The 115,343-nt window shown below is 36.2% G+C and carries 100 protein-coding genes and 1 pseudogene (1 of these 101 running past the window's edge); 59 read left to right on the top strand and 42 right to left on the bottom strand.

From position 1 onward, the window contains the following. The 4 genes from D0817_RS22085 to D0817_RS22070 all read right to left on the bottom strand — a co-directional run. On the bottom strand, positions 1-211 hold the 5' portion of the coding sequence (locus tag D0817_RS22085) for a hypothetical protein (protein WP_127340517.1). 284 nt of this gene lie to the left of the window's left edge; 211 of the gene's 495 nt are visible here — the first part of the coding sequence; it begins with the start codon at positions 209-211; the stop codon falls past the left edge of the window. A gap of 27 nt (positions 212-238) precedes the next feature. Then, positions 239-583 (bottom strand): HopJ type III effector protein, encoded by a 345-nt coding sequence (locus tag D0817_RS22080; protein WP_127340516.1) that lies wholly within the window; start codon positions 581-583, stop codon positions 239-241. 170 nt (positions 584-753) lie between these two features. Continuing rightward, positions 754-1,491 carry a 16S rRNA (cytidine(1402)-2'-O)-methyltransferase gene (rsmI, locus tag D0817_RS22075; RefSeq protein WP_127340515.1) on the bottom strand — a complete coding sequence of 246 codons (738 nt, stop codon included), beginning with the start codon at positions 1,489-1,491 and terminating at the stop codon, positions 754-756. A 123-nt stretch (positions 1,492-1,614) separates the two neighbouring features. Beyond that, complete coding sequence (locus D0817_RS22070) at positions 1,615-2,637, bottom strand: DUF8457 domain-containing protein (protein ID WP_127340514.1); 1,023 nt, start codon at positions 2,635-2,637, stop codon at positions 1,615-1,617. A gap of 244 nt (positions 2,638-2,881) precedes the next feature. Between D0817_RS22070 and D0817_RS22065 the strand changes: the two genes are divergently transcribed. After that, positions 2,882-3,472 (top strand): thymidine kinase, encoded by a 591-nt coding sequence (locus tag D0817_RS22065; protein ID WP_042565610.1) that lies wholly within the window; start codon positions 2,882-2,884, stop codon positions 3,470-3,472. Positions 3,473-3,517: 45 nt separating this feature from the next. Then, positions 3,518-3,955, top strand: a complete 438-nt coding sequence (locus D0817_RS22060) for a DUF8479 domain-containing protein (RefSeq protein WP_127340513.1) — start codon at positions 3,518-3,520, stop codon at positions 3,953-3,955. 236 nt (positions 3,956-4,191) lie between these two features. Here D0817_RS22060 and rpoN read toward each other — a convergent pair whose 3' ends face one another. The 3 genes from rpoN to D0817_RS22045 form a co-directional block, all read right to left on the bottom strand. Beyond that, positions 4,192-5,652 carry an RNA polymerase factor sigma-54 gene (gene rpoN, locus D0817_RS22055; protein ID WP_127340512.1) on the bottom strand — a complete coding sequence of 487 codons (1,461 nt, stop codon included), beginning with the start codon at positions 5,650-5,652 and terminating at the stop codon, positions 4,192-4,194. Between the two features lie 96 nt (positions 5,653-5,748). Further along, complete coding sequence (gene asnS, locus D0817_RS22050; protein ID WP_127340511.1) at positions 5,749-7,194, bottom strand: asparagine--tRNA ligase; 1,446 nt, start codon at positions 7,192-7,194, stop codon at positions 5,749-5,751. 334 nt (positions 7,195-7,528) lie between these two features. Then, positions 7,529-9,895: an efflux RND transporter permease subunit gene (locus tag D0817_RS22045; protein WP_127340510.1), complete on the bottom strand. Its 2,367-nt coding sequence runs from the start codon at positions 9,893-9,895 to the stop codon at positions 7,529-7,531. Between the two features lie 183 nt (positions 9,896-10,078). Between D0817_RS22045 and D0817_RS22040 the strand changes: the two genes are divergently transcribed. From D0817_RS22040 to D0817_RS22025, 4 genes are all read left to right on the top strand, one after another. Further along, positions 10,079-10,408, top strand: coding sequence for a DMT family transporter (locus D0817_RS22040; RefSeq protein ID WP_127340509.1), 330 nt, complete (start codon positions 10,079-10,081; stop codon positions 10,406-10,408). 334 nt (positions 10,409-10,742) lie between these two features. Continuing rightward, on the top strand, positions 10,743-11,504 hold the full coding sequence (locus D0817_RS22035) for a histidine kinase (protein ID WP_127340508.1): 762 nt from the start codon (positions 10,743-10,745) through the stop codon (positions 11,502-11,504). Beyond that, on the top strand, positions 11,467-12,186 hold the full coding sequence (locus D0817_RS22030) for a LytR/AlgR family response regulator transcription factor (protein WP_127340507.1): 720 nt from the start codon (positions 11,467-11,469) through the stop codon (positions 12,184-12,186). Before D0817_RS22035 ends, D0817_RS22030 begins: the two co-directional genes overlap by 38 nt. Before the next feature lie 339 nt (positions 12,187-12,525). After that, positions 12,526-14,796 (top strand): cation:proton antiporter, encoded by a 2,271-nt coding sequence (locus D0817_RS22025; protein WP_127340506.1) that lies wholly within the window; start codon positions 12,526-12,528, stop codon positions 14,794-14,796. Positions 14,797-15,001: 205 nt separating this feature from the next. Here D0817_RS22025 and D0817_RS22020 read toward each other — a convergent pair whose 3' ends face one another. The 3 genes from D0817_RS22020 to pyrH form a co-directional block, all read right to left on the bottom strand. Further along, positions 15,002-17,497: a DUF5686 family protein gene (locus D0817_RS22020; RefSeq protein WP_127340505.1), complete on the bottom strand. Its 2,496-nt coding sequence runs from the start codon at positions 17,495-17,497 to the stop codon at positions 15,002-15,004. Positions 17,498-17,615: 118 nt separating this feature from the next. Then, positions 17,616-18,179 (bottom strand): ribosome recycling factor, encoded by a 564-nt coding sequence (frr, locus tag D0817_RS22015; protein ID WP_127340504.1) that lies wholly within the window; start codon positions 18,177-18,179, stop codon positions 17,616-17,618. A 144-nt stretch (positions 18,180-18,323) separates the two neighbouring features. Next, on the bottom strand, positions 18,324-19,031 hold the full coding sequence (gene pyrH, locus D0817_RS22010; protein WP_127340530.1) for a UMP kinase: 708 nt from the start codon (positions 19,029-19,031) through the stop codon (positions 18,324-18,326). 192 nt (positions 19,032-19,223) lie between these two features. On the opposite strand from pyrH, the gene D0817_RS22005 reads away from it, so the two are divergent. Next, complete coding sequence (locus tag D0817_RS22005) at positions 19,224-19,841, top strand: thioredoxin family protein (protein ID WP_127340503.1); 618 nt, start codon at positions 19,224-19,226, stop codon at positions 19,839-19,841. A gap of 479 nt (positions 19,842-20,320) precedes the next feature. Here D0817_RS22005 and truB read toward each other — a convergent pair whose 3' ends face one another. The 4 genes from truB to D0817_RS21985 form a co-directional block, all read right to left on the bottom strand. Continuing rightward, positions 20,321-21,010 (bottom strand): tRNA pseudouridine(55) synthase TruB, encoded by a 690-nt coding sequence (gene truB, locus D0817_RS22000; protein WP_127340502.1) that lies wholly within the window; start codon positions 21,008-21,010, stop codon positions 20,321-20,323. Beyond that, positions 21,010-21,807, bottom strand: a complete 798-nt coding sequence (locus tag D0817_RS21995) for an undecaprenyl-diphosphate phosphatase (RefSeq protein ID WP_127340501.1) — start codon at positions 21,805-21,807, stop codon at positions 21,010-21,012. The genes truB and D0817_RS21995 overlap by 1 nt, the downstream gene beginning before the upstream one ends. Before the next feature lie 99 nt (positions 21,808-21,906). Continuing rightward, on the bottom strand, positions 21,907-22,155 hold the full coding sequence (locus tag D0817_RS21990) for a DUF3098 domain-containing protein (RefSeq protein WP_127340500.1): 249 nt from the start codon (positions 22,153-22,155) through the stop codon (positions 21,907-21,909). Between the two features lie 82 nt (positions 22,156-22,237). Continuing rightward, positions 22,238-23,113: a cell division protein FtsX gene (locus tag D0817_RS21985; protein WP_127340499.1), complete on the bottom strand. Its 876-nt coding sequence runs from the start codon at positions 23,111-23,113 to the stop codon at positions 22,238-22,240. Between the two features lie 582 nt (positions 23,114-23,695). Between D0817_RS21985 and leuS the strand changes: the two genes are divergently transcribed. The 5 genes from leuS (at position 23,696) to D0817_RS21960 (ending at position 29,637) form a co-directional block, all read left to right on the top strand. Continuing rightward, positions 23,696-26,614: a leucine--tRNA ligase gene (gene leuS / locus D0817_RS21980; protein WP_127340498.1), complete on the top strand. Its 2,919-nt coding sequence runs from the start codon at positions 23,696-23,698 to the stop codon at positions 26,612-26,614. 273 nt (positions 26,615-26,887) lie between these two features. Beyond that, on the top strand, positions 26,888-27,739 hold the full coding sequence (locus D0817_RS21975) for an alpha/beta fold hydrolase (protein WP_127340497.1): 852 nt from the start codon (positions 26,888-26,890) through the stop codon (positions 27,737-27,739). Then, positions 27,739-28,209 carry an RNA polymerase sigma factor gene (locus tag D0817_RS21970; RefSeq protein ID WP_127340496.1) on the top strand — a complete coding sequence of 157 codons (471 nt, stop codon included), beginning with the start codon at positions 27,739-27,741 and terminating at the stop codon, positions 28,207-28,209. Before D0817_RS21975 ends, D0817_RS21970 begins: the two co-directional genes overlap by 1 nt. Further along, positions 28,199-28,789: a hypothetical protein gene (locus D0817_RS21965; protein ID WP_127340495.1), complete on the top strand. Its 591-nt coding sequence runs from the start codon at positions 28,199-28,201 to the stop codon at positions 28,787-28,789. The genes D0817_RS21970 and D0817_RS21965 overlap by 11 nt, the downstream gene beginning before the upstream one ends. A gap of 161 nt (positions 28,790-28,950) precedes the next feature. Next, the gene (locus D0817_RS21960) at positions 28,951-29,637 is read left to right on the top strand and encodes a zinc metallopeptidase (RefSeq protein ID WP_167470966.1); all 687 of its coding nucleotides are present in this window, start codon (positions 28,951-28,953) and stop codon (positions 29,635-29,637) included. 137 nt (positions 29,638-29,774) lie between these two features. Here D0817_RS21960 and D0817_RS21955 read toward each other — a convergent pair whose 3' ends face one another. From D0817_RS21955 to D0817_RS21945, 3 genes are all read right to left on the bottom strand, one after another. After that, positions 29,775-30,245, bottom strand: coding sequence for an Lrp/AsnC family transcriptional regulator (locus D0817_RS21955; protein WP_007811264.1), 471 nt, complete (start codon positions 30,243-30,245; stop codon positions 29,775-29,777). Positions 30,246-30,390: 145 nt separating this feature from the next. Continuing rightward, a complete protein-coding gene (locus tag D0817_RS21950) occupies positions 30,391-31,140 on the bottom strand; it encodes a uroporphyrinogen-III synthase (RefSeq protein WP_127340493.1) in 750 nt (249 codons plus the stop codon). Positions 31,141-31,154: 14 nt separating this feature from the next. After that, a complete protein-coding gene (locus tag D0817_RS21945) occupies positions 31,155-31,823 on the bottom strand; it encodes a DUF4271 domain-containing protein (protein WP_127340492.1) in 669 nt (222 codons plus the stop codon). A gap of 106 nt (positions 31,824-31,929) precedes the next feature. Here D0817_RS21945 and D0817_RS21940 point away from each other — a divergent pair, with 106 nt between their 5' ends. Genes D0817_RS21940 through D0817_RS21930 form a run of 3 tightly spaced genes read left to right on the top strand, consistent with a single transcriptional unit; the run spans position 31,930 to position 34,473 of the window. Continuing rightward, on the top strand, positions 31,930-32,655 hold the full coding sequence (locus D0817_RS21940) for a polyprenol monophosphomannose synthase (RefSeq protein ID WP_127340491.1): 726 nt from the start codon (positions 31,930-31,932) through the stop codon (positions 32,653-32,655). An 11-nt stretch (positions 32,656-32,666) separates the two neighbouring features. After that, positions 32,667-34,007: a dihydroorotase gene (locus D0817_RS21935; RefSeq protein ID WP_127340490.1), complete on the top strand. Its 1,341-nt coding sequence runs from the start codon at positions 32,667-32,669 to the stop codon at positions 34,005-34,007. A gap of 10 nt (positions 34,008-34,017) precedes the next feature. Continuing rightward, entirely contained in the window at positions 34,018-34,473 is a 456-nt protein-coding gene (locus D0817_RS21930; protein WP_127340489.1) for a DUF4296 domain-containing protein, read from the top strand. Positions 34,474-34,475: 2 nt separating this feature from the next. Here D0817_RS21930 and D0817_RS21925 read toward each other — a convergent pair whose 3' ends face one another. Next, the gene (locus tag D0817_RS21925; RefSeq protein WP_127340488.1) at positions 34,476-35,477 is read right to left on the bottom strand and encodes an NAD-dependent epimerase/dehydratase family protein; all 1,002 of its coding nucleotides are present in this window, start codon (positions 35,475-35,477) and stop codon (positions 34,476-34,478) included. Between the two features lie 143 nt (positions 35,478-35,620). Continuing rightward, complete coding sequence (locus tag D0817_RS21920; RefSeq protein WP_127340487.1) at positions 35,621-36,868, bottom strand: porin family protein; 1,248 nt, start codon at positions 36,866-36,868, stop codon at positions 35,621-35,623. 259 nt (positions 36,869-37,127) lie between these two features. Here D0817_RS21920 and tyrS point away from each other — a divergent pair, with 259 nt between their 5' ends. From tyrS to D0817_RS21905, 3 genes are all read left to right on the top strand, one after another. Then, on the top strand, positions 37,128-38,423 hold the full coding sequence (gene tyrS / locus D0817_RS21915) for a tyrosine--tRNA ligase (RefSeq protein WP_127340486.1): 1,296 nt from the start codon (positions 37,128-37,130) through the stop codon (positions 38,421-38,423). Between the two features lie 100 nt (positions 38,424-38,523). Beyond that, positions 38,524-38,871: a hypothetical protein gene (locus D0817_RS21910; protein ID WP_127340485.1), complete on the top strand. Its 348-nt coding sequence runs from the start codon at positions 38,524-38,526 to the stop codon at positions 38,869-38,871. Between the two features lie 205 nt (positions 38,872-39,076). Further along, positions 39,077-39,424: a hypothetical protein gene (locus tag D0817_RS21905; protein ID WP_127340484.1), complete on the top strand. Its 348-nt coding sequence runs from the start codon at positions 39,077-39,079 to the stop codon at positions 39,422-39,424. Positions 39,425-39,484: 60 nt separating this feature from the next. On the opposite strand, the gene D0817_RS21900 is transcribed toward D0817_RS21905, so the two are convergent. The 4 genes from D0817_RS21900 to D0817_RS21885 all read right to left on the bottom strand — a co-directional run bounded on the left by D0817_RS21900 (position 39,485) and on the right by D0817_RS21885 (position 45,259). Further along, the gene (locus tag D0817_RS21900; protein ID WP_127340483.1) at positions 39,485-40,465 is read right to left on the bottom strand and encodes a LuxE/PaaK family acyltransferase; all 981 of its coding nucleotides are present in this window, start codon (positions 40,463-40,465) and stop codon (positions 39,485-39,487) included. 155 nt (positions 40,466-40,620) lie between these two features. Beyond that, a complete protein-coding gene (locus tag D0817_RS21895) occupies positions 40,621-40,959 on the bottom strand; it encodes a T9SS type A sorting domain-containing protein (protein WP_127340482.1) in 339 nt (112 codons plus the stop codon). 107 nt (positions 40,960-41,066) lie between these two features. Beyond that, the gene (locus tag D0817_RS21890; RefSeq protein ID WP_238160926.1) at positions 41,067-42,305 is read right to left on the bottom strand and encodes a beta-helix domain-containing protein; all 1,239 of its coding nucleotides are present in this window, start codon (positions 42,303-42,305) and stop codon (positions 41,067-41,069) included. Positions 42,306-42,451: 146 nt separating this feature from the next. Beyond that, a complete protein-coding gene (locus D0817_RS21885; protein WP_127340481.1) occupies positions 42,452-45,259 on the bottom strand; it encodes a TonB-dependent receptor in 2,808 nt (935 codons plus the stop codon). 229 nt (positions 45,260-45,488) lie between these two features. Between D0817_RS21885 and D0817_RS21880 the strand changes: the two genes are divergently transcribed. The 3 genes from D0817_RS21880 to D0817_RS21870 all read left to right on the top strand — a co-directional run bounded on the left by D0817_RS21880 (position 45,489) and on the right by D0817_RS21870 (position 48,946). Continuing rightward, on the top strand, positions 45,489-46,172 hold the full coding sequence (locus D0817_RS21880; protein WP_026983516.1) for a response regulator transcription factor: 684 nt from the start codon (positions 45,489-45,491) through the stop codon (positions 46,170-46,172). A gap of 229 nt (positions 46,173-46,401) precedes the next feature. Next, the gene (locus tag D0817_RS21875; protein ID WP_127340480.1) at positions 46,402-47,487 is read left to right on the top strand and encodes a sensor histidine kinase; all 1,086 of its coding nucleotides are present in this window, start codon (positions 46,402-46,404) and stop codon (positions 47,485-47,487) included. Between the two features lie 163 nt (positions 47,488-47,650). Beyond that, positions 47,651-48,946 carry a porin gene (locus D0817_RS21870; RefSeq protein WP_127340479.1) on the top strand — a complete coding sequence of 432 codons (1,296 nt, stop codon included), beginning with the start codon at positions 47,651-47,653 and terminating at the stop codon, positions 48,944-48,946. Here D0817_RS21870 and D0817_RS21865 read toward each other — a convergent pair. From D0817_RS21865 to D0817_RS25600, 4 genes are all read right to left on the bottom strand, one after another. Beyond that, a complete protein-coding gene (locus D0817_RS21865; RefSeq protein ID WP_127340478.1) occupies positions 48,943-50,019 on the bottom strand; it encodes a glycosyltransferase in 1,077 nt (358 codons plus the stop codon). The genes D0817_RS21870 and D0817_RS21865 overlap by 4 nt on opposite strands. A 244-nt stretch (positions 50,020-50,263) precedes the next feature. Next, complete coding sequence (locus tag D0817_RS21860; protein WP_127340477.1) at positions 50,264-50,812, bottom strand: hypothetical protein; 549 nt, start codon at positions 50,810-50,812, stop codon at positions 50,264-50,266. A gap of 64 nt (positions 50,813-50,876) precedes the next feature. Further along, positions 50,877-54,305, bottom strand: a complete 3,429-nt coding sequence (locus D0817_RS21855) for a DUF8818 domain-containing protein (protein WP_127340476.1) — start codon at positions 54,303-54,305, stop codon at positions 50,877-50,879. Positions 54,306-54,692: 387 nt separating this feature from the next. Next, positions 54,693-55,124: a hypothetical protein gene (locus D0817_RS25600; protein WP_153188217.1), complete on the bottom strand. Its 432-nt coding sequence runs from the start codon at positions 55,122-55,124 to the stop codon at positions 54,693-54,695. 389 nt (positions 55,125-55,513) lie between these two features. On the opposite strand from D0817_RS25600, the gene D0817_RS21850 reads away from it, so the two are divergent. Then, the gene (locus D0817_RS21850; RefSeq protein WP_161568455.1) at positions 55,514-55,870 is read left to right on the top strand and encodes a helix-turn-helix domain-containing protein; all 357 of its coding nucleotides are present in this window, start codon (positions 55,514-55,516) and stop codon (positions 55,868-55,870) included. An 81-nt stretch (positions 55,871-55,951) separates the two neighbouring features. Here the strand turns inward: D0817_RS21850 and D0817_RS21845 are convergent, their stop codons facing one another. Both D0817_RS21845 and D0817_RS21840 read right to left on the bottom strand, forming a co-directional pair. Continuing rightward, positions 55,952-57,211 carry an aspartate kinase gene (locus D0817_RS21845; protein WP_127340474.1) on the bottom strand — a complete coding sequence of 420 codons (1,260 nt, stop codon included), beginning with the start codon at positions 57,209-57,211 and terminating at the stop codon, positions 55,952-55,954. 252 nt (positions 57,212-57,463) lie between these two features. Next, on the bottom strand, positions 57,464-57,934 hold the full coding sequence (locus D0817_RS21840) for a GNAT family N-acetyltransferase (protein WP_127340473.1): 471 nt from the start codon (positions 57,932-57,934) through the stop codon (positions 57,464-57,466). Positions 57,935-58,105: 171 nt separating this feature from the next. On the opposite strand from D0817_RS21840, the gene fbp reads away from it, so the two are divergent. Continuing rightward, a complete protein-coding gene (gene fbp, locus D0817_RS21835) occupies positions 58,106-59,113 on the top strand; it encodes a class 1 fructose-bisphosphatase (protein ID WP_127340472.1) in 1,008 nt (335 codons plus the stop codon). Positions 59,114-59,290: 177 nt separating this feature from the next. Here fbp and D0817_RS21830 read toward each other — a convergent pair whose 3' ends face one another. Further along, positions 59,291-59,722 carry a tellurite resistance TerB family protein gene (locus D0817_RS21830; protein WP_127340471.1) on the bottom strand — a complete coding sequence of 144 codons (432 nt, stop codon included), beginning with the start codon at positions 59,720-59,722 and terminating at the stop codon, positions 59,291-59,293. Positions 59,723-59,891: 169 nt separating this feature from the next. Between D0817_RS21830 and D0817_RS21825 the strand changes: the two genes are divergently transcribed. The 5 genes from D0817_RS21825 to D0817_RS21805 all read left to right on the top strand — a co-directional run bounded on the left by D0817_RS21825 (position 59,892) and on the right by D0817_RS21805 (position 63,286). Further along, a complete protein-coding gene (locus D0817_RS21825) occupies positions 59,892-60,485 on the top strand; it encodes a HupE/UreJ family protein (RefSeq protein ID WP_127340470.1) in 594 nt (197 codons plus the stop codon). 5 nt (positions 60,486-60,490) lie between these two features. After that, positions 60,491-60,922 (top strand): deoxycytidylate deaminase, encoded by a 432-nt coding sequence (locus D0817_RS21820; protein ID WP_127340469.1) that lies wholly within the window; start codon positions 60,491-60,493, stop codon positions 60,920-60,922. Further along, positions 60,923-62,500, top strand: a complete 1,578-nt coding sequence (locus tag D0817_RS21815; RefSeq protein WP_127340468.1) for a S41 family peptidase — start codon at positions 60,923-60,925, stop codon at positions 62,498-62,500. Between the two features lie 17 nt (positions 62,501-62,517). Next, positions 62,518-62,883, top strand: a complete 366-nt coding sequence (locus D0817_RS21810; protein WP_127340467.1) for a nuclear transport factor 2 family protein — start codon at positions 62,518-62,520, stop codon at positions 62,881-62,883. Between the two features lie 91 nt (positions 62,884-62,974). After that, a complete protein-coding gene (locus D0817_RS21805; protein WP_127340466.1) occupies positions 62,975-63,286 on the top strand; it encodes a hypothetical protein in 312 nt (103 codons plus the stop codon). 103 nt (positions 63,287-63,389) lie between these two features. On the opposite strand, the gene D0817_RS21800 is transcribed toward D0817_RS21805, so the two are convergent. The 3 genes from D0817_RS21800 to D0817_RS21790 form a co-directional block, all read right to left on the bottom strand. Then, positions 63,390-63,995 (bottom strand): FAD-dependent oxidoreductase, encoded by a 606-nt coding sequence (locus D0817_RS21800; protein WP_127340465.1) that lies wholly within the window; start codon positions 63,993-63,995, stop codon positions 63,390-63,392. A gap of 1 nt (position 63,996) precedes the next feature. Continuing rightward, a complete protein-coding gene (locus tag D0817_RS21795) occupies positions 63,997-64,197 on the bottom strand; it encodes a hypothetical protein (protein WP_127340464.1) in 201 nt (66 codons plus the stop codon). A gap of 106 nt (positions 64,198-64,303) precedes the next feature. Continuing rightward, entirely contained in the window at positions 64,304-64,882 is a 579-nt protein-coding gene (locus tag D0817_RS21790) for a MarC family protein (RefSeq protein ID WP_127340463.1), read from the bottom strand. 376 nt (positions 64,883-65,258) lie between these two features. Here D0817_RS21790 and D0817_RS21785 point away from each other — a divergent pair, with 376 nt between their 5' ends. From D0817_RS21785 to D0817_RS21690, 19 genes are all read left to right on the top strand, one after another. Next, positions 65,259-65,828: a DUF3109 family protein gene (locus tag D0817_RS21785; protein ID WP_055093679.1), complete on the top strand. Its 570-nt coding sequence runs from the start codon at positions 65,259-65,261 to the stop codon at positions 65,826-65,828. A gap of 335 nt (positions 65,829-66,163) precedes the next feature. Then, positions 66,164-67,153, top strand: a complete 990-nt coding sequence (locus tag D0817_RS21780) for a ribonucleotide-diphosphate reductase subunit beta (protein WP_127340462.1) — start codon at positions 66,164-66,166, stop codon at positions 67,151-67,153. A gap of 266 nt (positions 67,154-67,419) precedes the next feature. Then, positions 67,420-69,822 (top strand): ribonucleoside-diphosphate reductase subunit alpha, encoded by a 2,403-nt coding sequence (locus tag D0817_RS21775; protein WP_127340461.1) that lies wholly within the window; start codon positions 67,420-67,422, stop codon positions 69,820-69,822. A 196-nt stretch (positions 69,823-70,018) separates the two neighbouring features. Beyond that, the gene (locus D0817_RS21770; RefSeq protein WP_127340460.1) at positions 70,019-70,225 is read left to right on the top strand and encodes an addiction module protein; all 207 of its coding nucleotides are present in this window, start codon (positions 70,019-70,021) and stop codon (positions 70,223-70,225) included. A gap of 662 nt (positions 70,226-70,887) precedes the next feature. Next, positions 70,888-71,715 carry a prephenate dehydratase gene (locus tag D0817_RS21760; protein WP_127340459.1) on the top strand — a complete coding sequence of 276 codons (828 nt, stop codon included), beginning with the start codon at positions 70,888-70,890 and terminating at the stop codon, positions 71,713-71,715. Positions 71,716-71,906: 191 nt separating this feature from the next. Next, positions 71,907-73,052 carry a pyridoxal phosphate-dependent aminotransferase gene (locus D0817_RS21755; RefSeq protein ID WP_127340458.1) on the top strand — a complete coding sequence of 382 codons (1,146 nt, stop codon included), beginning with the start codon at positions 71,907-71,909 and terminating at the stop codon, positions 73,050-73,052. A gap of 250 nt (positions 73,053-73,302) precedes the next feature. After that, on the top strand, positions 73,303-74,160 hold the full coding sequence (locus D0817_RS21750; protein ID WP_127340457.1) for a prephenate dehydrogenase: 858 nt from the start codon (positions 73,303-73,305) through the stop codon (positions 74,158-74,160). A gap of 13 nt (positions 74,161-74,173) precedes the next feature. Next, complete coding sequence (locus D0817_RS21745) at positions 74,174-75,256, top strand: bifunctional 3-deoxy-7-phosphoheptulonate synthase/chorismate mutase type II (protein WP_127340456.1); 1,083 nt, start codon at positions 74,174-74,176, stop codon at positions 75,254-75,256. Between the two features lie 414 nt (positions 75,257-75,670). Beyond that, a complete protein-coding gene (locus tag D0817_RS21740) occupies positions 75,671-78,973 on the top strand; it encodes a DUF2135 domain-containing protein (protein ID WP_127340455.1) in 3,303 nt (1,100 codons plus the stop codon). A 141-nt stretch (positions 78,974-79,114) separates the two neighbouring features. After that, the gene (rsgA, locus tag D0817_RS21735) at positions 79,115-80,092 is read left to right on the top strand and encodes a ribosome small subunit-dependent GTPase A (protein WP_127340454.1); all 978 of its coding nucleotides are present in this window, start codon (positions 79,115-79,117) and stop codon (positions 80,090-80,092) included. 145 nt (positions 80,093-80,237) lie between these two features. Then, positions 80,238-80,690, top strand: a complete 453-nt coding sequence (gene dtd / locus D0817_RS21730) for a D-aminoacyl-tRNA deacylase (protein ID WP_127340453.1) — start codon at positions 80,238-80,240, stop codon at positions 80,688-80,690. Between the two features lie 63 nt (positions 80,691-80,753). Next, on the top strand, positions 80,754-82,661 hold the full coding sequence (locus D0817_RS21725) for a DUF3858 domain-containing protein (RefSeq protein WP_127340452.1): 1,908 nt from the start codon (positions 80,754-80,756) through the stop codon (positions 82,659-82,661). 8 nt (positions 82,662-82,669) lie between these two features. Next, a complete protein-coding gene (locus D0817_RS21720; RefSeq protein WP_127340451.1) occupies positions 82,670-84,685 on the top strand; it encodes a DUF3858 domain-containing protein in 2,016 nt (671 codons plus the stop codon). Continuing rightward, positions 84,685-86,676 (top strand): DUF3858 domain-containing protein, encoded by a 1,992-nt coding sequence (locus D0817_RS21715; protein WP_127340450.1) that lies wholly within the window; start codon positions 84,685-84,687, stop codon positions 86,674-86,676. The genes D0817_RS21720 and D0817_RS21715 overlap by 1 nt, the downstream gene beginning before the upstream one ends. A 2-nt stretch (positions 86,677-86,678) precedes the next feature. Beyond that, a complete protein-coding gene (locus D0817_RS21710) occupies positions 86,679-87,005 on the top strand; it encodes a nucleotide pyrophosphohydrolase (protein ID WP_127340449.1) in 327 nt (108 codons plus the stop codon). Between the two features lie 134 nt (positions 87,006-87,139). Next, on the top strand, positions 87,140-88,363 hold the full coding sequence (gene aroA / locus D0817_RS21705; RefSeq protein ID WP_127340448.1) for a 3-phosphoshikimate 1-carboxyvinyltransferase: 1,224 nt from the start codon (positions 87,140-87,142) through the stop codon (positions 88,361-88,363). Positions 88,364-88,749: 386 nt separating this feature from the next. Further along, positions 88,750-89,799, top strand: coding sequence for a tRNA preQ1(34) S-adenosylmethionine ribosyltransferase-isomerase QueA (gene queA, locus D0817_RS21700; protein WP_127340447.1), 1,050 nt, complete (start codon positions 88,750-88,752; stop codon positions 89,797-89,799). Positions 89,800-90,085: 286 nt separating this feature from the next. Beyond that, a complete protein-coding gene (gene kynU / locus D0817_RS21695) occupies positions 90,086-91,363 on the top strand; it encodes a kynureninase (RefSeq protein WP_127340446.1) in 1,278 nt (425 codons plus the stop codon). 97 nt (positions 91,364-91,460) lie between these two features. Continuing rightward, positions 91,461-91,892 carry a YMGG-like glycine zipper-containing protein gene (locus tag D0817_RS21690; RefSeq protein WP_127340445.1) on the top strand — a complete coding sequence of 144 codons (432 nt, stop codon included), beginning with the start codon at positions 91,461-91,463 and terminating at the stop codon, positions 91,890-91,892. A 62-nt stretch (positions 91,893-91,954) separates the two neighbouring features. Here the strand turns inward: D0817_RS21690 and D0817_RS21685 are convergent. Continuing rightward, positions 91,955-93,760 (bottom strand): annotated as a pseudogene (locus D0817_RS21685) (hypothetical protein). A gap of 85 nt (positions 93,761-93,845) precedes the next feature. Then, positions 93,846-95,402, bottom strand: coding sequence for a hypothetical protein (locus D0817_RS21680; protein WP_127340444.1), 1,557 nt, complete (start codon positions 95,400-95,402; stop codon positions 93,846-93,848). A 113-nt stretch (positions 95,403-95,515) separates the two neighbouring features. Between D0817_RS21680 and D0817_RS21675 the strand changes: the two genes are divergently transcribed. After that, positions 95,516-97,903, top strand: coding sequence for a penicillin acylase family protein (locus tag D0817_RS21675; protein ID WP_127340443.1), 2,388 nt, complete (start codon positions 95,516-95,518; stop codon positions 97,901-97,903). A 105-nt stretch (positions 97,904-98,008) separates the two neighbouring features. On the opposite strand, the gene D0817_RS21670 is transcribed toward D0817_RS21675, so the two are convergent. The 4 genes from D0817_RS21670 to D0817_RS21655 all read right to left on the bottom strand — a co-directional run bounded on the left by D0817_RS21670 (position 98,009) and on the right by D0817_RS21655 (position 101,462). Beyond that, positions 98,009-98,461, bottom strand: coding sequence for a hypothetical protein (locus D0817_RS21670; RefSeq protein ID WP_127340442.1), 453 nt, complete (start codon positions 98,459-98,461; stop codon positions 98,009-98,011). 222 nt (positions 98,462-98,683) lie between these two features. Beyond that, entirely contained in the window at positions 98,684-99,100 is a 417-nt protein-coding gene (locus tag D0817_RS21665; RefSeq protein WP_127340441.1) for a DUF6157 family protein, read from the bottom strand. 117 nt (positions 99,101-99,217) lie between these two features. Beyond that, positions 99,218-100,687 (bottom strand): serine hydrolase domain-containing protein, encoded by a 1,470-nt coding sequence (locus D0817_RS21660; protein ID WP_127340440.1) that lies wholly within the window; start codon positions 100,685-100,687, stop codon positions 99,218-99,220. 181 nt (positions 100,688-100,868) lie between these two features. Then, positions 100,869-101,462, bottom strand: a complete 594-nt coding sequence (locus D0817_RS21655; RefSeq protein ID WP_127340439.1) for a GNAT family N-acetyltransferase — start codon at positions 101,460-101,462, stop codon at positions 100,869-100,871. A gap of 462 nt (positions 101,463-101,924) precedes the next feature. Between D0817_RS21655 and D0817_RS21650 the strand changes: the two genes are divergently transcribed. Then, the gene (locus tag D0817_RS21650; protein WP_127340438.1) at positions 101,925-103,268 is read left to right on the top strand and encodes an FAD-dependent oxidoreductase; all 1,344 of its coding nucleotides are present in this window, start codon (positions 101,925-101,927) and stop codon (positions 103,266-103,268) included. 97 nt (positions 103,269-103,365) lie between these two features. Here D0817_RS21650 and D0817_RS21645 read toward each other — a convergent pair whose 3' ends face one another. Beyond that, positions 103,366-104,883 carry a helicase HerA-like domain-containing protein gene (locus D0817_RS21645; RefSeq protein ID WP_127340437.1) on the bottom strand — a complete coding sequence of 506 codons (1,518 nt, stop codon included), beginning with the start codon at positions 104,881-104,883 and terminating at the stop codon, positions 103,366-103,368. 379 nt (positions 104,884-105,262) lie between these two features. Here D0817_RS21645 and D0817_RS21640 point away from each other — a divergent pair, with 379 nt between their 5' ends. The 8 genes from D0817_RS21640 (at position 105,263) to D0817_RS21605 (ending at position 111,770) form a co-directional block, all read left to right on the top strand. Next, a complete protein-coding gene (locus D0817_RS21640; RefSeq protein WP_042563690.1) occupies positions 105,263-106,087 on the top strand; it encodes a MotA/TolQ/ExbB proton channel family protein in 825 nt (274 codons plus the stop codon). Positions 106,088-106,143: 56 nt separating this feature from the next. After that, entirely contained in the window at positions 106,144-106,770 is a 627-nt protein-coding gene (locus D0817_RS21635) for an ExbD/TolR family protein (RefSeq protein ID WP_127340436.1), read from the top strand. Positions 106,771-106,789: 19 nt separating this feature from the next. Continuing rightward, positions 106,790-107,347, top strand: coding sequence for an ExbD/TolR family protein (locus tag D0817_RS21630; RefSeq protein WP_127340435.1), 558 nt, complete (start codon positions 106,790-106,792; stop codon positions 107,345-107,347). Between the two features lie 40 nt (positions 107,348-107,387). Next, complete coding sequence (locus D0817_RS21625) at positions 107,388-108,188, top strand: energy transducer TonB (protein WP_127340434.1); 801 nt, start codon at positions 107,388-107,390, stop codon at positions 108,186-108,188. Then, positions 108,188-108,418, top strand: coding sequence for a hypothetical protein (locus D0817_RS21620; RefSeq protein ID WP_089480182.1), 231 nt, complete (start codon positions 108,188-108,190; stop codon positions 108,416-108,418). Before D0817_RS21625 ends, D0817_RS21620 begins: the two co-directional genes overlap by 1 nt. Before the next feature lie 2 nt (positions 108,419-108,420). Next, the gene (locus tag D0817_RS21615; protein WP_127340433.1) at positions 108,421-109,344 is read left to right on the top strand and encodes a PstS family phosphate ABC transporter substrate-binding protein; all 924 of its coding nucleotides are present in this window, start codon (positions 108,421-108,423) and stop codon (positions 109,342-109,344) included. Between the two features lie 16 nt (positions 109,345-109,360). Beyond that, a complete protein-coding gene (locus tag D0817_RS21610; RefSeq protein WP_127340432.1) occupies positions 109,361-111,031 on the top strand; it encodes a tetratricopeptide repeat protein in 1,671 nt (556 codons plus the stop codon). A 106-nt stretch (positions 111,032-111,137) separates the two neighbouring features. Further along, positions 111,138-111,770 carry a 7-carboxy-7-deazaguanine synthase QueE gene (locus D0817_RS21605; protein ID WP_127340431.1) on the top strand — a complete coding sequence of 211 codons (633 nt, stop codon included), beginning with the start codon at positions 111,138-111,140 and terminating at the stop codon, positions 111,768-111,770. An 85-nt stretch (positions 111,771-111,855) separates the two neighbouring features. Here D0817_RS21605 and D0817_RS21600 read toward each other — a convergent pair whose 3' ends face one another. Beyond that, a complete protein-coding gene (locus D0817_RS21600; protein ID WP_127340430.1) occupies positions 111,856-112,401 on the bottom strand; it encodes a YfiT family bacillithiol transferase in 546 nt (181 codons plus the stop codon). A gap of 16 nt (positions 112,402-112,417) precedes the next feature. Further along, positions 112,418-113,125 carry a class I SAM-dependent methyltransferase gene (locus tag D0817_RS21595; protein WP_127340429.1) on the bottom strand — a complete coding sequence of 236 codons (708 nt, stop codon included), beginning with the start codon at positions 113,123-113,125 and terminating at the stop codon, positions 112,418-112,420. 74 nt (positions 113,126-113,199) lie between these two features. Between D0817_RS21595 and D0817_RS21590 the strand changes: the two genes are divergently transcribed. Both D0817_RS21590 and D0817_RS21585 read left to right on the top strand, forming a co-directional pair. Next, entirely contained in the window at positions 113,200-113,694 is a 495-nt protein-coding gene (locus tag D0817_RS21590; RefSeq protein WP_127340428.1) for a YkgJ family cysteine cluster protein, read from the top strand. Positions 113,695-113,813: 119 nt separating this feature from the next. After that, positions 113,814-115,049 carry an ABC transporter permease gene (locus D0817_RS21585; protein ID WP_127340427.1) on the top strand — a complete coding sequence of 412 codons (1,236 nt, stop codon included), beginning with the start codon at positions 113,814-113,816 and terminating at the stop codon, positions 115,047-115,049. The last annotated feature ends 294 nt before the right edge of the window (positions 115,050-115,343 follow it).

Here is a 115,343-nt window from a genome sequence, read left to right as displayed (position 1 = left end):
AGTGATGACTGTTTTTTCGATTCGTATAGCAAAAGAATTTTTTTCCTTCAATGGATAATAAATAATTACTGTATCTTTTTTTGAATCGCTTTCTTTGAAAAAAATCAAAGACTAAATAAATAAAAATTATAGGGAGAAATAATAGAGATAAAGGAATTGCAACTATAATTAGAAATAGTATAACCGGGATTTCTTCTAATCTTTCTTTCATTAGTAACTTTTAAAAGGTATTAGCATTTTATTTTAACTCCAAAGCATTCCCTTCAAACTGAATTCCGTCCCAGCCTGTGTTGATGAAATTCCGAATGTTTTGATGATTTGTCCCGTTTGGGTCTCCTAAAACTTCATCAAAATAATAAGCTCCGAAACAGGCTAAGGTTTCGTCTTTGGTTAAGTTTTGCAATTGAGCAAAAGCAAATACTTTACATGAACCTGAGTTTTCTCCCGCAGCATTGTGCTGTGTTCCGTTTTGAAAAGCGGTTGGAATAAAGTTGTAATTTTCTTCGACAGTTGCAATGGTTTCAGTAAAAGCAATTGCAGCAGGCGTTTGTTTTAATTTTTCTAAAAAGGCTTGTATTGTCATAATTGTCAGGCTTTATATTTTTTTTGCCACTGATTAAAGGATTTACGATGATTTTCTAATAGTTTTTTGCCACGAATTTCACAAATTTACAATAATTAAATTCGCGATAATTGGTGTAATTCGTGGCAGACTATTTTTTATTAATTTGTAAAATTTGTGGCATCAATAATTTAATCTTCTTCTTCTTCTTCTTCTTTTTCATCCTTAGAAAACTTACTTTTCTTAGGTTCTTTTGTTATGGTTTTTCCGGCAACCACTACGACAATTTCACCGCGCGGGGCTGTTTTTTCAAAGTGGGTTAAAACTTCTTTGGCGGTTCCGCGTACATTTTCTTCGTGTAATTTTGATAATTCCCTGCAAACACAAATCTGTCTGTCCTCGCCGAAATACGTCACAAATTCGACCAAAGTTTTTAGCAATTTATGTGGTGAAACATACAGGATCATCGTTCTGGTTTCTTCGGCAAGTGCTAAAAATCGGGTTTGACGCCCTTTTTTCTCCGGTAGGAAACCTTCAAAAATAAACCGGTCATTAGGCAGTCCGCTGTTGACCAAAGCAGGAACAAATGCGGTTGCACCTGGTAAACATTCCACTTCGATTTTATTTTCAACACACGCACGCGTCAGTAAAAAGCCGGGATCTGAAATGGCAGGTGTTCCGGCATCAGAAATTAGTGCGATGGTTTCGCCGGCTTTTAAACGGGCAATCAGATTTTCGGTCGTTTTGTGCTCATTGTGCATGTGATGGCTATACATGTGTGTGCCAATTTCAAAATGCTTTAAGAGCTTGCCACTCGTTCGGGTATCTTCGGCTAGAATCAAATCGACTTCTTTCAGGATGCGGATGGCACGAAAAGTCATGTCTTCAAGATTGCCGATTGGTGTTGGAACGATATATAATTTTGACATATTTTTTTTATATTATAAAAGGAATTTCACAAATTCAGGTTGCTGCTGTTTTGGAAAGTTCACAACGAATAAATTCGTGACCCGGGCGACAGCGAACAGACGAATTAAATCTGTGTTTTACTTTTATGAGAATTTCTTTTCTACGATTTCCAGAAAACGTTGTGCGTAATCGTCTTTTCCTTCCCAATTGTTGTAATCGGGTTTTACCATGTTGTCGATAAAATCAATAGCTTCATGGTAGGAATCAAAAGTCAGTAACTGATTTAAAACGCGGCTGTAATCTTCGGTACTGTTTCCGAAAAGGTTTTTGGTAAAGGCGATCCTGTCATTCAAATCGATATGAAAACCTTTTCCCAGTTTTTCGTTTAATGGAACTGCTTTCGGTTTTGCCGTTTCCACAATAGCTGTTTTTGCTTCGGCTTCCTTAAATTCGTTTTTTGCCGGAGGCGGAGTGGACATATTTTCAAAACTGTCTACTTTTACAAATTGGGCATCAGCGTAATTAACACCCAGTATATCTTCAAACGAAATGTGAACCGCATCTGATTTGGCAGGAGCTTCAGCTTTCGGTTCTTCTTCTTTTTCTTCTATTTTTTCTTCTGTTTCCAATTCAAACGAGGGTTTGAAATCCGGAATTGGTTTTAAATCGTTTACGGTTCTAAAAGAGAGCTCTTCAGTTGTTTCAGGTTTTTTTTCGTCTTCAGTTACCGGCTCTTCAATTGCTGCGGCAGGTTCTTCAACAGATTCTTCAACAGGTTCTTCAACAGTTTCGACAACTGGTTCCGGAAGTATTTCTTCGGCAGTTTCTGAAACTATTTCTTCTTTTATTTCTTCAATAACCTCAGGTTCCGGTGTTATTTCAGTTGCCGTTTCTGCAACAGGAGCAGGGATTTCTTCTTCCGCTTTACTGGTAGCCGGAATAGTTATTTCTTCTTTTTCAAAAACAGTTTCTATCGTGGATTCGATTTCACTGCGGCCAATTGTTGGTTTTAAAGTGTCGAAATTTTCATCCACAAATTTCAAAACGGCCAGTTTCTCATATAATTTCTGTGTTTCAAGATACAATTGATTGATATCGGATTTATTTTTTAATTTTAAAATTCGATGTGCAATGCTGATTAAATCGGCTTCCAATTTTTTTTTCATAACTGTTGAAATTATAGTGAATACGGTACTTTAGGATATTTTGTAATTTTTTTGAATGTCTTTAATTTCTAAAGGAAATTTGCCGGTTATTATTTTTATTTCTGTTAATAACGGTTGGCGAATCTTCGATTTCGATAAAATTTTTCTACTTTTGAAAAAATGTAAAACATCAAATTTTTACGTTAATTTATTACCAGTACAAAGTAATAAAAACTATTCATTTTTAAAGGCAGAAAAATACAAAATGTTTCTCGAAAATACAGTAAATCACAAAGAACAGTTTGGTTGGATTGAAGTTATTTGTGGATCAATGTTTTCGGGTAAAACCGAGGAGTTAATCCGCAGATTAAAACGTGCTCAATTTGCCAAACAAAAAGTCGAAATTTTTAAGCCCGCTATTGATACCCGCTATCATGACGAAATGGTGGTATCTCACGATGCCAACGAAATTCGCTCCACTCCGGTGCCTGCCGCTGCCAATATTGCTATTTTGGCACAAGGCTGCGATGTAATTGGGATTGATGAAGCACAGTTTTTTGATGATGAAATTGTTACTGTTTGTAATGATTTGGCCAATCAGGGAATTCGGGTAATTGTAGCCGGACTGGATATGGATTTTAAAGGAAATCCCTTCGGGCCGATGCCGGCACTTATGGCCACTGCAGAATATGTGACCAAAGTTCATGCAGTTTGCACCAGAACCGGAAACTTAGCCAATTACAGTTTCAGGAAAACCGATAATGATAAATTGGTTATGCTGGGAGAAACAGAAGAATATGAGCCGCTTAGCCGTGCAGCGTATTATAATGCCATGAAAAAAAATCAGGAAAAATAGATTTGTCTTTTGATTTTCTAAACAATATTTAAGCTAAAATAAAAAATGCAGGAAAAAGAAAATAAAAGAAAACAGAATATAAGGTTATTGGTTGCAATCGGAATTGCATTGATTTTGGTGGTTTTAGGTCAGTTTTATTTCTACAAAAGCACCGATGCTTTAAATAATGAAATAACAGAATTGGTATTAAAGTACAATAAAAATTGCCCTTTGATAATTCAGGAAGGTATTCGTCTGGACAGTGTAAGTTTGCCGGAAAAGAAAGCAGCCCAGTATAATTTAACTTTGCTGAATATAGAAAAGAAAACGGCAGATGTAAATGTCATAAAAAAAGAAATTGAAAAGAGTCTGGTAAGCACAGCCAAAGCAAATCCGGGTCTTCAGGCCTTTAGGGACAACGATTTTGCCTTGTTTTACAGTTACAGTGATAAAAATAAAGTGTTTCTGTTTAAAATTACAATAGCACCGGGCCAGTATAAGTAATTGAAAATCGTATCTTCTTAAAATATAAACCCGACAGTTTTTTGAAACCTGTCGGGTTTGTTATTTTTGAAAACTACTGTCACCCTGAGCGAAGTCGAAGGCTCGGTTAATAGAAAAAGGCTTCGACTCCGCTCAGCCGGACAACATTGGTAGTTTTTTTTTAGACTTTGAATAATAAAACAAAACCCGACAGGTTTTAAAACCTGTCGGGTTTTTGTAAAAGTTAAGAGAGAGATCTAAATCTTTTTCCTCATTCGTGCTACCGGAATGTCAAGCTGTTCGCGGTATTTGGCGATTGTTCTTCTGGCAATCGGATAGCCTTTTTCTTTTAGGATATCAGCCAGCTGATCGTCCGGAAGTGGTTTCTTTTTGTCTTCTTCTTCAATCGTATTCTGAAGTATTTTTTTGATCTCTAAAGTCGAAACATCTTCACCCTGATCATTTTTCATGGCTTCGGAGAAAAATTCCTTGATTAGTTTTGTTCCGTAGGGTGTTTCTACAAACTTGCTGTTGGCCACGCGGGAAATCGTCGAAATATCCAGTCCAACCATATCGGCAATGTCTTTTAGGATCATTGGTTTTAGCTTCGTTTCGTCGCCATCCAGGAAATATTCTTCCTGATAATGCATAATCGCATTCATGGTCACAAAAAGCGTTTCCTGGCGCTGTCTTATCGCGTCGATAAACCATTTGGCAGAATCAAGTTTTTGTTTGATAAACTGAACGGCATCTTTTTGGGCAGTCGATTTATCACGGGAATCTTTATACGTCTGCATCATTTCCTGATAATCTTTGGAAACGTGCAGGGAAGGGGCATTTCTTCCGTTTAAGGTCAGTTCCAGCTCACCGTCTGTAATTCGGATCGCAAAATCCGGAACGACATTCTCTGTCACTTTATTGTTTCCGGTATAAGATCCTCCCGGTTTCGGATTTAGCCTTTCAATTTCGTGAATCGCCTTTTTAAGCTGTTCGTTGGAAACACTATATTTCTGTAATAATTTATCGTAATGTTTTTTGGTGAAAGCATCAAACTGATTTTCGATAATGTCAATCGCCAAATCCACATATTCGGTTGGTGTTTTGTGCTTTAACTGCAGTAATAAGCATTCCTGTAAATCACGCGCCCCGACTCCCGAAGGCTCCAGCTCGTGAATCACATGCAGCATTTTTTCAACCATTGCTTCATCGGTGTAGATGCCCTGCGTAAAAGCCATATCGTCTACAATGTCCGCCACACTTCTGCGGATATATCCCATATCATCGATACTTCCTACCAGGAATTCAGCGATTTCGCGCTCTTCATCATTCAGAATAAAAGTATTCAGCTGATTGATTAAATCCTGATGAAAACTGATTGGAGAAGCAAAAGGCGTTTCGCGTTCTTCTTCGTCCCCGTAATTGTTGACCTGCGTTTTGTAATCCGGAGTATCGTCGTCGCTTAGATATTCGTCTATGTTAATATCGTCTGCTTCAATTCGGTCGGATTCGGCATCGTCATAATCGTCGTATTCTTCATTCGCAAATTCATCGGCTTCGTATTCGTCTTCTTTTCCCGCTTCTAAGGCCGGATTTTCGTTCATTTCTTCTAATAAACGTTGTTCAAAAGCTTGCGTAGGCAATTGAATTAACTTCATCAGCTGAATTTGCTGCGGAGATAATTTTTGGGATAATTTTAAATTTAAAAATTGCTTTAGCATTGATATTTGTTAAAAGTTTCAAGTTTCAAGTTTCAGGTTTGCTGAACGTCCAACAACCTGAAACTTGAAACCTGAAACAAATTTTATAACTTTTTTTTAAAACTCTGCATTCCCCGGAGTTCTCGGGAAAGGAATTACGTCTCTGATGTTTGTCATTCCTGTTACAAACAATACCAGACGCTCAAATCCAAGTCCGAAACCTGCGTGGGTTGCCGATCCGAATCTTCTGGTGTCTAAATACCAGGATAATTCTTCTTCGTCAATTTCCAGGGCTTTCATTTTTTCAATTAAAACATCGTAACGCTCTTCTCTTTCAGAACCACCTACGATTTCCCCAATTCCCGGGAAAAGGATATCCATGGCACGAACTGTTTCTCTTCCGGGTTCCGTGTTGTCGTTCAGACGCATGTAAAACGCTTTGATGTTGGCCGGGTAATCGTATAAAATTACCGGACATTTAAAATGTTTTTCCACCAGGAAACGTTCGTGTTCTGACTGTAAGTCTGCGCCCCATTCGTTAATAATATAGTTGAATTTTTTCTTTTTGTTTGGCGTAGACTCTCTCAAAATGTCAATAGCTTCGGTGTAAGAAACACGTTTGAAGTTGTTTTCCAAAACAAAGTTCAGTTTTTCCAATAAGGGCATTTCGCTTCTGTCAGCCTGTGGTTTTGATTTTTCTTCTTCCAGAAGTCTTCCCTCCAAAAATTTCAAATCATCACCGCAATTGTCCAAAGCATATTTGATTACGTACTGAATAAAATCTTCAGCCAGATCCATATTGTCGTCCAGGTCATTGAACGCCACTTCCGGCTCGATCATCCAAAACTCTGCCAGGTGACGGGAAGTGTTTGAATTCTCTGCTCTGAAAGTTGGTCCAAATGTATAAATCTGACCTAAAGCCATAGCGAAAGTTTCTCCTTCCAATTGCCCTGAAACGGTCAGGTTTGTTTCTTTTCCGAAGAAATCTTCTTTATAATTTACTTTTCCGTCTTCTGTTCTTGGCGTGTTGTCAAATGGCAAAGCGGTCACTTTAAACATTTCTCCTGCACCTTCCGCATCAGAACCGGTAATGATTGGCGTATTTACATATACGAAACCTTTTTCCTGGAAATACTTATGCACCGCAAATGACAATACCGAACGCACACGCATAATAGCTCCAAAAGCATTCGTACGCACGCGTAAATGTGCATTCTCACGTAAAAACTCAAGGGAATGTTTTTTAGGCTGCATTGGGAATTTCTCTGCATCCGAATCTCCTAAAATTTCCAGTTTTTGAACCTGAATTTCATATTTCTGACCAGCGCCTTTGCTTTCTACCAAAGTTCCAATGACAGAAACGGCAGCTCCGGTTGTGATTCTCTTTAAAGTTTCTTCCGGTGTATTTTCAAAATCAACAACACATTGTATATTATTAATGGTAGAACCGTCGTTTAGTGCGATGAACTGATTATTTCTAAAAGTTCTCACCCATCCTTTTGCATTAACTTCCTGAAGCGTAGTAGTACTGTTTAATAAGTCTTTAACTTTTGTGTGTTTCATTTTATATATAAGGTTGAAATTAAATTATTTGTTGTGTAATACTGCAAATATAAACGATAAAAATTAAAATTAGAAGCTATTTCCCGCTATCCGCTTGTATCTTTTTCTGTCTAAAGGAGCCAGAAAAAGGATACCGCTGCTATCGGGGCTAGGACTCCGGTTTTCATAGAGCTCTGTTATGTCATTTCGACGAAGGAAAAATCTCCGCGACGCAATTACTCAAAGCTAAGAAATACCGGGCAGTGCTACTTGTGAAGATTTCTCCTTCGTCGAAATGACAAGAAGCGCTTTTAGCAATTCGTGTTCATTCGTGCAATTCGTGGCAAAAAAAACATTACCCCTCCAAATTCTCCAAATCCTCTTTTTTAGCTTTCTTCTTCTCAAAAGTTAGAACCAGCGATGGTAAAACAACTAAATTCGCAAACATCGCAAACGCCAAAGTACAGGAAATCAATCCTCCAAGAGCGATTGTTCCGCTAAAGCTGGAAAGCGTGAAAGTAGCAAAACCTAAAATCAAAACTACCGAAGTATAAAAAGTACTGATTCCGGTTTCTCTTAAAGCACTAAAAACAGATTTTTTGACTTTTCCGTTGTTCTGCAATAAATCATGCTTGTATTTCGCCATAAACTGAATCGCATTATCAACCGAAATTCCAAATGCGATACTAAATACTAAAATAGTGGAAGGTTTTAACGGAATCCCGAAATAACCCATTAATCCCGAAGTAATACAAAGCGGTAAAACATTCGTAATAACCGAAGCAAAAACCATTTTGAACGAACGGAATAAATACAACATCAAAGCTGCGATGACCAAAATGGCAAAAATCAACGATTCGATTAGGTTATCCACCAGATACGAAGTTCCTTTCTGGAACACCAGAGCTTTTCCGGTAACGGTAACTTCATAACGGTCGGAAGGGAAAATTTCATCGATTTTTGCGTGCAGTTTTTTCTCCACTTTCGCCATTTCATCCGTACCAATATCTCTCATGAAAGTCGTGATTCGGGCGTATTGTCCTGTCGAATCTACATAGCTTTTCATTAAATTGTCCTTGCTGTTTTTCGTTGCATTTTTAGCATAGGATAAAATAAAAGTCTGTTCCTGCGAAGTCGGCAACTGGTAATATTCCGGGTTTCCATTATAAAAAGCCTGTTTCGAATATTTCACCAGATTCACTACAGAAACCGGTTTTGATAATTCCGGCATTGATGCAATAGTGTTTTGCAGTTCATCCATTTTGCGCATTGTCGATAATTTCATTACCCCTTTTTTGCGCTTGGTATCGATCATTATTTCGAGTGGCATAACGCCGTTGAATTCTTTTTCGTAGAATAAAATATCCTTAAAAAACGAAGCGCTTTTTGGCATTTCACCAATCAGACTACCCGAGACTTTCATTTGAGAAACTCCGATAACACTGAAAACCAAAAGCAATCCGTAAATGGTATAAATGACTTTTCGTTTGTTTTTTACGACATTTTCAACAAAGTTCAGTAAAGTCGAAATGTAGGTTTTGGTCAAATGGTACAAATGTTTTTCATTTGGCATTGACATAAAACTGTATATAATCGGGACAATCAAAAGCGTTAGTAAATAAACCGAAATCACATTGATAGAAGTCACGAGGCCAAATTCAAAAAGCAAATCATTGCCCGTGATCATAAAAGTCGCAAAACCAATAGCAGTCGTTAAATTCGTCATTAGCGTCGAAACGCCAATTTTAGAAATAATACGCTGCAGCGCTTTTGCCTGATTACTGTGCAGTTTGATTTCCTGCTGGTACTTATTGATCAGGAAAATACAATTCGTAATTCCGATGACGATAATCAATGGCGGAATAATAGCCGTTAAAACCGTGATTTTATAATGAAACAATCCTAAAGTCCCGAACGACCAGATAACACCCACAATTAAAATACAAATCGAAATAAATGTAGCTCTGAAGGAACGGAAAAAGAAAAAGAAAATCAAGGAAACCGTAAACAAAGCCGCTCCGATAAAAAGACCAATTTCGCCTTTCATGTTATCGGCATTGATGGTTCTGATGTAAGGCATTCCCGAAACACGAAGATCAACTCCCGTGGTTTTTTCGAATTTTTCAATTTTCGGGACTAAATTTTCAAGGATAAAAGTTTTTCTTCCTGCAGTGTTTACTAATGCTTTATTGATGTAAACTGCAGAACGTACACTGCCGCTTTCTTTGTTAAACAACAATCCTTCGTAAAAAGGCAAATTGTAAAACAAATCGTACTGAACACTTTTTAGATAAGCCGAATCGTGCGTTTTACTCTGATTGATAAAAGGCGATAAAACGAATTTTTCATTAACCGTATCTTTTTCTAATTTTTTTAAATCATTTAATGAAACGACCAGATCAACTTCTTTTGAATTTTTTAAACCCGTCATCAGCTCATTCCATGCAGCGTAATTTTTGGGTGTAAAAAAGTTCGGATCCTTAAAACCAATTACAACAAGATTCCCTTCTTCACCAAACTTATCTAAAAACTTTTGATAGTCTTTATTTGCAATATGATCTTTAGGAAGCAAATTGGCTTCGGTATAAGTCATAGCAAGGTTTTTCCATTGGAAAGCAAGGAATATGGTTAAGGCAGTAAGGACAATCAGAATTGTTATTCTGTTTTTAAGTATGATTCGGGCTGTTTTTTCCCAAAATCCAACTTGAACTGTGTTTTTCATAAAATCTTTAAAAATGGTTGCAAATGTAGTGAAAAGTGCTCTAAATCATAATTAATCGGCGCCGTTTTTACTTTTTGTTAACACAAATCACGATATCACTTTTGTGATAATATTGGTTTCTTTTGATGGTTTCTCCAAGCGCTTTTCTCATATTTGTAATCAAATTTAAAAACGGAAACGAAAATGAACTGGATTTTATTGATTATTGCCGGACTTTTCGAAGTTGGATTTGCATCCTGCTTAGGAAAAGCCAAAGAAACCACCGGAATGATCTCGACGTATTGGATGGCAGGCTTTTTTATCTGTCTTTCGATCAGCATGATTTTGCTGTACAAAGCGACTCAGGTCTTACCTATTGGTACAGCGTATGCCGTCTGGACCGGAATTGGTGCTGTTGGAACTGTTTTGGTTGGTGTTCTGGTTTTTAAAGAACCGACAACTTTCTGGAGAATCTTTTTTCTTTCAACTTTAATCGCTTCGATTATCGGATTGAAATTTGTGTCCAGTCATTAAAAAAGATATGCCACAGATTAATAGATTTTCACAGATTAAGATTAAAAAAAATCATTAAAATCTTTTTAATCTGTGGCAAAAAAAAACAGCACGCAGATTTTGCAGATTAAGCGGATTTACGCACACAGTGGGATTTTAAATTTGTGTAATTTGTGGCAAAAAAAAATACAATCTCTTATCCCGATAGCTATCGGGAGTGGTAAAAAGAGTTCCCGCAGATTTTGCAGATTTAGGCAGATAGCAGGATTTTAAATTTGTGTAATTCGTGCAATTGCTTCGCCTGTTCGCTATCACTCGGGTCGTGGCGAAAAAAACTTTTTAACTTTAAATAACAATGCAGGAAAACAACACCATCACTTTTATATTTCTCGCAATTCTTTTATTGCTGATTGTCATTATCTGCTTTTTGATGTATCAACTGCTGCAATTCAAAAAAGCAAAAGACGATGCCGAAAAGAGTTTTTATGCACTCGAAATGAAAGTGAACGATTTGCAGCTGGAAACGCTGGAGTCAAAACTGAATCCGCATTTGTTTAAAAATATCCTGAATTCGATTCAGTCCCATGCGTATCAAACGTATTTTGCACTGGATAAACTGGCGAATGTGCTGGACTATATTTTGTACGAAAGCAAAAAGAAGTTTGTCACGGCAAAAGAAGAAATTGATTTTGCGCTGAATTTAATCGAAATCAATAAAATTAAAATCAGTCCGCTTTTTGAACTGAAGATCAAAACCAATATCAATAAGGAAGATAAATTGTATGAACAGCCGTTGCTCGCGCCGCTGATTTCTATTGATCTAATCGAAAATGCCTTTAAGCATGCCGATTTGCAAAGCGCAGATGCATTTATCTCTGTTGTTTTTGAATTTAGGGACAATGCTTTTTTTATGACCGTTTCGAATAAAATTTCCGATAAAAAAGTATTAAAAAAAGAACGCAGCGGTTTTGGCCACGCCACTTTAGAACACCGTTTGCGGATTATTTATAAAAATAACTTCAAACTCGAAAGGTTTGTAGAGAACGATATTTACATAGCCCATCTAAAAATAGACTTACTTGAATACAAAACTGAAATGCTTGCTTCTGGACGATGAGCTGCCGGGATTAACGTACCTCAAAATGCTTTGCGAACAAATTCCCGAAGTAGAGATCGTAAAAACGTTTAATAATCCGGAAAAACTTCTTGCCGATATTCCAAATCTCGATTTTGATTTGCTAATATCAGATATCGAAATGCCCGGAATTGACGGACTTCATCTGGCGGAAATGCTCGATAATAAACTGGTTATTTTCTGTACGGCCTATAAGGAATATGCGGCAGATGCTTTTAATATTGATGCAGTCGATTATATTACAAAACCGGTAAAACTGGAACGCCTGCAAAAAGCGATCTCGAAAGCTTTTGAAAGGTTTCATAAACCCGATGCAGCCAGAAAGTTCATTCAGCTGAATACAGACAAAGGAAAAACTTTGTTGTATTTTAATCAGATCCAGTACATCAAAACCGCAGTGAGCGACAGTCGCGATAAAACAGTCCTTTTGGCTGACGGAAGTTTTCTGAATTTGAAAAACGTTAAATTCGACACCCTCTTAAACGAATTGCCAGAAGCCGATTTCTGCCGTATAAACAAAAAAGAAATTGTTGCTGTCAAAGCGATTAAGTTTTTTAACCACAACGAAATTGTACTGCATCACTTAGAGATAAAAGACAAAAACACCACCCTGCTTTTGAGCGAAACGTACCGTGCTGAGTTTTTGAAAAAGGTAAAAATTTAGAGTACATCAAAGTTGTCAGGCTGAGCGAAGTCGAAGCCCTTTTTGAATATGCAAGCCTTCAACTCCGCTTAGGGTGACAGTTGTTTTAACAAAATAAAATCTTCTAAAATAGGTCAGGCTGAGCGAAGTCGAATGTCAGGCTGAGCGGAGTCGAAGCCCTCTTCGTGACATTATAATCAGGTCTTCAATTCGGGAAATACACTTGATTTTAGCGCAATTGTCTAACTTATTACAAAGTTTTTCAGACTTGTTACATACATTTGAAATTAAGTAAAAAAAACCTTTTTCACTTCCTGTTCAGTGTTGATATTTGCACCATTAAAATCAAAAAAACGAGTTATGAATAATATTAAAAACTCCTTATTTTACATTACGGTTATTGGTGGTTTTACAACTCTGATATATTGGGTAATTTCAAAAGGTGCCGCGCTAGAAGTAGGACGCGGAATCGTTCAGAAGAAAATCGAAAGCAATCACTGGAATGATTTTTTGCATTCCATGGTAGAAAATCTGCAGCATCCACTGGCTATTTTGCTGGCGCAGATCGTGACTATTATTTTGGTAGCGCGTTTGTTTGGATGGGTTTTCAGAAAAATAGGGCAGCCCTCTGTAATTGGAGAAATGATTGCAGGTATCGTTTTAGGACCCTCTTTGGTCGGAATGTATTTCCCTGAATTTTCAGCCGCTTTATTTCCAAAAGAATCATTAGGGAATTTGCAATTCCTGAGTCAGATTGGTCTGATTCTTTTTATGTTCGTAATCGGAATGGAGCTGGATTTAAAAGTGCTTAAAAATAAAGCACATGATGCTGTGGTGATTAGTCACGCCAGTATTGTGATTCCGTTTGCATTAGGATTGTCACTGGCTTATTTTATTTATCATACGTTCGCTCCGGTTGGGGTTGAATTTGCCTCTTTCGGATTATTCATGGGGATTGCCATGAGTATCACCGCATTTCCGGTATTGGCCAGAATCGTGCAGGAGCGGGGCATGCAGAAAACAAAACTGGGAACCATTGCCATAACTTGTGCCGCAGCCGATGATATTACGGCCTGGTGTATTCTGGCTGTTGTCATTGCGATTGTAAAGGCAGGTTCTTTTACAAGTGCTTTATATGTTATTGGTCTGGCTATTTTGTATGTAATTATCATGCTGAAAATAGTTCGTCCGTTCCTGAAACGTGTGGGGGATCTAAACTCAACCCGCGAAAGTCTGAATAAACCTGTGGTAGCTATTTTCTTCCTGACACTTTTATTCTCTGCTTATGCTGCTGAATTAATTGGAATTCACGCTTTGTTCGGCGCTTTCTTAGCAGGAGCTATTATGCCGGAAAACAATAAATTCAGAAATATTTTTATAGAAAAAGTAGAAGACGTTTCGATCATTGTCTTATTGCCATTATTCTTTGTTTTCACTGGTTTGCGTACGCAAATTGGTTTGTTAAACGATCCTTATTTGTGGAAAGTGACCGCGGTAATTATTGCAGTAGCGGTAGCCGGGAAGTTCCTCGGAAGTGCTTTTGCTGCCAAATTTGTCGGACAAAGCTGGAAAGACAGTTTAGCCATTGGCGCTTTAATGAACACACGTGGTTTAATGGAGCTGGTGGTTTTGAATATTGGGTATGACTTAGGTGTTTTATCTACCGAGATTTTTACCATGATGGTTATTATGGCGTTGGTAACTACGTTTATGACAGGTCCTGCTTTAGATTTTATCGGCTTTATTTTTAAGGATAAAATAACCGCAATTCCGCAGGAAATCGGAAATAAAAGTAAATACAAGATTTTGCTTTCGTTTGCCACTCCCGAAAGAGGTAAAAAATTATTGAGGATTGCAAACAGTCTGGTTAAAAAACAAGGCGATAATTCTATTGTCACGGCAATGCATTTGTCCCTGAGTACCGAGATACATTCGTTTGACGTAAAAGATCACGAACGAAAAATGTTAGTGCCCGTTATTCAGGAATCAGAACGTCTGGAACAAAATATGGTCAGTATTTTTAAAGTGACGAATGATATTGATACTGATATTATCGATACCGCCAATCAGGGCGAATACGATTTATTGCTGGTGGGACTGGGACAATCTATTTTTGACGGGACTTTACTGGGGAAAATCCTTGGTTTTACCACCCGAATCGTAAATCCGGACCGTCTGATCGATAAGTTTACAGGAAAAGAAGGCTTGTTCGAAAATTCTCCTTTTGATGAAAGAACGCGCCACATTATTGCCAAAAGCAAAATGCCGGTCGGAATTTTTATCGATAAGGACTTAGAAGAAGTAAATCAGGTTTTTATGCCAATTTTCAGTAAAGAAGATTCTTTTTTAATTGAATATGCCAAAAAACTAATCAACAATAACGGATCTCAGATTACGGTTCTCGATGCAAGCGGTGAAGTCAAAAACACACGTGATATTCAGGAAACGATTCGTTCGATAGAACAAATTGCTCCCAACCACATCATGATCATGAACGACAGAACGATCAAAAAAGAGTTCCTGGAAAATCAGAACCTCATGATCATTAGTCTGGACAGTTGGAAAAAACTAATTGAATCGCAAAGCACATGGCTGAATAATACGCCATCGGTTTTGATTCTGAAGCCATAGACGGAGGAAAAAATTCCAATAATTTAAAAATCCCAAATTCCAATCGTAAAATTGGGATTTGGGATTTTTATTTTGTGTATTAGCGTTTCTTTTTACGCTGTGTCATTTCGACGAAAGGAGAAATCGCATCCTCTAAATCCACACAGCTAAAGTTGGAATTTGGAATTTATGCCGAGGCTTCGAGATTAGAATTTGGGATTTAACTCTAAAGTCCCAAATCAAGCACATAAGAAATCTTAACAGCAATATTATCATCAAATCTCGCTAATTGATTAGGGCCATATCTGTAAAATCCGCCTAAACCAATTCCTTTGTAGATTTTGTTTAATTCGATTCCGGATTCAAAATAACCTTTGTCCAGTGTTTTGTACGCCGGTCCGACATGTTGCTGTGGGTTTTCCATATTTCCCCAGGCCATCCTGGTGACTAATACCAGTGACGGGCGGACTTTTCTCATGATTTTAATACGGTCAAAACCATGTTTGATCTGAAACATAACATATTCATTCGAGAAAAACTCATTAAAAAACATAGTTTCAAAACTGTTTCGTCCCGAAAAGGTAATACGCTGAACAATGGTCTCTTTTGTCAGGTTATTCGGAGCCGTATTGTAGAGATGTGTAATTGGAACATCTCCAAAAGCATATCCTCCCTGCAGCAGTAAACTTGTTTTCTGGCGATTGAGATATTGTTTTTCATATTCTGCTTTAAAATCGATTTTACCAAAGTTAAAATCGTTTTCCAACACATTCGGCAGGGATTGTGTGTACTGGAAAGTAAATCTCGGAAACCTTTTGTCAGATTCGTTTCTGCCGGTTGGCGTTTGCATGAATTCGCTAAAGGGCGCCCAGACTACAGATAACATCGCCGTGGTCATAATATAACTAGAATACAATCTTCCGTTGAGGTTAAAGAGATAATCAAATTTGGGTTCGATTAAGTTTCTCGATACTTCTAAAACGGCTTCGGTCTTCGGAATAATTTTCGATTGCACATTGGCTCTCCATCCCGTATATTGATAAAAAGTACTAATATTGATCGGACGCGGATCGTAAATTTTAAATACACGCTTGTCAACGGCAAAAACGGTACTTGCAATTTCCCGTACATCATCCATATAATAAGCATTAAGCCAGGTGTTGGTACTTTTGTCCAGTAAAACGCCGGCGCCGGTACTGTATTTAAAAGCACCGTCTTTCGTTCCGTAAGCTGTATACGCTTCAATGCGGAAATCTTTAGAGAAACGATCATTCGTAATACCGCCAAGACCCAGTCGGAAACCTTCGTAATTATTGTAACTGATGATTTTCTTCAGGTCAAGATCAACCGGGCCGACCGGATAGAAACCATTAATGATTTTACGGCCAATTCCAAGGCGCTTTTCCACTCTTTTTTTGATCGAAAGGCTGTCCAGTAGCAAATACGTTTTCTGGCCTCTTAAATCCAGGTTTTCTTTTCGGTAGCCTTCCCAGAAAGTTTCCGGTTTTTTGTTGGCATCTTCTTTAATCTCTATATAAAGTGCCGGATTTTTGATCGGAGGATTGGTATTGTAATGTATGTCGAAGTTGTTGCTTTCGGAAAGTAAATACGTAAAGTCCGACGCTACCTTTTTTCTAGGCTCGAAACTTTCTTCCGCATCGGCATCAAACTGAATCGTTCCGCCCAGAATCTTAATGTCCTCCTCGTTTTTACCCTTTACAATTTTAAAAGTGGTATTGCTTTGAAACCATATTTTTTCATTCGGAGCATATTCAAACTCATGAATACCGCTAATGTCCAAAACACCTTTGATGCGCATGACCGCTTTGGCAACAGCAAAATTCTCCTGATCGATATATAAAACACCTTCTAATCCGGATGTTTTTCTTTTTAGCTTGTTTTTGAAATAAATCATGTAGGTCTCGCGGCCTTTTATGTTTACCGTATCAAGCAGTTTGTAATTATAATCTTTAAAGGCATTGTTTGAAATCGGACTTTCATATTTGGTTTCCAGTAATTCGTATTTATTATCGTAAATCGAAATAGATTGTAAATTGAAGGCAATAATCTCATAAACAGGCTGTTTGAAACCGGCCATTTTTGTGCCCAGAACAGTCTCTTTGAGTTTGTTGTTTCCAAATTGATATTGCGATACTTTTTCAGTCTGAAATAAATGCTGCCTGCTGATGATTTCCTTGAATTTATAATCGGAAGAATCAATATTGATTTTCTTTTTGTCTAAATCTTTATACACTGCTGAAGAGTCAATACGGCCGTCTATAGAATCAGGATTGGCGGTAACAATAAGTTTGTTGTAGGTTTTGTACTCAAAACTGTTCAGCTTTTTTTGCGGATTATTGGTGTTTTTATTTAAGATTACCTTTCGTAAAATGGCTAAAGCCGGATTTTCACTGGAAACAACAACTTCTTCTAAATCATCTGTTTTCTCGGAAAGTGAAATCGTATAGAATTTTTTGTTTTTTATTACGGTTATGGTTTTGGTTTCAAAACCAACGTAAGAAACCGTGTAATAAGCAAAATCAGCTGGAGCGGTAAAGGTAAATTTACCATCAATATCGGTGATGGCGCTTAAGTTATCTGATGTTTTGATGGTGGCAAACGGAAGCGGTTTGTTGTTCGGGTCATTTACAATTCCGCTTATTTGAAATTGCGCCTGAATGGTCAGCGTGAAAAACAAACTCAGAAAACAAAATAGCTTCATACAGAGGATTCTAGTTTCGAAAATGAAAACAATTAATTTTTGGTACGCAAAAATAAGAATAAAAAAATCCGTCTAGTACAATTTAACTAAACGGATTTTTATTTTGTGTTGAATAAGATTACACTTTCATGATTTCAGCTTCTTTTGCCGCTAATAATTCATCAATTTTTCTAATGTATGTATTCGTTAAGTTCTGAACTTCTTCTTCGGCAGATTTGCAAATGTCCTCAGAAGTGCCTTCTTTTTCTAATTTTTTGATATCCGTATTGGCATCTTTACGTACGTTACGCACACCGATCTTTGCATCTTCAGCTTCAGATTTTGCCTGTTTGGCCAAATCTCTACGGCGCTCTTCTGTCAAAGGCGGAACACTGATAATGATAACGTCTCCGTTATTCATCGGGTTGAAACCAATATTGGCAATCATAATGGCTTTTTCAATAGTCTGCAGCATGTTTTTTTCAAACGGCTGTAAAGTAATTGTTCTCGCATCAGGAACACTGATTTTCGATACCTGCGAAAGTGGTGTTGCAGATCCGTAATAATCTACAAAAACGCTTCCAAGCATAGCCGGAGAAGCTTTTCCTGCGCGAATGTTAAGAAATTCTTTTTCTAAATGCGCTATCGAACCATTCATGGATTCTTCAGTACTATCTAATATAAATTCTATTTCTTCAGTCATTTTTTTTAGATTTTTAGATTTTCAGATGGTTGGATTTTTAGAGTTCTAAAAATTTTGGCATCTAATTTACTAACTAATATGTTTTTTTGTTTTTTGAATATTAAGCAATTATTGAAATCTAAAATTCCAACAATTTTAAGTAGTCTAAATATTTACTACAGTTCCGATGTTGTCACCTTCACAGATTTTCAACAGATTTCCAATTTTGTTCATGTCAAAAACAACGATTGGCAATTTATTTTCCTGGCTTAAGGTGAAAGCGGTGGTGTCCATTACATTTAATCCTTTTTTCAGTACATCATCAAAAGAGATGAAGTCGAATTTTACTGCCGAAGCATTTTTCTCCGGATCAGAATCGTAAACACCATCAACGCGGGTTCCTTTCAGGATTACGTCGGCATTGATTTCGATTCCTCTTAAAACAGCTGCTGTATCGGTCGTAAAATAAGGGTTTCCTGTTCCGGCACCAAAAATTACGATTCTTCCTTTTTCAAGGTGACGGTCTGCTCTTCTTTTGATGTAAGGCTCAGCAATAGATTCCATCTTCAAAGCTGTCTGTAAACGTGTTTTCATTCCTTTGTCTTCCAGCGCACCCTGCAATGCCATTCCGTTAATTACGGTGGCCAGCATTCCCATATAATCGCCTTGTACTCTATCCATACCGGCACTTGCACCTGCAACGCCCCTAAAAATATTTCCTCCTCCGATAACAATAGCAATTTCGACTCCTTTGCTGTGAATTTGCTTAATTTCCTCGGCATATTCGGCTAATCTTTTTGGGTCAATTCCGTATTGTAAATCACCCATTAAGGCCTCGCCACTTAGTTTTAGAAGAATTCTTTTATATTTCATTTGTTGTGTTGCGTTAATTTGTGCAAATATAGACATATTCTGATTTTTAAAAATAATGTTTAGAAAAATAATTTTGATCCGTATGATTTAATTCAGCATTCTTTTTTAAACTCATTTCTCCTTAATATGACAAAAGTCACTTCCGCGTCTTTCTAAAATTTGTATTTTTATGGGATCCTAAATCAATCAAATATGAAAAGTATTGTAGCCAAAGCATTATTCAACAGTTACTCTTATGCTGAGTATCGAAAATTAGTGACCGATTTATTGTCCGAAGGAAAATCTACAGGTGATGTGCAGTCCGAAAGCCTCACGCATTACACCAGCCTGAACGAAGCCCGAATGAATCGTCTCGAGAAAACCATAAAAATTACGGAAGATACCATCGATAAGCTGCAAAAACTGGATAATCATTTTATCTGGCTTGTAATTTCCGAAGGCTGGTGCGGCGATGCGGCACAAATACTTCCGATTCTAAATAAAATGGCCCTGGCTTCTGATAAAAAAGTGGACCTGCGAATTGTTTTGCGGGATGCAAACGATGAATTAATGAGCCAGTACTTAACCAACGGCGGAAGGGCTATTCCTAAAGTGATCGTTATTTGCAAAGAAGCCGGAATTGTCCGTGCCGATTGGGGACCAAGGCCAAAAGGTGCCACTCAGTTAATGGCCGATTATAAAAAGGAGTTTAGAGTAATTGATGATAAAATCAAAACCGATTTGCAATTGTGGTATCTCGCCGATAAAGGAGTTTCCGTTCAGGAAGAATTGCTTGAGATCATGGAGAATATTAAATATAACCGACTGTAATTTTAGAGAATAAAATATTTAAAATCCTTTCAAAATAGGGTAATTCGCTGAAGGCAAGTGTTTTAATTTTAAAAAATGTAGTAAAATATTTTTTTATTCTGTAAGATTGTGTATCTTAGTAAAAGAATCCCACTTCTATTATCTACTTTTTGATTTACTCTAGTATTGGTGTTTATTTAATGTTTAACTATTAAAAACTGCACTATTATGAAAAAGTTATTCGAAAGGTTTTATGACTATTTTTCATCATTCTTGTTTGGAGGAAAAAGCGTTCCTCACTATTAATGACAGAAAACAAGTATGAAGTAACATTACTTAGGAGTTGGCACATTACAATACCCCATTGTGTAATGTGCTTATTTAGGGTCAATTTCAATGAAGATTGCCTTAAAAATTGCTCTTAAAAACTAAATCACAGAAACAACAAAACGTACTGCCGACGCTTTAGAAAAAATAATAAAGTGAATGCGGATTGTTTTTTATTGGAGACTTTGCTCAAACAAAGTAATATCAATGGCGTTTTTCACATCGTAATCTCCAATTTTAGTCCGGCGCAAAACCGTTAAGTGTGAGCCTGAATTCATGGCTTTTCCAAAATCAAAAGCCAAAGAGCGGATGTAAGTCCCTTTACTGCAAACGACTCTGAAATCAATTTCAGGTAATGCAATCCTCGTAATTTCAAACTCGTGAATGGTGGTTTTTCTGCTGGCGATTTCAACAGTTTCTCCGGCACGGGCATGTTCATACAATCGCACACCGTCTTTTTTAATGGCCGAAAAAATGGGTGGTATCTGATCGATTTCCCCTAAAAACTGTTTTACGGTTTCATGTATTAAAGCCTCATCGATATGTTCCGTTGGGAATGTCTCGTCGATCTCAGTCTCTAAATCATAAGATGGAGTAGTAGCACCGATATAAAAAGTGCCTGTATATTCTTTTGCCTGACCCTGCAATTCCGAAATTCTTTTGGTGAATTTTCCGGTACAGATCAATAATAAACCGGTTGCCAAAGGATCTAAAGTTCCGGCGTGCCCAATTTTGAACTTCTTGGGAAGTCCGACTTTATTAATTAAAAGATACTTTAGTTTGTTGACTGCTTGAAACGAACTCCATTTTAGTGGTTTGTCTATCAGTAAAACTTGTCCGTTTAAATATTCTTCAGGCGTCATTATAAGATGGTAAGCGGGTGAATGAAAAAGTGAATCACTAACAAAATGATTCCTGCCAGTATTCGGTAATAACCAAACACCCTGAATCCGTTTTTGGTCAGAAATCCAATGAAAGTTTTTATAGCCAAAAGGGCTACAATAAAAGCAACAACATTTCCAATAATCAAAAAGTTGATTTGGTCGTGCGACAATACGAATCCGTCTTTATAATAATCATAACATTTTTTTACCGTTGCACCCAACATGGTCGGAACGGCCAGAAAGAAGGAGAATTCAGCTGCGGTGGTTCTGGAAAGCTTTTGCGACATACCGCCAACTATACTGGCACCACTTCTTGAAACTCCCGGAATCATGGCGATACATTGAAATAATCCAATTTTAAAAGCCTGCAAATAACTAATCTCCTGAGAAGTTTCGGCCGTGTCAGTTGTGCTGAACCATTCATCCACTTTCAGTAAAATTAAACCGCCAATCAAAAGGGAAACAGCTACTGTCACAGGATTTTCTAATAAGCCGTCTATAAAATCACTTAGCAATAATCCTAAAACTACCGCCGGAATAAAAGCGACTAAAAGTTTAAAGTAAAAATCAAGTGTCTGGAAAAAACGTCTGAAATATAAAACAACCACAGAAAGTATGGCACCAAGCTGGATCACAATTGTGAAAAGTTTAGTAAAATCGTCGTGGGCAATTCCAAAAAAAGAAGAGGCAATAATCATGTGACCAGTTGAAGAAACAGGTAAAAATTCTGTAATTCCTTCAATAATGGCAAGGATAATAGCTTGTAATGTATTCATTTATTTAGATTATTGGATTTTTAGACTTTGAGAATTTAGATTTGTCAGATTTTTTCACAAGGAATCTAACCAATCTAAAATTCTAACAATCTAAGTAGTCTATTTGGATTTTTTGAATATAGAATAAATCGTGATTCCGAAACCAATTAAAACGGTAGTAGGAGCCAATCGGATGCGTCTGAAGCTAAAAACATCTTCGTTGAAAACATTCGGATTATCACTTCCGCCACCCGACATTAAAATAAAACCCAAAGCAATAACCGCAATTCCTATTAAAAGGATTTTATAGTTGATGCCGTCAAAAAGGAATTGTTGTTTGGGCTGTTGTTCTTCTGTATTGTTTTTCATTGTTATTTTTTTGTACCCTGAAAGAAGTCGGGGTTATGTTTACTATTACGAAAATCTAAAATCTGCGATCTAAAATCTAAAATTAATAAAGATCGTCTGTTCTTAAATTCAGGAAACGTTGTGTTGCAAAGTGTGTACTTAACCAGGTAATCAGAATTCCTAAACCTAAAACGGCTAGTAAAACCAATGCGATTAAGAGTTTGTCTTCTAAAATCCCTAATCCAGGGAAATTAGTTTCTACGTAAAGTAAAAGTGCAATCAGGGCTATTATGGCAAGTCCTGCGCCTAAAAGTCCCAGTTTTACACTACGCGTTACGAATGGCTTACGGATAAACGATTTTGTGGCACCAACCATCTGCATGGTTTTGATGATAAAACGATTGGAATGTATCGATAAACGAAGTGAACTATTGATCAGTAAAACAGCTATTACTGTTAGAAAACCACTGATAATAAGAATCCACATACTGACCTTTTTGATATTGTCATTCACCAGATTCACCAATTGTTTGTCGTACACAATATCAGAAATCATAGTGTTTTTACGCAAATTGCTTTCAATTTGTAAAATACTGTCTCTCTCCACATAATCGGCCTTTAAGTGAATGTCATACGAATTCAGCAAAGGGTTTTCTCCAAGGAAGGTCAGGAAGTCTTCTCCAATAATATCGGTATGTTCTTTGGCTGCTTTTTCTTTGGTAACGTAAACAAACGATCTTGCGAAAGGAGCTCTTTTTAATTCGGTGTTGAAAGCTTTTATAACGCTGTCATTGGCTTCATTTTTAAAGAAAACCGTCATGGCGATTTTTTCTTTAAAATCATCAGCCAGTTTTTTGGAATTTATAATGAATAATCCCAGTACTCCCAAAAGGAACAATACCAGAAAAACACTTAATACAACCGAAAAATAAGAGGAAATTAACCTGCGCTTTTGAAATTTATCAAAGTTAGAACTCATAGTTTGCTTAAATTATGTGGTAAAAATAATAAAGAATTTCTTTATTTAAAGTTAATAACGAACTTTTATACTATAAATGTACAATTTGATATTAAATAGTAAAGGTAATTTAACTGTAAAGTTTGCTAAGGTTTTCACAAGGTTCGCAAAGTTAAAAGAGAATAGCCACAAATTAATGAATTTAACCGCAAAGTTCGCAAGGTTTTCGCAGGGTTCGCAAAGTTAAAAGAGAACAGCCACAGATTAATGAATTTAACCGCAAAGCCCGCTAAGGTTTTCGCAGGGTTCGCAAAGTTTAATTTAGATAAAGCCTTGCGGACTTTGCGTTTTGTAAGCATATTACTTAAAAACCTTAGCGTGCCTTGCGGTTAACTACTAAACACTTATTTCCCTTTATAAATTTCAATACTTTCAGGTCAATACGGTTGTTTTTAGTTAATTTGAAAAGGTATTTCATTATTTTATTTGTTTGCCAACGAAATAGCTTTGGTACAATCTGTAATAAATGTAAATTTGCGCTGAATTCACTAAAGTGATAAACCTTAGTACCTTTGTCACTTTGCAACTTTGTACCTTTAAAAAATGAAATACAATCCGAACGAAATAGAAGCCAAATGGCAAAAATATTGGGCAGATCATCAGACTTTTGCAGCCGAAAACAATTCTGAAAAACCAAAACACTACGTACTGGACATGTTTCCGTATCCTTCCGGTGCGGGATTACACGTAGGGCATCCACTGGGCTATATTGCTTCAGATGTGTATTCACGTTTCAAAAGACATCAGGGTTTCAATGTTTTGCATCCAATGGGCTACGACAGTTTCGGATTGCCGGCAGAACAGTATGCGATTCAGACCGGACAGCGTCCCGAAGATACTACGCGTGTAAATATTGACGGAGGAACAGATAAAGAAGGAAAACAAATAGCCGGATACCGAAAACAATTGGATAAAATCGGATTTTCATTTGACTGGAGTCGTGAAGTACGTACTTCAAATCCCGATTATTACAAACATACACAATGGATTTTTATCCAGTTATTTAATTCCTGGTACTGCAAAAAACAAGGGAAAGCCTTTAATATTGAAAGTTTAGTTCAGGTTTTTTCGGAGGAAGGAAATATTCTGATTGAAGCAGTCTGTGATGATAATGTCGCTATTTTTACGGCAGACGAGTGGAATGCGTATTCAGATGACCAAAAGGAAAAAATCTTATTGCAATACAGAATGACGTACCTGGCAGAAACAGAAGTAAACTGGTGTCCCGGTTTAGGAACTGTTTTGGCCAATGACGAAATCGTAAACGGCGTTTCGGAACGTGGCGGTTATCCTGTAATTCGTAAAAAAATGACGCAATGGAGCATGCGTATTTCTGCTTATGCAGAACGTTTGCTGCAAGGCCTTAATGATATTGACTGGAGTGAATCTATAAAAGAATCCCAAAGAAACTGGATTGGAAAATCGGTTGGAGCACTTGTAAAGTTTCAGGTTTCAGGTTTCGAGTCTCACAGCGCTGCGCCAAGTGATGCAGCTTCAAACGTGAAACCTGAAACAGATTTTATTGAAGTTTTCACCACCCGTCCTGATACCATTTTCGGGGTAACTTTTATGACTTTGGCTCCGGAACATGATTTGGTCGCTAAAATTACAACTCCGGAACAAAAAGCTGCGGTTGAAGCGTATATCGAAAAAACAGCAAAACGTTCAGAAAGGGAACGTATGGCTGATGTCAAAACAATTTCAGGCGTATTTACCGGAGCGTATGCAGAACATCCTTTTACAAAACAACCAATTCCGGTCTGGATTGGGGATTACGTTTTGGCGGGTTACGGGACAGGTGCTGTAATGGCGGTTCCTTGCGGAGACGAAAGAGATTATGCTTTTGCTAATTTCTTTAAAGGACAAAACGGAATGCCGGAAATCAAAAATATCTTCGCCAATGTTGATATTTCTGAAGCCGCTTATGGTTCTAAAGATAATGTAGAAATAGCCAATTCGGATTTCTTAAACGGACTAAACTATAAAACGGCTACTAAAGCTGTTATTCAGGAATTAGAAAAAATAGGGCAGGGAGCCGGAAAAACCAATTACCGTTTGCGTGATGCCGTATTTTCACGTCAGCGTTACTGGGGAGAGCCTTTCCCGGTTTATTATGTAAACGGACTTCCAAAAATGATTGACACGCAACATTTGCCGATTATTTTACCGGAAGTAGAGAAATATTTGCCAACCGAAGACGGTCTGCCTCCTTTAGGAAATGCAGCTGTCTGGGCGTGGGATACGAAACAAAATAAAGTGGTCAATACTGATCTTGTTGATCATGTAACGATTTTTCCTCTTGAATTGAACACTATGCCGGGTTGGGCTGGAAGTTCCTGGTACTGGATGCGTTATATGGATGCGCACAATGAAAATGAATTTGCAAGTAAAGAAGCGCTGGCCTATTGGGAAAGTGTCGATTTATATATTGGGGGAAGCGAACACGCTACCGGACACTTATTGTATTCTCGTTTCTGGAATAAATTCTTAAAAGACAAAGGTTTTGCCCCAACCGAAGAACCCTTCAAAAAACTGATCAATCAGGGAATGATTTTGGGAACGAGTGCTTTTGTGTACAGAATTGAAGGAACAAACAGTTTTATTTCTAAAAATAAACTTGGGGATCATAAAGTGCAGCCAATCCATGCTGATGTTTCAATGGTCAATTCTTCTGATGAACTGGATATTGAAAAATTCAAAGCCTGGAGAGAAGATTACGCTGAAGCAGAATTTATCACTGACGAAAACGGAAAATACATTGTAGGCCGTGAGGTTGAAAAAATGTCGAAATCAAAATACAATGTGGTAACCCCGGATGATATTTGTAATGAATACGGAGCCGATACCCTGCGTTTGTACGAAATGTTTTTAGGGCCATTAGAACAGGCTAAGCCCTGGAATACTGCCGGAATTTCGGGAGTTTTCGGGTTCCTTAAAAAATTATGGCGTTTGTACGTGGATGAGAATAACGGTTTAATCGTAAATAACGATGAGCCTACAAAAGACAACCTAAAATCATTACACAAAACCATCAAAAAAGTAGCCGAAGATATTGAGAATTTCTCATTTAATACTTCTGTAAGCCAGTTTATGATTTGTGTGAATGAATTGTCGGCTCAAAACTGTCATTCGCGTGCCATTTTAGAACCTTTGGCTATCGTGATTTCTTCTTATGCGCCGCATATTGCTGAGGAATTGTGGAGTTTGCTAGGGCATAACACCAGTATTTCTACTGTTGCTTTCCCTGTTTTCGAAGCAAAACATCTGGTAGAGAGCAGCAAGGAATATCCGGTTTCTTTTAACGGAAAAATGCGTTTCACGATCGAATTGCCTTTGGATTTAACCGCGGCACAAATCGAAGAAATTATTATGAAAGACGAAAGAACGTTACGTCAGTTAGATGGAAAAACACCAAATAAAGTGATTATTGTTCCCGGAAAGATTATCAATTTGGTTGGTTAACCAAATAAAATCCAATATTTAAAAATTCCAAATTCCAACTTTTGTTGGGGTTTGGGATTTTTTTTGTCTAAAATTTTCACACTTCGAATTCAGAACTTATCGGCTATTTGTTAAATCTATGTTTAATTGTATGCGGGTATTCATCGAATTTGAAAGGCGCACTATATATTTACGCACTTAATTGAAAAAAAAGAGTTGAAGTTTGTAACATTTTGCTTCTTCCGGTATCCAAAAGGCGAATTTGATTCAATAACTATTTAAAATTATCAAAAAATGAAAAAGCATATCTTCTTAGTTGTCGCATTATTGTTTTCAGCCCTGTGTTTCAATGTTTTTGCACAAACAAAATCATATCCGTTTGAGGTTGTTAGATCTGGAAAAGGAAAACAATCCATTTTGTTCATTCCCGGTTTTGCATCTTCAGGAGAAGTCTGGAATGATACAAAAGCCAATTTCGAAAAAAGTTTTACCTGTTATACGTTGACAATGGCTGGTTTTGCCGGAGTACCTCCGCAAGCTAATGCTTCTTTTAAAAATTGGGAAGAGTCAATTGTCACTTATATTACGGATCATAAAATCGTAAAACCAATTATAATCGGACATAGCATGGGCGGCGGCCTGGCCATGGCAATTGCTGCTGATTATCCGGATTTGGCCGATCGAATTGTCGTGGTAGATGCGGTTCCGTGCCTGGCTGCGCTGATGGATCCTTCTTTTAAGACGAAAGAAAATAATGATTGTGCGCCAATGGTTGCTGCAATGATGAGTCTGACCGATCAGGAATTTTATGACAATCAAAAAAAATACCTTCCCAAGCTGACCGCAGATACTACGAAACATGAATTATTATTAGGCTGGAGTACCAAATCAGACCGAAAAACGTTTGGCGAAATGTACTGTGATTTTTCCAATACCGATTTAAGGGATAAGATTGCAGCCGTAAAATGTCCGACATTAGTTTTGCTGGAATCTTATTTTGTGAATCTTAAACCTGCCATCGAAAAGCAATATGAAAAATTAAAACTGGCCAATCTTCAATACGCGACCAAAGGATTACATTTTATTATGTATGACGATAAGGACTTTTATTTTAAACACCTGAACAACTTTATAAAAGTGAAATAATGGAGTTTGAAAATATCTACAAAACCTATTGGGAGCGGATATTCAGACTTTGTATGGGTTTTGTCAATGATCGTGATCTTGCACAGGACCTGGCTCAGGAAACTTTCATTATTGTATGGCAAAAGCTGCATACATTCAGGAACGAATCGGGTATTGGAACCTGGATATTCAGAATTGCTTCCAACAATTGTCTGAGACAGATTGAAAAAGAAAAACGTTTTCCAAAAGCCGAACTCCCATCCCATATTACAGAAGAACAACACTATTCAGTAGAGCCGCAAATTCAGTTTCTGTATCAATGTATTGCCGGGCTTCCGGAAATGGATCGTATTATTATTTCGCTGGAGCTGGAAGAGGTAAAACAGACGGAAATTGCCAAAATTGTCGGCCTTTCAGAAGCGAATGTCAGGGTTAAAATTCATAGAATTAAAGAAAAACTGACTCAAAAATTTAAAGAAAATGGACAATAATATTGACTTTAAGGATTTATGGAAGAAACAAGCCATAAGTCAGCCTGATATTGAGGATTTGCTGGAAAGAGTAAAACAGTTTAAAAAAGCAGGTGTACGTTCCATTTGGAAAACTAATATTTTGCTTGCTGCAACGAGCGCTTTTATGATTTTTGTATGGTATTACTATCAGCCGCAATTTATTTCCACTAAAATCGGAATCATTCTTGGAATTTTAGCCATGGTAATTTATGTAGGTTTTTATAACAGATTATTGGGTATTTATAAAGACAGCGATGCCACCCGCGACAATCACGAATATTTGCAGCAGCTCATTTTGATTAGAAAAAAGCAGCAATTTATACAGTCTGCAATTTTGAGCTGGTATTTTGTTTTACTTATGACCGGGATTTGTCTGTATATGTACGAGTATGCTTCGAGAATGACGGTTTTGTATGCGTTGCTAACGTATGGAATCACGTTGTTGTGGATAGGATTTAACTGGTTTTACCTGCGCCCGAAACAAATTCAAAAACAGAAAGAAAAAATAGATAGTCTTATTAGCAAGTTTGAAGAGGTCAATGAACAATTGAAATCATAAAAAAGAGAGCTTTGTATTGTTTACAAAGCTTTTCTTTTGAAGGACTTTCGATTAATCTGAAATTTTATCAGATTCGAAATGTCATTTTGGCATTATGTTAAATTGGTTCAGAAATTGCTGTTTGTTTCGTAACTTTAAAATTCAATCAAAAAATAAAAAATATGGGAAGTGGATATTTAATTCTTGCCGGAGCCATTATGTTATTCAGCTGGATGGTAAGTTCAAAACTAAAAAGTAAATTCGAATTATATTCTAAGCTCCAATTAAGAAATGGAATGAGTGGTGCTGAGATTGCAGAAAAAATGCTGGCTGATAACGGAATTACGGATGTTCGTGTTATTTCGACTCCGGGACAGCTAACGGACCATTATAATCCGGGTGATAAAACAGTAAATTTAAGTGAAGCCGTTTACAATCATCGCAATGCGGCTGCGGCTGCAGTTGCCGCACACGAATGCGGTCACGCGGTACAGCATTCTATAGGTTACGAATGGCTGACAGTGCGTTCTAAATTAGTGCCAATTGTAAATGTAGCGTCCAGCTACATGCAATGGATCTTATTAGCAGGAATTCTGATGATCCGCACTTTTCCGCAATTGCTGCTAATCGGAATCATTATTTTTGCGGCAACAACCTTGTTTTCTATCATCACTTTGCCGGTGGAATACGATGCCAGTAATCGTGCGCTCGCGTGGCTGGAAAATAAACACATGCTGACACAGGAAGAACAGGCCGGGGCAAAAGATGCTTTAAAATGGGCAGCAAGGACTTATGTTGTAGCGGCCATCGGGTCTATTGCCACGTTGCTGTACTATATCTCGATTTATTCGGGAAGCAGGAGGAATTAATTAGATAATTAGATAATTTGTCAATTAGATCATTTAAACCCGATATGTTTTAAACGTGTCGGGTTTGTTATTTTTAGAATTATCAAATTATCAAATTATCTCATTTTCTAATTATCTAATTGACACATTTTCTAATTTTAAAGCTGAATCTGCCTGTCAATCTGTTGGTCCAGGGAGATGAAAGTTTCTGTTCTGGAAACGCCTTCGATAGCTTGTATTTTAGTATTTAAGAGCTGCATTAGGTGTTCGTTGTCGCGACAGATAATTTTTATCAGGACAGACCAGTTTCCGGTTGTATAGTGACATTCTAAAACCTCCGGGATTTTTTTCAGATCTTTTACGGCCTCAGAATTTCGGGAAGCTTTGTCGAGGTAAACGCCGATAAATGCCATGGTGTTGTAGCCCAGTACTTTTGGGTTTACCGTAAATTTTGAGCCTGAAATTACTCCTGATTGTTCCAGTTTCTTCAGACGCTGGTGAATCGCAGCTCCGGAAATGCCTATTTTATTGGCAATCTGTAAAATGGGTTTTCGGGCATCATCCATTAGATAACGAAGAATTTCTTTATCGATACCGTCAATTTCAATTAGGAGAGAGTTGATTTTCATAAGAGTTGATATTTGAAACTAATTCTGGTAATTTGGTTTAGAATAGAAATCAAAAGTACTCTAAATGATTTTAAAATAAAAATTCCAAATCCCAACAGTTAAAGCTGGAATTTGGAATTTAAAATATTGTTATTTTCTAAAAGGCTTATTTTCCTTTATTGGCTTCACTGATGTATTTTTCCAAAGCCATTGTCATGGAAGGAGTTTCAGGAGTCGGAGCAAGAATGTCAATTCTTAATCCGTAATCTAAAGCTTCTTTTTGAGTTGTGCTTCCGAAAACAGCAATTCGGGTGTCGTTTTGTTTGAAATCCGGGAAATTTTTGAACAAAGATTTTATTCCGGTTGGACTAAAAAAGGCCAAAACATCATAATAAACATCTGCCAGATCAGATAAGTCACTCATTACAGTTTTGTAAAAAATAGCCTGAGTCCAGTCCACTTTAAGATTGTTTAAAGTAATAGGCGCATCTGCATTTAACTGATCAGAAGCCGGAAGTAAGAACTTTTCGTCCTTGTATTTTTTAATTAATGGAGATAAATCTGCAAAATCTTTTGCACCTACATAAATTTTACGCTTTCTGTACACTACATATTTCTGCAGGTAAAATGCTACGGCTTCAGATTGACAAAAATATTTCAGTCCTTCAGGAACTTTATAGCGCATTTCATCCGCTACTCTGAAAAAATGGTCTACGGCATTTCTGCTTGTCAAAATAATCGCAGTGTAATGATTTAGATCAATTTTCTGTAATCTAATCTCTTTTGCGTTAACCCCCTCCACATGAATAAATGGTCTGAAATCAATTTTTATTTTGTGTTTTTGTTGGAGCTCAAAGTAAGGAGAATTTTCCACTTTAGGTTCAGGCTGTGACACCAAAATTGTTTTCACTTTCATATTATAAACTTTTACTAAGCCACCTCTTTTGTAATCCAATAATACATGAAATAATAAGGGGCTATTTCAAGAGCGCAAAGATATAAAATAAAATAAAATAACTTGCTGATTATTATATTTTGATATGTTTTAATTGAAATAAAGTATGAGAATAGACTTATACATAGTGAAACACCGATGATTGCTAGCGGGACACTTTTCGGAATATTGTCGTAATAAAATAAAATGGCATTAAAAGGAAGGATAAAAACACCAATATAGGTTCGGTATGTTGCTTTTTGTAAGTTAAGAAGGTCTATAAATTCTTCAATATTGAATGAAGTGGCAACGATTTTTTCGATTAAATATTTTGCAAGAATGAAATAAAGTAAAAATGTGGCAATCTGAATGAATAAAATCCAGTCCGTTTTTGAGGCATATCCGAAAATATGCATCGTTAGCTGAATGAAAAAAGCAAAGGAAATAATTTGTACAAAGAACAAACCGACAATGAAACTGCCTTTGAGATTACTTGTATCACGATAGATTTTAGCATACTTATCTGAAAAAATAAGCTTGCTGAATTCGCTAAATCTGGTTTCGTATGCTGATTTAGTAATAGCCACAAGACCAAAGGCCAACACAAATAAAAATGTTGCCCAATCCTTGTTTTCGAAAATACGGGGATGAAGTTGTTCAATCATAACGTTACAAAATTAGTAATTTTTTATATCAATACTTTTATTATAAATTTATTATGAATCAAATGCCATAAAAAGTTTACTTTTGCGGTGAAATTTACCCAGAAAAATGAATGATTGTATTGTCATAATTCCCACTTATAACGAAATAGAAAACATAGAAAGTATAGTCAGAGCCGTACTTTCTCAACATAAACCTTTTCATCTTTTAATAATCGATGATAATTCCCCGGATCACACTGCTAGTAAGGTAGTTGCGTTGCAGGAAGAATTTCCGGGAAGATTGTTCCTGGAGGTAAGAGCTAAAAAATCCGGTCTGGGAACTGCTTATGTTCATGGTTTTAAATGGGCTTTAGAAAGAAAATACGATTTCATTTTTGAAATGGACGCCGATTTTTCCCATAATCCAAATGATCTAGAAAAATTGTTCGATGCCTGCCATTTCGGAGGTGCCGATTTAGCGATCGGATCGCGTTATGTAACCGGTGTAAATGTGGTGAACTGGCCACTAAGCCGCGTTTTGATGTCTTATTTTGCTTCGGTTTATGTGAAATTCATTACCGGAATGAAAATTCATGATGCTACAGCCGGTTTTGTCTGTTATAAAAGGGAAGTACTGGAAAAGATTAACCTTAATAAAATTAAATTTGTAGGCTATGCTTTTCAGATTGAAATGAAATACAGGACGTACTGTGGTAAATTTGCAATTTCAGAAGTGCCGATTATTTTTACAGACCGCACCAAAGGCGTTTCGAAAATGAGTAATGCTATTATTAAGGAAGCGATCCTGGGTGTAATATCACTTCGACTGAAAAAATTATTCAATACATTATAAAAGCTACGGTGATGAACAGAATTTTAATAAAGAACGCTAAAATTGTAAACGAAGGTTCGATTTTTGAAGGCGATGTATTGATTGAAAATGACTTAATTGTTGAAATTTCAGATAGTATCAGCTTAAAAACATCCGACTGTAAAGTTATTGATGCCGAAGGGAATTACTTAATTCCGGGTGCTATTGATGATCAGGTGCATTTCAGGGAACCGGGCTTAACCCATAAAGGAGATATTGAATCAGAATCCAGGGCGGCTGTTGCCGGAGGAATCACTTCTTTTATCGAGCAGCCTAATACGGTACCCAATGCGGTTACGCAGGAAATCTTAGAAGATAAATACCAGATTGCAGCCGTAAAATCATTTGCGAATTATTCGTTTATGATGGGGGCAACCAATGATAATCTTGAGGAAGTTTTAAAAACAAATCCAAAGAATGTTGCCGGAATCAAAATCTTTTTGGGTTCCTCAACCGGAAATATGCTGGTAGATAACGAGGCGACTTTAGAAAGAATATTTTCAAGTACGCCAATGTTAATCGCAGTACATTGCGAAGACGAAACGACTATCCAGAATAATTTGGCTCTGTTTAAAGAGCAATATGGCGAAGATGTTCCTGTAACGGCACATCATCTGATCAGAAGTGCGGAAGCGTGTTATATTTCCTCTTCCAAAGCAGTGGCGCTGGCTAAAAAAACAGGTGCCCGACTGCATATTTTTCATCTTTCCACAGCGAAGGAAATGGAATTGTTTACCAATAAAATTCCACTGGAAGATAAAAAGATTACCGCTGAGGTTTGTGTGCATCATCTTTGGTTTACCGATGAAGATTACAAAACGAAAGGAAATTTCATTAAATGGAACCCAGCCGTAAAAACGGCAAGCGACAGAAAAGCGCTTTGGGAAGCTTTGAATGATGGCCGTATTGATGTCATTGCTACCGATCACGCGCCACATACAAAAGAAGAAAAGAAACAATCGTACCTGAAAGCACCATCTGGCGGCCCACTGGTTCAGCATGCTGTTGTAGCGATGTTTGAAGCGCATCATCAGGGAAAAATCTCAGTGGAAAAAATCGTGGAAAAAATGTGCCATAATCCGGCCAGGATTTTCAAAATAGAAAAAAGAGGTTTTATAAAAGAGGGCTATTTTGCAGATTTGGTTATTGTAAACCCAAGCTTGCCATGGAGTGTTAATCCGGATAATATTTTATCAAAATGCGGATGGTCTCCATTTGAAGGCTTTGCTTTCAGGTCCAGAATCACGCATACTTTTGTAAATGGGGAACTGGTTTACAATAACTTTAAAGTAAAAGATATCCGTAACGGAAAAAGATTATTGTTCGACAGATAAAAAAAGACAGATGAAGAATTTTGTAGTGATCGTATTGGTTTTGTTTCTTTCCGTAAGTTGTAAAAAGGAGTTGGTAAAACAACCCAAGGGACTTATTGAGAGAGAAAAGATGATTGATATTATGTATGATCTGTCTCTTCTTGAAGCTATAAAATATCAAAATCCATTATCCTTAGATTCAAGCGATACCAGTCAGAAGAGATTTGTGTGGCAGAAATATAAAGTCGACAGTCTGCAGTTTGCACAAAGCAATATTTATTATGCTGCTGATTATGATGACTATAAAGATATGTTTGACGAAATAGCCAAACGGTTGGGAAAAAATCAGAGAGCGGCCGATTCATTAGCTAAAATTGATGAGAAAAAAGCAGCCAAAGCTCCTAAAGCAGATAAAACAAAATTGGTGAAGGTCAATGTTGACTCTATCAGAAGGACGATGCAAATGAAAAAGGCAATTCAGAAATAATCTTATAATTTTGAAATGTCCCTGACATACTGATGTACATCCAGAAAAACCGTTCCCAGAGCGGTTTTTATTTTTTCATTAGAATACAAACTTTTAGAATAAGAAGCTTTTGCCGTGGCTTTGGTAATTCTTCTTTTCTGAAAGAACAAAGTCGAAAAAATTCCATCGGCAATCCAGGCAAGATTCAATAAAAAAGGTTTAGCGTGAATGTGTGGTCTTTTTACTTTCAGCGTATCGGCAATTGTGTTCAGGATATCGCGAAAAACTATATTTTCGGCAATAAGTGTAAACCGTTCGTTTTTGATATCACTTTTCATTAATTCAAAAGCAGTTTTAATGACATCGATTACCGTAATAAATCCAGTACTCCCAAGTGTATAAAAAGAAAGTCCGTTGGCTACTTTTACATAAAATTCAGCGCTTCCCTGTTCGCAGCTTTTTGTATTCGGAATTGGACCTAAAATCACCCCCGGATTTATAATAATTACATCTAAGCCTTCCTGTAAGCCTCTCCAGACTTCCATTTCCGCGCCATATTTAGAAATAGCATAGTCACTATGTGGTTTTTCAGGATTCCATTCGGTTTCTTCTGTAATCACTGTTTCATGGGGAGCTAAGTCGCCTAAAGCAGCAATAGAACTCACAAAACAGAATTTTTTTACTTGTTTTGCGATAGAAAAATTAACCATATTGGCCGTTCCTTCAATGTTGGTTTTTCTCAATTTGTCTTCGTCCTTGGGATCAAGAGAAATGAAGGCTGCACAATGGTAAACATATTCAATTCCGGCAAATGCAATTTCTAAAGACGGAACATCGAGGATATCCGCTTCTACCCATTCGATTTTCGCAAATAAATCTTCTTTTTTATACAATTCGAAAACTAATCTGGTTTTCTGAATGTTGTTTGGTTTTCTGTAAATAGCCCTGACAGTTTCTCCATTTTCAATTAAATGAAGTAATAAATGCGAGCCGACCAAACCTGTTCCTCCTGTAACTAATACCATTTTGTAAAGATAGTATTTTTGATAAATCAATTGGTTATTGATTTTTATCATTGCAGATTTACCCGCCAGATAAAAAGAAAGCAACGAAAATAAATGGTTAATTTACTTTCGTTGCTTTAAAGTTTAAACAGGTGAATCTTTTACTAAAAAATAGTATAGCCAAAAATAAAATCTATTGAACTGTATTTTGCAGAATGATAGACATAGTTGACCAATTCGTTTTTTGTATTAAATCTCATCTCGGCTGAGAATTTATTTTTGAAATTATAACCTACTCCAAATGCCAGGTTTTTTCCCGGATTACCATCGAATTTCAGGGTACTGTTATCAGCCTTATTTGTGTAAACGATATCTGTCTTACTGCTTACGTCCAATGAATAGGCAGCATTGATAAAGATTTTAGAATTTTGATTCAAAAACATATAATGTCTTACACCTATTGGTAGTTGTATGGCACTATGGCTTATTTTTACATGATAAGGAGTTTGTGGATTTGATATAAATCCGCTGTAAACACTATAATCTTTTTCATCCTCGTATTTTTGATAGGCAGGATTGACAAAAACACTCCATTTGTTTTTGTTATAAGGAAGTATGTATTCAGCTTCAGCACCAATTCTGAAAATTACCTTTTTGTCGAGGTCAACAGTAAATTGGGAAGCAGCAGTATTTTTCATTGAAGCGGAAACGATGCTAACTCCTGGTGTTATTTTGATATAAAATTGGCTTTTAGTCGTTCTCTTACCGCTCTCTTCGCCTGAAGCAGGAGTGATATTGTTGAACTTAGAAAAATATTCTGTCAGGTCATCCTTTTTATATTTAAGATTTAGGATTTCTTTTTCGGTGGTTCCTTCAGATTTAACATTTCTAAAAAGCTGTTGTTTGTACTCGTTGTTTTCACTTATTCTTTCTGCGCCTTCATTTTTATCTGCCTGAATAAATTTGACATAAATCAGTTGTTCTGTCGGAATTGTTTTGGTCTCATAAAAATATCGGTTCGTATTGCCTTCCGTATACCCGTACAAAGTGGCATCACCGGCTACGAGTACTTTTAAGAAGATGGTTTCTTCTCTCCAGTCCGGATTTCTATTCATCGATATTTTTTTGAGGTCATCGCTTGAACGGTCTATTTTTATCTTGAATCTTTTGTAGGTGCTTTCATTGTCAATTCCGAATTCCTGTATCGTGGCAATGTTTTCTGTTGCAGGCTCTGAATCAGTAAGTTCTGTCTTGTATTTGAAATTTGTCGGATTGTCTTTCCAGTCTAAATTTTTGATATAGCATTCTGTTCTTTTTCCGCTATTTGAAATGAAATACCCTTTTTCAAATGATATTTGTGCATTGGAAATAGTGTAATAAAAGAATAAAGTAAGAAGTAAAATTTTTTTCATAAAGGGTTTTGTTTTTTGGCCAAAAGTAGTTAACGAAACAGAATAACCTACTGCTTCTTCAGGAAATTTTTTAAAACTTTTACAGGCTGATGCCAGAACTTTAAATACATGGATTTAAGTTCTGAAACCAGTGGGTTTATTCCTGAATTACCGGTTTATTTCTCAAATATAGCTGTAACGCAAAATCTTGACGCCATATAAAATTTATATGATACCACTACTGTGGAATTAATTATATTTGCACAAATTATTTTAAAAAATGAAAAATCTAGTTGAAGAATTAAAATGGCGCGGGTTATATCACGACAGTATGCCTGGAACGGAAGAACAATTACTGAAAGAAGTAACAACAGCGTATATTGGTTTTGATCCAACAGCAGATTCACTTCATATTGGAAGCATGGTTCAGATTATTTTACTGGTTCATTTAAAGAATTTTGGTCACCAGCCGATCGCTTTGGTTGGAGGTGCAACGGGAATGATTGGTGATCCGTCTGGAAAATCAGATGAAAGAAATTTATTAAACGAAGAAACCCTGGCTAAAAATGTAGCGGGAATAAAAAGTGTTTTATCTCGTTTCCTGGACTTTAATTCGACCGATAAAAATGCTCCGGTAATGGTGAATAACTACGATTGGATGAAAGAGTTTTCGTTTATTGATTTTGCGCGTGAAGTTGGAAAACGTATTACCGTGAATTACATGATGGCGAAAGATTCTGTAAAAAAGAGACTGAGCGGAGAAGGAGAAGGAATGTCCTTTACCGAATTTACCTATCAGTTAATTCAGGGATACGATTTTTACCATTTATATAAAAACAACAATTGTATTTTGCAAATGGGTGGTTCTGATCAATGGGGAAATATTACCACTGGTACAGAATTAGTCCGCAGAATGGGAGGCGAAAACTCAAAAGCTTTTGCGCTGACCACTCCTTTGATTACAAAAGCAGACGGATCTAAATTCGGGAAATCTGAAGGCGGAAACGTTTGGCTGGATGCTGATAAAACTTCGGTATATAAATTTTACCAGTTTTGGGTAAATGCTACAGATGTAGATGCCGAAAAATATATTAAGATTTTTACTTTCCTTGATAAAGGAGAAATTGACACTTTGATTGAAGAACATAAAGCCGCTCCTCATTTGAGAGTTTTACAAAAAAGATTAGCAGAAGAAATTACAATCTTCGTTCACAGTAAAGATGAATTGGAAAAAGCGATTCAGGCATCAAATATTTTATTCGGAAACTCAACGGCAGACGATTTAAAGCAATTGGATGAAGCGACTTTTTTAGAAGTTTTTGACGGAGTTCCACAAGCTGAAATTGAAAAAGCAGATTTAGAAAACGGATTGGATATCATCACGGTTTTAAATGAAAAAACGGGTTTCTTTAAATCAAACGGAGAAGCAAGACGTGCGTTGATGGCCAATTCAATTTCGGTAAACAGAGAGAAAATCAAAGAAGATTTTGTGTTAACGGGAAATGATTTAATCAACAATCAGTTTGTGTTGCTGCAAAGCGGAAAGAAAAATTATTTTGTGCTGAGAATTGTATAGTTGGTTAATCGTTGATTTGGTTAACTGTTTAATCGATTATTCGAAATTAACGATTAAACAAATCAACGATTAAACTTTTTTTGCCTAAATTAAAAAAAAGATGCTGGGAATTTTTTGTATGTATTGGGTTTGGAAGGCATTTAGCAATTTAGCCATTGAGTACCGTAAAAGTAAATGGAAATATTTCTTTTTGGGTTTAGGATCATATTATGCAGCTGTGGTAGTATCAGTTTCTATTGTTGTGGGTTTAATGTTGCTGGCTAAAGGTTTTGTCGGTATAGCCGATCCGGATTTTGGAAGCGCTGAATGGAATTTGTTTTATCTTTTGTCCGGGGCTTCAGGATGTTATGGATGTTATGTATTTCTGGCGCATAAAGCCAGAAAGGAAAAAGAATTATTAAACAAAAATGAAATAGAGTATATTGGTATTATAAGTGATGAAATTTAAAAGAAATTCTTTTATTTCTAACGCGTTTGGTTAACCAATGAAACAATCAACGATTAAACTTCTACAAAACCATCGAGTTACACCATCGAATATCAGAATTATCAAAACGTCCCAATACTTCGAAAGAGGGTTGGGATTTTTTTTTTTTTGATTAGAACTGAATAAGTTTTTTATTTACTAAGTTTATCCCCTTAAACTAAAAAAAATGATTGGAATATTATTTCTGTATTGGATTTGGAAAGCATTCAGCAATCTGGCTATTGCATACAATAAAAACAAATGGAAATATTTTTTCATTGGATTAGGTTCGTATTTTGGCGTTAATTTTTTGGCGGCTCTAATTTATGTTTTCGGGCTTGCAATTGTTTATGGAGTGGAGTCCTTAGATGATGATAGTAATTATAACTCAGGTTTGGATTTTATTTGTGCAATACTGGGAGGATTAGGATGCTATTTTATTTATAAATATCTGGAAAATAAAAATAAAAAAGAAAAAGAGCTTTTGAATCAGGACGAAATAGAAAGTATTGGTGTTGCAGCTGATGAAAATTAAAAACAAATCTTTTTTGGAAGCTTTCCGGTTAACCACCGAAACAAATCAACGATTAAACTATTACAAAACCATCAAATTACACCCTCGAATATCCGAATTATCAAAACGTCCCAATACTTCGAAAGAATTGTTGGGATTCTTTTTGCCTAAGTCCTGTGTAGCGATAAAAGAACACGAATTGATATTGGCCAAATCAATGACGTTGATTCCGCCGGTTTTTCCGTCTTTTACGTAAGTGAGGGCATCTTCCGGATCCCGGACCAGAATTGTCATCCAGGAAGGACATTCAAAAACACCTTCTCCTAAAGAATAAGCCTGTCCTAAAAGTTCTGTCATTCCGTATTCAGAGTGAATGGCGTGCACCCCGAAGCCTTTGCAAAGCTGTTCGTGAAGTTCTTCGCGAATCATTTCTTTACGTTTGCCTTTCATTCCTCCGGTTTCCATAATAATCGTATGCTGAAGCTCAAACTGATGTTTTTCAATTAAATCCAATAAAGCATAAGTAACGCCAATCAGGATTGTATTTTGGCCTTCCTGGTCTAATTCAATAAGCTTTTGGATCAGTTCTTCGTGGTTGTGTAAATAAAACCCGCTTTCAGGCTGATTGGAAAGTTTGATGAGGTCTTCGACCATGTAGATTAACGAAGAGCCTTCCCGTTCGAGATAAGACGGCAAAAGGGCTAAAACAACGTAATCTTCAATATTGCCATAAAATTCGGAGAATCCTTTTCGGTAGCTTTCTTCATATAAAGAAACATCGGTTACTAAATGTTTACTGGTGATCATGCCTGTAGTTCCGCTGCTGGTAAAAGTGACCTGGGCAGGATCGGTATTAGAAACCACATTATGGCTTTTGAAAAACTGAATAGGCAGAAAAGGAATTTGCTGTATTGATTTTACCTGTTGCGGATTTACTTTTAAGAAATCACAAAAATCACGATATACTTTGTTGTTCTCATGCTGAAAACGAAACACTTTTAGTGCTGTTTTTTCAAATTGTTTCTGACCTGAAATGGTAAATATATCGCTGGCTGTAATCAAAACTTTTTTTGTGCAAAGGTAGGGATAATTGTAAAAAGTCTGCAGTTTTCAGTCTCAGTTTTCAGTCTTAATCTGCATAGTTACTGAAAACTCAAAACTGCGACTGCGTACTATTAAAAAAGGCTCCAATGAATATTGGAGCCTTTTTTAATGTTTTATCGAATAATGAGCTTTCGCGTTGCGGTAGCATTTTCTTCGCTGATTTTTATAATGTAAACGCCGGGAGCTAAATCTGCGACATTTAATTCTTTTGAAGTCAGGTGGGTCTGAATCACTTTTTTGCCTAAAAGGTCAAACACAATAATTTCCTTCTCTAAATCGTTCTTAGTGGAGATGTATATTTTACCATTTAAGACCGGGTTAGGATACAGGCTCAGCCCCTCTATAGTATTTCCATCCTGAGGTTTTGACGTTTGTTTACTGTCTTGTGCAGAAGCACTTACGGTAAAGAAAAAAGCCAGTAAGATTATAATATAAAAGTAGTTTTTCGCCATCGCATATTTTTAGATAAGTAAATATACAAAAAAAATTACAAAAATGACGCCAAAAAAAAACATCCTAAAAATTTAGGATGTTTTTAACAATTATCTTTGTGATATTCTTATTTGATTAAGTTTACACCTCCAACATTAGCCCATGCACCAGTAGTCAATGAAGCTCCGGTAGCAGTTGCACTTTGGGTAAACGTTCCAGTAGGGAAAGCAACTACGATTGCACTTGTTGCTCCAATAGGATTTACTTCTGCAGTATTTGTAATTTTGGCATTTGTAATTTTTATTTTAGATGTAAGCACTTGATTAGTATTAGTAGTTGCATCTTGAATTTTTACAGCAGCACCTTTGTAAGTTGTTCCGGCTTCTGTGTAAGTACCATAACCATCGATGATAATGTTATTGTATTCACCATTTGCTTCTCTTTTGAATTGGAAAGCATCTATTTCAATTGCTCCAGCAACTTCAGGAGTAGTTCCAGCTTCTCTTTTTAATGTGATGTTAGCAATTTTTGGAAAAAAAGCATTGTTTACGTTTGAAGCTTCTATTTCCATACCGTAGTTACCTTTTACTGTTTGGTAAGCATACCAGTTTGAATTACCTTGACCTTGCCATCCATCTTGCCAGTCAAAAGCATCATCATAATTACCGTAAGAAATGGCATTTGTCATGCTTACAGTTCCTCCGAAAAATTCGAATCCGTCATCAGCACCTTTGTAAGCTACTAAGTGATCTAGAGTCGTTCCAGAACCCACGGAATAAAAAGTAAACGCATTATTTTCTTTAGTACCGTCAGCTAATTTAGCTCCAGCGTATTCTACTCTTACATAACTTAGTGTTCCTCCATTATGAGTCGCATTTGTTCCTCCGTAAGGTAAAGCGTTTCCGTCTTCTGAAGTTGAAGTTGTAACCCCACCAACAGCTTTTATAGGTGCATCACCGTACATTATAATACCTCCCCAAGAACCTGGAGTTGAAGATGCTTCTGTAAATACCACTGGTTTTTCAGCAGTACCATTAATATTTAATTTTCCTCCGTTTAAAACAACTAATGCGTTGTCTCCGGTAGTTTTGTTAGCTGTAATTGTAGATCCAGCGTCGAAAGTAACAGTTACTCCGGCTGCAATTTTAACAATACCTTTAAGAGTGTAAGTTCCGAAAGCGAAAGTTTTGTTTGCAGTGATAGTACCGCTGATTTCACCTGTTGCTGGTGGAGTAACCGGAGTTGGATCGTCACTACTTGAGCATGAATTGAAAAAGAAGCCTGCAACAAGTGCTAAAGCAAGAAATTTAGTTTTCATAATTTTTGTGTTGTATTGTTTGAATTTTATTTTTGTCAAAATTAGCATGCAAATCCTTGTAAAGTGTTATCTCAGTATTACATTACAGTTACGAAAAAACAACTTTAATGTCAAGAGAATGTTAAGAGGAACTGGCTGTAGACTAAAAAAAAGCCTCAATAAATGAGGCTTTGTATTCTTGTTTTTTAATTGAGTTAGAAGGTGTAGCCAAGATTTAGCGAAAACGCTCTTCCTCTCTTATAACTATTCGTTATTGATGAAGATTCAATAATCTGAGAAGTACCGTTGTTCCCTTGTTCGTATTTGCGTACAGGATCGAGTAAGTTTTCAGCACTAAATTTTAGATCCCAATGATCAGATAATTTGTTGCTCCATACGAAGTCCAATTGACTTACAGGTAACTCATAAATATGATCTAAACCTCCTGTGCCTACTGCATAAATTCTTTTTCCAAATACAGAATAAACAGCAGAAACAGTATTACTCCATTTTTCACTTAAATTAAATTGATATTTCAAATCTGAGTTAATCAACCATTTTGATGCTCCCTGTAATTCTCTTGATTTAAAAGTTTCAATAGAGGTAGTGATGTTTCCTTCACTGTCTGTAGTAGTTGGTTTTACATCTACTTTTGTATGCATTAATGAAGTATTAAATCCAAAGGAGAAATCAGATAAACTTTTATTGATTCTTTCAAAATCAAAGATCAGTTCAATTTCTGCACCATATAAAACGGCATTGTCCGAATTTAAATAAGTAGTAATTGTTGAATTTGCAGCGTTCGAAATAAAAGTTCTTTCGATAGGCTGATCGATTTTCTTTCCAAATAAACCTACTACAAATATTTCCTTTGCAGTTGGGAATAATTCATATTTTAAATCAATATTGTAGTTGTCACTATTTGTTAAAAATGGATTACCTTTTGTAGAAGTACCATCAGCATTGATATATTCTATAGGATAAGATTCCATAATTACAGGCCTTGTATAGGTTTTTCCAGCAGCAAAACGAATATTTGAATTTTCTTGTAAACCGTATTTTATATTTAAAGATGGTAAAACATACAAGTTGTCATATTTTAAAACTTTAAATGGGTCTGAAAACGAACCTTGTGTTCTGTATTTTGTTTCTCTCATTGTGCTTTCTAAACGGACTCCTCCTGCTACTTCCCATTTTGTTCCAAACTTGTAAAGTAAATTAGCATAACCGGCATTTGAAGACTCACTTAATTTAGCCTGGTAAGTTGCGTTTGAACTTTCTCTGAAACTAACCGCGTTTGAAGCCAAGTAACTATTAAACTGAGTATCCAAGGAATTTGTTGGAACTGTAATACTGTTAGGTGCGCTGTTATTTATCGGACTTACAAAACGATACGACGATTCCATATCTGACATATTTCCATTATATCCTGCTGTGAAAATGTTATTTTTTTCATCTTTTCCAAATTTTAGCATATATTCTCCTAATCCTGAAAAATATGAATTACCAGTAATATCAAGATATTGTTTGATGAAGTTATTTCCTGCAATAGAAACTACAAGATCATTATCTCCGGTTTTAGTTCCCGAAAAGAATTTTCTGTCAGGTTGTGAGTATTTTGTAACGGCAAATGAAGCAGCCGCTTTTAATGTTTGACTTTTGTCTTCACTTAAGGCGTATTCTGCAGATAGCTGATTGTTTAGGTAGTCGGAAACATCTAACTGATTTGTTCTGATTAATACTTCGTTATTGCTTGAATTTGAATCTGCAACTCCATACTGATCCTTAATTAAATTTTCAGTAGTTCTGATGTAAAGGGTGTTAAATGAAAGTTTCCACTTTTGAGTCGTATAGTTCAAACCTAAAAGAGATGATAAAGACGTTTTATATCTGTACTCGGTGTTATCAAAATTATTTCGGTAAGTAAAACCGGATGGGTTATTAGTAAAAGTTCTTTCAGCACCATTTCTAAAAGAGTAGTTATTATCAAAACTTATTGAAAGTAAATAAGATAATGATCTTTCTTTTTCAAGATTAAATTTTTCTGAATGTAAAAAACTGAAACTTGTATTTAGTGGACTTTTGGTTTCAGCAACATCAAATCCGCTTTTAAAAGAAGCTAATGATTCATCTGGAGTTAACGTACGACTTGACGGTGTATCTCCTAATAGGCCTGGAAGTTCTCTGTCTTTATCTGTTAATCCAAAAAAGCCTTTAGTGTTATCAGCATCCTTAGAAATTAAAAATCTTTTTAAATTATTATTTATTGTGTATCCTGCGCCAATATTTATTTTAGTAACGCTTTTTGAACCTCTTGAGGTTTGAATATTAAACGTTCCTCCTGCAAAATCCCCGTAAATATTTGGATTAAAAGTTTTGTAAACTTCAATTACACCAACAATATCAGTTGAAAATAAATCAAGTGGAATTATTTTTTTAAATGGATTATTTGTTGGCGCTGCAAGATCATTAATTAACAAATTGTTGTAACGATCTTCAAGACCACGAACAAATAAGCCTCTTGATCCTACTTTTGTGATTCCCGTAATTTTTGTTAAACCTTCTTCTACGTCACTTACACCCTTTCTTGACATTTCCTGTGCGCCAATACTTTGTTTGATAACAACAGCATTTTTTTGATCTAGTAATAACGCTGTTTCTTTTTCTCTGTTAGCTGTTGATTTTACAACAACGTCTTTAAGAGTATAGCCACCTGAAGAAAGTACCTGATCTACAGTAATAGTTTCATTTGCTTTAACGGTTACCGGTTTTTCAACTGATTCATAACCTACAAAGCTGAAAATTATAGTGTAACTTCCCGGATTTACATTTAAGGTATATTTACCGTCAATGTCAGTGTTTGCGCTAATGTTTGTTCCTTTAATTAAGACATTTGCAAATGGTAATGCCTGATTGTTAGATTCCTTGTCGGTTAATACACCAGAAATCGTACCTTTGTTCTGAGCGACCGAAATCGTGCAGATAAATAATGTGATTAATAGAAATTTAAGATTGAATTTCATTTGAGTTGTGTTTAATTTATTTTTTTGCAAAGAAAGAACCGCCCTGTAAAGTTCATGTTACGCACTTGTTATGTTTTTGTGTGCTGTAGATTATCAAATTGTTACCAGATTAAATTACCGTTAACAGGGATTTTTGACTGTTGATTTATTATTATATTTACCATCGCAATTAAAAACCATCGGATTTTCAGGAATAAATCTGATGAGAAAACTCAATTTTTGCTACTTTATGAAAAAAACACAAACCAAGATCTTATTAGTTGATGATGAACCGGATATTCTTGAAATCGTTGGCTATAACCTTGCTCAGGAAGGCTATCAGATTGTAACGGCCTCAAATGGAAAAGACGCTATCGCAAAAGCCCAGAAAGAATTACCGGACTTAATTATTATGGATGTGATGATGGCTGAAATGGACGGAATGGAAGCCTGCGAACATATCAGAAAAATACCAGAATTAAATAATGTAATCATAACATTTTTAACGGCAAGAAGCGAAGATTATTCTCAAGTTGCTGGTTTTGATGCAGGTGCAGATGATTACATCACCAAACCAATAAAACCAAAATTATTGGTAAGCAAAGTAAAGGCTTTGTTAAGAAGGTTAAAAGAACAAGAAGTGGTTAGTGATACCTTAAATGTGGGCGGAATCGAAATTAACCGTGAAGAATATAAAATTATCAAGGGGAATGTAGAGATTGCATTACCAAGAAAAGAATTCGAATTGTTTTACCTGTTAGCCTCAAAACCAGGAAAAGTTTTTAAAAGAGATGAGATTCTTGATAAAGTCTGGGGTAACGAAGTAGTTGTTGGCGGAAGAACAATCGATGTGCATATCAGAAAGTTACGCGAAAAGATCGGAGAAGATCTTTTTAAAACCATAAAAGGTGTTGGTTATAAATTTGAAGTTTAAATTTTTTTAAGAAACTGAGGTTCTGAGATAACAGGTTGCTAAGGCTCTTACTGTAATTTGGAATTTTAGTTAAGATTTAAAAGGATTCAAATTATTTTAAAAACATTCCATAAATTTAAACCATATAAGGAGTTGAAGTTCGTAGAAATTTATATGAACTTCAATTTCTTATGTGGTTTTTAAGTTAAGTTTAATTTGTCTAAAGTCCCGTAATGATTAAATACTATCAATGAAAATTAATTTTAAAAAAACATACAAATTTGCTATAAAGTCAGCATTATATATCAGTCTTTTTACAACTGGTTTTGTAATGATGCTGATGTCTTTATTTTATAAAAATCAACTCAAACATCAAATTGCATTTGCATTAATCTTTATTATCTCCGTATATATTTTCTCGTTTTTGGTTTTACAATACCGTGTAGAACGCTTTATATACAGAAGAGTTAAAAAAATATACGATGAGGTTTCCTTATTAGAATCAACTACACTGATCAATCAGCCCATAACGACAGACATGGAAACGCTTTCCCGTGAAGTGAAAAAGTTTGCCACCGATAAAAAACTCGAAATTGAAATGCTGGAAATCAGGGAACAATACCGAAGAGAGTTTCTCGGAAATGTTTCGCACGAACTAAAAACACCTTTGTTTACGGTTCAGGGCTATGTTTCGACTTTGCTAGATGGTGCCATGGACGATAAAAACATCCGTAAAAAATACCTGAAACGTGCCGAAAAGGGAGTAGAGCGGCTGATCTATATTGTTGAAGATCTCGATATGATTACCAAACTCGAATCGGGTGATCTGGATTTACTCATGACGGATTTTGATATTGTGGAACTGATTGAAAATGTTTTCGATTTATTAGAAATGAAAGCCGATAAAAAGAAAATCAAACTGGCTTTTGAAAGTAAAAATATTAAATCACTTATCGTTCGTGGAGACCAGGACCGAATTCAGCAGGTACTTGAAAACCTGATTGTAAACTCTATCAAATACGGTAAAGACGGAGGATTAACAGAAGTGGGCGTGGTCAATTTGACGAAGAAAAAAGTGTTGATTCGTATCAGCGATAATGGGGAAGGAGTTGAAAAGCAAAATATTCCAAGGCTTTTTGAACGTTTTTACAGAGTCGATAAAAGTGGAACCCGTTCTGAAGGCGGTTCCGGACTTGGACTGGCAATTGTAAAACATATTATTGAAGCCCACAAAGAGAAAGTATATGTGGAAAGTGAGTTCGGAATTGGTTCTGAATTCTCTTTTACACTCGAAAAAGCGCTTAAAACACAGAAAGCTGAAGTTAAGTTATTGTAATGTTTGTTTTGAGAAACCCTTATATAGCCTGACCTGTAAAGCTTCGTTATAATTACCTAACAATTTCGAAACAAATCTTCTTATTATGGTAACATCCTGTTAATGATTTCTTAACATTGGTGGTACATCTTTGCATCTTGAATTTTAGTGCATTAGAGAAAAGATGATAAAAAGAAAAATAATTGCAGTTTTATTGCTGATTGCTTCGGTAGCAAATGCACAGGATTTAAAGAAGGAGGATGTAAAAAAAGAAGTGATTCGTCTTCTGGATTCTATAAATAAAGCAAAACTTCCCGATACAAAATCCGGTGTTAGCGGCGAAGAACATTGGTACGACAGAATCTCTCTTCGGGGTTATGCCCAAATACGATACAATGGTTTGTTTTCTACCAATGATAAGGTTTCCTGCGATCAATGCGATAAATCATGGGGAACAACATCTACAGATCCGCAGGCAAAAGCAAATAACGGACTTTTTATCAGACGTGCCCGACTGGTATTTTCAGGACAGGTTCACCCGAATGTGTTTTTCTATTTTCAGCCCGATTTTGCAAGTTCACCAAGCACCGGAATTCAGAATTTTGTTCAGATCAGGGATTTATACTTTGACCTTTCTTTCGACAAGAAAAAAGAATACCGCCTTCGTGTCGGGCAAAGTAAAATTCCTTACGGATTCGAAAACATGCAGTCAAGCTCGCAGCGTTTAACTTTAGACCGGGCCGATGGTATAAACAGTTCAATAGCAAATGAACGTGATTTAGGAATGTTCTTTTACTGGGCCCCCGCCGAAATCAGAAAGCGTTTTGAAATGCTGGTAAAAGACGGTTATAAAGGTTCGGGCGATTTTGGTGTTTTTGCCTTAGGAGTTTATAATGGACAGATTGCAAATAAAATAGACGGAAACAGGGATCTGAATGTTGTAGCAAGAGTTACCTATCCATTTGTAATTGGTGATCAGATTATTGAACCGGGCATTCAGGCCTATACTGGAAAATGGGCATTCACGGGAGAAATTTCTTCAGGAGTCACCGTTAATGACCCACAATATATAAAAGATCAGCGGGTAGGAGCGACCTTTGTCTTATATCCAAAACCTTTCGGAATTCAAACGGAATACAATATCGGAACCGGACCACGTTATAATACCGTAACAAAAACCGTTGATGTAACAGATTTGAATGGAGGATATGTTTTATTGAATTACAAATGGGACCTGAAAAAACAGCTTTTGTATCCTTTTGCGAAATTCCAGTATTACGACGGTGGGAAAAAATATGAAAAAGATGCCAGAAGTTACGTCGTCAGAGATTACGAATTTGGAGTAGAATGGCAGCCGCTAAAAGCCTTTGAGCTTACAGCTGAATATGTTATTGCCGACAGAAGCTTTGTAGACAGTGCCCTTCCGGTCAACAGACAGCAAGGGAATTTACTAAGATTGCAGGCGCAGTTTAACTTCTAGACTTTATCTTCAAATATAGAAAATAACGAATCCCAGTCGATGTTATTTTTAAATTGAGCAAAACCTTTAAACGATTTTACTTTTGAAAGATCTTCAATGGTAAAGTCGTTTTGCGTTGCATAAGGCACTAAGTTTTCATCCTGTAGTTTTATGGCCAGATATTCCTGCTCATATTGCCCCGGAGTTGGAATGAAAAAAGCTTTTTTGCCCAATTTCGCCAGATCCATGACAGTTGTATATCCGGAACGGCACAGCACCAGTTCACTTTCGTTAAAAGTCTGTTCCAGTTGTTTGGAGTTCATGAAATTGTAATAGGTCACGTTTCCGATTTCCTGTTTTGTCTGGGTTTTTTCCACCACACCTTTTACAAAAACCACTTTTCCCTCAAAACGTTTCACTTCCTCCTGAAGCTTTTCATCTAAATAAGTGCGCTGAGGTTCCGGTCCTGAAAGAATGACCATCAGGTCGTACACTTTAGGCGTGTCTTTTTTGCGCATTCTGCTTAAAGGGCCAATATACTTTAAATTTAATTCATCTGTTTTAAGATGTCCGAGGTCACCCGTTAGATTTACGGCGTCATTAGTGTCCGGAACCCAGCATTCCGTATATTTTTTTATAATATGCTGATGGCATTTACTGGTAAACCAGGTGGTATTTCCGGTCATCACATTGAGTTGATGCGTCATAAATACAGATGGAATCTTTCTGCTGAAAACGCCCAGCCTGTTGTCTGAGATAATGCCGTCAATTCCGTGTTTTTTAATTAAAGACTTCACCATTTTTTTCTCATCTAAAATCGCCGTAATCATTTTAGGCAGGTTTTTGATCAGTTTCCATTTGAAGTTTTTACCATTTTTAGCATATTCGATATGGTAAGAAGGTAATTCCAGGGTCTCTATATAGGGGAATTCTTTACGTAATAGTGCCAGTGCAACTCCGTCAGAAGCTATTATGGGTATATATTTATTTTCCTGAAGCGCTTTTATGATAGGGATACATCTTGTCGCATGTCCTAAACCCCAGTTTAATGGAGCTACTAAAATAGTTTTGTTCGCAGAATATTCAATGCTCATAGTGTAACGCTTTTTGAAACGAAGATAAAGAAATATGTTTTTTATGCTATTTCGGACGTATTACTAAATTATTAACTCTATAATTCAGTTGAAGCCTCATTTTTCAGTTAAAAGAGCTGAATAAAATCAGATTTTATAGGGCAAGGTTATTTGTATGTTAACTGCTAATCTGCTTTTAAAGCATGCTGAAACAAAAAAAGGAACTAATTAAATAGTTCCTTTTTCTTTAGAAGTACATTATATTTTAATCCTGAATATACGTTTTGTTACCATTGGCGTTAATATAATATTTACCGCCTCTTGGTCCTGTGTACACTTTTTTGCCATTGTATTCTCCGGTAACCTTATCGGCAACTTTTGGAGCTTTTTCGTTGGTTTCCTTTAATGTTTTAGCCGCTGTTTTTTTAGTTGCCGTAGCATCTTTTTTTACTGCCCTGGCTTTGGCATCTGTTTTAGCTTCTGTCTTTTTTACGTCAGCTTTTGTGCTTTCCTCTTTTGCCGCTTTTTTGGCATTTGTAGCTTCGCTTTTAGCTTTTGCTGAGGCATCGGTCGCTTTGTCTGCAGCCTTTTTTGCTTTTGCAGCTTCTTTCTTGGCATCTGCCGAAGCCTGGTCTGCAGTTGCTTTTTTAGCTTTGGCTGTTTCTTTTTTGGCATCTGCTACTTCCTTATCAGCTGCTGCTTTTTTCTTTTTGGCAGCTGTCTCACTTTTTGCTTTAGTTGTTTTTGTGGTTTCCTGAGCATAAAAATTACCGGACAGCACTAACATGAAGCAGAATAATACTAATTTTTTCATAAGTTAAAGGTGTTAGAATTTCATTTAAAATTAATCAATTTATGGTAATGTTTTTCGTAAAGCATTAAAAATAAGCGCGAAGCTGAATGTTACCGGTATGGATGGTATTTCCGGTTTCGCTTTTACGTCCCTGATAGTTTAAATTGATATCTAAAAACTGCGTGATATTTTTCTGCAGCAGAAGTTTCCAGACTAAATTCTGCCCTGCCTGAAGCCCTTCCAGCATTTGAAAACCCACAGATGAAAATTCATTTCCGGTAAATTTATTTTCATAAAAAGAGAACTCACCGCTTATGGTGACTTTTTTTTCACCGGCATATGAAAAAGAAGTTCCGATTCGGTTTTGATCTAAAGTTTCTAAGTTTCCGGTCTGATTCTTTTTGTTTTGCAACTCATAAAAGAAATCCAGACTGGTGTTTTTTGAAAACAAATAGCTGATTTTCGGCGCAATCTGATAGCCTTCCAGATCATAATTTTTTTCTGTAAAATCTTCAGAAACTAAGGTGGTTTTGATTGTCTTGGTGAAACAATTGAACAACCAGCTTTTTTGATACAGATGCGTGTATTGCAATTGATGGGAATTGTTTTTCACCTCCTGTGAACCAATTGAAAGTAAATTTTTCCCCTTATTGATCAGATAAGAATAGGTCACCGAATGGTTTTGTTTGCCACGATTGTAATACAGGCTGTTTCTGAAACTTGAATTTAAGCCCAGCATATTTTCATCAGAAGAATTAAACGGATTCAGTTCAAAATGACCTCCGTCGTTTTTTACCTTTCGGTCCATAATAAACGAAGTCTGGTTGTAAAAATACGAAACCAGCTTTTTGAAACCCGTCTCGTTTTGCCATTGCAGCGGATTAAGGGTTACCGATTGCGAGAACTTATTCTGATTGGTTTTGATGTAAACCTGATTCGGTAAAAAGATGCGTATAAACTTAGCCTGATCCGGAAAAGGGGCAATTTCAAACTCTTCCAGTTCCTGGATTCCGTTGCCGTTATAATCATTCCAGGTGTATATTCCCTGTCCGGCAGGAACTTCTACATAGGTAAATTCCTGTTGCGCAATAGTTCCCGAACTGGTTTCATAAGTCGTTCCGATTTGCATAAACTGATTGAAGAAACGGTCATTATACAGAATCCTGGAGTTAAGCGAAGGTTCACTTTTTTGGGTTGGATCCGTAAAAGCTAAAGTCCTGTAGCTCGCATAAACCGCTAAATCTGTTTTTTTGTTCTGGATTAATTTCGATTTCAAAACATACATTTTCGAATCATTAACATGCTGTAAAAGACCATTTTGTAAACTGTCATTGCGGCGTTGTAAATAGCCCAGTTCTACAAAAACCTTTGTACTGTCGCCCCGCCCGACAAAAACACCGTATTCTGAAAACCGCTGGCTTAAGGCCGAAAACTGATGGGTGACTTTGTCTTTTTCCTGATTGTCTTCGATCTGGACACTTCCGCCAACCCAGTTTTTTCCAAAATGGTATTTTGTTTTGGTCAGGTTTCTAATGAATTTGGAATTTGAATTTGTAGCATCAGAATTCAGGAAACTTCCGCGGTTTTCAATCGTCCACTGGTTCAGTTTAAAGAAAGCATTAGCCGTATGGCGCGCCCCGGAATAACTCTCGGTAAAATCTAATTTTTCGAATTGATACGTAAGCAAACCTGTATTAGTGGTTTCTTTTTTAGGGAATAAATCAAAATTCAATCCCGTAACCAATAAACTCTGATTCCCTAAAAGTGCCGAATTTAAATTCCAGTCCCGATTAAATTCAATAGTATACAAACGCTCTACAGATGTGAAGTCTTCCTGCACAAACTGATAATTGGCAAAAGCATCCAATGTCCAGTCTCTGGTGAAAAGACGTTTTTTGATATTTGTTTTGACAGCAACACCTTCGTTATTCGAATCATCACTATTTGAAAACAGGTTTTTGTCGTTATTGCTCACTGCAATTTCAAAATCAACACGCGTTTTTTCATCCGGATTGTATTTTCCTAAAAACGTAGCCACCTGAATTTTCATCGGTGCAGTCAGCTTTACAATCGGTTCATAATTTCCCTGTAAAATACCATTTACGGGAGGAACATATTCGTAGATACGCTCCACCGAATTGTTGTTCTGAATGACATAATTACCAAGATTATTTCCGACAAGGCTGAATTTTACATTGTATAAAACATCAGTTGAATTATTCGAATATTCATAAACGTCAAGACCGTTCAGAATAATTTTTTTGTATAAAATTTTATTGTCCGAATAGGCATCTTCATAGGCAGAAGGAGCCGTCATGAGATTCTGGTCATCTCCGGCCTGAGCCAGAATCTGAACTTGTGCTGTAGAAAGGTTTTGCTGTAAGGGCTGGTTTTTCAAATCACTTTCGGAATATAAATAACCTCCAAAACTCCAGTTTTTATTTTCGTGTGTTGCTCCGGCATAAGTCACTAAACGGTTGTAATTTCGGTCGGAATACTGGTATTCAATAGTAATACGCATTTCTGAAGTAATGGTAAAAAGTGATGTAAAAACAATTTCGCCCGCATTATAATCAATTACATAATCGTTGTTTTCACCGCGTTTCAGCAAAACGCCATTTACATAAACACGTTCCGAACCCGAAATGACCAGGACGTACAACTCCGCATTTTCCCCTTTTAATTTATAGGGGCCCTGATTGCCTTCCTGTCCGACAAAAGTGCTTTTGGCATATTGGCCTTTCACAAAGGCAACCGATGCAAAAATGTTGGTTTTGCTTTTTTCGGTATCAAAATCAAAGCTTGCCGCGATTCCCTGAACTTTTTTATTGAAGCTTAAAAACTGTGTTTTCCTGTTTTCCAAAAAGACATCACCAGCCCGGATGTTCCAGTCATCGCTGAAAAGTTCCATAAAAATATTATCGAACTGATCCAGTTTTTGAGAATATCCGCCATCCTGTAACGGAATATTGCTGTCCTGAAGAGAGGCTCTTAAACTTACTTTGTCGGATATTTTTCCGGTAATCTGTAAATCTAAATTGGAGTTTAAAACCGTGTTCTGATTGTTTCCGACGGTAACGCCACGAGTGATGCTTCCCGAGGTATTCAGCCCGTCAAACGGAATGGCTTTTTTGGTGGAATTCTCGATTTTATACAATTTATCGGTCGTCACATCATTGCTCACGACCTGACTTTCATTGTATAAGCTGTATTCTTTGGTTAAAAAATCGGGATAGTTTAGATAATTTACAATTAAGGTATCGATGCCTGAAGTAAAATTTTCCTTTAAAATTAAACTCCCCTTAGCGAAATCAACCTTATAAAAAGTAGAATCAACCGGTTCGTTTTTTGAATTTAAAAGTTGGAAAAAACCTGAATTGATACTGAATTTTTCCAGTTGAATCGTGTCTTTTGAAACCGCTATCTTTTTTGTTTTGTACAGTGAATTGCTTTCCTGCGCCTGAAGCCCGGAATAAAAAACAAATACCATCAAAAAAAGTAATTTTTTCAACATAAAGACTTTAACTGCAAAAAGTCAAAAGTAGTATTTAATAGTGGTAAAATGAAAGGGCAGTTTGCTAAAACAAAAAAGGCTTTAATTTGGAATGAAATCTGATTTTAGTATTCTATGGTTCACTAATTACTATAAAACGGACTCTATAGTAAATCTTACGGTTTCCTTCTGTTTTTTTAATAATTCGGTCTATGAATAATTTCTTGTAAAGAACATTATCGTAACCACCCAAAGCACTAATAGGTGAACATAACTATAACCTACGATTTTTAAACCCTTAGCGGTATTAGTGTTTGTTAACTGACCCACCTGATAACCTAAATAAATGACGTAGCTTAATTCAAATAAGTTTAAAATTTGAAAAGGATAAATAGACCACCGTTGCAGTTAAGCGTATCCGGTAATGTTTAGTGCTGATAACGGATAGAAATTCCGAATGTCTTTTAAGGAGTAACTGGTTTGGAAAAAATAAAACCAGATAATTTTGAAAACAGGAACGAGTAAAAATATAAATTCCGCTTTTATGACAGCGTCCCAAAGACGATAAAACTTTAAATCCCTATCAGAGATAGTCAGGCCAGTATAAAGTAAAGCAGCAATTAACAGAGTCTTAATTAGGAGAATGACCGGAATAAACATATAATATATCCAGTGCCATTTTTTTTGAAAGCCGATGAAATTTTCAATTTGTTTTGAGGTGAGCTGTTCAGAAAGTGAATTGCAAAGTGAATTGTCAAAATGGATCACTTTCTTGAAAATTTCTGCAATTACAATCGAGAGAATAGAAAGTATTAAATACTTGAACAAAGGTTTTTTCATAAATAGAGTGAGGGAATTAAGGAATTTTATTGGGATATTTCATTTACCATCGCAATAACAGACTAATAATAGGCCAAATAAGTGCCGGGACATATTCTCAGCTCATGAACTGAGCAACTATTTCTTCCATAGAAAACATTCTTCATTAAAAAAACATTCTGAATATTAAACAATATAGTTATCTGTAAAAACGAATTTTTTATACTGCTAAGCCTCATAATCTATTCAGGGAAAATCATTTTACGATTACACCACTTTTTGCACGACCAACAAGGCAACAAACTTACGCGTAATTTAGTATGGATATTAGTCGATTTTCGGTTATTTGATACCGATTTTCGGTTTAATGTAAAATATTTCCTATGTTTACCGCCGAAAATTCTGGTTATATGAATAGGATAGTAGGAAATAAGCTAAAAAAGCTGCGTCAGGCTAAAGATATGTCGCAGGAAGAAGTAGCAAATGGTTTATGTATGTCCCAATCAGCTTATGCACGTATAGAAAGAGGGGAAAGCTGTTCGTGGGCGAGTTACATGAATAGAATTTGCGAATTTTTCCAGTTGACACCTGAAGAACTGGTGAAAGATGAGGAAGAACCAATTGCCAAAAACAATGATCTGATAAAGGAAAATAAAACGCTAAATGCATTGCTTAATGCCTACGGGAAAATAATAATGATGCGTGAAGGAGAAATTCTTGTACTCAAAGCAATCATTAAAGGTCTAAAAAGTAATACACAAGAATAGTATAAAAAAAAGACCTCATTATGAAATGAGGTCTTGTGGGTATTTTTGAATTCGATAATTAACAGTAAAAGGCAGAAAAAATTAATTGATTTCTTTAGTCACAATCTGCATTGTTTCACGGCTTACCTGTTTCAGTAAAACGGCTTTGTTTTCTTCGACAGTTTGTGCCGCCTGTTCTGTGAAATGACGAATCGTGTATAAAGTAACATTCTCGTTGTAATCCACCTTGAATTTCTTGGAGAGGATCGCATTCAGGTCATTGAAATTCTCAAATTTATCTTCCACGCAAACCGAAAAACTAATCGCGGAATTCTGAATCAGGTTTACCTTGATTTTGAATTCGTGGAACAGAGCAAAAATTTCGCTGATGTTTTCCTCCATGATAAAAGAAAAGTCAATAGACGAAAGCGAAATCAGAAGCTGATTTCTTTTTACGATAAAACAAGGGTATTGCGGTTCTAAATCGACTCCTTTTGATACGCAGGTTCCTTTTAGCAAAGGATTGATAAACGATTTTACATACAGCGGAATTTCTTTTTTCTGTAAAGGCTGCAGTGTTTTCGGGTGAATGACCGTTGCGCCGTAAAAGGCCAGTTCGATTGCTTCGCGATACGAAATCTGGTTGAGAAGGCTGGCATTTTCGAAATAACGCGGATCGGCATTCATAACCCCGGGAACATCTTTCCAGATCGTTACGCTTTCGGCATTCAGGCAATAAGCAAAAATTCCCGCTGTGTAATCGGAACCTTCACGACCTAAAGTGGTGGTAAAATTATTTTCGTCAGCACCCAAAAATCCCTGAGTGATGTTTAATATTTTTCGGGGCACATTTTTGCTGATATTTTTTTCGGTTGCTTCCCAGTCTACTTCAGCATCACGGTAGTTGGAATCGGTTTTTATGAATTCACGCACATCCAGCCATTGTGTTTTAATGCCCATGAAATTCATAAAATGACTCAGAATTGTAGTCGAAATCAATTCCCCGAAACTTACCACCTGATCATAAACGAAATTATAGTTAGGGGATTTATTATGTGCCAGGAAATATTCCAGATCCGAAAATTGTGCTGTTACCGCTGCAAAAACAGCGTGGTTTTCATCATTAAACAGGCCTGACAATATTTGATTGTGGTATTGTTTTATTTCTTGTACAGACGAATTCAATTCCTCCGACTTATCAAAGTAATTTTTAATCACCACTTCAAGAGCATTTGTTGTTTTTCCCATTGCCGAGACAACCAGAATCACATCCTCATAACCCACTTTTTGCAAAACGTCATATACGTTCTTAATTCCTTCGGCATCTTTTACGGACGCTCCTCCAAATTTAAATACTCTCATTCTTAATTTTAGATTTTTAATTTTAGATTTCAGATTGAAATGAAATCTGGTACTTTATTATTTTTCTGCTGGAGAATAAAATGATTTTCATAGTTTTTTTGAAACGAATTTATTTCGTCTGTTGTCGCCCGAGTCACTAATTTACGTTAATTAATTCGTGCTAATTCGTGAAATTCGTGGCAAAAAAACATTTTTTTATTAACTAACGTTAATCTTCATCTCCCTGCTAGGGAAAGGAAAACGTGTTTTTGATTATTTTTCCAGGAAAGAATTAATTCCTGCTTCGCTCATTTGAACCACCCTCCATTCTTCAAGAATTTTTGCACCGGAATTCTCGTAGAATTTCACGGCAGGTGTATTCCAGTCCAGAACATTCCATTCGATTCTTCTCACATTATCTTTTTTTCCCTGTTTCATAATCTCGGAGTAAAGGGCAGATCCTAAGCCGGTACCGCGCATTTTATCCTTAACAATTAAATCCTCAAGGTGAATTGTTTTTCCTTTCCAGGTAGAGTAACGATAGTAATATAATGCGATTCCAACAATTTCTTCTTCAACCTCTGCCACAAATACATGAAACAACGGGTTTTCGCCAAAACCGTCACGTACTAAATCATCTGTTGTTATTACAACTGCATCCGGTTCTTTTTCGAATATCGCCAACTCCTGTATTAATCCTAAAACCGATTCCATGTCTTCCGGATTTCCTTTTCTAATATTCATATATTCTTATTATTAAGCGTTTATTAGCTAAAATAGTATGGTTTTAGTACTCAATTTTTGCTTTTGGTTACCAAATATACAATAGTAGCAAACTAACGAAATAATTTTTAAACCATTCTCACAAAAAAAACGATATTTGTGACTTAAAATTAAAACTACAACGATATAGTAATGGAAGAACGCAATAAAACACTGGGAGAGTTTATTATTGAGAACCAAAAAGCATTTCAATACTCATCGGGGGAGTTATCCCGAATTATCAACTCTATACGTTTGGCGGCGAAAGTGGTCAACTATAAAGTAAACAAAGCAGGATTAGTGGATATTATTGGCGCAGCAGGCGAACAGAATATTCAGGGAGAAGATCAGCAAAAACTAGATGTCTATGCAAACGAAGTATTTATCCAGACGTTAATAAACCGTGAGATTGTCTGTGGTATCGCTTCTGAAGAAAACGACGATTTTATTACTGTTCAGGGGAGCGACAACAGTCATAATAATAAGTACGTGATCTTAATGGATCCTTTAGACGGATCGTCAAACATCGATGTCAATGTTTCTTTGGGAACTATCTTTTCTGTTTTCAGAAGAATTACGCCAATTGGAACTCCGGTGACCAGCGAAGATTTTCTACAGCCGGGCGTAAACCAGGTGGCTGCCGGATATGTGATTTACGGAACATCAACAATGTTGGTTTACACTACAGGTCATGGCGTAAACGGATTTACTTTAAATCCGGCTATCGGAACATTTTACCTGTCACATCCTAATATGAAATTCCCGGTTAACGGAAATATCTATTCGGTAAACGAAGGCAATTATGTTCATTTTCCGCAGGGTGTAAAAAACTACATTAAATATTGCCAGAGAGAAGAAGAAGACAGGCCGTATACTTCCAGATATATCGGAAGTCTGGTGTCTGATTTTCATCGAAACATGATCAAGGGCGGAATTTACTTATATCCAACCAGTTCGAAAGCACCAAAAGGGAAATTACGTTTGCTCTATGAATGTAATCCAATGGCGTTTATCGCCGAACAGGCGGGAGGAAAAGCAACAGATGGTTTCGGACGAATTATGGAAATCCAGCCCACCGAACTGCACCAAAGAGTTCCTTTCTTCTGTGGAAGTCATAATATGGTCGAAAAAGCCGAACAGTTTATGGCAGAGGCGGAGTAAGTCTTAGTTTTTAGTCTCAGTTTTCAGTCACAGTTATCAAACCGGACAGGTTTTTAAAACCTGTCGGGTTTAGCGATATAAATAAAAAACCCGACAAATCTTAAATCAGTCGGGTTTTTTTATTTTCAATATCTCTGTGTCAGTCTGCAACTGTAAACTGCGACTATAAACTGAATACTATTTATGCATATGTTGCATTTCGTAAACAAAAGTATCACCGTCTACTTTTTTATCCACTAGCGATAATGCTTTTGCAACGATATAGTTTACGTTGCTTGGCGTAAAACCTAAAGCAATACCTAATTTTCGTAACATTACTTCTTGTTGGTCTTCCAGATGGTGGTCAACGTGTACCATTCTTGTCAGATCATATAAACGCTCTAAACGCTGTACGTGTAAATAAGGTGGGTTAATCGGATATTTTAATGGGTCGTTAAGGATTTCTTCGTATTCAGTTTCTGAAATCTCTAAACGTGCAGCTAATTTATCCAAGAATTTTTTTTCCTCAGGATGTACAATTCCATCGGCTAATGCTACGCGAACAATAGCTGAAAAGTGACCTTTGTTTCTTTGTTTAAATTCGCTATCAAATAAATCTGAAAATGACATAATTATGTTTTTTTATGGTGCAAAGATAAATTTTATTTTAAATTATTAATTTTAAAGTTCTCATAAAATTTAACTTATTTTTCTACGTTGTTTTAATGCGGGCTTTTCTTGAATTTTCAAAATTAATCGTAAGTTTACAACCCCATAATCAATTAATACCAGTACCTCTATGTCACAATTTTGGATTTATTTTCAAATAGGATTAAAGCATGTTTTAGATATTCATGCGTACGATCACGTTCTTTTTTTAATCGCACTAACAGTTCCCTATACGTTCAAAGACTGGAAACGTATTTTGCTTCTGGTTTCTGTTTTTACAATTGGTCATACTGTGGCTCTGGTGCTTTCTGTGTTTGGAATTATAGCTGTGAAAGTTAATCTTGTGGAGTTCTTAATTCCGATTACGATTTTAATAACGGCCTTGTATCATTTGTTTACAGCCGGAAAAACGGCTAAGAATGACGGACTGAATCTAATCTTTTTTGTAACCTTGTTTTTTGGAATTATACACGGACTTGGATTTTCAAATTATTTCAAGACAATATTAGGAGGGACGGCAACCTCAAAATTACTACCTTTGGGAGAATTTGCGTTAGGAATTGAAGTAGCGCAACTCGTAGTAGTCTTTGTGGCTTTGGTATTATCCTATATAGTGCAGACAGTTTTTCGTTTTTCGAAACGGGACTGGGCGCTTGTAATGTCAGCTTTTATTATAGGAGTTGTCATTCCTATGATTATTGAAAGCCCTATTTGGAACAGATAAAATAAATGGAATTAAATAAAATAAATAAATACGATAAAGCGTATTTGCGAATTGCCAAAGAATGGAGTTTGCTTTCGTATTGTAAACGCAAACAGGTTGGTGCCATTATTGTAAAAGACCGGATGATTATTTCCGACGGTTATAATGGAACCCCGTCCGGCTTCGAGAATTGCTGCGAAGACGAAGACGGGTTAACACGCTGGGACGTTCTGCATGCCGAGGCAAATGCTATCCTGAAAGTAGCAAAATCAACACAATCCTGTGAAGGAGCGACCTTGTATATTACACTTTCACCCTGTAAAGAGTGCAGTAAATTAATACATCAGTCAGGCATAAAAAGAGTCGTGTATCAGAATGGATACAGAGACGATTCGGGAATTCAGTTTTTAATAAAAGCAGGTATCGAAGTAGCACATATTCCCGATTTAGAAGAGTAAATGAAATTCAACTCAAAATATTTACCCATTGTTATAGGAGCCGTCTTTGCTCTTGGCACAGTCCTCGGAAGCCTGATGAATGCTCCCGTTGATGATCAGCTTTTGGCCAAAAATTACTCCAAAACAAAACTGAACAAACTTATTGACTTTATCAATACAGAATATGTTGACAGCGTCAATACCGATTCGATTGTAAATCTGACCGTTGACAATATACTGTCTAAATTGGATCCGCATTCCGTTTACATCCCACCCACCGAACAGGCAGAAGTTGCCGAAAGCATGAAAGGAGATTTCGTCGGGATCGGAATTAATTTCTATATGTACAAAGATTCGGTTGCCATCATAAGGCCGGTCGAAAATGGTCCTTCGGCAAAAGCAGGATTGAAATCCGGAGACCGTATTTTATTTGCCGGAAAAACCAAATTATTCGGCAGGAAATTGCCTTCTGACAGCCTTTTTTCAAGATTAAAAGGAATTAAAGGTTCTGAAATTGAACTGACTGTTTTTAGAAAATCGGAACAGAAGAAGCTTAAGTTCAAAATCAAAAGGGATATTATTCCGATAAAGAGTGTTGATGCATCTTTGTTTCTGGGGAATAAGACGGGTTATATCAAAATAAACCGTTTTGCGGAAACCACTTATAAAGAATTCAAAACAGGCTTGACCCGTTTGCAAAATAAAGGAATCCAGTCATTGATTATCGACCTTCGTGATAATGGAGGCGGTTATATGGAAGAAGCGGTTGCGATTGCCGATGAATTCCTAAAAGACAAACAACTAATCGTTTTTACCAAAAGTAAAAACGGAACGACCGATAAAACCTATGCCAATAAGGGCGGAAGTTTTGAAAACGGAAAAGTATATGTGCTGATTAATGAAAACAGTGCATCGGCAAGTGAAATCCTGGCCGGAGCCCTTCAGGATAATGATCGGGGCACTATTGTAGGCCGTCGTTCTTTTGGAAAAGGACTCGTACAGCGTGAAATGGATTTCAACGATGGATCAGCGGTAAGACTGACGGTTGCTAGATATTACACGCCAACGGGAAGGTCAATCCAGAAACCGTATAAAAAAGGAAACGAAGAATATTATAAAGAATCCGAAGACCGTATTAAATCGGGCGAACTTTATGCGAAAGACAGCATAAAAGTAGCGGATTCACTAAAATTTAAAACACCAAAAGGAAAAATCGTCTACGGCGGAGGCGGAATCGTTCCGGATGTTTTTGTGCCAATGGAAGCGGAACACGGAAATGAAAATGTAGCTTACCTGATGCAGACCGGAATTGTAGGGCATTTTGTTTTCGAAGAACTGGATAAAAACCGGGACGCATTTGAAGGGCTCAATTTTAGTGAATTTCAGGCCAGGATGAAAAACTCTGATGTGTATTTCAAAAAGTTCAGGAACTATATTTTAATGACCGGTTTAGACCTGAAACTGGATAAAACCAAAGCTTTGGTTAATCGCTATATTAATGCTGAGTTTGCCAGACAGTTGTATGGTGAATTGTATTACTACGATGTAATTCTAAAAGAGGATGCGATGGTTAAAGCCGTTTTGAATCCAAAAAAGTAATCTTAACTTTTTTTATTATGGAAAAAAGCAATGTTGTAAATGCAGAGATAGAACTTCTTACTGCAATTAAATATGCGGACGTTTCAGTATTAGAAAAAATGCTGCATGATGATTTACTTTTCAACTTACCTGACGGGCAGACGATCACCAAAGAATTTGATCTGAATGCGTATCGGTCTGGTAAAATGAAGATTGATTTTCTTGAAGCCTCAGATCAAATCATTAATTGTATCGGGGATACAGCCATTGTTAGTGTTGCGGTTTCATTAAAAGGCCACTACGACAATAATCCGATAGATGCGACACTCCGTTATATCAGGGTTTGGAAACAATTTGGTGAAGACCTGAAAGTGATTGCAGGCAGTTGTGCAGAACTGAGATAAAGTACAGTAAATAATAATAATTTTTTAAAACAGGATGTAACGGATTTCGCTTAAACAGTAGCGAACTTTACGGTAAAATAATAATTATAATATGAAAAATTTAAAAAGAATAAGTGCTCTGATTGTTTTGATGACTTTTGTGATTTCCTGTGCTTGTATGAAAGATAAAAACACGGTTTCCGGAAAAGTAGAAGCTATTGAATTCGGTAAGGATGGTTATACAGCTAAGATTAATACAGACAAGAATGAAGTTTATTTTGCAACAATCAGTATTGTTAATGTGGGTGGCCCGCAAAATTATAAAGTATTAAAACAAGGCGATGAAGTTTCTTTAAAAGGGGAACTCTGGAAAACAGATACAGAGAAACATATCAAGGTAAAAGAGATTGTTTCGGTGAAGTAACACTTTAGGGAATAAAAAAACCATTAAAAGATTAAGAAAATTAAGCTTCAAAACTTAACTGCCTTAATTTTTTAATGGTTTTTAATTATATAAGAAGTTTATATTATCGAATACTGTCATGTGAATGAGTCTGCACACCGTTGTTCCATAAAGTAAGAATATCTGTTGCTACAGCAGCGCCACTTCCGGCAGCAATGGCCAGTTGACTTCTCCAGCCTGCCAGGGTTCCGATTGCATAAATGCCCTCTGCTACTTTATGATCGTCATTTTTAAGCTGAATGCGTTGCTTTTCCGGTAATGCTTTTTTATGAGGTTCAATATACTGCATCAGTCCTTCGATGTCAAAAGTATTCGCAGAACCAATTCCGATGACGATGCTTTTGGTTTGATAGGAGTTTTTATTAGTCGTAACCGTAAATTCAGGAAAAGATCCTTCTACTTTGATTACTTTTTCATTCGCAATCTGCGTAATATGCGGATACGTTACTGCCAGATCCTGTGTGCTTTCAGAAAGTAACTCTGAGCCCAGTTTGCCTGGTGTTATGCCATAAGCATTGTAGAAAATCGCTTCCTGTAAAGAAGAATTTTTCTGATGTGTAAAAATTCCGATTTTTTTATCGCTTGCAAAAGGTTTGTTTTTGGCCGAACCTAAAACAAGGGCACAAGACATGCCCGAAACGCCTCCACCGATAATTAAAGTGTCAAACATATTATCTGCCGTTTGTTTTTTCTTCTATTTTTTTTGAAATTCTAAAAATCAATAGGATCAAAACGGCGCAAAAGGAAGCTGCTATTCCAATAAAAGCTACTGCACTTTCACCCTGGAAAGGGTTTTTAAAGTCCAGCAACGTAATATTAAAAACAATTAAAGCTAATGCTAAAAGCACTAAGATTGAAGTGAAAATTTTCATAATGGCTGTTTGTTTGTCTAAAATAGTAAAGTAAAATTTTTCCGGCAGGGATTGCCGCAAAATTGTATTTTTTAAATTTTATGGGGTAAATTTATAAAAATATCCGTTAGACGAACAAACCTTTAACATTAGCAGCGAATAATTTAACAGCAATTGCTAAAAGTATTACTCCAAATGTCTTGCGCACCACGCCTAATCCGTTTTCTCCTAATAAAGTTTCGATTTTTTTTGAGGATTTCAAAACAATATAAACCAGAATGATATTCAATAATATGGCGATAATAATATTAATGGTGTGAAATTGGGAACGGAGGGAAAGTAAAGTGGTCATGGTTCCTGCGCCGGCAATTAAAGGAAACGCTAGCGGAACTATAGATGCTGATCCCGGCTCCTCATCACGATAAATCCGGATGCCTAAAATCATTTCCAAAGCCAGAAAAAATAAGACAAAAGAACCTGCAACAGCAAACGAATGCACATCGATACCTATAAGACTTAAAAAACCTTCTCCAACAAAAAGAAAAACAATCATAATCATTCCGGCAACAATGGAAGCTTTCTCAGATTCGATGTGACCCACCTTTGCTCTTAGGTTTACAATGATCGGAATAGATCCTACGATATCAATTACTGCAAAAAGTACCATTCCAACAGTGATAATTTCCTTAAAATCAATTTCTAACATACTTTTTCTATTTAGTGTTTAAAGATGTGCAAAGGTAGATAATAAAGTCAGGCCTTTTTTTGATAAAATCAGCCGTCTCGTATTTTTGTTATAAAAACATGTAATATAGATTAAAATAACGATTTTTATAACAAAACATTCTCCTCACCACAAAGATTCGCAAAGATCTTTCGCAAAGGCCGCCAGCTTATAAGTAAATGGTTTGTAGTTTTTACAATGATTAGTTTCTTGTTGATGATAAAACTTCGCGATCCTTGCGGGAAACTTTGCGCTCTTTGCGGTTAAACTCCAATGATGATGTGGTTAGAATTTAATCTCATTTCATCTGTTTTCTTTGACTATCTTTGCACTTTATAAATTTCAGTATTTTACTATCATGTTTCAACTAGGAAAAACCATTATTTCAGAAGATATTCTTGAAAAAGAATTTGTGTGCAACTTGTCAGCTTGTAAAGGAGCCTGCTGTGTTGACGGAGATGCCGGTGCACCTTTGAGTGAGGCAGAAACTAAAATCATGGAAGAGATTTATCCGAAAGTCAAACCCTTTTTACGAAAAGAGGGAATTGCGGCTATTGAAGCGCAGGGCACCTGGGTAAAAGGAACCGATGGTGATCTTGAAACACCATTAATAGACAATAAAGATTGTGCTTACGTTATTTTTGACGGGAAAACAGCACTTTGCGGAATCGAGCAGGCTTACAACCAGGGAATTGTAGACTGGAAAAAACCGGTTTCCTGTCATTTGTATCCAATTCGTGTAAAAGACTTCACTGAGTTTGCAGCAGTCAATTATGATAAATGGGATATTTGTGACGACGCCTGTTCTTTAGGTAAAGAATTAGAAGTTCCGGTGTATAAATTTGTCAAAGAAGCCCTGATTCGCCGCTTCGGTCAGGACTGGTATCTGGAACTTGAAAAAGTAGCCGAAGAACTCAAAAAATCGTAAAATCCAGAGGTCTTAGTTACGATTTTAAAAGGGCATATTTTAACTCAAAAAATAAAGTTTTAACTCAAAAAAAAACTTTTAAAAACAATTAAAAATTTCTTGCTTTTTATTATAAAAAGTCTATATTTTACAGGGCCTTACGGTATAAATGACAATATTAAACGCCTCATTTACAAATATTTAATTATTGTCTGAAAAATATCCTACTTTTTGCCCGTTGTTAAAAACTACGACCAATTGTGAATAAGTTTGGCTTTTATTTTCGCCAACAAATGACAATCTTTGTACTCTACTGAATCAGCAAAAATTCAATACAAAAAATAAACATAAAAGCCATGTCACAAGTCGAGCCAATTTTACAAGAAAACAAGAATCGTTTCGTAATTTTTCCTATCAAACACCACGATATTTGGGATTGGTACAAAAAGATGGAAGCGAGCTTTTGGACTGCAGAAGAAATTGATTTGCACCAGGACTTAAATGACTGGAATAATAAGTTGTCAGATGACGAACGTTATTTCGTAAAACACATTTTAGCTTTTTTTGCTGCTTCTGACGGAATTGTAAATGAAAACCTTGCAGAGAACTTTGTAAATGAAGTTCAGTATGCCGAAGCGAAATTTTTCTATGGTTTTCAGATCATGATGGAAAATATTCACAGTGAAACGTATTCCCTTCTTATTGATACCTATGTTAAAGATGAAGCGGAAAAAGCGGAACTGTTTAATGCGCTGGAAGTTTTTCCTGCAATTGGTAAAAAAGCAGAATGGGCTCTAAAGTGGATTGATTCTGATTCGTTTGCCGAAAGACTTATTGCTTTTGCAGCTGTTGAAGGTATATTTTTCTCAGGTGCTTTCTGTTCAATTTTCTGGTTGAAAAAACGTGGATTAATGCCAGGTTTGACATTTTCAAACGAATTGATTTCCCGTGATGAAGGAGTACATTGCGATTTTGCAGTGCATTTGCACAATCATCATTTAATAAATAAAGTTCCGAAGGAGAGAATCAAAGAAATCATCGTTGATGCCTTAAATATTGAAAGAGAATTTGTTACGGAATCTCTTCCGGTAAGTTTAATTGGTATGAATGCAGTTTTAATGACGCAGTACCTGGAATTTGTTGCAGACAGATTATTGGTTGAGTTAGAGTGTGAGCGTGTTTACGGATCCGCAAACCCATTTGACTTTATGGATATGATATCTTTACAGGGAAAAACCAATTTCTTTGAAAAAAGAGTTTCAGAATATCAAAAAGCCGGAGTAATGAACAGTGGCTCAGGCGGCGATAGCGATTCTCAGAAAATTAGCTTTGATGCCGATTTTTAGCGCAGTAGGAATATTTTAGTGATTGCCCCAAAAAAACACTAAAAAGAATACAATTATAACACAATATTTTCAGATTGAATCTCATCCCAAATCGCGGATTCAATTATTTTAATTCATTTTCAATTTGTTTTTCAAACTGGAACCGGGTAACTATTGAGAATCCTGTAATTCTCAAAATAAAAACAATAAAACACACAATGTTTAAGTACTGGAATCCGTTATTCCAGTGTCTTTCATTTTTTCAATAACAATAAAAAAGTAAGCTTATGTATGTAATAAAAAGAGATGGACGCAAAGAGCCGGTAATGTTTGATAAGATTACAGACAGAATCAAAAAATTGTGTTACGGTTTTAATGAACTTGTAGATCCTGTAAAAGTCGCCATGCGCGTTATCGAAGGATTGTATGATGGTGTTTCTACTTCAGAATTGGATAATCTTGCTGCCGAAACAGCTGCTTCTATGACTATTGCCCATCCTGATTATGCCCAGTTAGCCGCTCGTATTGCTATCTCTAACTTACATTCTAATACAACAAAATCGTTCTCGGAAACGATGTCGGATATGTATCATTATGTTAATCCAAGAACAGGGAAAGAAGCTCCTTTATTGGCAGATGATGTTTACGAAGTAATTAAGAATAACTCTCAGGTGCTGGATTCTACTATTATTTATAATCGTGATTTTAACTACGATTATTTTGGATTCAAAACATTAGAGCGTTCTTATCTGTTAAAATTAAACGGAAAGATTGTAGAGCGACCACAGCACATGCTGATGCGTGTTTCTATCGGAATTCACAAAGATGATATTGCTTCTGCGATTGAAACGTATGAATTGATGTCTAAAAAATTCTTTACGCACGCGACGCCTACATTATTTAATGCCGGAACACCAAAACCTCAAATGTCATCTTGTTTCTTATTGACAATGAAAGATGACAGTATTGATGGTATTTATGATACTCTGAAACAAACGGCTAAAATTTCGCAATCAGCGGGAGGAATCGGATTGGCGATTCACAATATTAGAGCTACCGGTTCTTATATCAGCGGAACCAACGGGACTTCAAACGGAATTGTTCCAATGCTTCGTGTATACGATATGACAGCCCGTTATGTAGATCAGGGTGGAGGAAAACGTAAAGGAAGTTTTGCTATGTACATCGAGCCATGGCATGCCGATATTTTCGATTTCCTTGATTTGAGAAAAAACCACGGTAAGGAAGAAATGAGAACCCGTGATTTATTTCTTGGAATGTGGATTCCGGATTTATTCATGAAAAGAGTTCAGGAAGATTCAACATGGACTTTAATGTGTCCTAACGAATGCCCTGGATTATCAGAAGTGCACAGTGAAGAATTCGACGCTTTGTATTTACGTTATGAAGCAGAAGGAAAAGGAAGAAAAACGATTAAAGCGAGAGAAATCTGGGAAAAAATCCTGGAGTCTCAGGTAGAAACAGGACTTCCGTACATGTTGTACAAAGATGCGGCTAACCGTAAATCGAACCAAAAGAATTTAGGAACAATCCGTTCGTCCAATTTATGTACTGAAATTATCGAGTACACGTCTCCGGATGAAGTTGCGGTTTGTAACCTGGCTTCGATTTCATTGCCAATGTTTGTGGAGAATGGTAAATTTGATCACCAAAAATTATTTGATGTTACCAAACGTGTGACATTCAACTTAAATAAAGTAATTGACAGAAACTATTACCCGGTAAAAGAAGCTGAAAACTCCAATGTACGTCACAGACCAATTGGTTTGGGAGTTCAGGGTCTTGCAGATGCTTTTATCATGTTAAGAATGCCTTTTACAAGTGACGAAGCAAAACAGCTGAACCATGAAATTTTCGAAACATTATACTTTGCTGCTGTTACCGCTTCTATGGAACTGGCAAAAGTAGAAGGGCCATACTCTACATTTGAAGGATCTCCAATGTCAAAAGGAGAATTCCAATACAATATGTGGGGAATGAAAGATGAAGAATTATCAGGACGCTGGGACTGGGCTTCATTGCGTAAGGAAGTAGTAGAGCACGGAGTTCGTAACTCTTTATTAGTAGCGCCGATGCCAACCGCATCCACTTCTCAGATTTTAGGAAACAATGAAGCTTTCGAGCCTTATACTTCTAACATCTACACCAGAAGAACGCTTTCAGGAGAATTCATCGTGGTAAACAAACATTTACTGGAAGACTTAGTGAAATTAGGAATCTGGAATGAATCATTGAAGCAGGAAATTATGCGTCATAACGGATCTGTTCAGAACATTAACGGAATCCCGGACGATATCAAAGAATTGTACAAAACAGTTTGGGAAATGTCTATGAAAGATATTTTGGATATGTCTCGTCAGAGAGGTTATTTTATTGACCAGTCGCAATCATTGAATTTGTTTATGCAGGATGCTAATTTCTCTAAACTAACGTCTATGCACTTCTACGCATGGCAATCCGGTTTGAAAACAGGAATGTATTACCTAAGAACAAAATCTGCGGTAGATGCAATTAAATTCACCTTAAACAACGATAAAAAAGAAGAAGGCACACCAGCATCAGCAACTTTAGTTCCGGAAACAGAACCAATTAGTGTTGAAGACTACAAAGCAATGTTGCTTAAAGCACAAGCCGCAGATCCTGAGGATTGTGAGATGTGTGGGTCTTAATTTTTTTTAGAATAAAGAAATAGAATAAAGAAAAGAGAATAAAGAGAATAGATTTATTCTTAAAGTAAAACAGCAGTTATTGTAATGATAGCTGCTTTTTTTTGTTTTACAGTTTAAATAGAACAGTTCTTTTATTGAAATTCATTTCAAAGGTAAATTTGATTAAATTTGTTATATCAATTATAATAATAGAAACATGGAGATCAAAAAATTATCTAAATATAGCGATGCTGAAAAAATTGTTTTGGCGGAGCAATTGTGGGATAGCGTTTCTAAAAAGGATTTGGAGATTTCTGATGATGTCAAAAAAGAATTAGATCATAGGATACAGAATCTGGAAGAAGGTAAAACGGAACTGTACACATGGGATGAGGTCAAAGCTCATTTAAAATCGATTCGATAATGCCTAAAATTCATTTTCTAAAGGAAGCTTTATATGATATTAGGAAATAGTTATTTGGTATGAAGAGCAAAGACTAGGGCTTTCTTATGATTTTGAACTTTGTCTGGAAGCAGGAATAGAAGAAATATCAAGAAATCCAGATTCCTTTCAAAAGAAATATAAAAAGATAAAGATTAGCTTCATCGCAAGATTTCCATATGGTATTCATTATCAATTTGAAAAAGATGAAATAATAATCTACGGTGTTTTTCATACTTCCCGCTCTCCTAAAAATTGGTCCAAAAGAGTAAGCATATAGTTAGGCTCTGATAACCTTAGTGCCTCAGAATCTAAGCAGCTCCTTCAAAACCAATTGTCTAAATCGCATTTTAGGGGCTATTTATTTAAATATCTTACAAAAGGCAGGTAATTTGTTAAGAAATCCTTTTTTGTTTCATAAAATGCAATATTTTTTTTGGTGCAGTGAAAATAATTTATACATTCGCAGAGAATTTATTGAAAAACACAAACAAAATGTCTAATAACCGTTTTTATTTTAGCAACTCTTTTTATTTCTTCTTTAGTAGAAGTAGGGATTGTGCTATGGTTATTTGAGAAAATTAAAAAAGACAAATAAAACTAATATACAATCCTGATGAAAATCAGGATTTTTTTTTGAATATATGACAACGAAAATTGCAATACAAGGTATAAAAGGTTCTTTCCACCATCAGGTCGTAAAGGAGTATTTCTCTGAAAATGTGGCTATTGATGAGTGTTTGTCTTTTGAAGAATTAATTGACAGCCTGCTTTCCGGAAAATCGGATCAGGCCGTTATGGCAATTGAAAATTCGATTGCAGGGCCAATTATCCCGAATTATGCGTTGATCGACAAGAATAATCTGCACATTATCGGAGAACATTACCTGAGCATTCACCAAAATTTAATGGCATTGAAAGGCCAAAAAATAGAGGATATAAAAGAAGTTCATTCGCACCCGATGGCACTGTTGCAATGTATGGATTTCTTAAAAAAATATCCGAACATCAAATTGGTTGAAGATAAAGATACCGCCGAAACCGCCAGAAGAATTCAGGAGAAACAGTTAACCGGAATTGCTGCCATTGCGAGTAAAACGGCTTCTGAAATGTATGATCTGGAAATTCTGGCACCGGAAATTCAAACGATCAAAAATAACATGACGCGTTTCGTGATTATTAAAAAACAGAATTCATTTTTGCCTGAAAACGAAATCAACAGGGCTTCCATCAAGTTTGAACTGGACCATAAAAGAGGAAGTTTAGCGGCAGTTCTCAATGTAATGAGCGATTGTAAACTGAATTTAACAAAAATCCAGTCGCTTCCAAAAATTGAGACTCCCTGGAAATATTCGTTTTTCGTAGATGTGACATTCGAGAAATACGAAGACTTTGCAAAAGCCAAAGCATTACTGAATATTATGGCAGAATATTTAAAAGTTCTGGGAGAATATAAAAATACAAAGCCGTAAAGTGAAATTCCAATTTTTTGAAATTCCAAATTCCAAAGGTTTAAAATAATGATTGTCAGGCTGAGCGAAGTCGAAGCCCCCGTTAGTTTTCAAAAACCTTCGACTTCGCTGAGGATGAAAGAAGTTTAAAAGTAAAAAAAAGCATACAGCATACGGACTAAAGCCTAAAGCATTTTTAATAAAAAATACAAATGATTACAACAGCAAAAAGATTAGATACAGTTGAAGAATACTACTTCTCCTCGAAATTGAGAGAAGTGCGTCAGCTGCAGTCTGAAGGAAAATCGATCATCAATATGGGAATCGGAAGCCCTGATTTGAGTCCGTCAAAAGCAGTAATTGAAGCAGTAGCTGCGGCAATTCTGGATGAAAACGGGCATGGGTATCAGAGCTATCAGGGATTGCCGGAATTGAGAAAAGGAATGGCCGATTTTTATCAGGATCAGTTTGGTGTTGTGTTGAATCCGAATAATGAAATTTTGCCTCTGATGGGTTCGAAAGAAGGAATTATGCATATTTCACTGGCATTTTTGAATGAAGGTGATCATGTTTTAATTCCGAATCCGGGTTATCCGACGTATACTTCGGTAACCAATCTGGTAGGAGCGGTTCCGGTTTATTATGATCTGAAAGAAGCCAATGCCTGGGAACCGGATTTCGAAGCTTTGGAAAAACTGGATCTTTCGAAAGTAAAAATCATGTGGCTCGGTTATCCCCACATGCCAACAGGAGCCCGAGGAAGTTTAGCGTTATTTGAAAAATTGGTTGCCTTTGCTAAAAAACACAACATATTACTCGTAAATGATAATCCGTATAGTTTTGTCCTGAATGACAATCCAATGAGTTTATTGCAGGTGGAAGGAGCGAAAGAAGTGGCTTTAGAACTGAATTCATTAAGCAAAACATTCAACATGGCCGGCTGGAGAGTCGGAATGGTTTTAGGGAATCCTGAAATTATCGATGCAGTCCTGAAAGTAAAAAGCAACATGGACAGCGGTATGTTCTACGGAATTCAGAAAGGCGCAATCGCGGCTTTGAATTGTGATAAATCCTGGTTCGAAGACCAAAACAAAATTTACAGACGCCGCAGAGAATTGACAGAAAAATTAGCTGAAAAATTAGGCTGCGAAGTGTATAAAGAAGGAGTTGGACTTTTTGTCTGGGCGAAATTGCCGGAAGGAATAGCTTCAGCAGAAAAGTTCATTGACGAAATATTATACGAGAAACATATTTTTATCACACCGGGAACAATCTTCGGAAGCAATGGTGAAGGATACATCAGATTCTCGTTGTGTGTGAAAGAAGAAAAAGTAGAGGAAGCGATAGATAGGTTTTAGAATAAAGAATAAAGAATAAAGAATAAAGAATAGAGAATAAAGATTTTTGATATAGACTGTCAGGCTGAGCGAAGTCGAAGCCCGTTCTGGTTTTATAAGCCTTCGACTTCGCTCAGGGTGGCACTTAAATCAAAAAGGTCTTGGAAAAAACGAGAAGCCGTAGCCCTGATAGAAGCGGCATCCTTTTGTGCCGGGGTTCGGCGGAAAAGATATAGCGGATAGCAGGAATTAGCTTCTAATAAAAATAAATATGAAAGTATACGTAATAGGAATAGGGTTAATAGGGGGCTCGATGGTGCTGGACATCAAAGAAAAACATCCGGACGCGACTATTTTTGGAATAGACAGTAACGAAAAGCACTTGCAGGAAGCAATTGATTTGGGTGTTATTGACCAGGCGGGAAGCTTCGAAGAATTGGCTGAAGCTGATTTTGTGATTGTTTCGGTTCCTGTAGATGTTGCCCTGACGATTCTGCCAAAAGTACTGGATTCGGTTGGTGATCAAACCATTGTTTTTGAAGTGGGATCTACTAAAAAACCGATTTGTGATGCAGTTGCCGGTCACCCGAAAAGAAGAAACTTTATCGCAACGCATCCTATTGCAGGAACAGAATTTTCCGGACCATCGGCGGCGATAAAAGGATTGTTTCAGGGGAAAACAAATATTATTTGTGAGGTGGAAAAAACCACTTTCAAATTGCAGGAAAAGGCATTGAAGCTTTTTAGCGAAATCGGAATGCGGATTCGATATATGGATCCGACTTCACACGATAAACACATTGCTTACGTTTCGCATTTGTCGCACATTAGTTCCTTTATGCTCGGAAAAACGGTGATGAATAAGGAAAAAGACGAACAGGATATTTTTGATATGGCGGGAAGTGGTTTCGAAAGTACGGTTCGTTTAGCAAAAAGTTCGCCAGCCATGTGGACACCGATTTTTAAGCAAAACAAAGAACATGTCATTGAAACCTTAGAAGAATATATTTCAAACCTCAGTCGGTTTAGGGATTTGTTAAAAGAAGAAAATTACAATGCCATTTTTGAAGAAATGGAAAGCACGAATAAAATTAAAGAGATATTAAACGGATTAACAATTAAAAAATAAACTAAAAAAAAAGATGGAAAATAAGAAAGAAATGAGAAAGTGGTTAGAGGATTTCAATTTAAATCACCCACTTGTGATAGCCGGACCATGTAGTGCAGAAACAGAAGATCAGGTTTTGAAAATCGCTCATGAGTTGAAAGATTCAAAAGTAAGTGTGTTCAGAGCCGGAATATGGAAACCAAGAACGCGTCCGGGAGGATTTGAAGGTGTTGGGGAAATTGGATTGAAATGGTTACAAAAAGCTAAAAAAGAAACTGGTTTATTAATGGGTACTGAAGTTGCAACTGCAGCACACTGTAAACTGGCTTTAGAGCATGATATCGACGTTTTATGGGTTGGTGCCCGTACTACTGCAAATCCATTCGCAGTTCAGGAAATTGCGGATACTTTGAAAGGAACAGATAAAATTGTTTTGGTTAAAAACCCTGTAAACCCGGATTTGGCTTTATGGTTAGGTGGTGTAGAACGTTTACACATGGCCGGAATCGAGAAATTAGGAGTTATTCACAGAGGTTTCTCTACGTACGAAAAAACAAAATACAGAAATATCCCGGAATGGCAGATTGCAATCGAATTGCAGAATAAATTCCCTGATTTACCATTAATCATCGATCCTTCTCACATTACAGGAGATCGTAAAATGATTTTCGAAGTAACGCAGGAAGCTTTGGATTTGAATTACGATGGTATGATCATCGAAACACATTACGATCCGGACAACGCCTGGTCTGATGCAGCGCAACAAGTTACTCCGGATGCCCTTAAACAAATCATCAAAGATCTGACGATCAGAAAAACGGATGATACAACAGATCAGTACACTTCTAAAATGACGAAACTAAGAGCTAACATCGATGTTTTGGATGCTAACTTACTAGAGTTATTAGGAAAACGTATGAAAGTAGCTGACGAAATTGGTCAGGTGAAAAAAGATGCCAACGTTGCCATTCTTCAAAACAATCGTTGGAATGAAATCTTAGGGAAAATGATTTTGGAAGGGGAGAAAAAAGGACTTACGGAAGAGTTTGTTTTGAGAATGTTCAAAGCCATTCACCAGGAAAGTATTGGACACCAGGAAAAAATTTTCAACGCCTAATTTCTTTTAAATCCTACAAGTGATATAAGTTTATTTTTGTTTTGCAAACTTTTCATATAAATGTTCTTATATCACCTATGTGGTAAAATTTTTGAAATCTCCATTGCTGTAAGGCTTTGGGGATTTTTTTTGGTTTTAAAGGATATAGGTTATAGAAGGTTAAATAGAATTTTCTATATAAACATAACCCAAGGTTTTAACCTTGGGATTCAATCGATGTTCGCAATCTTTTTGAATCGCGAATCTTTGTCCTCAAGGTTAAAACCTTGGCCTATGTTTTTCAAGGTTTTTAATTTCAATTCTGAACTAATATTTTCTTATATACCATATATGGTTTAATTTTTTTTATAATCTATTCCAACCTTTTTAGATTTTATAGACTCTATAGTTATATACAAACTTAACTATCGCGTTATGAAATCGAAAATCTGTTTTTCTAAGCCGGAAATTTTTCAGGGAATCCTGAAAGTATTCCTTTTTGTTTTATTGTTCGCAGGAACAAAAACTTTTGCACAGAGCCCTGAATTGACTGTAAAAGGTGATGCGGCGGAAAGCGTCAGAATGAGTCAGCTTATTGTCAATGTAAAAGTGGTTGGGAATATTGCTTACACTACTGCTGAGATGCATTTTTTTAATGCGGGGAGCCGTCAGATGGAGGCGGAGCTTATTTTTCCGTTGCCGGAAAATGTTTCGGTTTCCAGATATGCAATTGATATCAAGGGGAAAATGCGTGAAGCCGTTCCGGTAAATAAAAACAAAGGAAAACAGGTTTTCGAAGCTATCGAACATCGTCGTGTGGATCCGGGATTGTTGGAAAAGGTAGATGGAAATAATTTTAGAACGAGAATTTATCCCTTAATGCCAAATGGCGAACGAATCGTTATTATTGGCTACGAAGAAGAACTTTCTGCTTTCGATAAAAATAATCTGGCGTATCAGCTGGTGAGCCGTTATCCGAAAAAGCTGGATAAGTTTGAAATCAATGTTTCGGTATTGGGAACTGAAGCTTCACCGACCATTAATGAAAATTCAGGGGAACAACTTGTTTTTTCAAAATGGAATCAGTCTTTTCAGACGTCACTGAAAAAAGAAAATTATCAGCCTTCCGAAAAATTAGTTTTTAACATTCCGATTCAGGAAAATGCACCAAGTGTACTGATGCAGAATTTGGGAGGGCAATATTATTTTTACGGAAATACGTTTGTAGAAGGAAATAAAATTGCTAAAAAAGCGCCAGCTTCAATTGGTTTAATCTGGGATAATTCTTTGAGCTGTAAAACACGCGATTTAAAAAAGGAATTGAATTTACTGGATGCCTATTTTCAAAAAATAAAAAACACTAAAGTAACTTTATATTTTTTAAATTATACGTTCGAAAAACAAAAAGAATTTGTGATTTCAGAGGGTAATTGGGCTGAATTAAAATCCGTTTTGCAAAACACAAAATATGATGGCGGTACTCGTTTTTCGCAAATAAATTTTCCAGTCCATGATGAATTTTTGTTTTTTTCGGATGGATTATCTTCTTTAAGCGAAAATGTTTTGCCGAAAACAAGCATTCCAATGTATACGATTACCTCTTCCGTTTCTTCAGACTTTGCTTTCCTGAATTTTGCTGCCATGAAAACCGGCGGTAATTTTATCAATCTGAATCAATTGGATGGGACAAATGCTTTAGATAAGCTGGTAAACAATAATTTGAAATTTTTAGGAATAAAGGAAAATTACACCATCACGGATTTATTTCCAATGAAAGGTACTTCGGTTTCGGGGAGTTTTAGTTTTTCGGGGATTTCCCTCAATCCGAAAAGTGAAATCACCTTGTTGTTTGGTTATAACAATACTGTGGTTGTGGAGCGAAAAATCTCTCTGGATGCTGTTGCTCAAAATACAGCAGATGTCAATATTGAAAAACTCTGGGCCCAGAAAAAAATAGCCAATCTCGATTTGCAATATGAGAAAAATGCAGATGAAATCGAACTTCTGGGCAAGAAATACGGAATTATAACCAAAAACACCTCCCTGATTGTTCTGGAAGATATCCGCGATTATATCGCTTACGATATCGTACCGCCTGCAGAATTGCGTGCCGAATTTGATCGAATGAAGAAACAGGAACAGGATACTAATTTGGCCGCACAAAAGAATAATTGGGAAAGTATTGAAGATTATTTTGCCGCATTAAATTCCTGGTGGAAGCAAGATCTTAAATATACCGCTCCAAAACAGCAGCCAAAGGTAAAAGTTAGACATCCTCAAAGACCGAATAACAGGGTGTCAAATGTAAGCTCCAACAGAAATGCAAGAGTACCGGCCGGATTTATTTCGGGCGTTATTGTCGATGCTCAGGGCTTGCCGTTACCCGGAGCTGTGGTTCGTATAAATGGAGACAGAGGAGGAGTGAATACTGATTTTGAGGGCAAGTTTACGATACAGGCTCCCGAAAACAGTAATCTGAATGTGGGCTTCATTGGCTATGAATCTTCTCAGGTAAATGTGGGCAGAAACAATCAGATCAGGGTTCAGTTACGAGAGAGTTCACAACACTTGCAAGAAGTGGTCGTAACGGCATTGGGCACTAGCAGAGCACGTAAATCAGTTGGGTATTCTACTCAGGTGGTTTCACAAGAAAGTATTTCTAATAATGCCAGTATGCCAGTAGCGCTTGCCGGTAAAGTCGCGGGAGTTCAAATAACGCCATCAGTATCCAGCGATCAAATAATCAGTAGTGAGGGCGAAACCCATTCTGATGCAAAAAAAAATTCAGATGTCGAAGATGAAGACGTCGAATATGCAGAATCAAATGAAATCGAAAATCAACCTAAAACCTGGAATCCGGATCGCTTGTATTTAAAGGCTTTGGCTTCTGCGCCAAAAGAAAAACAATATGAATTGTATTTTGAATTAAGAAATGCACAGGAAAGAAACCCTGCGTTTTATTTTGATGTGGCACACTTTTTTTACAATCAGGGCGATGTCAGAAAAGCATTGCAGGTCATTAGCAATATTGCCGATTTAGGATTGGAGAATCATCAGCTTTATAAAACTTTAACGTACACGTTGCGTCAATGGAAGGATTTTGATGATGCTTTGTTTACGGCAGGAAAAATTGCAAAATGGAGAGCACATGAACCACAGAGCCTTAGGGATTATGCTTTGGCCCTCGAAGATGCAGGAAAATACCAGGAAGCTTTCGATCAATTGATTAAAGCGCTGGAAGTGAATTATTACGGAGAAATGAGCGGACAATACGAAGGTGTAGAAGATATCATTCTTATGGATATTAATCGTTTGATGATCGAACACAAAAATCTGAAAACGGGTAAGCTGGATAAAAAATACCTGGATAAAATGCCGGTTGATATCCGAATTATTATGAACTGGAACCTGATGGATGTCGATTTGGATTTGCATATTATTGAACCTAATGGCGAAGAATGTTTTTACGGACACAGAAGTACACAAGCCGGAGCGCGATTTTCTAAAGATTTTACGCAGGGTTACGGACCGGAACAATATTTAATCCGAAATGCCATAAAAGGCAAATATCAGATTAAAACCAATTATTTTGGCGAAAGGGAATTAACCGAAAGCGGTCCGGCAACTGTTATGGTAGAAATTTATACGACCAGAGCCGGAAAAACTTCCAAAACTTTAAAAACAATTCAGTTGGGGAAAATCAAAGAAAACGAAATTCTGGCCGAAATTATTTGGTAAATGAGCCCATTTTAAGAGGTGTTTTTTAATTTTAAAAGGCGAAGTTGCGTTGTTCAATTCTAAAAACGTAATTTTGCCTTTTAATATTTTTTAGTTTTTAAGAATACATCTAAAATCTAAAATCTGAAATCTACAATTTGAATGACAGGACTCGTTTATAAATCTACAGGAAGCTGGTACACCGTAAAATCTGAAAAAGGCGATTTTATAGAATGCCGTATGAAAGGAAAGTTCAGGATGAAAGGGATCAAAAGTACCAATCCTATTGCTGTAGGCGATATTGTCGATTATGAACTCGAAGAAACTTCTGATGCCGTAACGGGAACGATTTTTAATATTCACGAAAGAAAGAATTACATCGTTCGTAAATCGGTTAATTTATCGCATCAGATGCATATTATTGCGTCGAATATTGATCGTGTGTTTTTATTGATTACCATTAATAATCCGCCCACAACCTTTAATTTTATAGACCGTTTTCTGGTAACTGCCGAAGCGTACAATATTGAAACGATTCTGGTTTTTAATAAAATAGATACTTTTGACGAACCAACGCTGGAAGATCAGTTGTACATGCAATACGTGTATCAGCAAATTGGCTACAAATGCCTTCGTGTTTCTTCTACAGAAATGAAAGGGGTTGAGGAATTAAAAGAAATGATGATCGGCAAGGTAAGTATGTTTTCAGGACATTCCGGTGTCGGAAAATCCACTCTGGTCAATGCGATGGAACCTTCCCTGCATCTTAAAACCAAAACCATTTCTGAAGCCAGTAAACAAGGGCAGCACACGACCACTTTTGCGGAGATGTACGATTTGTCTTTTAATGCCAAAATCATTGATACACCCGGAATTAAAGGTTTTGGGATTGTAGACATGGAAAAAGAAGAAATCAGTGGATATTTCCCTGAGTTCTTTAAATTAAAAGACCAATGCAAGTTCAATAACTGTCTGCATAAGGAAGAACCGCATTGCGCCATAAAAGCGGCACTGGAAAAAGACGAGATCGCCTGGTCCCGTTACAACAGTTATTTAAAAATCCTCGAGGGCGATGATGAAAATTATCGTACCGATTCTTATGACGAAGACCGAAAAGCAAGTGATGAATTGAGGAAATAAGAATTTTTTTAAATTCTAATATTCAAATTCCAAATTCCAAAAAAACAATATTTGATTGTAGAGATGCACAGCAGTGCATCTAACTGGAATTTAAAATCTTTTTAATCCGTGTAATCTGTGGCAAAATCACATTATTAGAAAAAATATGAGAGTTGTTCTTCAAAGAGTTTCAGAAGCATCAGTCACAGTTGATGGAAATAAAACAGCTGATATTCAAAAAGGGTTATTGGTTTTAGTCGGAATAGAAGACGCCGATACGCAGGAAGACATCGACTGGCTGGTTGGGAAAATCATAAAAATGAGGATTTTCGGTGATGAAAATGAGGTCATGAATTGTTCTGTTGAGGATATCGATGGCGAAATTATTGTTGTAAGTCAGTTTACCTTGCATGCAGCTACCAAAAAAGGCAACCGTCCTTCTTACATAAAAGCGGCAAAACCTGAATTTGCTATTCCGATATATGAGCAGTTTATAACGACTCTGGAGAAGGAGTTTAATAAAAAAATACAGTCAGGAATCTTTGGTGCAGATATGAAAGTCAGGCTTTTAAATGACGGTCCCGTTACCATTTTAATAGACAGCAAAAACAGAGAATAAATATTCTTAAAGATATGTTAAGGATTTCTAAAAATGCTATATATTTGGCGAAATTCCCTGTTAATGAAAAAGCCATATTGCGCGTTGTTTTTTTTCTTATTTACGTTCATTTCTTTTGCTCAAAAGACTGAATATACTACCATTTCTATTTCTGACAGTCTCAAAGAAAATGCGGATGCAGTTGTTCGATTAGATCAGATGGATATTACCATTGAATCGCAACGCAGCATGAACATTAAAACGCAAAGAATCGTATCTGTTTTTAATGAGAAAGGACTAAGCGACATTGATGCTTATCAGAACTACGATAAAACTACTTCTGTAAAAAATATTGAAGCTGTAGTTTATGATGCTTTTGGTAAGGAACTTAAAAAAATCAAAAGAAAAGATTTTAAGGATCAAAGCACGGTAGGAGGAAGCACTCTTTTTTCAGACAGTCGGGTGGTTTTCCTGGAATATACGCCAATATCCTATCCGTTTACGGTGGTTTATACCAGTGAAATACAAACCTCAAATACGGCCTTTATACCACAATGGTACTTTTTGAGCGGTTATAATGTAAGCATCGAAAAATGTATTCTGAATGTTACTTACCCGAATAACCTCGGATTTAAAAAGAAAGAATTTCAGTTTGCAGACCTGAACATCAAAAAAACGATAGATACGGATACAAAACTGTCTTATGTAGGAACTAACATTTTAGCGCAGAAACCGGAAGATTACAGCCCTTCTTCCTCCGATCTTTTTCCAAGGGTAATGATGGGGCTGGAAAATTTTCATCTGGAAGGTGTAGATGGAACAGCAAAAACATGGGAAGCATTTGGCAAATGGTACGGTGATAAAATTCTAACCGGAACTACTGTTTTGCCGGAAGAGACGAAAACAAAAATAAAAGCCCTTGTTGGTAATGAAAAAGATCCCGTTAAAAAGGCAAAAATCATTTATGATTATGTACAGAAAAAATCAAGATATGTCAATATTGCGATTGGTATCGGCGGTTGGAAACCAATGCTTGCTACCGATGTGGACCGTTTAGGGTATGGTGATTGTAAAGCCCTGACCAATTATACAAAAGCCCTTCTGGAAGCTGTCGATGTTCCTTCCTATAATACGATCTTATATGGTGATACCTATAAAAGAAATATCCAGTCTGATTTTGTTTCGATGCAGGGAAACCACATGATATTGGCAATTCCGACAGGGGATAATTACACATGGCTTGAATGTACGAGCCAGGACGATCCTTTTGGTTATCAGGGTACATTTACAGATGACCGTGATGTTTTGGTGGTAAAGCCCGAAGGCGGTGTAATTGTACGAACTAAAATATACGAAGATAAAGGCAATGACCAAACCGATAAAGGTCACTATACGATAGATGAAAATGGTAATTTTTCGGGCTCAGTCTCAATAGTGTCCGGCGGATCCCAATATAACTCAAAAGCAAGAGTGGAGCATTTACAGCCCACGGAAAAAGAAGCACATTACAAAGAATACTGGGACAATATCAATAATTTGAAATTAGGAAAAATAACTTTTACAAACGATAAGGAAAATATTCGTTTTACGGAGAATGTTGAAATCAGTGCCATAAATTATGCGACCATTTCTGCCAATAAAATGATCTTTGCTGTTGATGCATTCAATAGGAGCAATGGAAACGTAAAACGAATCCGAAACAGAAAAAATCCGTTTCAGATTCAGCGCGGCTATCTGGATTCTGATGAAATCGAAATCAATCTTCCGGCAGGTTTTACTGTGGAGTTTCTTCCGGCAAATTTCGAATTGAAAGGAAAGTTTGGGGAATACAAAACCGAAGTCATCAAAAAAGAAAACAACAAACTGACTTACAAGCGTTCGATGCTTTTAAATAAAGGAAAATATTCGAATAAAGAATACGATGAATACCGTCTCTTCATGGAACAGGTCTCAAAAAATGATAACGCCAAAATTATATTAACAAAGAATTAATCAAACGAATGAAAATCAAACAACTACCAATTATTTTATTCTTTTTCCTTTTTTCCTTTCTTCAGCTTACCGCTCAGGAATTTAAACTTGGAAAAGTTTCAGTTGCCGAATTAGAGGAAAAAAAACATCCTAAAGATACCGCTGCAGTTGCTGCTGTTTTATACAAAAAAGGAATTTCCTATTTTGATTATAATGAAATTAACGGTTTTGTTTTAACCACTGAAGTTGAAACGCGTATCAAAATATATAAAAAAGGAGGGTATGAATTTGCGAATCAGACTATCGGTTATTCCATTTCAGGAAACTCAAAAGAAAGTGTTCAGATATCAGATGCGAGTACATTTAACTTAGTGGGCGGGAAAGTCGAAAAAACAAAACTGAAAAGTGACGGGATATTTGATGAGCCGGTAAGTAAGTTCTACGGAAGAAAGAAAATCTCATTGCCGAATGTAAAAGAAGGTTCTGTTATTGAATTCAAGTATACGATAAGAGCTCCTTTTGTGAGCTGGATGAGAGACTGGAGATTTCAATATAGTATTCCGGTAAATAAATCAGAATTTTCAACTTCTATTCCCGAGTATTATGTGTATAACGTAATGCAAAAAGGATATATTTTTCCTAAGAAAACGGTTGAGACCAAGTCAAAAACAATCATATCGACAACGAAAGAACGAAGCGAGGGCAGAGTAACCCAGACTAGTTTCTCGACGGACAAAACAGATTATTTTGAAGTTAAAACAACCTATTCTATTGAAGATTTGCCAGCAATAAAAGACGAATCTTTTGTAAATAATATCGATAATTATACCTCGAGCCTGTCTTTTGAACTGTCTGCTGTCAAATGGCCAAATACACCTGTTAAATCCTATTCTTCAGATTGGAATTCTGTGGTGAAAACAATTTACGATTATGATGATTTTGGACCGGAACTGAATAAAACCGGTTATTTTGAGGATGATTTAAAAAAGCTTCTGACCGGAATTACAAACACTGATGAAATAATACTGACTGTTTTAAACTATGTAAAATCTACCGTTAAATGGGATGGTAACAGCAGTTATGGCTGTGATGTAGGAGTACGTAAAGCTTATAAGGAAAAAACAGGAAATTGTGCTGATATCAATTTGATGTTAACTGCGATGCTGCGTAACGCAGGACTTACTGCCAATCCGGTTTTAGTAAGTACACGTTCTAACGGGATTGCTTTATTTCCTAACCGAACAGCGTTCAATTATGTGATTGCTGCCGTAGAAACGCCAAATGGAATTATTTTATTGGATGCCACAAGTAAATATTCATCGCCTAATATTCTGCCTTTCAGAGCATTGAACTGGCAGGGAAGACTGATCCGTAAGAACGGAACTTCTGAAGCGATCGATTTAATGCCTAAAAAAGCATCCAATGATAATGTTTTTATCAATTATGAAATTGATGCCGAAGGTAAAGTAAATGGAAAGGTAAGAAGACAATATACAGACTATAATGCCATGTCTTACAGAAATGAGGTAGATGGAGTTAAAGAAGATGTATATCTTGAAAAACTTGAAAACGATAATAATAAAATAGAAATTAGCGAGTACAGCAGAACAAACGAAAAAGAAATTTTACTGCCAACGATAGAAAGTTATTCTTTTAAAGGAGACAATTTAGCGGAAGTAATTGGAGGTAAAATCTACATCAATCCAATGTTGTTCTACACAAACACTGAAAATTCCTTCAAGCAGGAAGTCCGCGAATATCCGGTGGATTTCGGATTCCCGTTTACAGACAGATTCAATATTACCATTAAAATTCCTGAAGGGTTTGCTGTAGAAACATTGCCTGCTCCGGCAATATTAGCCATGGAAGATAATTTGGGAACGTTTAAATTTAACATTGCTGAAAGCGGAAATTCACTGCAATTATCTATTCTTCATCAGATAAACGAAGCAATTGTTTCTGTTGAAAAATATGAAATGCTAAAAGAATACTATCAAAAAATGATTGCTAAAGAAACTGAAAAAATAGTTTTAAAAAGAATATAATGAGATTTCGCAGTTTCTTAATAATTACTTTTTTATTTTTTGGATTTTCAAAAAGCACAGCTCAAAGTTATGAACTGGGGAAAGTGACTATTGCAGAATTAAAAGAAAAATCGAATCCAAAAGATACCACCGCACCGGCTGCCATTTTGTTTAAAAAGGCAAAGACATCTTTCACTTACAATAAGGACAAAGGATTCGTTGCCATTCATGTTTATGAATTTAAGATCAAAATTTATAAAAAAGAAGGCTTAAAGTGGGCCGATCAGAAAGTGCGGTTTTATATTGGGTATGAAACATTGGGGGAAGATCGTTTAGAGTTTTCAAATGCGATAACATACAATCTGGAAAACGGGGCAATTGTAAAAACAAAGTTAGACAATCAGGGAACTTTCAGGAAAAAAGTCAACAAATTCTGGAATGAGAAATTGATCACAATGCCCAACGTAAAAGTGGGCTCTGTTATTGAATACAAGTACATTCTGAAATCGGAGAATATTGTAAAATTGCCGGATTTTGATTTTCAATATGAGATTCCTGTAAATTATTTTGAATATAAAACAGATATTCCGGAATACTATATTTATAAAACCATTGCGATAGGGAGTTATAAAATTGAAACAGATTCAAAATTCACGGATAAAACCCAAAGTTTTGAGGATCAGTATAATCACTCTTCATCAATTTCATACCGGCAAATTAGCTCTTTTTACACAGGAAAAGATATTCCTGCTTTGACAAACGAACCATATGTCGATAATATGGACAATTACAAAGGTTCAATTCAGCATGAATTAGAAAGAATCCGGTATCCAGATCAGCCCGTAAAAGATTATGCGATGACATGGGAAGGCGTTGCCACTACTATTTTTAAAGATAAAGATTTTGGAAAAGAGCTCAGTGAAAGGAGCTTTTTATTAGAAGATGTCAGACGAATATTGGCTAATGTAGAATCACAAAATGAAAAATTAAAAATCATTTTTAAATTCGTTCAGAATAAAATGAACTGGAATGAAAAGAATGATTATTATACAGAAAAAGGCGTAGTAAAAGCCTATGCCGATCAAACCGGAAATGTAGCAGAAATCAATTTTATTTTAATCAGTATGCTGAAGCTGGCAGGAATAGAAGCGAACCCGGTTTTGGTCAGTACAACAGGAAATGGGGTTCCGGTCTATCCCACAAGAACAGGTTTCAATTATGTAATTGCGGCGGCTGAAATCGATGGGAATCAAATTTTATTAGATGCTTCTAATAAATTTACCATCCCGGGAATTTTGCCGTTGAATGTCCTGAACTGGAAAGGAAGACTGATTAAAAATGACGGAACTTCGAAGGAAATAAACCTCGTACCCACTACAACATCAAAGGAGGTTTGGAATGTTCTGGCTAAAATCGATCATCAGGGCAAAATCGAAGGTAAAGTTAAAGTGCAAAGAACAGATTATAACGCATTTGTTTTTAGAACAGAAAATGCCAATAAGAGTCAGGAAAATTATCTTGAAAAATTAGAGGAACAATTTGGGGATATTAAAATTTCAAATTATACAGCAGAGAATAAAAAAGCAAATTCTTCGGAACCGGTTGTCGAAGTGTTCTCTTTAGTTTCAACTAACAGGATAGAGATTATCGGGGACAGAATTTTCATCAATCCGTTATTGTTTTTTACCAGAACTAAGAATCCATTTAACCAGGAAATTAGGCAGATGCCAGTTTGTTTTGGCTATCCGGCTCAGGAAAAATTCAATCTAAGTCTGGAAATTCCGGAAGGTTATACGATAGAATCACTGCCTACACCGGTTAGAATTGTATCTGAAAGCAAAGACCTTGTTTATTTTTTAAATATTGCCAGTCAGGGAAACAAAATTCAGATAAGCAGTTCAAAAGAAATCAACAATAGTATTTTTGCAGCAGATCAGTATAGTGGATTGAAAGAACTGTTCCAGAAGATGATCGTGAGCCAAAATGAAAAAATTGTTCTTAAAAAAATATAAAGATGGATTTGAAAAACGCACAATTAGACGTAGATAACTGGATAAAAGAACACGGAGTCCGTTATTTTAATGAACTTACAAATATGGCGCAACTCACCGAAGAAGTGGGTGAAGTGGCCCGCATTATTGCCAGACGCTATGGCGAACAATCCGAAAAAGAAAGCGATAAAAACAAGGATTTAGGAGAAGAACTGGCCGATGTTGTGTTTGTAGTTCTGTGTCTGGCCAATCAGACCGGAATTGATTTACAGGCGGCTTTCGATAAAAAAATGGATTTAAAATCAGTTAGGGATAAAGACCGTCACAAAAACAACGATAAATTAAAATAATTGTGAAATATCACTCATAACCTTTGAATTATGAGTTCTGAATTTTGAATTATGAACGGGGAGTGGTAAATTGCGGGACTGAATTGCGTTTCTAATCCTGCGTAATTCATAATTTACAACTTACAATTAAAATAATGAATTTACTTCTTCAGACCACTAAACATAATTTACAAGGACAAATTGCAGTAACAGGATCAAAAAGCGAAACCAATCGTTTATTATTGCTCAAAGCATTGTTTCCAAATATCACCTTAGCAAATACTTCAAACTCAGATGACAGCGAAGTAATGCAAAAAGCCCTGATTGGAAATGATGAAATCGTAGATATTCATCATGCCGGAACAGCAATGCGTTTTTTAACCGCTTATTTTGCTGTAAACGAAGGACGTGAAGTTGTAATGACCGGTTCATCCAGAATGCAGGAGCGCCCGATAAAGATTTTGGCAGAAGCTTTGGCACAATTAGGTGTTGAAATCTCCTATCAGAAAGAAGAAGGATATCCGCCAATACGAATCAAAGGAAAAAAAGTAACGGCTTCAAAAGTTACTCTGGCGGCCAATGTAAGCAGTCAGTATATTTCGGCACTTTTATTAGTAGCTTCAAAACTCGAAAATGGATTGGAACTGACTTTAGAAGGCGAAATCACTTCGGTTCCGTATATCAAAATGACTTTGGCTTTATTGAATGATTTAGAGATTCAGACCAGTTTTGAAGGAAACGTAATCAAGGTCTATCCAAAAGCTGAGGTTGCGACTAAAGAAATGGTGGTAGAATCAGACTGGAGTTCCGCATCATACTTTTTTAGTATGGTAGCTTTGGCTGATACAGCTTCAATAACGTTGAGCAGTTATAAAGAAAACAGTCTGCAGGGAGATTCTGAATTAGTGTCACTTTATGAGAAATTAGGAGTTCAGACTACATTTGAGGACAATAAGATGACTTTGGTCAAACAGGAGAACTTTAAATTCGAAAATGTAAATTTTGAATTAAACAATACACCGGACATTGCACAAACCATTGTAGTGACTTGTTTAGGTTTGGAAATCGGCTGCCATTTGACTGGGCTTCATACTTTAAAAATTAAAGAAACAGACCGACTGGAAGCGTTAAGAATAGAGTTGACGAAATTAGGAGCCAATATCTCAGTGACTAACGATAGCCTGACCCTGGTGGCTTCCAATAAGATCAATCACAATGTAAAAATTGCAACTTACAACGATCACCGTATGGCAATGGCCTTCGCGCCTTTAGCTTTAAAAGTGCCCATTATAATCGAAAATGCCGAAGTGGTCTCCAAATCATATCCTGATTTCTGGGAGGATCTGAAACAACTGAATTTCGAAATTTCAGAATTATAGAAAAAAATTAAACCATATAAGTGATGTTTTCATTTAAATGAATTGAGCATAATTTACATAGCCTCCGGTTTTAACCGGAGGTTTTTTTATGCAAACGATGAAGTAAACCCGACAGGTTTTTAAAACCTGTCGGGTTAAATAGTTGAGTTTTTCCATTTTTGAAAAACAGGAAATCCGGATTAAATGAACTTATAGTTCTGATATGGTGAAAAAAGTAGTGAAATTCAATTTTTTAAGAGACTCCAAACCGCAGCAAATCAACGGCTTTTGAAAATAAACAGCAAAACACTTGACAACGCCTATCTCACAGTCGTATATTTGCACACGATTAAAAATCAGGTATCCAAATAATCCTGATCGAAATCTATAACTCATAACTTTCTCAAATGAAATTATCACATTTTCAATTTAATTTACCGAAAGAACTTTTAGCGGAATTCCCGGCAGAAAACAGAGACGAATCCCGTTTAATGGTAATCGATCGTCAAAAACAAACTATAGAGCACAAAATGTTTAAAGATGTTATCAATTATTTTGATGACGGAGACGTTTTAATTCTTAACAATACTAAAGTTTTCCCTGCACGTTTGTATGGAAACAAAGAAAAAACAGGAGCAAGAATTGAGGTTTTCTTATTAAGAGAATTAAATTCAGAGCAACGTCTTTGGGACGTTTTGGTTGATCCGGCCCGTAAAATCAGAATTGGTAACAAACTTTATTTTGGTGATGACGATTCGTTGGTTGCTGAGGTAATTGATAATACGACTTCCCGTGGAAGAACTTTACGTTTCTTATATGATGGATCGTACGAAGAATTCAGAAACAAATTGACAGAACTTGGAGAAACTCCGATTCCAAAATACATCAACAGAGAAGTAACGGCTGAAGATGCTGAAAGATATCAGACTATTTATGCTAAAGAAGAAGGGGCTGTAGCGGCACCAACTGCCGGTTTACACTTCTCAAAACACCTTTTGAAAAAATTAGAAATCAAAGGCGTAAATTTTGCCGAAGTAACTTTACACGTTGGTTTAGGAACTTTCAACCCGGTTGAGGTAGAAGATTTATCTAAACATAAAATGGATTCAGAGGAATTGATTATCAAACAGGAAGCCTGTGATATCGTAAATACCGCAAAAGCAAACAAAAAACGTATTTGCGCAGTGGGAACAACTTCAATGCGTGCGATCGAAAGTTCGGTTTCTTCTCAAAATACTTTAAATCCTTATGAAGGATGGACAAATAAATTTATTTTTCCTCCTCACGATTTTAGTATTGCAAATTGTATGATCACAAATTTCCACACTCCAAAATCAACATTGTTAATGATGATTTCTGCTTTCTGTGGTCACGATTTAATGAAAAGAGCCTACGAAGAAGCAATCAAAGAAGAATATAAATTCTATTCTTACGGAGATGCGATGTTAATTCTATAATCTGGGTTGATCTCAGAAACAGACCCGACAGTTTTTTAAAAGCTGTCGGGTTTTCTGTTTTATAAATGGTTTTTTTGTTTCAGGTTTCAGGTTTGAAATGCGGTTAATGCAGGTATGGGTTTAACCGCAAGGGTCGCAAGGCATGTTTATCGGGATGCGCAAAGTTCGCAAAGCTGTTCCGCGCCGGGATAAACCTGAAACCTGAAACCTGAAACCTGAAACCTGAAACAAAAACAACAACTTTCAAGAACATTTCCCTATTTTTACGCTTCAAAAACAAACAACAATGACTTTTCTAAATACACGCGAATTCGCACGAGAGCTTGATTCGCAAGACACATTAAATCACTATCAGGATCAGTTTATTTTTCCTAAAGTAAATGACAAACGCGTAATTTATTTCACAGGAAACTCTTTAGGATTACAGCCAAAACGCACCAAAGCCTATATCGATGAAGTAATGAATGACTGGGCAGAACTTGCCGTTGAAGGTCATTTTTATGCGCAGAAACCATGGTGGGATTATCAGGAAAGATTTGCTGAACCGTTGAGTAAAATTGTGGGAGCCTTGCCTTCAGAAGTTACGGTGATGAATACTTTAACCGTAAACCTTCATTTGCTGATGGTTTCATTTTATCAGCCAACAGCAACACGTTACAAAATTATCTGCGAAGAGAAAGCATTTCCTTCCGATCAGTACATGTTTCAGAGTCAGGTTGATTTTCATGGCTATAAACCGGAAGAGGCTATTGTGGAAATTAAACGCCGCGAAGGTGAACACAACATTCGGCTGGAAGATGTCCTGGCCAAAATCGAAGAAGTTGGTGATGAACTGGCGCTCGTTTTGATTGGCGGAGTAAACTATTATACAGGACAGGTTTTTGATATTAAAACTATTACAGCCGCAGGACAAAAAGCCGGTGCAAAAGTAGGCTGGGACCTTGCGCACGCAGCCGGAAACATCAAATTACAGCTGCACGACTGGAATGTAGATTTCGCAGCCTGGTGCAGTTATAAATATATGAACTCAGGACCTGGAAATGCATCCGGTTGTTTTGTTCATGAAAAACATCATAACGATTCGAGCCTGCCTCGTTTTGCGGGTTGGTGGGGACACAATAAGGAACGACGTTTTAAAATGGAACCTGTTTTTGATCCGGTTCATGGAGCAGGAGGATGGCAAATCAGTAATTTGCCTGTGCTTTCATTAGCGCCTTACCTGGCTTCTGTAGAAATGTTTGCTGAAGTTGGAATGGATGCCCTAATTGCAAAAAGAGATCATATCACTTCTTATTTAGAATTCATTCTGCATGAAATAGACAAAGAAGTTAAGGGCAATTTTGAAATTATTACTCCTTCCAAACCGGAAGAAAGAGCGTCTCAGTTATCTGTTTTTTTACACGGCGAGGGAAGAAGTTTATTTGATTATTTAATGAAAAACGGAGTTATTACAGACTGGCGTGAACCTAATGTAATTCGTCTGGCCCCGGTTCCGTTGTATTGTTCGTATGAAGACATGTATGACTTCGGGCAAATCCTTAAAAACGGAATTCTCGCGAAATAGGAATTAGCTAATTCTGTAATGTTTCAATAAAATTATGTAACACTTGTTTGCTCGATTACGCTTTAATTTGTACAGTATAATTTAAATGCCAAAAATCATGAAAGCAATAGTTTTAATAATAGCAGCCTTGAGTATCGTTTCTTGTCAGAATCAGGATAAAATGGATATCAGCAAAGCGAAACAAGCTAGCATAGATTCGATGAAAGTTGAAATCAATAAACAAAAAGTTATTGATTCAATGAAAGTGGAAATGGCTAAAGTGGAAAAAGAAAAAGAGGAAGCTCAAAAAGAAGCTCAGAAAGTAGTGGTAGTAAATCATCAGGCTGATGGAACATCGACTGCTGCTGCACCGGCTAAAAAGAAAGGCTGGAGTTCTGCTGCTAAAGGTGCTGTAATTGGTGCAGGAGTCGGAGCTATTACCGGAGCTGCTGTCAGCAAGAAAAAAGGTGAAGGAGCTATAATAGGCGGATTGGCCGGAGCCGGAGTGGGTGCCGGAACTGGAGCTATTATAGATTCGAAAAAGAAATAAGCGAAAATGAAACACTTTAAATATAAAACCCCGGATTGAATTACAATCCGGGGTTTTCGTTTTTAGCAGTATTCAGGGACTTTAATTTTCGCTAATTCCAGTTTACAGGAATGGAACTGTTCTCTGATGGTATCCAAATCAGCTTTGAAATAGGACGTAGATTCAAATAAGTTTTGATAATAGGCAATACCTTCAAAAAGATTGGATTTAAAAGTATTCCATTTTTTTAACTGATTAGATGTGACTTCTCCGGCGCTATTCTCAATTTCATTCCTGAAGTACTCCAGATACATTTTTAATTCCTTGACAAATATATTCGGGCGGTTCAAAGTTTTTAACACCGAATGGTTTCCATAGATGTGCTGCAGCATTTCCTTCAGGGAAACTTCCTGATCGAAATACGCCATGTTTGGTCCCGGACAGATCACAACACCCTGGGCCTGTCCTTTTATTTTAATATCATTTTCTAAGTAGGCGGCATTGGCCAGACCGACACATAAACATGATTTTTCCGTAATGGAATCTTTTGCTTTCCTGTAATCGGAATCAGATAGCGTTTGTTTTACGTTTTCTAATGCTCCGAGTTTTAAATCCTGATATTTTTTTGCCGCAGTACAAATTCCCTCGGGGCCGTATTCTTTGCTTAATGCTAAAAAACGTTTCGGACAGGAACTGCCGGCTTTGTTCTCCTGAATTCGTTTTTGTTTTAAAATTTCATTTGAGGTCCCTCTCAAAGAATTAAAAGGTACTCCAAGAGGCGAAATATGGCTTAGATATAAATCCTCTTCTTTGGCATCTATCAATAATTTCCTCGTTTCGCGGTCTACAGAAGTTGCTTCGGGTACCAGTAAAAAGGGAGTTCCCCAACCTACTGAATCTACTTTGTACGTGTCTAACAGAAATTCATGCTCTTCTGCAGTTCCGACTCCTCCCTGAACCGTAATTCTTGTGGCCAGGGGTGTTTCAGGAAAAGACATGTTTTTTTGCTGTAAAACCTTAATCATCATTTCATGCGACGATTGTATCAATTGTTCTTTTTTTTGTCTGAATTCCTCTAAAATTGTGCCCAGAAGTAATCCTTATGTGGCAAAGGCATGTCCGCCGCAGTTCAGTCCGGATTCTATTCGGTATTCTGAAACCCAAAGCCCTTTCTTGGCCAGAAAATTTCCCTGAATCATGGCAGAACGAAAATCACTTACTTTTAAAATGATTTTCTTTTTCAATACATTATTTTCATCCGGAAAAAAATCACTGAAATTCTCAAAATAACTGTAAAGCCTTGGATTCATTCCGGCAGAAAGTACCACCGATGAATCAAGGTTGCTTTTTGCAAAACCTCTTAAAGCGGCATGGGCATCATTAAATTCAATAGGAAGCGGTGTGTTTTTATCAAAATTATCTTTGTCAAGTTTCGTCATGATATTGACATCGATAGCGCCGGGTGAAAGCTGGGTTTCGATATAATTCTGAATGTTGTCCCTAAAATTAATTCCGTCATCCATTAAATTTTGAAAACCTTTTTTGATATCGGAAGTATTGGGTAACATGGCCATGAAATTTTCCAACGCGGTTTTACTTTCGGCCAATTCGATTTTAAAGCTTTCAAACTTTTGCTTTACAATTTTATCGACTAAATTGAGATAAGAAGTAATGCGTTCTGCGCGGTAATCCTGTAGTTTCTGACTGATTTCGTGATAAGGCTGATTGAATTTGGTACTGTAAAAAAGTCTCATTTTTTCAATTAACTCATCATCGGCAATAGAGATTACGGAGGAAATGCCGTATTGTGCCACCCGAATCGGGCTGTCAATGGTATAAGCAAGTCCCATTACAGGAATATGAAAAGTGTGTAAATTATTTTTTGACATTTGCTTTTTGAGTTAAAAGAGCAAATGTTGTAAAAAAGATAGTCTCAAAACCTGACATATATCAGGTTTTGAGTGATTTAAAATTTTAAATCAAAATTTTCTTGAGAGATTCGGCAACACTGCGCCATAAAAAGTTGTAGAATGACTTTTCGGGAATCCGTTTTAAATCCACATCAGCTTTTTTGGCTTTATGATCTGAATCGTTTTTTACCAATAAATTAACGATTGCACTTTTTAGTTTTGCTTCCTTTTCCGGATTTTTCTTTTTGTAAAGTTTGACTTTCAGGTCGTCATAAACCAAGGATGCATTTCCTTTTGCGGTATCGTCATTTCCATAAAAATCAAAACTATACGTTTTAAAAGTTCCCGTGAAAGAAGTATTCATATAAGGTTTACTAAAATGAGTCATGGCAGCAACATTAAAATTGGAAATCTTTCCCTGAATATGAAAACTGTCTTTTACATTCAGGACATTAAAACTCCAGTTCACATGAAAAGGCGATGTTTTCATAAATCTGCAGTCAATAGCAATTCTCACATCGTCCGCTTTTTTTAGTCCAAAGCCGCTTTGAAGATTATTCGCCTGAAGATTAAAATGATCAAAAGTCAAAATTCCGGGGCCTTTAGAGAAATCAATCTCTTCCTCGTAAACCAATTTGGATTTTCGGATTTGCAAAGAATCAATTTTCATCGGAAATTTGATCTTTCGCAATAAGTTATTATACAGGTATTTTTTGCTTAAATCGTCCTTAGGCATTTTGCCACGGTAAATATTAGCATCAAAATGATCCATAACAACCGAAGAAGCGTTGAAGAAAAAACGTTCGTTCTTGAAACCCCATTTCAGATTGTTGATATTTGCGGAATCTACTTTTAAGGTATAAATGTCCTTTTCCTTTTCCAGTTTCTGGACAAAAACTTTTCTGGAATATTCCGGTAAAAGTGAAAATTTATTGATTTTTACGAAGTTGTTTTCAGTAATGATTTTACCAATATCAATTCGGTAAAAAGAACTGGGTTTGTAGTAAAGGCTATCACAGACCAAAGTGTACTTTTCGTATTGAAGCGGAATTTTTTCCTTTAACGTAGCGTCGGTAATCAAAATACCTTCCAGTTTCAGAATGATTTTTTTGACATTGAAAATCGGTTTATTCGTGTTTAACGAAACGACATCTACAGCGCCGTCGTTAAGGTAAATATTCCTGACAGCTATTATTTTTCGGAAAGGTTCAATAATCTGCGTTTGAATACTTTTGTTGTTATTCAGCAGTTTTTGTCCTTTTTTATATAAGATGACACGGGGTTGATCTATGACAATACTTTCGGCCTGAATAATATCACGAAAGGCCAGGTCCCAAATATTAAAGTGTTTGATAGTGACAGATTCGATTTTGGCGTAGAGTCCGTTTTTACTGTCTTTCGGTTGATTTTTGGGATGTACCAGTAAGGTTGTCGCATAAATATTTCGGGACAGCAGTGAGACTTCAATTTTCTCATAATTGATGTTATAGGCCGTGTTGTTTTTCTCGTCAATAATTACGGGTAATTGTTTTTTTATCCAATAGTTAAGACCAATATTGATTAAAATCACAAAAAGGAAGACCGAAATTACGCCTATTATTATTTTTTTATAGATTGACATTGTAAAGTATTGGTTTTAATACATAAATTTAGGTTTTTAAAAGGGAGGTTTCTTACATGATTCCTGCTTTTAGTTACATCATTATTAAATGCATTTTCTATACTTTTTTGAATATGAGAAAGATTAAAAAAATCCTGTTGGTTTTACTGGTATTAATTGTTGCTCTGGGAATAGGGTTGTGTGGTTATATATTTCACCTGAAACCCAAATACGGAGGAGAATTAGAACTGAAAAACCTGCAGAAGGAAACCAAGGTCTACTTTGATGATTTTGGAGTTCCACACATTTATGCAGATTCAGAAAAAGATGCTATGATCGCTTTGGGATATGTACACGCCCAGGAAAGATTATGGCAAATGGAATTGCTGCGCCGAATTGCCCCCGGAAGATTATCTGAGATTTTCGGATCGGTAGCGCTAAAAAACGATAAATTTTTCGCCGGAATCGGTATTGAAGAAGCTTCCGACAATGCGATTTCCAAATTAGATAAGAACAGTCAGGGTTACCAGCTGGCAATGGCATATTTGGATGGAATTAATCAATATTTAGAAGAAGGGACCACTCCTCTTGAATTTACACTGGTGGGGGTGAAAAAGGAAAAATTCACCATAAAGGATGTTTATAATATTTTCGGATATATGTCCTTTAGTTTTGCGATGGCCCAAAAAACAGATCCGCTATTGACAGACATCCGAAACAAATATGGGGCTGCCTATCTGAAAGATTTAGGCATTGAAGGTGAATTTAATACCACACAAATTAAAAGTTCTAAAGAAAATTTAGAAGACTATAGTACGATTGCAAAATCTGTGGCAGCGCTGTTAGACAAATCCCCGATTCCTCCGTTTGTGGGCAGTAACAGCTGGGTAGTCGGACCAAATAAAACAAAAAGCGGAAAAGTTATTTTTGCCAATGATCCGCATATCGGATTTTCGCAGCCGGGAACCTGGTATGAAGCACATCTCGTAACACCAAAGTATGAAATATACGGCTGTTATCTTGCCGGAACGCCGTTTCCGTTATTGGCACACAACCGGGATTATGCGTATGGTCTGACCATGTTCGAAAATGATGATATCGATTTTTATAAAGAAACAAATAAAAAAGGAGATCCTAACCAATACCAGACGCCAACAGGTTTTAAAACTTATGAGACCATAAAAAAAACAATAAAAGTAAAAGACACATCAGATGTGTTGATGACGTTTAAATCAAGCCGCCACGGCCCTGTCATGAATGATGTGCTGGAACGCTTAGAGGGTAAAAATCCGATTGCAATGTCATGGGTTTATACACAACAGCCGATTCAGATTCTGGATGCTATTTACGGACTTTCTCATGCCAAAAGCAAAGCTGATTTTAGAAAAGCGGTTCAATTGGTTGCCGCTCCGGGACTGAATGTGATGTATGGCGATGCGAAAGGAAATGTAGCCTGGTGGGCAACAGGTAAATTGTATAAGCATAATAAAGGCGTGAACTCACTCTTTATCTTAGATGGTGCGAGTGGTAAAGATGATATTACGGAATATTTAGATTTCTCCAAAAATCCATCAGCAGAGAATCCGAAATGGGGATATGTGTATTCGGCCAATAATCAGCCGGAAGCAGTTGACGGGTATTTGTATCCCGGATATTACCTGCCGCAAGATCGTGCCAAAAGAATTTCAGGATTGTTGGATCCAAAATCAGATTGGGATAAAGAAGCCATTAGTAAAATGATTTACGATAATACCTCTGCAGTTGCTCCCGGTACGGTTGCAGATCTGATTTCCAGTTTAAATGATAATTCACTTTCTGCGGAAGAAAAACAGGCCATTACAGTACTGAAATCCTGGAACGGAAGCCACAATACGGAAGACGTCGCACCAACAATTTACAATAAATGGATTTACCTGTATCTGAAAAACACCTTTGAAGACGAAATAGGAAAGGATAATTTCAATGTGTTTCTGGGAACTCATTTAGGAAAGCAAATTATCGCCAAACAAGTCATCAATGAAAATTCAGTGTGGTGGGATAATGTCAAAACAAAAAACAAAAAAGAAACCAGGAATGAGATCGTTTCAAAATCATTTCATAACGCAGTCTCATCTCTTCAAAAACAGTTGGGCAACCAGGTTTCAGATTGGAACTGGGGAAAAGTACATACAGTAGAACATGAACATCCATTAGGAAAAATAGCCGCCCTGCGCAAACTCTTTAATGTCGGGCCTTTTGCAGATCCGGGATCCAATGAGGTAATCAATAATCAGTTTTTTGGTTATACGACTGAAGGGAAATATTATGTAAAAGGCGGACCTTCCACCAGAAGAATTGTCGATTTCTCTGACATTGAAAACAGCTGGAGCATCTTACCAACAGGACAATCCGGAAATCAGTTCAGTAAACATTATAACGATCAAGCGGAAATGTACAACGCCGGCAAATTCAGAAAAATGAAAATGAACAAAGAGGAAATCATAAAAACGTCAACCAAACTGGTCCTGAAACCTGGGAAATAAGGTTTGAAATTCCAAGTTTAAAACCTTAGAATCTTTGTGCCTTTGCTCCTTAGAACCTTAAAAAAAAACGGGAATGAAAGTATCAAACTTTTATTCCCGTTTTTTTTACTTAGAAAGTAAATATTTTCCCTTAACCACATCCCTGGCATAAATATCCAGATTATTAAGAAGGACTTTGTTGGTTGTCATGGCATTTGTAGTTTGATAAGCACTGTCTTTTTCGTATGTTTTTAATAACGTCTCCAATTCGACTTCATCATAAAAAGCAAACATATTATAAACGGCTTCCCTAAAGTTTTTAAAATTAATGGTTTCTGTTATGGCCGTAGTTTTCTGGTCGTTCCATTTTTCTTTAGAAGCGGTTTCGTTTATTTTACCTAAACAGTAATCAACAAAATAAGTTTTGTAATTGGTAGCTTCAATAATTTTGTTGACTATGATTGTATTTTGTTGGGAAGGCAGTGGCACATTTGCAGAAGAAGTCTGAGAAAGGCAAACAGACGGCACAAACAGCACTAAAATTAAAATCAAAAAGGAAATTTTTTGTAAATTTTTCATAGGTTTTTCGAAATTACTTACAGCTTTTAGTACTGTAAATCGGGTTGATCCGGGATTATAAAATTGTTTTTTCGGGCACGGCTAAAATAGTATTTTTTATTGTAAATGGTCAATTGAAAAATGACTTTCAGACAAAAAAAACTCCGACAAATACATTTTTAATTTGTACTGTCAGAGTTCGTAAGATTACGATTACCTGTATTTGAATATTTCTTTTTTGTATTATTTTCTCGAAGACCGCATTGCCTTTACCACTTTCAGATTTTTATCGTTTAGCAGCTTTTGATAGTCGTCGGTTTCTCTTCCGAAAAGGGCAATTTTTCCTTTTTCATTATGATGTACGCCCCAGCCATAACGTTTGGTTAAGGGAGAGGCACTTAAGCAGGCCTGTCCTTTGGAAAAGAATTTTTCGCGGGCTTCCTCATATTCCGATTTTGTCAGATCATTTTTATCGGCAAAAACCTGAAATAAAACATCATCGGAAGTGTATTGATAAGGATGCTTGCTGATCATTTCAAATTCAATAGCCGCAATCGTCCTGGCTTCTGCTTTCTGTTTTGGGATTTCCCCGCTCACAGCAGGACAATCTTCTGCTACTTCAATAAAAGTATTTTCGTAGTTGGTGGTGTGAACTTTCATCGTATTTAGTTATAAGTAAAGATAGAATGATGCTAAAATAATGATTTTCAAATAAAAAAACTCCGATAACAGAGGTTTAAATCTCTGCTATCGGAGTTTATCAACTAACGACTATTTTTATTGTTTTTTACAAATTTCTTCCAGTACCTTTTTGCCGTTTTCATTTGTCGGATCCAGTTCTACCGATTTTTTATAATTTTCGATCGCGAGTTTTGTATTTCCATCTTTTAGATAAGCTTCAGCCAGACTATCATACACATTTCCGGAGTTAGGAAAAGCAGCAACATTTATTTTAAATACTTCTATAGCTTCTTTTATTTTTCCAGTTTGCAATAATTGATAGGCTGCATTATTCATGTCCCCTTCTTTGATGCCGTAAGCAGGATCGTTTTTTAATTTGGTGTAAGTTTCTGTTCCACTTTTGATGCCTTTCTCTGAAAAAACCTCTAATAATTCAAACGCAAGAGATTTTTTTGGCTGATTAAATGGCTGATTGTATAAAATATTTCGAATAGACTCTGTCATTTCACCAAGTAAGGCTCTTCCTGTATTATTCAGTAAAACAATAAGGATTTTGTCTGATGGAACGCGTGATATATTAGTGTTAAAACCATTTATACCTCCTCCATGTTCAATAACTTTTACCTTTTCTTTAGTTCCGATTGTTATGTCACTAAGAAACCAGCCATATCCGTAACCTCCATCACCCATGAGAATATAGGGTTTAAACAAGGATTCCATTGATTTTTCTGAAAGTAATTTATTCGTATAAAGTGCCTGATCCCAAAGATATAAATCCTCTACTGTAGAATATAAAGATCCTGCTGCGTACGGAATACTCATGTCCAGATAGGAAGCATTAATGATTTTTTTGCCTTGTTTTTCATAACCTGCGGCTCTGTTTTTTATAAGAACATCGCTGTGATCATAACCGGAATTTACCATTTTTAAAGGTGTAAAAATAATTTCCTGTAAATACTGCTCATACGTTTTACCGGTAATTTTTTCAATAATATATCCCAATAAAAAATAACCGGAATTACTGTAAGCGAATTTTTCCCCAGGCTTAAATTCAAGCGGCAGATTCGAAAATGTTTTTACAAAATCTGCAGGAGAATATGGGTTTTTGGCCTTTTCTTGGAGGAAGTTGGGTGCACTGGTATAATTCGGAATTCCGGAAGTATGCGTTAGCAAATTTTGAATCGTGACTTTATCACCAGTTTCTTTTGGATAATCCGGTAAGTAGGTTGTAATAGGGACGTCCAGTTTTATTTTTCCGTCTTCGGCAAGTTTCACAATTAAAAGTGCCGTAAATTGTTTGGTGATCGAACCTAATCTGAATTTGGTATCAGGCTGATTTGGGATATTCCATTCCATATTGGCAGAACCATATCCTTTTTTGAAAATAACTTTTCCCTTTTCTGATACAAGTGCAGAGCCGTTAAATAATCCGTATTGGCTGTATTGAGTTAATAATTGGTCTATTTGTTTTGCTTTATCCTGGGCAAAAGACAGGTTGATGGTAAAAAATGCAATCACACAAAGTGTAATTGATTTTAATAAAGAACGGTTTGATTGTTTTTTCATAATGATTGATGATTAGTTTTAAAGATAATAAAAAAATATATTCTTGTATGCTAATCTGTTAGACGACAAATTTTTTATTTCGTTTCAGGCTTAGTCGTTTTTTTCCGTTTTTGCCTAAATAGCGTAAAAGTAATTTCTCGTAAACTTTGTGAACATCATCAACATTCTTGAAAATTCCGTTTTACAAAAATTCGGGGAAATAGTTTCTTTTAGTCGCATTCCATTCTTCAGCAATGACGCTGTAGTAAACATCGTCTTTGCTTTTCCCTTCAGAATCGACATAATTATTTCTGAATATTCCTTCTTTTGAGGCGCCAAGTTTTTCAATGGCTCTTTGGGATTTTTCATTTTCAAGATCGGCACTAAATTGTATTCTTCTGAACTGAATGTTTTCAAAGCCAAAATTCAATAATTCATATTTGCAGGCTTTGTTTAAACCCGTTCCCTGAAATTGTTTTCCGTACCACGTCCAGCCAATTTCACATTTTTGGCTTGCGGGGTTTAGATATCCGTAACGCGTGCTTCCGGCTACTTTGTTGGTCGCTTTGTCTATAATCAAAAACGGATAACATATTCCGGCTGCTTTTTGTTTTAAGGTATTTTGGATATAATTTTCGAAATCAACAGCATTTCGGATATACATGCCCATGTATTTCCATATTTCGTCATCAAAAATGATAGTTTGGAGTTCGATGTTTCTTTCGTTTTCAAAAGGAAGCAGCAGGACTTTCTCGTTTTCTAAAATAATATCAGATTGTAATAGTTCACTTTTCATGAGTTTCAATTTTATTAGAATTTAATCGCAAAGTCGCAAAGTTTTTTGTCATTTCGACCGAAGAGAGAAATCACACTTCAAACTCGACATAGATTGGCGAACTTCTATACAGAGTTTCGAGTGCGATTTCTCCTTGCGTCGAAATGACACCATCATATGAAATCTTTGCACCTTTGCGTCTTTGCGAGATTATTTCTTCCGCTAAAATAACTTTTTTGAAACTTTAAATAAATCCAATTCACTTCGAATTTGTTATGAAAAACAGAGTTGCATGAGGGATAAGAACGGCATCCTTTTGTGGCAATGCGCGTTGCTATTTTTAGCCACAAAAGATACAGTGGATAGCCCGACCCGCTTTTTTCGGCGGGTCATGCCCATATAAATCATAAATATTTCCTTTATTTTTAAGCTCTTGTAGAATTATTACTTATTTTTACGATCTTATTATTTAGATTATTCTTGATGCAAACTCCACTTAAAATTGCTGTTGTCGGTTCTGGATTGGTAGGATCTCTTTTGGCAATTTATCTCAAAAAAGCAGGTCACACCGTTCATGTTTATGATCGTAGTCCTGATATTCGTCAAATAAACTTTTCAGGACGTTCCATCAATCTGGCAATGTCCAACCGGGGCTGGAAAGCGCTGGATGGCGTTGGCGTTGGGGATTCGGTTCGCGAAATCGCAATTCCCATGGACAAACGTGCCATACATCTGGTCGATAAATTAAACTTTCAGAATTACGGTCAGGAAGGCGAATCGATTTATTCGATCTCAAGAGGCACCCTGAATAGAAAGATGATTGACCTGGCAGAACAAGCGGGAGCTGAGTTTTTCTTCGATCAGAAAATCTGGGATGTTACGCTAAGCGATGCAACACTGCATATTGGCGAAACCGAAAGAGGGGAGTGGGAAGAGAAAAAATTTGATATGGTTTTTGGTGCCGATGGTGCTTTCTCCAGAATCAGGCACCGAATGCAACGTCAGAGCATGTTCAATTATTCGCAGGAATTTTTGAATATGGGGTATAAAGAATTAAATATTCCCGCAAATTCAGATGCTTCACATAAATTAGATAAAAACTCTTTTCATATCTGGCCGCGCGGCGAATACATGTTAATCGCGCTTCCAAATTTAGATGGAAGTTTTACCTGTACGCTGTTTATGCCTTTTGAGGGTGAAAATTCATTTGCCTCCTTAACAGACCGTAAAATGGTGGAAGATTTCTTTGAGAAAAACTTCCCGGATTCGATAGAAGTAATTCCGGAGCTGGCAGAAGATTTCTTTAAAAATCCAACCAGTACATTGGTTACGATGAAATGCTTCCCGTGGACCTACGAAGATAAAATTGCCCTTATCGGAGATGCCTGTCATGCTATTGTTCCGTTTTACGGACAGGGAATGAATGCAGGTTTTGAGGATATTACGGTTTTAAATGAAATGATCGAAAAGTACGGTGATGACTGGAAAAAAATCTTCTCCGAATATCAGATTTCACGCAAACCAAACGCCGATGCTATTGCGGAACTTTCGTATCGTAATTTTATGGAAATGAGCACGAAAACGGCCGATGAAAAATTCCTGCTGCAAAAGAAAATCGAAAAAGCATTTTCAGACAGACATCCGGATAAATGGATTCCGTTATACAGCCGCGTAACCTTCAGTGACCGTCCTTACGCAGAAGCTTTGGCCATTGGAGATTTCCAGAACGGGATTATGGAAGAAATTCTAAAAATAAACAACATCGAAAATATCTGGAATACGCCTGAAATCGATAATAAGATTCTCGAACTTTTACAAAATTCTTAATGTTTTAACCACATAAGTTAAATAAGTTCATTAATTGCCACGTACGGTTATTTATATGAACTTATCTAACTTATATGGTTAGTTTATGGTTAGTTTTTTACTTCTTGAATATTTTCGATAGAACTCCAAAAACACCTCTGATAAAAGTAGCGCTGGTAACCACTTTTAGAACCGATTTAGTAACAACACTAGCCGTACTTGGTTCTGATTTTGAGGAACTTGCCGGAGCTTGTTCTTCCTGTTCAGTCGCCGCCTGAATGGCAGTTTCAATTTTTTTAGCCAGAATTTCATACGCACTTTCACGGTCAATTTCTTCACTGTATTTTTTTACCAGTTTCGATTTGTTATTAATGTCAGCGATTTCATCGGCAGACAAAACATCCATTCGGCTCGTTGGGGCACGCATCATAGTGGCCACAAGCGGCGTTGGAATTCCTTTTTCATTCAGAGCCGTAACCAATGCTTCCCCGATTCCTAAATTGGTCAGTAATTCATCTGTTTTATAATAAACAGAAGTAGGATAGTTGTCAGCTGTTTTTTTAATAGCCTGTCTGTCATTAGCAGTAAAAGCCCTTAACGCGTGCTGGATTTTTAATCCCAACTGTGCCAGAACACCACTCGGAACATCCATTGGATTCTGGGTAACGAAATAAACGCCAACTCCTTTAGAACGGATCAGCTTTACAATCGTTTCAATCTGCTCCAAAAGTGCTTTGCTGGCTTCATTGAAAATTAAATGTGCTTCATCAATAAAAATAACCAGTTCCGGTTGATCGGCATCTCCTTTTTCAGGCATTTGCTGGTAAATTTCAGCCAGTAAGCTCAGCATAAAAGTAGAGAATAACTTAGGCTTGTCCTGAATATCCGTTAAACGAATGATGTTTACGTAGCCTTTTCCATTTTCATCAATACGCATCAAATCATCAATTTCGAACGATAATTCCCCAAAAAATAAATCTCCGCCTTGCTGCTCCAATTCGATTATTTTTCTCAAAATAGTTCCGGTCGTAGCGGTCGAAATTTTGCCGTAAGAAGCGGTAATTTCATCTTTTCCTTCCTCAGTAATAAAATTGATAACTTTCTTGATATCTTTCAGATCCAGTAGAGGCATTTGGTTGTCATCACAATATTTGAAGATCACCGATACCACACCGGCCTGTGTGTCATTCAGATCTAAAATACGGGAAAATAAAACGGGTCCGAATTCAGAAACTGTAGCACGTAAACGAACTCCGTTTTGTCTGGATAAGGACATTAGTTCCACAGGAAATGCGGACACATTATAAGGTATGTTTATTTTGCTGTGTCGCTCTGTGATAAAGCCTTCTTCTTCTCCTTCTTTTGCGATTCCGCTAAAATCACCTTTTATGTCCATCATCAATACAGGAATTCCGGCATTAGATAATTGTTCTGAAAAAACCTGTATCGTTTTGGTTTTTCCGGTACCGGTTGCACCGGCAATTAATCCGTGTCGGTTTAAGGTTTTTAAGGGGATTTTGACATGTGCTTCAGCAAGTGGTTCTCCGTCAAGAATGGCGCCTCCCAGCAGAATACTGTCCCCTTTTGATGAATAACCATTGTTTATCTCCTGGATGAAATTATCTTTTTTATTCATGTTTTATTTGTAATTTAGATGATTATAAGAGTATTGCTTTGTTTTTTAACAATTTGACCTCGTTTTTTTTAGTAGGAAAAAGCTTTTGGCAATTGAAAATAAAACAAAAAATAATTTCGCAACTTTTTAAGAAGATATCAAAGGAATGTTTGAATATTTACTAAAACGTTGTAATTTTCCCATTAATAGCCTCGTTTTTTGTTTTATCTAAAAAACAACGGCGGCAATTTAATGAGATATTTTTTAAATTGACGTTAAATTTCCTTCAATAAAATTAAAAAAAGTTTTTTTATTTAAACTAAACGTATAAATTTGCTCCTCTACAAGTTAAATATAACTAAAAAATAAAAATTATTTAAAACTATTAAAATTTAAAAAAATGGCAAACGTTAAAGTTAAAAAAGAAAGCACTTCAAATGGAGGAGGAATGATTACTGGGATCATTATTGTTGCGTGTATTTTAGTTGGGGTGTTTATTTGGAAAGTAATCATGGGAGATGCTGCTAACTTCGAGGGAGGTAACCCTGAAACTGGGCATCCAATCAATACATTAGGACAAGTATATAAAGGAGGATTCATTGTACCGGTATTGTTAGGTATGTTTTTAATGGTTGTTGTATTTTCAATTGAAAGATTTATCGTTATCGGAAAAGCGGCTGGAAAAGCTAATTTAGATAAATTCATGAAAAGCGTTCAGGGAAGTATTAAAGAAGGTAACATCGAAGCTGCAATCGCTGCTTGTGACAAACAACAAGGTTCAGTTGCAAATGCAATTAAATCTGCTTTAATTAAATACCAGGATGTTAAAAAAGAAGGTTTCAACAGTGAAGAAGCTTCAGAAGTAATCCACAAAGAAATCGAAGAGGCAACTTCATTAGAAATGCCAATGTTAGAAAAAAATATGACTATTATCTCTACTTTAGTATCTTTAGGAACTTTAGGAGGATTATTAGGAACTGTATCTGGTATGATCAAAGCGTTTGGTGCGTTAGCTTCTGCTGGAACTCCAGACCAGGCTGCTCTTGCAACAGGTATCTCTGAAGCACTTATCAACACTGCAACAGGTATCTCTACTTCAATCCTTGCAATTGTATCTTACAACTTCTTTACTGCTAAAATTGACGATTTAACTTACTCTATCGATGAGGCTGGTACTACAATCGTAAATACTTACAGAAGATTCAGAGGAAGTTTGAAACAATAATTAATTTTTGATATTAATAATTACAATTAATTTATATCAAAATAAAATAAAAGAGAATGGCTAAATTAAAAATGAAAAAAAAGTCAACATCGACAGACATGACTGCGATGTGTGATGTTGCGTTCCTTTTGCTTACGTTCTTTATTTTGACGGCTACTGCTAAAGTGCCTGAAGCACTTCCTGTAGATATGCCTTCTTCTGTTGCTCAAACTAAATTACCTGATACGGATTTAGCTATTATTACAATAGGTAAAGGTGCTGATGGAAAAAGTAAAGTGTTCTTTGACATTAAAGGAAGAGAGATTCGTAAAAGAACTCTTGAAGGAATGGGCGCAAAATTGGGTGTGACTTTTTCAGAAGAAGATAAAACTAAATTTGCTTTGATGGATGACTTTGGTGTGCCATTAGCAAATTTGAAGCAAATCATCGACATGAAAGCGTCTGACAGAACTAAGGCCAATCAACCTGGAATTCCAATGGATTCTTTAAACAATCAATTAAAAGACTGGCTTTTGGTTTCAAGAAGAGCTGCGATTGATATTGATAATAAAGAATTACAAATTGCAATAAAAGGTGATGCTAAAGAAGAGTATCCGCAAATCAGAAAGATTATGGATATTTTACAGGATCAGAAAATCAATTCCTTTAACTTAGTTACAGGTATGAGAGATAAAAACTTTTAATTAAAAAAGATACACTAAAATGGCTGAATTAAATACCGGCGACGGTGGTGGCGGAAAAGGTGGTAAGGTAAGAAGTAAAAAACAGAATTCTAAGGTCGATTTAACGGCAATGGTGGATTTGGCATTCTTATTGATCACATTCTTTATGTTAACCACATCGTTGTCAAAACCTCAATCGATGGATTTGTCTCTGCCAGATAAAGATCCTAATGAGAAAGATACGAAGGATACCAAAGTAGATGAGAACCGTACGATGACTGTAATGCTAGCTGGTGATAACAAAATGGTTTATTATATGGGATTGCTTGCAAGTCCTAAAGTTGGACCAAAAGATATTGCTTATGGTAAAGACGGAATCCGTAAAGTATTATTGACTCAAAAAAGAGCAGTTTTGGCTTATTCTGCAGCTTTAGGAAAACCTAAAAACGGAATTATAGTTATCATCAAACCAACTAAAAAATCAAATTACCGCAATTTGGTTGATATCTTGGATGAAATGGCTATCTCCGGAGTTGAGACTTACGCTATCGTTCCTGAGTTTTCACCTGAAGAAACAAAATTGGTAGATAAAAAATAAGAGCAATCTTATTTTGTTGATACCCTAATACTCAAGAAAAATGAAATTAGATATAATTAAAAATCAGTGGCTTGATATCGTATTCGAAGGGCGTAATAAGATATATGGTGCATATGAGTTAAGAAAATCGAACCGTAGCACGACCGTAAAGGCGCTTATCATTGGTTCGCTTATTTTTAGCTTTGCTGTAGCAGCTCCTCTTATTGCAAGTTTCTTACCGGATTCTGAAGAAGAAGTGGTAAACAACGATATTAAAATTGCAACCGTAAAGATTGCTCCTAAAAAAGAGGAAATTAAGCCAAACCAGCCACCACCACCTCCACCACCACCAAAAGTGGATCAGGTGAAGTTTGTGAAACCTGTGGTTGCGAAAGCAAATGAAATTACTGAAGACCCACCGAAAATTGTGGATCTTAAGGATAAAAAAGTAGGTAACGAAACAATCAAAGGAGATCCGGACGCAGTTTTAACTGTTGATGAGCCAGTTGGTAAAGGACCCGTTACTGAAATCATTCAGGAAGATAATAATGTTTATAATACCGCTGGTATCGAGGTAAAACCAGATTTCCCTGGTGGTATTGAAAAATTCTACAAATTCGTAGGAAACAATTATAAGACTCCGGAAGAAGAAGGTTTAAAAGGTAAAGTATATGTTACTTTTGTAGTTGAAAAAGACGGTTCATTAACCGACATTAAAGTTTTAAGGGATATCGGTTACGGTACAGGAGCAGAAGCAATTCGTGTTCTTAAAAAGTGTCCAAAATGGACTCCCGGCGAGCAAAATGGTAAAAAAGTTAGGGTTCTTTACTCTCTTCCTATTACTATTCAATCTGCAGAATAATGTTAAAAGATATGCTTAATAATATTCAGAAGAAATCGCTCAAAGAGCGATTTCTTCTTGTTTTAGGAATACTGTTTTTTTTAATATATCTTGTACTGGGTTTAATGATTATGTTCTGGAAGAAACTTCCATTGGATATGGAACCCAAATACAGATATGCTTTTGGCGGACTGCTGATCGTTTATTCAGGAATTCGTTTTTTAAGATTAATTAATTCAAATGCAGAATAAGTATGTTGAAATATAGCAAAGTTGCAGGTTTGGTTGTTTTTGTTTTTTTGTTTGCCATGTGCAACCAAAAAAGTAAAAATGAAACGGATAAAGAGACAATTTTAAAAGGGTCAATTGATATTACCGTAGATGAGACCATAAAGCCGATTGTGGAAGATCAGGTTGCTGTTTTTGAGGGAACTTATTATGGTTCTAAAATTTCAATAACACCTAAATCTGAATCAGAATTAATAAATGATTTATTAAATGAAAGGACTAAAGTTGTAGTTACTTCCAGAAATCTTACAAAAGAAGAATTGGCAAGGTTTAAGAAAAGTAAAATTCAGCCCAGAGTTACTCCCTTCGCAACAGATGCCATTGCTTTTATTTCAAACAAAAGTAATAATGATACATTAATTGCGTTGAAGACAGTAATCGATTTCATGCAGGGTAAAACTGATCCCAGATTTGACGGACTTGTATTTGATAATCCAAATTCCAGTACAGTGCGTTATATGAAGGATTTGGCCAAAGTAAAAGAGTTGCCGGCAAAAGGCGTTTTTTCTTTTAAAACTAATGATGAAGTGATTAAATTCGTTTCGGAGAATGACGGTATGATTGGAGTCGTGGGCGTAAACTGGCTGTCACAACCATCACCAAATATGGCGGAAGTTGTTAAGAATATAAATGTTTTGAGCGTTAAGGGATTAAATAGTAATAAGTACTATAGCCCGACTCAAAATGATCTTGCCGAATTAAAATACCCTTTGGCACGCGATTTGTTTATTATAAATTGTCAGGGATATACTGGTTTAGGAATGGGACTGGCCTCATTTATGTCCGGAGACATAGGACAACGTATTGTCTTAAAATCAGGATTATTGCCTGTTAGGACTCCGGGTAGAAAACTTAGTATTAGGAAAGAAATTATAAAAGATAAAGAATAAATTAATTACTATAAAGATGAATAAATTTAAAATTTTTAGTCTTGCCTTAGTTGCATCAGCTTCTGTTGCAAAAGCGCAAGACATCAACGAAGCTAAAAAAGCAATTGATGCTGAACAATTTCAAAAAGCAAAATCGTTGCTGAAATCAATTATTAAAGCAAAACCATCTGACGGTGAGGCAAATTTTGTGCTAGGTAACGTATATTTAAATCAATCTGTTGTGGATTCAGCTAAAATCTATTACCTAAATGGATTAGAAGCATCTGATAAGAAAAACTTAAACTATATCGGATTAGGACAATTAGATCTTGATAGTAAAAATACAGCAGGAGCGCAGGCCAATTTTGCTTTAGCAACAAAAGATATCAAACGTAAAGATGTAAATGAATTTATTTACATTGGTAAAGCGTATATGAATTCAGTAAATCCTGATTATAAAAGCGCTATCACCAGCTTGCAAAAAGCTTTAGCGATCGAACCGCAAAATCCTTCTGCACTTTTGGCAATTGGTGATGCTTATTATGGAGCAAGTAGTCAAAATGAAGCTTATAAAGCCTATCGTGATGCTTTTACAGCAGATCCAAAACTATTAAGAGCAAAAATGCAATTAGGAGTTTTATTGAAAGGTGCTAAATCATATGAAGAAGCAATAAAAGCTTTCAATGAGGTTATTGCTTTAGATGCTAATTATGGTCCTGTTTACAGAGAACTAGCTGAAACGTACTACAAATGGGGAAGAAATAAAACGTCTACCGCCAAAGTTAATATGCAAAATGCAATTACTAACTATGAGAAATATTTGAGTCTTACAGATTACTCTTTAGATTCTAAAATGCGTCATGCAGATTTCTTAATCTTAGTGAAAGATTACAAAACTTTAGAGACTGTTGCAAATAAAATGATTGCAGAAGATAAAGTGAATCCAAGAATTTACAGATATTTAGGATATGCTGCTTACGAAAACGGAAATGTTGATGTAGCTATTAAATCTATCGAAGATTTTATCAAAGTACCTTCAAATAAAGTAATCGGTAGAGACTACTTATACTTAGGTTTATCTAAAATTAAAAAAGGAACAAACGCTGAAGGTGTAGTTGATCAGGCAGCTTTTGATGCCGGTGTAGCTGATATCAAGAAAGCAATTGAATTAGAGCCTTTGGTAGTTGAAGAACTTGCTGATTTAGGAAAAGCATTGTTTGGTAAAAAACAATTTGCTCAGGCTGCTACAATTTTTGAACTTGCTGTTAATAACAGTGAATCTAAAAATTATTTAGATGATAATGTTTACTATGGTATTTCACTTTATTATGCTAATGTAAATAAACCTGCAGGCACTGCTCCAAATGCTGAAGCATTAGGTAAGGCAGAAGCGGCTTTCGACAGAGTTTTGGTTGCTTCTCCTACTTATGATGAAGCGTACTTATACAAAGGAAGAATCAATAACTTGCTTGAAAAAGATGATTTAATCATTAAGAACTACGAAGAGTACGTAACTAAAACAACTGCAAAAGGTGCTGAAGAATTGGCAAAACCTGCAACAGTTAAGAAAATAGTGGAAGCTTACAATAGTATTGGTGCCAGTTATGCTAATACTGATAAAGCTAAAGCAGTTGAATATTTCAATAAGACTTTAGCTTTAGATCCGGCAAACACTTACGCTGCACAATCTGTAAAAGCTTTAAAATAATCTAAGCTCTAATTATAGTAAATAAAAAACCGATAGTTCGCTTTGAACTATCGGTTTTTTTATGTTCCGTATTTAAATGACTATCTTTGCACTTTAAAATAAAATAATGTTAGCTAAAGAAATACAATTAGAGGTGAATAAAGGTGCTATGCTGCCTTTGATGGAAGAGTTTTATACGATTCAGGGAGAAGGTTTTCATACAGGAACTGCTGCTTACTTTATAAGAATTGGAGGTTGTGATGTTGGTTGCCACTGGTGTGATGTGAAAGAAAGCTGGAATGCAGAGTTACACCCGCCAACAAGTGTTGATTTAATTGTGAAAAATGCTTCGGCTTACGCAGATACTGTTGTAATTACAGGTGGAGAACCGTTAACATGGGATATGACTTTGCTGACGCAGCAATTGAAAGACAGAAATTTAAAAGTTCATATTGAAACTTCGGGTGCATATCCATTATCCGGAACCTGGGACTGGATTTGCCTTTCTCCTAAAAAGAATAAATTGCCAACTCAAACCGTATACGATAACGCCCATGAGTTAAAAGTGATTATCTATAATAAACATGATTTTATATTCGCAGAGGAACAGGCTGAACTGGTAAATGATAATGCCATTTTATTCCTTCAACCGGAATGGAGTAAAAAAGAAGAAATGACGCCACTAATTGTAGATTATGTAATGAATAATCCAAAATGGAGGGTTTCACTTCAGACACATAAATATTTGAATATTCCGTAAACTTATAAAACAAGAAAGCGCTTCAACTGAGGCGCTTTTTTTATTTAAATGTATACACAGTGTGTAAAAATGAAACGGTTTCTGTTTATTGCCAGTTTTTATTTTTTTTCAAAGTGGTGATATGAGCCAAATGATGATTTCCATGCCAGGCATAAGTCGCGATCATTTGTTTTATTTTAATTTCAGAATTGTTTTCAGGATGTATAAAGCTTCTTTCGAGTTCAGTTTCAGATAAACTTTTTAGAAGATAGGCCAATCGGAAATGCAACCCTTCCAATAATGATAAAGTAGGTTGTATCGGCATTTCCAAATTATCAGGTAACGCAGACCATAGAACTTCATCATAGGCTTTTATTACAGGATTATTTTCGGTTAAAGCCCATTTTATTCTTATAAAACAATTCATATGACTTTCGGCACAATGATGAATTAACTGTCTTACAGTCCATCCGTCCGGACGATAGGGTGTATCAAGTTCTTCATCTGATAAATGAATCGTTTCTTGTGTTAGTTTTTCCGGGAATTGTGCAATTTCTTCAATTTTTCGTGAAAGATATTCTTTTGAATAGGTCGAAGGGGCAATGAATTTTCCTATCGGATACTTTAATTTTTCGAAATCTGAATTTTCCATAAATTAAAATCTAATATTAAATAGAAAGCCTGGCTAAATAATCATAATGTTCGCCTTCTAAAATAAGTTCACATTTTAAACCATTCGCAACAGCGGCATTTTGTAGCGTATTGTAATCTAAGTACAGCCAGCTGAAAGGTTCTTCTTTTTCTCCCTTATAAGAAATATTGAAAACAAGTTCGCCATAGTAATCATTGTTAGAAGGGATCCATTTCCCACCGTCTTCATCTTCATCAAACATATAAATAATGTCCGAGCTGTCTAACAGAATTTGCCCGCCTGGATGCAAAAGCGATTTTAATTTTGATAAATAGTTGTTGCAATTTTCCATCTTTCCAAAAATGCCGACACCATTCATTAATAATACAATCGTGTCAAATTTTTCTTCTTCAATGTCTAATAGATTTTGAACCCTGGCGTTTTTTACACCCCGAAGTTTACAGGTTGCAATAGCTTTTTCCGAAATATCAATAGAAGTAACATCCAGATGACGGTCGTTTTGTAGTGACAAACTGTGGCTTCCGGCTCCGCAGCCTACATCCAGTATTTTTCCACTGGCAAGTTGTAAAGCTTTTTGCTCGATTTTCGGCATTTCATTATAGGATCGAAATAAATAATCAACACTCATTTCATCTTCTTCAGAAATCGAAGTCTCGGTAATAATGTTTTCAGGCGAATTATTGGTTTGAAAGTCGAACATCGCTTTTCCAAAAAGATCTTTCATCGTAATTTAGTTCAAAGTTTAAGGTTTCAAGTTTAAAGTTGTTTAATTTTGCAGATCAACTCCAAAATTTAAACTTGAAACAAATTTTAAATAACTTAAATAAGTTAGCCAAAGATAAGCATATCGAAAACAAAAAGTATTTTGATAAGCTTAAAAAGAAACAGCCTAAGAACCTGGACTATGTTATGCAGGAATTGCACGATAAAGAGTTTAAGAAAACAGACTGTCTGGAATGTGCCAATTGTTGTAAAACTACTGGTCCGTTATTTACGCTGGCTGATATCGAAAGAATCTCGAAGTCTTTCAGGCAAAAACCACAGCAGTTTATCGAGCAATATCTTCGGGTTGATGAAGATAAAGATTATGTGCTAAAAAGTGTTCCCTGTACTTTTTTAGATAGTGAAAATTATTGTATGATTTATGATGTGCGTCCAAAAGCATGCAGGGAATTTCCACATACCGATCGTAAAAAGTTTCATCAGATTTCAGATCTGACCTTAAAAAATGTTGCAATTTGCCCGGCAGCATATAATATTGTTGAAGAGATGAAGAAACGACTTCCATTATAAATAAAACTTTTCCTGACTTAAATAAAGTATAATTGTTTTTCGGAACAATTCATGTTTGCTTTTTTAAATGTATTTTTGACTCAGGCGAAAGCGAAACACTAATATAAGATAACTGAAAATTGAATCTAGAATATTTTATTGCTAAAAGACTTATTACTGCCAGGGATTTTAAAAGCAGTATTTCAGCTCCAATTATAAAAATTGCCATTTCGGCTATAGCTATTGGTATTATTATGATGCTGGTGTCTGTGGCGACAGGGATTGGTCTGCAGCAAAAAATCCGTGAAAAGGTTTCTGCGTTCAACGGTCAGATTGTTATTTCGAATTATGATAACAATAATTCCGAAGTAACAATAATTCCGATTTCTAAAAAACAGGACTTTTATCCCAACTTTAAATCTGTTCCGGAGGTAACCCATATACAGGCAATCGCAAGTAAAGCCGGAATTATTAGGACAGAAAGTTCTTTCGAAGGGATTATTTTCAAAGGAGTTGGTCTGGATTACGATTGGAATAAGATAAAACAGTATTTGGTTGAAGGTAAATTACCTGATTATTCTAAAGGCATAAACGAAGAAGTGATAATCTCCAGATTTCTAGCTGATCGATTGGGTCTTAAAGTCGGAGACAATTTCAATACCTTTTTTATCAAGGAGGAGCAGGGTAAGATGCCGAACAGCCGTCTTTTCAAAATAACAGGAATTTTTAATTCCGGATTTCAGAGTTTTGATGCAACTTATATAATAGGAGATATACGCCACATTCAGAAGATTAACAAGTGGAATCCAAATCAGGTTGGGGCTTTCGAAGTATTTGTAAAGGATTTTGATAAAATTAAAGAAACAGGCGATAAAATCTATGAGCAAACATCGTCCAGTTTAGATACTAAAACAATGATAGAGAAATACAGCTATATTTTTGACTGGCTGCAGCTTTTCGATTTTAATATTATTGTCATTCTTGCGATCATGATTATAGTGGCTACGATTAATATGGTAGTGGCTCTGTTAGTCCTTATTTTAGAACGGACACAAATGATCGGAATATTAAAAGCGTTAGGCGCAAACAACTGGGCGGTGAGAAAGATATTCCTGTATAATGCATTTTATCTCATTATAAGAGGACTTTTCTGGGGTAACCTAATCGGAATCTCATTATTATTAGTACAACAGTATTTTGGAGTTATTCAACTCAACCCTGAAAATTACTATGTCAATCAGGCACCAGTGTATATTAATTGGGTTTATGTAATCCTGTTGAATTTACTAACCATTACAGTCTGTTTTGTAGTGCTTCTAATTCCGTCCTATATAATCACTAAGATATCACCGGTCAAAGCCATTCGATTCGATTAGTTTGACCATTACTACATAAGGAATGATTTCGTTCTACAACCCGACAGTTTTCCAAAACCTGCCGGGTTTATTTTTTATAGGTCTAAGATAATTATCCTGTCCGGCTAAGCACAGCGAAGCCTTTGGAATTTGGAATTTAAAAATTTGGAATTTAATATGAAGCTATTTCCCGCTGTCCGTTCCAATCTTTTGCTTTTTGAGAACAAAAAGCAAAAGGATTTCCACTTCCATCGGGGCTAGGGCAGTAGTTTTCGGAAGAAATTTACGTTCTATATAAGTACAAAGAAAAAACTT

The organism is Flavobacterium cupreum (assembly GCF_003996965.1).
Lineage (GTDB): Bacteria > Bacteroidota > Bacteroidia > Flavobacteriales > Flavobacteriaceae > Flavobacterium > Flavobacterium cupreum.
This window is presented reverse-complemented; position numbering and strand designations above follow the sequence as displayed.

What these genes read in the sequence shown, in the direction of transcription:
- D0817_RS21810 (WP_127340467.1), top strand. Translation starts at nt 62,518, where the DNA reads ATGGAAAAAAGCAATGTTGTAAATGCAGAGATAGAACTTCTTACTGCA.
- D0817_RS22060 (WP_127340513.1), top strand. Translation starts at nt 3,518, where the DNA reads ATGCAGGAAAAAGAAAATAAAAGAAAACAGAATATAAGGTTATTGGTT.
- truB (WP_127340502.1), bottom strand. Translation starts at nt 21,010, where the DNA reads ATGACGCCTGAAGAATATTTAAACGGACAAGTTTTACTGATAGACAAA.
- D0817_RS21960 (WP_167470966.1), top strand. Translation starts at nt 28,951, where the DNA reads ATGGGAAGTGGATATTTAATTCTTGCCGGAGCCATTATGTTATTCAGC.
- D0817_RS21710 (WP_127340449.1), top strand. Translation starts at nt 86,679, where the DNA reads ATGGATTTGAAAAACGCACAATTAGACGTAGATAACTGGATAAAAGAA.
- D0817_RS22080 (WP_127340516.1), bottom strand. Translation starts at nt 583, where the DNA reads ATGACAATACAAGCCTTTTTAGAAAAATTAAAACAAACGCCTGCTGCA.
- D0817_RS21855 (WP_127340476.1), bottom strand. Translation starts at nt 54,305, where the DNA reads ATGTTGAAAAAATTACTTTTTTTGATGGTATTTGTTTTTTATTCCGGG.
- asnS (WP_127340511.1), bottom strand. Translation starts at nt 7,194, where the DNA reads ATGAAACACACAAAAGTTAAAGACTTATTAAACAGTACTACTACGCTT.
- D0817_RS21775 (WP_127340461.1), top strand. Translation starts at nt 67,420, where the DNA reads ATGTATGTAATAAAAAGAGATGGACGCAAAGAGCCGGTAATGTTTGAT.
- D0817_RS21970 (WP_127340496.1), top strand. Translation starts at nt 27,739, where the DNA reads ATGGAGTTTGAAAATATCTACAAAACCTATTGGGAGCGGATATTCAGA.
- D0817_RS21845 (WP_127340474.1), bottom strand. Translation starts at nt 57,211, where the DNA reads ATGAGAGTATTTAAATTTGGAGGAGCGTCCGTAAAAGATGCCGAAGGA.
- D0817_RS21895 (WP_127340482.1), bottom strand. Translation starts at nt 40,959, where the DNA reads ATGGCGAAAAACTACTTTTATATTATAATCTTACTGGCTTTTTTCTTT.
- D0817_RS21880 (WP_026983516.1), top strand. Translation starts at nt 45,489, where the DNA reads ATGAAAAAAACACAAACCAAGATCTTATTAGTTGATGATGAACCGGAT.
- D0817_RS22020 (WP_127340505.1), bottom strand. Translation starts at nt 17,497, where the DNA reads ATGAAGCTATTTTGTTTTCTGAGTTTGTTTTTCACGCTGACCATTCAG.
- pyrH (WP_127340530.1), bottom strand. Translation starts at nt 19,031, where the DNA reads ATGAAATATAAAAGAATTCTTCTAAAACTAAGTGGCGAGGCCTTAATG.
- D0817_RS21610 (WP_127340432.1), top strand. Translation starts at nt 109,361, where the DNA reads ATGAATAAATTTAAAATTTTTAGTCTTGCCTTAGTTGCATCAGCTTCT.
- D0817_RS21635 (WP_127340436.1), top strand. Translation starts at nt 106,144, where the DNA reads ATGGCTAAATTAAAAATGAAAAAAAAGTCAACATCGACAGACATGACT.
- D0817_RS21715 (WP_127340450.1), top strand. Translation starts at nt 84,685, where the DNA reads ATGAGATTTCGCAGTTTCTTAATAATTACTTTTTTATTTTTTGGATTT.
- leuS (WP_127340498.1), top strand. Translation starts at nt 23,696, where the DNA reads ATGAAATACAATCCGAACGAAATAGAAGCCAAATGGCAAAAATATTGG.
- D0817_RS21650 (WP_127340438.1), top strand. Translation starts at nt 101,925, where the DNA reads ATGCAAACTCCACTTAAAATTGCTGTTGTCGGTTCTGGATTGGTAGGA.
- D0817_RS22005 (WP_127340503.1), top strand. Translation starts at nt 19,224, where the DNA reads ATGAAAAGTATTGTAGCCAAAGCATTATTCAACAGTTACTCTTATGCT.
- D0817_RS21875 (WP_127340480.1), top strand. Translation starts at nt 46,402, where the DNA reads ATGAAAATTAATTTTAAAAAAACATACAAATTTGCTATAAAGTCAGCA.
- D0817_RS21950 (WP_127340493.1), bottom strand. Translation starts at nt 31,140, where the DNA reads ATGAAAGTGAAAACAATTTTGGTGTCACAGCCTGAACCTAAAGTGGAA.
- D0817_RS21795 (WP_127340464.1), bottom strand. Translation starts at nt 64,197, where the DNA reads ATGAAAATTTTCACTTCAATCTTAGTGCTTTTAGCATTAGCTTTAATT.
- D0817_RS21815 (WP_127340468.1), top strand. Translation starts at nt 60,923, where the DNA reads ATGAAATTCAACTCAAAATATTTACCCATTGTTATAGGAGCCGTCTTT.
- D0817_RS21905 (WP_127340484.1), top strand. Translation starts at nt 39,077, where the DNA reads ATGATTGGAATATTATTTCTGTATTGGATTTGGAAAGCATTCAGCAAT.
- D0817_RS22040 (WP_127340509.1), top strand. Translation starts at nt 10,079, where the DNA reads ATGAACTGGATTTTATTGATTATTGCCGGACTTTTCGAAGTTGGATTT.
- D0817_RS21805 (WP_127340466.1), top strand. Translation starts at nt 62,975, where the DNA reads ATGAAAAATTTAAAAAGAATAAGTGCTCTGATTGTTTTGATGACTTTT.
- D0817_RS21630 (WP_127340435.1), top strand. Translation starts at nt 106,790, where the DNA reads ATGGCTGAATTAAATACCGGCGACGGTGGTGGCGGAAAAGGTGGTAAG.
- D0817_RS21930 (WP_127340489.1), top strand. Translation starts at nt 34,018, where the DNA reads ATGAAGAATTTTGTAGTGATCGTATTGGTTTTGTTTCTTTCCGTAAGT.
- D0817_RS21720 (WP_127340451.1), top strand. Translation starts at nt 82,670, where the DNA reads ATGAAAATCAAACAACTACCAATTATTTTATTCTTTTTCCTTTTTTCC.
- D0817_RS21725 (WP_127340452.1), top strand. Translation starts at nt 80,754, where the DNA reads ATGAAAAAGCCATATTGCGCGTTGTTTTTTTTCTTATTTACGTTCATT.
- D0817_RS22045 (WP_127340510.1), bottom strand. Translation starts at nt 9,895, where the DNA reads ATGAAAAACACAGTTCAAGTTGGATTTTGGGAAAAAACAGCCCGAATC.
- D0817_RS22025 (WP_127340506.1), top strand. Translation starts at nt 12,526, where the DNA reads ATGAATAATATTAAAAACTCCTTATTTTACATTACGGTTATTGGTGGT.
- D0817_RS21615 (WP_127340433.1), top strand. Translation starts at nt 108,421, where the DNA reads ATGTTGAAATATAGCAAAGTTGCAGGTTTGGTTGTTTTTGTTTTTTTG.
- tyrS (WP_127340486.1), top strand. Translation starts at nt 37,128, where the DNA reads ATGAAAAATCTAGTTGAAGAATTAAAATGGCGCGGGTTATATCACGAC.
- D0817_RS22065 (WP_042565610.1), top strand. Translation starts at nt 2,882, where the DNA reads ATGTTTCTCGAAAATACAGTAAATCACAAAGAACAGTTTGGTTGGATT.
- dtd (WP_127340453.1), top strand. Translation starts at nt 80,238, where the DNA reads ATGAGAGTTGTTCTTCAAAGAGTTTCAGAAGCATCAGTCACAGTTGAT.
- D0817_RS21920 (WP_127340487.1), bottom strand. Translation starts at nt 36,868, where the DNA reads ATGAAAAAAATTTTACTTCTTACTTTATTCTTTTATTACACTATTTCC.
- D0817_RS21740 (WP_127340455.1), top strand. Translation starts at nt 75,671, where the DNA reads ATGAAATCGAAAATCTGTTTTTCTAAGCCGGAAATTTTTCAGGGAATC.
- D0817_RS21660 (WP_127340440.1), bottom strand. Translation starts at nt 100,687, where the DNA reads ATGAAAAAACAATCAAACCGTTCTTTATTAAAATCAATTACACTTTGT.
- D0817_RS21780 (WP_127340462.1), top strand. Translation starts at nt 66,164, where the DNA reads ATGTCACAAGTCGAGCCAATTTTACAAGAAAACAAGAATCGTTTCGTA.
- D0817_RS21860 (WP_127340477.1), bottom strand. Translation starts at nt 50,812, where the DNA reads ATGAAAAAATTAGTATTATTCTGCTTCATGTTAGTGCTGTCCGGTAAT.
- D0817_RS25600 (WP_153188217.1), bottom strand. Translation starts at nt 55,124, where the DNA reads ATGAAAAAACCTTTGTTCAAGTATTTAATACTTTCTATTCTCTCGATT.
- D0817_RS21755 (WP_127340458.1), top strand. Translation starts at nt 71,907, where the DNA reads ATGATTACAACAGCAAAAAGATTAGATACAGTTGAAGAATACTACTTC.
- D0817_RS21750 (WP_127340457.1), top strand. Translation starts at nt 73,303, where the DNA reads ATGAAAGTATACGTAATAGGAATAGGGTTAATAGGGGGCTCGATGGTG.
- queA (WP_127340447.1), top strand. Translation starts at nt 88,750, where the DNA reads ATGAAATTATCACATTTTCAATTTAATTTACCGAAAGAACTTTTAGCG.
- D0817_RS21965 (WP_127340495.1), top strand. Translation starts at nt 28,199, where the DNA reads ATGGACAATAATATTGACTTTAAGGATTTATGGAAGAAACAAGCCATA.
- D0817_RS21690 (WP_127340445.1), top strand. Translation starts at nt 91,461, where the DNA reads ATGAAAGCAATAGTTTTAATAATAGCAGCCTTGAGTATCGTTTCTTGT.
- D0817_RS21625 (WP_127340434.1), top strand. Translation starts at nt 107,388, where the DNA reads ATGAAATTAGATATAATTAAAAATCAGTGGCTTGATATCGTATTCGAA.
- D0817_RS21645 (WP_127340437.1), bottom strand. Translation starts at nt 104,883, where the DNA reads ATGAATAAAAAAGATAATTTCATCCAGGAGATAAACAATGGTTATTCA.
- D0817_RS21595 (WP_127340429.1), bottom strand. Translation starts at nt 113,125, where the DNA reads ATGAAAGATCTTTTTGGAAAAGCGATGTTCGACTTTCAAACCAATAAT.
- fbp (WP_127340472.1), top strand. Translation starts at nt 58,106, where the DNA reads ATGGAAGAACGCAATAAAACACTGGGAGAGTTTATTATTGAGAACCAA.
- D0817_RS21925 (WP_127340488.1), bottom strand. Translation starts at nt 35,477, where the DNA reads ATGGTATTAGTTACAGGAGGAACAGGTTTGGTCGGCTCGCATTTATTA.
- D0817_RS21640 (WP_042563690.1), top strand. Translation starts at nt 105,263, where the DNA reads ATGGCAAACGTTAAAGTTAAAAAAGAAAGCACTTCAAATGGAGGAGGA.
- D0817_RS21990 (WP_127340500.1), bottom strand. Translation starts at nt 22,155, where the DNA reads ATGAAAAACAATACAGAAGAACAACAGCCCAAACAACAATTCCTTTTT.
- D0817_RS21910 (WP_127340485.1), top strand. Translation starts at nt 38,524, where the DNA reads ATGCTGGGAATTTTTTGTATGTATTGGGTTTGGAAGGCATTTAGCAAT.
- D0817_RS21745 (WP_127340456.1), top strand. Translation starts at nt 74,174, where the DNA reads ATGGAAAATAAGAAAGAAATGAGAAAGTGGTTAGAGGATTTCAATTTA.
- D0817_RS21985 (WP_127340499.1), bottom strand. Translation starts at nt 23,113, where the DNA reads ATGAGTTCTAACTTTGATAAATTTCAAAAGCGCAGGTTAATTTCCTCT.
- D0817_RS21655 (WP_127340439.1), bottom strand. Translation starts at nt 101,462, where the DNA reads ATGAAAAGTGAACTATTACAATCTGATATTATTTTAGAAAACGAGAAA.
- frr (WP_127340504.1), bottom strand. Translation starts at nt 18,179, where the DNA reads ATGACTGAAGAAATAGAATTTATATTAGATAGTACTGAAGAATCCATG.
- D0817_RS21675 (WP_127340443.1), top strand. Translation starts at nt 95,516, where the DNA reads ATGAGAAAGATTAAAAAAATCCTGTTGGTTTTACTGGTATTAATTGTT.
- D0817_RS21620 (WP_089480182.1), top strand. Translation starts at nt 108,188, where the DNA reads ATGTTAAAAGATATGCTTAATAATATTCAGAAGAAATCGCTCAAAGAG.
- D0817_RS22035 (WP_127340508.1), top strand. Translation starts at nt 10,743, where the DNA reads ATGCAGGAAAACAACACCATCACTTTTATATTTCTCGCAATTCTTTTA.
- D0817_RS21890 (WP_238160926.1), bottom strand. Translation starts at nt 42,305, where the DNA reads ATGCTAATTTTGACAAAAATAAAATTCAAACAATACAACACAAAAATT.
- D0817_RS21605 (WP_127340431.1), top strand. Translation starts at nt 111,138, where the DNA reads ATGTTAGCTAAAGAAATACAATTAGAGGTGAATAAAGGTGCTATGCTG.
- D0817_RS21840 (WP_127340473.1), bottom strand. Translation starts at nt 57,934, where the DNA reads ATGAATATTAGAAAAGGAAATCCGGAAGACATGGAATCGGTTTTAGGA.
- D0817_RS21790 (WP_127340463.1), bottom strand. Translation starts at nt 64,882, where the DNA reads ATGTTAGAAATTGATTTTAAGGAAATTATCACTGTTGGAATGGTACTT.
- rpoN (WP_127340512.1), bottom strand. Translation starts at nt 5,652, where the DNA reads ATGCTAAAGCAATTTTTAAATTTAAAATTATCCCAAAAATTATCTCCG.
- kynU (WP_127340446.1), top strand. Translation starts at nt 90,086, where the DNA reads ATGACTTTTCTAAATACACGCGAATTCGCACGAGAGCTTGATTCGCAA.
- D0817_RS21680 (WP_127340444.1), bottom strand. Translation starts at nt 95,402, where the DNA reads ATGTCAATCTATAAAAAAATAATAATAGGCGTAATTTCGGTCTTCCTT.
- D0817_RS21935 (WP_127340490.1), top strand. Translation starts at nt 32,667, where the DNA reads ATGAACAGAATTTTAATAAAGAACGCTAAAATTGTAAACGAAGGTTCG.
- D0817_RS21785 (WP_055093679.1), top strand. Translation starts at nt 65,259, where the DNA reads ATGTTTCAACTAGGAAAAACCATTATTTCAGAAGATATTCTTGAAAAA.
- D0817_RS21995 (WP_127340501.1), bottom strand. Translation starts at nt 21,807, where the DNA reads ATGAATACATTACAAGCTATTATCCTTGCCATTATTGAAGGAATTACA.
- D0817_RS22070 (WP_127340514.1), bottom strand. Translation starts at nt 2,637, where the DNA reads ATGAAAAAAAAATTGGAAGCCGATTTAATCAGCATTGCACATCGAATT.
- aroA (WP_127340448.1), top strand. Translation starts at nt 87,140, where the DNA reads ATGAATTTACTTCTTCAGACCACTAAACATAATTTACAAGGACAAATT.
- D0817_RS21870 (WP_127340479.1), top strand. Translation starts at nt 47,651, where the DNA reads ATGATAAAAAGAAAAATAATTGCAGTTTTATTGCTGATTGCTTCGGTA.
- rsmI (WP_127340515.1), bottom strand. Translation starts at nt 1,491, where the DNA reads ATGTCAAAATTATATATCGTTCCAACACCAATCGGCAATCTTGAAGAC.
- D0817_RS21825 (WP_127340470.1), top strand. Translation starts at nt 59,892, where the DNA reads ATGTCACAATTTTGGATTTATTTTCAAATAGGATTAAAGCATGTTTTA.
- D0817_RS21800 (WP_127340465.1), bottom strand. Translation starts at nt 63,995, where the DNA reads ATGTTTGACACTTTAATTATCGGTGGAGGCGTTTCGGGCATGTCTTGT.
- D0817_RS21670 (WP_127340442.1), bottom strand. Translation starts at nt 98,461, where the DNA reads ATGAAAAATTTACAAAAAATTTCCTTTTTGATTTTAATTTTAGTGCTG.
- D0817_RS21600 (WP_127340430.1), bottom strand. Translation starts at nt 112,401, where the DNA reads ATGGAAAATTCAGATTTCGAAAAATTAAAGTATCCGATAGGAAAATTC.
- D0817_RS21940 (WP_127340491.1), top strand. Translation starts at nt 31,930, where the DNA reads ATGAATGATTGTATTGTCATAATTCCCACTTATAACGAAATAGAAAAC.
- D0817_RS21830 (WP_127340471.1), bottom strand. Translation starts at nt 59,722, where the DNA reads ATGTCATTTTCAGATTTATTTGATAGCGAATTTAAACAAAGAAACAAA.
- D0817_RS21885 (WP_127340481.1), bottom strand. Translation starts at nt 45,259, where the DNA reads ATGAAATTCAATCTTAAATTTCTATTAATCACATTATTTATCTGCACG.
- D0817_RS21945 (WP_127340492.1), bottom strand. Translation starts at nt 31,823, where the DNA reads ATGATTGAACAACTTCATCCCCGTATTTTCGAAAACAAGGATTGGGCA.
- D0817_RS21865 (WP_127340478.1), bottom strand. Translation starts at nt 50,019, where the DNA reads ATGAGCATTGAATATTCTGCGAACAAAACTATTTTAGTAGCTCCATTA.
- D0817_RS21820 (WP_127340469.1), top strand. Translation starts at nt 60,491, where the DNA reads ATGGAATTAAATAAAATAAATAAATACGATAAAGCGTATTTGCGAATT.
- D0817_RS21760 (WP_127340459.1), top strand. Translation starts at nt 70,888, where the DNA reads ATGACAACGAAAATTGCAATACAAGGTATAAAAGGTTCTTTCCACCAT.
- D0817_RS21955 (WP_007811264.1), bottom strand. Translation starts at nt 30,245, where the DNA reads ATGAAAATCAACTCTCTCCTAATTGAAATTGACGGTATCGATAAAGAA.
- D0817_RS21975 (WP_127340497.1), top strand. Translation starts at nt 26,888, where the DNA reads ATGAAAAAGCATATCTTCTTAGTTGTCGCATTATTGTTTTCAGCCCTG.
- rsgA (WP_127340454.1), top strand. Translation starts at nt 79,115, where the DNA reads ATGACAGGACTCGTTTATAAATCTACAGGAAGCTGGTACACCGTAAAA.
- D0817_RS21665 (WP_127340441.1), bottom strand. Translation starts at nt 99,100, where the DNA reads ATGAAAGTTCACACCACCAACTACGAAAATACTTTTATTGAAGTAGCA.
- D0817_RS21770 (WP_127340460.1), top strand. Translation starts at nt 70,019, where the DNA reads ATGGAGATCAAAAAATTATCTAAATATAGCGATGCTGAAAAAATTGTT.
- D0817_RS21850 (WP_161568455.1), top strand. Translation starts at nt 55,514, where the DNA reads ATGAATAGGATAGTAGGAAATAAGCTAAAAAAGCTGCGTCAGGCTAAA.